Annotated in this window: 101 protein-coding genes and 2 tRNA genes (1 of these 103 only partly in view); 67 read left to right on the forward strand and 36 right to left on the reverse strand. The window is 69.5% G+C overall.

All coding sequences use genetic code 11. The annotated features are described in order from the left end of the window. From BST44_RS08250 to BST44_RS08260, 3 genes are all read left to right on the forward strand, one after another. Positions 1-139: the end of an MraY family glycosyltransferase gene (locus tag BST44_RS08250; protein ID WP_083176489.1), read on the forward strand. 179 nt of this gene lie to the left of the window's left edge; only the last 139 of its 318 coding nucleotides appear in the window; its start codon lies beyond the left edge, outside the window; the stop codon is at positions 137-139. An 84-nt stretch (positions 140-223) separates the two neighbouring features. Further along, the gene (locus tag BST44_RS30630) at positions 224-514 is read left to right on the forward strand and encodes a hypothetical protein (protein WP_208619750.1); all 291 of its coding nucleotides are present in this window, start codon (positions 224-226) and stop codon (positions 512-514) included. A gap of 76 nt (positions 515-590) precedes the next feature. Next, positions 591-893, forward strand: coding sequence for a DUF4193 domain-containing protein (locus BST44_RS08260; protein WP_083176491.1), 303 nt, complete (start codon positions 591-593; stop codon positions 891-893). 42 nt (positions 894-935) lie between these two features. Here BST44_RS08260 and BST44_RS08265 read toward each other — a convergent pair whose 3' ends face one another. The 6 genes from BST44_RS08265 to BST44_RS08285 all read right to left on the reverse strand — a co-directional run bounded on the left by BST44_RS08265 (position 936) and on the right by BST44_RS08285 (position 6006). Next, positions 936-1508, reverse strand: coding sequence for a hypothetical protein (locus BST44_RS08265; RefSeq protein ID WP_142274405.1), 573 nt, complete (start codon positions 1506-1508; stop codon positions 936-938). Between the two features lie 384 nt (positions 1509-1892). Further along, the gene (locus tag BST44_RS29460) at positions 1893-2486 is read right to left on the reverse strand and encodes a hypothetical protein (RefSeq protein WP_142274406.1); all 594 of its coding nucleotides are present in this window, start codon (positions 2484-2486) and stop codon (positions 1893-1895) included. Positions 2487-2601: 115 nt separating this feature from the next. Continuing rightward, the gene (locus tag BST44_RS08270; RefSeq protein ID WP_083176495.1) at positions 2602-2961 is read right to left on the reverse strand and encodes a hypothetical protein; all 360 of its coding nucleotides are present in this window, start codon (positions 2959-2961) and stop codon (positions 2602-2604) included. A gap of 17 nt (positions 2962-2978) precedes the next feature. After that, a complete protein-coding gene (locus BST44_RS08275; protein ID WP_083176497.1) occupies positions 2979-3791 on the reverse strand; it encodes a hypothetical protein in 813 nt (270 codons plus the stop codon). Positions 3792-3851: 60 nt separating this feature from the next. After that, positions 3852-4811, reverse strand: coding sequence for an NgoMIV family type II restriction endonuclease (locus tag BST44_RS08280; RefSeq protein WP_083176499.1), 960 nt, complete (start codon positions 4809-4811; stop codon positions 3852-3854). A gap of 97 nt (positions 4812-4908) precedes the next feature. Beyond that, positions 4909-6006: a DNA cytosine methyltransferase gene (locus BST44_RS08285; protein ID WP_244184756.1), complete on the reverse strand. Its 1098-nt coding sequence runs from the start codon at positions 6004-6006 to the stop codon at positions 4909-4911. A gap of 65 nt (positions 6007-6071) precedes the next feature. Here BST44_RS08285 and BST44_RS08290 point away from each other — a divergent pair, with 65 nt between their 5' ends. Then, a complete protein-coding gene (locus tag BST44_RS08290; RefSeq protein WP_208619751.1) occupies positions 6072-6497 on the forward strand; it encodes a very short patch repair endonuclease in 426 nt (141 codons plus the stop codon). Between the two features lie 37 nt (positions 6498-6534). Here BST44_RS08290 and BST44_RS08295 read toward each other — a convergent pair whose 3' ends face one another. Both BST44_RS08295 and BST44_RS08300 read right to left on the reverse strand, forming a co-directional pair. Continuing rightward, the gene (locus tag BST44_RS08295) at positions 6535-6828 is read right to left on the reverse strand and encodes a hypothetical protein (protein ID WP_083176503.1); all 294 of its coding nucleotides are present in this window, start codon (positions 6826-6828) and stop codon (positions 6535-6537) included. Between the two features lie 207 nt (positions 6829-7035). Beyond that, positions 7036-7617: a recombinase family protein gene (locus tag BST44_RS08300; RefSeq protein WP_083176505.1), complete on the reverse strand. Its 582-nt coding sequence runs from the start codon at positions 7615-7617 to the stop codon at positions 7036-7038. A 275-nt stretch (positions 7618-7892) separates the two neighbouring features. On the opposite strand from BST44_RS08300, the gene BST44_RS29465 reads away from it, so the two are divergent. Further along, complete coding sequence (locus BST44_RS29465) at positions 7893-8156, forward strand: hypothetical protein (protein ID WP_142274407.1); 264 nt, start codon at positions 7893-7895, stop codon at positions 8154-8156. 453 nt (positions 8157-8609) lie between these two features. Here BST44_RS29465 and BST44_RS08305 read toward each other — a convergent pair whose 3' ends face one another. Continuing rightward, positions 8610-9755, reverse strand: a complete 1146-nt coding sequence (locus tag BST44_RS08305) for a DUF3631 domain-containing protein (RefSeq protein WP_158086644.1) — start codon at positions 9753-9755, stop codon at positions 8610-8612. A gap of 482 nt (positions 9756-10237) precedes the next feature. Between BST44_RS08305 and BST44_RS08310 the strand changes: the two genes are divergently transcribed. Beyond that, positions 10238-11431 (forward strand): tyrosine-type recombinase/integrase, encoded by a 1194-nt coding sequence (locus BST44_RS08310; RefSeq protein ID WP_083176652.1) that lies wholly within the window; start codon positions 10238-10240, stop codon positions 11429-11431. A gap of 37 nt (positions 11432-11468) precedes the next feature. Here the strand turns inward: BST44_RS08310 and BST44_RS08315 are convergent. The 4 genes from BST44_RS08315 to ponA2 all read right to left on the reverse strand — a co-directional run bounded on the left by BST44_RS08315 (position 11469) and on the right by ponA2 (position 16220). After that, a tRNA-Pro gene (locus BST44_RS08315) sits at positions 11469-11542 on the reverse strand. Positions 11543-11603: 61 nt separating this feature from the next. Beyond that, the gene (cds1, locus tag BST44_RS08320; protein WP_083176509.1) at positions 11604-12710 is read right to left on the reverse strand and encodes an L-cysteine desulfhydrase Cds1; all 1107 of its coding nucleotides are present in this window, start codon (positions 12708-12710) and stop codon (positions 11604-11606) included. Further along, positions 12707-13705 carry a metallophosphoesterase gene (locus tag BST44_RS08325; RefSeq protein WP_083176511.1) on the reverse strand — a complete coding sequence of 333 codons (999 nt, stop codon included), beginning with the start codon at positions 13703-13705 and terminating at the stop codon, positions 12707-12709. The genes cds1 and BST44_RS08325 overlap by 4 nt, the downstream gene beginning before the upstream one ends. Positions 13706-13790: 85 nt before the next feature. Then, on the reverse strand, positions 13791-16220 hold the full coding sequence (ponA2, locus tag BST44_RS08330; protein WP_083176513.1) for a transglycosylase/D,D-transpeptidase PonA2: 2430 nt from the start codon (positions 16218-16220) through the stop codon (positions 13791-13793). A 349-nt stretch (positions 16221-16569) separates the two neighbouring features. Between ponA2 and BST44_RS08335 the strand changes: the two genes are divergently transcribed. Beyond that, a complete protein-coding gene (locus tag BST44_RS08335) occupies positions 16570-16920 on the forward strand; it encodes a WhiB family transcriptional regulator (protein ID WP_083176515.1) in 351 nt (116 codons plus the stop codon). A gap of 21 nt (positions 16921-16941) precedes the next feature. Here the strand turns inward: BST44_RS08335 and bagB are convergent, their stop codons facing one another. Both bagB and bagA read right to left on the reverse strand, forming a co-directional pair. Further along, positions 16942-18105, reverse strand: coding sequence for an ATPase BagB (bagB, locus tag BST44_RS08340; protein ID WP_083176517.1), 1164 nt, complete (start codon positions 18103-18105; stop codon positions 16942-16944). Then, on the reverse strand, positions 18102-19124 hold the full coding sequence (gene bagA, locus BST44_RS08345) for an ATPase BagA (RefSeq protein WP_083176519.1): 1023 nt from the start codon (positions 19122-19124) through the stop codon (positions 18102-18104). Before bagA ends, bagB begins: the two co-directional genes overlap by 4 nt. Positions 19125-19201: 77 nt before the next feature. Here bagA and sp36 point away from each other — a divergent pair, with 77 nt between their 5' ends. The 3 genes from sp36 to BST44_RS08355 are packed head-to-tail and all read left to right on the forward strand — an operon-like array spanning position 19202 to position 20616. Further along, positions 19202-19363 carry a Sp36 family protein gene (gene sp36, locus BST44_RS29470; protein WP_007166633.1) on the forward strand — a complete coding sequence of 54 codons (162 nt, stop codon included), beginning with the start codon at positions 19202-19204 and terminating at the stop codon, positions 19361-19363. After that, a complete protein-coding gene (locus BST44_RS08350; RefSeq protein WP_083176521.1) occupies positions 19364-19828 on the forward strand; it encodes a RidA family protein in 465 nt (154 codons plus the stop codon). Beyond that, positions 19825-20616: an MBL fold metallo-hydrolase gene (locus BST44_RS08355; protein WP_083176523.1), complete on the forward strand. Its 792-nt coding sequence runs from the start codon at positions 19825-19827 to the stop codon at positions 20614-20616. The genes BST44_RS08350 and BST44_RS08355 overlap by 4 nt, the downstream gene beginning before the upstream one ends. 188 nt (positions 20617-20804) lie before the next feature. On the opposite strand, the gene crp is transcribed toward BST44_RS08355, so the two are convergent. After that, positions 20805-21479 (reverse strand): cAMP-activated global transcriptional regulator CRP, encoded by a 675-nt coding sequence (crp, locus tag BST44_RS08360; protein ID WP_007166630.1) that lies wholly within the window; start codon positions 21477-21479, stop codon positions 20805-20807. 99 nt (positions 21480-21578) lie between these two features. Next, positions 21579-21974: a hypothetical protein gene (locus BST44_RS08365; protein WP_244184757.1), complete on the reverse strand. Its 396-nt coding sequence runs from the start codon at positions 21972-21974 to the stop codon at positions 21579-21581. A gap of 173 nt (positions 21975-22147) precedes the next feature. On the opposite strand from BST44_RS08365, the gene nth reads away from it, so the two are divergent. From nth to marP, 4 genes are read left to right on the forward strand one after another with little or no spacing between them, the layout of a single operon-like run. Next, on the forward strand, positions 22148-22828 hold the full coding sequence (gene nth / locus BST44_RS08370; RefSeq protein ID WP_083176527.1) for an endonuclease III: 681 nt from the start codon (positions 22148-22150) through the stop codon (positions 22826-22828). Positions 22829-22837: 9 nt separating this feature from the next. Next, positions 22838-23485 carry a TlpA disulfide reductase family protein gene (locus BST44_RS08375; RefSeq protein WP_083176529.1) on the forward strand — a complete coding sequence of 216 codons (648 nt, stop codon included), beginning with the start codon at positions 22838-22840 and terminating at the stop codon, positions 23483-23485. Between the two features lie 29 nt (positions 23486-23514). Continuing rightward, complete coding sequence (locus BST44_RS08380) at positions 23515-24330, forward strand: NUDIX hydrolase (protein ID WP_083176531.1); 816 nt, start codon at positions 23515-23517, stop codon at positions 24328-24330. An 11-nt stretch (positions 24331-24341) separates the two neighbouring features. Further along, positions 24342-25535, forward strand: coding sequence for an acid resistance serine protease MarP (gene marP, locus BST44_RS08385; protein WP_142274408.1), 1194 nt, complete (start codon positions 24342-24344; stop codon positions 25533-25535). Here marP and BST44_RS08390 read toward each other — a convergent pair. Then, positions 25528-26481 carry an alpha/beta fold hydrolase gene (locus BST44_RS08390; protein ID WP_083176535.1) on the reverse strand — a complete coding sequence of 318 codons (954 nt, stop codon included), beginning with the start codon at positions 26479-26481 and terminating at the stop codon, positions 25528-25530. The two genes, marP and BST44_RS08390, sit on opposite strands and share 8 nt — an antisense overlap. Beyond that, positions 26482-27009: a phage holin family protein gene (locus tag BST44_RS08395; RefSeq protein WP_083176537.1), complete on the reverse strand. Its 528-nt coding sequence runs from the start codon at positions 27007-27009 to the stop codon at positions 26482-26484. Positions 27010-27211: 202 nt separating this feature from the next. Here BST44_RS08395 and BST44_RS08400 point away from each other — a divergent pair, with 202 nt between their 5' ends. Beyond that, positions 27212-27910: a chymotrypsin family serine protease gene (locus tag BST44_RS08400; protein WP_083176539.1), complete on the forward strand. Its 699-nt coding sequence runs from the start codon at positions 27212-27214 to the stop codon at positions 27908-27910. Between the two features lie 3 nt (positions 27911-27913). Here BST44_RS08400 and acs read toward each other — a convergent pair whose 3' ends face one another. Next, positions 27914-29863, reverse strand: a complete 1950-nt coding sequence (acs, locus tag BST44_RS08405; protein WP_083176541.1) for an acetate--CoA ligase — start codon at positions 29861-29863, stop codon at positions 27914-27916. A 116-nt stretch (positions 29864-29979) separates the two neighbouring features. Here acs and BST44_RS08410 point away from each other — a divergent pair, with 116 nt between their 5' ends. Then, entirely contained in the window at positions 29980-30522 is a 543-nt protein-coding gene (locus BST44_RS08410; RefSeq protein WP_208619752.1) for a DUF4232 domain-containing protein, read from the forward strand. A 6-nt stretch (positions 30523-30528) separates the two neighbouring features. Here the strand turns inward: BST44_RS08410 and BST44_RS08415 are convergent, their stop codons facing one another. Further along, positions 30529-31320: an LppU/SCO3897 family protein gene (locus BST44_RS08415; protein WP_083176545.1), complete on the reverse strand. Its 792-nt coding sequence runs from the start codon at positions 31318-31320 to the stop codon at positions 30529-30531. 75 nt (positions 31321-31395) lie between these two features. Here BST44_RS08415 and BST44_RS08420 point away from each other — a divergent pair, with 75 nt between their 5' ends. The 5 genes from BST44_RS08420 to BST44_RS08440 are packed head-to-tail and all read left to right on the forward strand — an operon-like array spanning position 31396 to position 37212. Further along, positions 31396-33021 carry a peptide ABC transporter substrate-binding protein gene (locus BST44_RS08420; protein ID WP_083176547.1) on the forward strand — a complete coding sequence of 542 codons (1626 nt, stop codon included), beginning with the start codon at positions 31396-31398 and terminating at the stop codon, positions 33019-33021. Between the two features lie 4 nt (positions 33022-33025). Then, on the forward strand, positions 33026-33952 hold the full coding sequence (locus BST44_RS08425; RefSeq protein WP_083176549.1) for an ABC transporter permease: 927 nt from the start codon (positions 33026-33028) through the stop codon (positions 33950-33952). Continuing rightward, positions 33945-34817 carry an ABC transporter permease gene (locus tag BST44_RS08430; RefSeq protein WP_083176551.1) on the forward strand — a complete coding sequence of 291 codons (873 nt, stop codon included), beginning with the start codon at positions 33945-33947 and terminating at the stop codon, positions 34815-34817. Before BST44_RS08425 ends, BST44_RS08430 begins: the two co-directional genes overlap by 8 nt. Further along, positions 34805-36442, forward strand: a complete 1638-nt coding sequence (locus BST44_RS08435) for a dipeptide ABC transporter ATP-binding protein (protein ID WP_083176553.1) — start codon at positions 34805-34807, stop codon at positions 36440-36442. Before BST44_RS08430 ends, BST44_RS08435 begins: the two co-directional genes overlap by 13 nt. A gap of 11 nt (positions 36443-36453) precedes the next feature. Then, on the forward strand, positions 36454-37212 hold the full coding sequence (locus BST44_RS08440; RefSeq protein ID WP_083176555.1) for an oxidoreductase: 759 nt from the start codon (positions 36454-36456) through the stop codon (positions 37210-37212). 429 nt (positions 37213-37641) lie between these two features. Here the strand turns inward: BST44_RS08440 and BST44_RS08450 are convergent, their stop codons facing one another. Continuing rightward, complete coding sequence (locus BST44_RS08450; RefSeq protein ID WP_083176557.1) at positions 37642-38487, reverse strand: HAD-IB family hydrolase; 846 nt, start codon at positions 38485-38487, stop codon at positions 37642-37644. Between the two features lie 483 nt (positions 38488-38970). Between BST44_RS08450 and ssd the strand changes: the two genes are divergently transcribed. From ssd to BST44_RS08500, 10 genes are read left to right on the forward strand one after another with little or no spacing between them, the layout of a single operon-like run. Continuing rightward, positions 38971-40023: a septum site-determining protein Ssd gene (gene ssd / locus BST44_RS08455; protein ID WP_083176654.1), complete on the forward strand. Its 1053-nt coding sequence runs from the start codon at positions 38971-38973 to the stop codon at positions 40021-40023. Next, the gene (locus BST44_RS08460; RefSeq protein WP_083176559.1) at positions 40020-41180 is read left to right on the forward strand and encodes a TadA family conjugal transfer-associated ATPase; all 1161 of its coding nucleotides are present in this window, start codon (positions 40020-40022) and stop codon (positions 41178-41180) included. The genes ssd and BST44_RS08460 overlap by 4 nt, the downstream gene beginning before the upstream one ends. Further along, on the forward strand, positions 41177-41968 hold the full coding sequence (locus tag BST44_RS08465) for a type II secretion system F family protein (protein ID WP_083176561.1): 792 nt from the start codon (positions 41177-41179) through the stop codon (positions 41966-41968). Before BST44_RS08460 ends, BST44_RS08465 begins: the two co-directional genes overlap by 4 nt. Continuing rightward, the gene (locus tag BST44_RS08470) at positions 41965-42561 is read left to right on the forward strand and encodes a type II secretion system F family protein (protein WP_208619753.1); all 597 of its coding nucleotides are present in this window, start codon (positions 41965-41967) and stop codon (positions 42559-42561) included. The genes BST44_RS08465 and BST44_RS08470 overlap by 4 nt, the downstream gene beginning before the upstream one ends. Positions 42562-42588: 27 nt before the next feature. Further along, a complete protein-coding gene (locus tag BST44_RS08475) occupies positions 42589-42780 on the forward strand; it encodes a DUF4244 domain-containing protein (RefSeq protein WP_083176563.1) in 192 nt (63 codons plus the stop codon). Between the two features lie 23 nt (positions 42781-42803). Then, entirely contained in the window at positions 42804-43106 is a 303-nt protein-coding gene (locus tag BST44_RS08480) for a TadE family type IV pilus minor pilin (protein ID WP_083176565.1), read from the forward strand. A gap of 19 nt (positions 43107-43125) precedes the next feature. Continuing rightward, the gene (locus tag BST44_RS08485; RefSeq protein ID WP_341865314.1) at positions 43126-43425 is read left to right on the forward strand and encodes an Rv3654c family TadE-like protein; all 300 of its coding nucleotides are present in this window, start codon (positions 43126-43128) and stop codon (positions 43423-43425) included. A gap of 38 nt (positions 43426-43463) precedes the next feature. Then, positions 43464-44249, forward strand: coding sequence for a prolipoprotein diacylglyceryl transferase (locus BST44_RS08490; protein ID WP_083176567.1), 786 nt, complete (start codon positions 43464-43466; stop codon positions 44247-44249). Then, positions 44246-44680, forward strand: a complete 435-nt coding sequence (locus tag BST44_RS29475) for a hypothetical protein (protein WP_142274411.1) — start codon at positions 44246-44248, stop codon at positions 44678-44680. The genes BST44_RS08490 and BST44_RS29475 overlap by 4 nt, the downstream gene beginning before the upstream one ends. Before the next feature lie 5 nt (positions 44681-44685). Further along, positions 44686-46227 (forward strand): radical SAM protein, encoded by a 1542-nt coding sequence (locus BST44_RS08500; RefSeq protein ID WP_083176658.1) that lies wholly within the window; start codon positions 44686-44688, stop codon positions 46225-46227. On the opposite strand, the gene BST44_RS08505 is transcribed toward BST44_RS08500, so the two are convergent. Both BST44_RS08505 and BST44_RS08510 read right to left on the reverse strand, forming a co-directional pair. Next, complete coding sequence (locus tag BST44_RS08505; protein WP_083176569.1) at positions 46224-47261, reverse strand: PAS domain-containing protein; 1038 nt, start codon at positions 47259-47261, stop codon at positions 46224-46226. The genes BST44_RS08500 and BST44_RS08505 overlap by 4 nt on opposite strands. A 305-nt stretch (positions 47262-47566) precedes the next feature. Then, complete coding sequence (locus tag BST44_RS08510; protein ID WP_083176571.1) at positions 47567-49909, reverse strand: DEAD/DEAH box helicase; 2343 nt, start codon at positions 49907-49909, stop codon at positions 47567-47569. Positions 49910-50155: 246 nt separating this feature from the next. On the opposite strand from BST44_RS08510, the gene cspA reads away from it, so the two are divergent. The 3 genes from cspA to topA all read left to right on the forward strand — a co-directional run bounded on the left by cspA (position 50156) and on the right by topA (position 54097). Further along, positions 50156-50359 (forward strand): cold shock protein CspA, encoded by a 204-nt coding sequence (cspA, locus tag BST44_RS08515; RefSeq protein ID WP_007166602.1) that lies wholly within the window; start codon positions 50156-50158, stop codon positions 50357-50359. A 145-nt stretch (positions 50360-50504) separates the two neighbouring features. Next, positions 50505-51095 (forward strand): hypothetical protein, encoded by a 591-nt coding sequence (locus tag BST44_RS08520; protein WP_083176573.1) that lies wholly within the window; start codon positions 50505-50507, stop codon positions 51093-51095. A gap of 194 nt (positions 51096-51289) precedes the next feature. Continuing rightward, a complete protein-coding gene (gene topA, locus BST44_RS08525; RefSeq protein WP_083176575.1) occupies positions 51290-54097 on the forward strand; it encodes a type I DNA topoisomerase in 2808 nt (935 codons plus the stop codon). Between the two features lie 49 nt (positions 54098-54146). On the opposite strand, the gene BST44_RS08530 is transcribed toward topA, so the two are convergent. Both BST44_RS08530 and BST44_RS08535 read right to left on the reverse strand, forming a co-directional pair. Then, positions 54147-54629 carry an MPT63 family protein gene (locus tag BST44_RS08530; RefSeq protein WP_083176577.1) on the reverse strand — a complete coding sequence of 161 codons (483 nt, stop codon included), beginning with the start codon at positions 54627-54629 and terminating at the stop codon, positions 54147-54149. A gap of 116 nt (positions 54630-54745) precedes the next feature. Then, positions 54746-56404 (reverse strand): adenylate/guanylate cyclase domain-containing protein, encoded by a 1659-nt coding sequence (locus BST44_RS08535; protein ID WP_142274412.1) that lies wholly within the window; start codon positions 56402-56404, stop codon positions 54746-54748. Between the two features lie 106 nt (positions 56405-56510). On the opposite strand from BST44_RS08535, the gene BST44_RS08540 reads away from it, so the two are divergent. Both BST44_RS08540 and BST44_RS08545 read left to right on the forward strand, forming a co-directional pair. Beyond that, entirely contained in the window at positions 56511-57728 is a 1218-nt protein-coding gene (locus BST44_RS08540; RefSeq protein WP_083176581.1) for a DNA polymerase III subunit delta', read from the forward strand. A 52-nt stretch (positions 57729-57780) separates the two neighbouring features. Beyond that, positions 57781-57856, forward strand: a tRNA-Thr gene (locus BST44_RS08545). Between the two features lie 24 nt (positions 57857-57880). Here BST44_RS08545 and BST44_RS08550 read toward each other — a convergent pair. Further along, on the reverse strand, positions 57881-59689 hold the full coding sequence (locus tag BST44_RS08550) for a hypothetical protein (protein ID WP_167380173.1): 1809 nt from the start codon (positions 59687-59689) through the stop codon (positions 57881-57883). On the opposite strand from BST44_RS08550, the gene BST44_RS08555 reads away from it, so the two are divergent. Next, positions 59655-60599: an NAD-dependent epimerase/dehydratase family protein gene (locus BST44_RS08555; protein ID WP_142274413.1), complete on the forward strand. Its 945-nt coding sequence runs from the start codon at positions 59655-59657 to the stop codon at positions 60597-60599. The genes BST44_RS08550 and BST44_RS08555 overlap by 35 nt on opposite strands. A gap of 63 nt (positions 60600-60662) precedes the next feature. On the opposite strand, the gene BST44_RS08560 is transcribed toward BST44_RS08555, so the two are convergent. The 3 genes from BST44_RS08560 to BST44_RS08570 are packed head-to-tail and all read right to left on the reverse strand — an operon-like array spanning position 60663 to position 63029. Then, positions 60663-61013, reverse strand: a complete 351-nt coding sequence (locus tag BST44_RS08560; RefSeq protein WP_083176584.1) for a DUF2304 domain-containing protein — start codon at positions 61011-61013, stop codon at positions 60663-60665. Between the two features lie 13 nt (positions 61014-61026). Then, positions 61027-61728: a polyprenyl-phospho-N-acetylgalactosaminyl synthase PpgS gene (gene ppgS, locus BST44_RS08565; RefSeq protein WP_083176586.1), complete on the reverse strand. Its 702-nt coding sequence runs from the start codon at positions 61726-61728 to the stop codon at positions 61027-61029. A 23-nt stretch (positions 61729-61751) separates the two neighbouring features. Then, positions 61752-63029: a hypothetical protein gene (locus BST44_RS08570; protein WP_083176663.1), complete on the reverse strand. Its 1278-nt coding sequence runs from the start codon at positions 63027-63029 to the stop codon at positions 61752-61754. A 91-nt stretch (positions 63030-63120) separates the two neighbouring features. Here BST44_RS08570 and BST44_RS08575 point away from each other — a divergent pair, with 91 nt between their 5' ends. Beyond that, positions 63121-64206 carry a DUF475 domain-containing protein gene (locus BST44_RS08575; protein ID WP_083176588.1) on the forward strand — a complete coding sequence of 362 codons (1086 nt, stop codon included), beginning with the start codon at positions 63121-63123 and terminating at the stop codon, positions 64204-64206. Here the strand turns inward: BST44_RS08575 and BST44_RS08580 are convergent, their stop codons facing one another. Continuing rightward, positions 64207-64695: an inorganic diphosphatase gene (locus BST44_RS08580; protein ID WP_083176590.1), complete on the reverse strand. Its 489-nt coding sequence runs from the start codon at positions 64693-64695 to the stop codon at positions 64207-64209. Positions 64696-64802: 107 nt separating this feature from the next. On the opposite strand from BST44_RS08580, the gene dacB reads away from it, so the two are divergent. The 4 genes from dacB to hpt are packed head-to-tail and all read left to right on the forward strand — an operon-like array spanning position 64803 to position 68834. Next, a complete protein-coding gene (dacB, locus tag BST44_RS08585) occupies positions 64803-66188 on the forward strand; it encodes a D-alanyl-D-alanine carboxypeptidase/D-alanyl-D-alanine endopeptidase (protein WP_142274414.1) in 1386 nt (461 codons plus the stop codon). After that, positions 66185-67231, forward strand: coding sequence for a zinc-dependent metalloprotease (locus tag BST44_RS08590; RefSeq protein ID WP_083176664.1), 1047 nt, complete (start codon positions 66185-66187; stop codon positions 67229-67231). The genes dacB and BST44_RS08590 overlap by 4 nt, the downstream gene beginning before the upstream one ends. Continuing rightward, the gene (gene tilS / locus BST44_RS08595; RefSeq protein WP_083176592.1) at positions 67210-68172 is read left to right on the forward strand and encodes a tRNA lysidine(34) synthetase TilS; all 963 of its coding nucleotides are present in this window, start codon (positions 67210-67212) and stop codon (positions 68170-68172) included. The genes BST44_RS08590 and tilS overlap by 22 nt, the downstream gene beginning before the upstream one ends. A 50-nt stretch (positions 68173-68222) precedes the next feature. Continuing rightward, positions 68223-68834, forward strand: coding sequence for a hypoxanthine phosphoribosyltransferase (gene hpt, locus BST44_RS08600; RefSeq protein ID WP_083176594.1), 612 nt, complete (start codon positions 68223-68225; stop codon positions 68832-68834). 41 nt (positions 68835-68875) lie between these two features. On the opposite strand, the gene BST44_RS08605 is transcribed toward hpt, so the two are convergent. Next, positions 68876-69610: an SIMPL domain-containing protein gene (locus BST44_RS08605; RefSeq protein ID WP_083176596.1), complete on the reverse strand. Its 735-nt coding sequence runs from the start codon at positions 69608-69610 to the stop codon at positions 68876-68878. Between the two features lie 610 nt (positions 69611-70220). Here BST44_RS08605 and BST44_RS08610 point away from each other — a divergent pair. Further along, the gene (locus BST44_RS08610; RefSeq protein ID WP_083176598.1) at positions 70221-70520 is read left to right on the forward strand and encodes a PE family protein; all 300 of its coding nucleotides are present in this window, start codon (positions 70221-70223) and stop codon (positions 70518-70520) included. Positions 70521-70527: 7 nt separating this feature from the next. After that, on the forward strand, positions 70528-71745 hold the full coding sequence (locus BST44_RS08615) for a PPE family protein (protein ID WP_083176600.1): 1218 nt from the start codon (positions 70528-70530) through the stop codon (positions 71743-71745). A gap of 104 nt (positions 71746-71849) precedes the next feature. Here the strand turns inward: BST44_RS08615 and BST44_RS08620 are convergent, their stop codons facing one another. Continuing rightward, positions 71850-72200, reverse strand: coding sequence for a hypothetical protein (locus BST44_RS08620; protein WP_083176602.1), 351 nt, complete (start codon positions 72198-72200; stop codon positions 71850-71852). Between the two features lie 172 nt (positions 72201-72372). Here BST44_RS08620 and BST44_RS31675 point away from each other — a divergent pair, with 172 nt between their 5' ends. The 4 genes from BST44_RS31675 (at position 72373) to BST44_RS08645 (ending at position 75110) form a co-directional block, all read left to right on the forward strand. After that, complete coding sequence (locus BST44_RS31675) at positions 72373-73326, forward strand: PE family protein (protein WP_208619754.1); 954 nt, start codon at positions 72373-72375, stop codon at positions 73324-73326. Then, positions 73284-74411, forward strand: a complete 1128-nt coding sequence (locus BST44_RS08635) for a PPE family protein (RefSeq protein WP_158086645.1) — start codon at positions 73284-73286, stop codon at positions 74409-74411. Before BST44_RS31675 ends, BST44_RS08635 begins: the two co-directional genes overlap by 43 nt. A 77-nt stretch (positions 74412-74488) precedes the next feature. Further along, a complete protein-coding gene (locus BST44_RS08640) occupies positions 74489-74785 on the forward strand; it encodes a WXG100 family type VII secretion target (RefSeq protein ID WP_083176608.1) in 297 nt (98 codons plus the stop codon). Between the two features lie 40 nt (positions 74786-74825). Next, complete coding sequence (locus tag BST44_RS08645) at positions 74826-75110, forward strand: WXG100 family type VII secretion target (RefSeq protein ID WP_083176610.1); 285 nt, start codon at positions 74826-74828, stop codon at positions 75108-75110. On the opposite strand, the gene BST44_RS08650 is transcribed toward BST44_RS08645, so the two are convergent. Genes BST44_RS08650 through BST44_RS08660 form a run of 3 tightly spaced genes read right to left on the reverse strand, consistent with a single transcriptional unit; the run spans position 75111 to position 78273 of the window. After that, entirely contained in the window at positions 75111-76121 is a 1011-nt protein-coding gene (locus tag BST44_RS08650; RefSeq protein WP_083176611.1) for a zinc-binding dehydrogenase, read from the reverse strand. Further along, positions 76121-77308: an LLM class flavin-dependent oxidoreductase gene (locus tag BST44_RS08655; RefSeq protein WP_083176613.1), complete on the reverse strand. Its 1188-nt coding sequence runs from the start codon at positions 77306-77308 to the stop codon at positions 76121-76123. The genes BST44_RS08650 and BST44_RS08655 overlap by 1 nt, the downstream gene beginning before the upstream one ends. Next, complete coding sequence (locus tag BST44_RS08660; RefSeq protein WP_142274420.1) at positions 77305-78273, reverse strand: alpha/beta fold hydrolase; 969 nt, start codon at positions 78271-78273, stop codon at positions 77305-77307. Before BST44_RS08660 ends, BST44_RS08655 begins: the two co-directional genes overlap by 4 nt. 133 nt (positions 78274-78406) lie before the next feature. Here BST44_RS08660 and BST44_RS08665 point away from each other — a divergent pair, with 133 nt between their 5' ends. The 19 genes from BST44_RS08665 to BST44_RS08755 all read left to right on the forward strand — a co-directional run bounded on the left by BST44_RS08665 (position 78407) and on the right by BST44_RS08755 (position 97237). Continuing rightward, a complete protein-coding gene (locus BST44_RS08665; RefSeq protein ID WP_083176614.1) occupies positions 78407-78823 on the forward strand; it encodes a VOC family protein in 417 nt (138 codons plus the stop codon). 261 nt (positions 78824-79084) lie between these two features. Next, entirely contained in the window at positions 79085-81472 is a 2388-nt protein-coding gene (ftsH, locus tag BST44_RS08670; protein ID WP_083176616.1) for an ATP-dependent zinc metalloprotease FtsH, read from the forward strand. A gap of 16 nt (positions 81473-81488) precedes the next feature. Continuing rightward, positions 81489-82103, forward strand: coding sequence for a GTP cyclohydrolase I FolE (gene folE / locus BST44_RS08675; protein ID WP_083176618.1), 615 nt, complete (start codon positions 81489-81491; stop codon positions 82101-82103). A 19-nt stretch (positions 82104-82122) separates the two neighbouring features. Continuing rightward, positions 82123-82956, forward strand: a complete 834-nt coding sequence (gene folP / locus BST44_RS08680; RefSeq protein ID WP_083176619.1) for a dihydropteroate synthase — start codon at positions 82123-82125, stop codon at positions 82954-82956. Then, positions 82949-83347 carry a dihydroneopterin aldolase gene (gene folB, locus BST44_RS08685; RefSeq protein ID WP_083176621.1) on the forward strand — a complete coding sequence of 133 codons (399 nt, stop codon included), beginning with the start codon at positions 82949-82951 and terminating at the stop codon, positions 83345-83347. The genes folP and folB overlap by 8 nt, the downstream gene beginning before the upstream one ends. A 22-nt stretch (positions 83348-83369) precedes the next feature. Further along, a complete protein-coding gene (gene folK, locus BST44_RS08690; protein ID WP_083176622.1) occupies positions 83370-83918 on the forward strand; it encodes a 2-amino-4-hydroxy-6-hydroxymethyldihydropteridine diphosphokinase in 549 nt (182 codons plus the stop codon). Next, complete coding sequence (locus BST44_RS08695; RefSeq protein ID WP_083176624.1) at positions 83918-84394, forward strand: DUF3180 domain-containing protein; 477 nt, start codon at positions 83918-83920, stop codon at positions 84392-84394. Before folK ends, BST44_RS08695 begins: the two co-directional genes overlap by 1 nt. A gap of 86 nt (positions 84395-84480) precedes the next feature. Continuing rightward, complete coding sequence (locus BST44_RS08700; RefSeq protein WP_083176625.1) at positions 84481-85881, forward strand: DUF6779 domain-containing protein; 1401 nt, start codon at positions 84481-84483, stop codon at positions 85879-85881. A gap of 115 nt (positions 85882-85996) precedes the next feature. Further along, positions 85997-86908, forward strand: coding sequence for a Rossmann-like and DUF2520 domain-containing protein (locus BST44_RS08705; protein WP_083176627.1), 912 nt, complete (start codon positions 85997-85999; stop codon positions 86906-86908). Then, on the forward strand, positions 86905-87843 hold the full coding sequence (gene panC / locus BST44_RS08710; RefSeq protein WP_083176628.1) for a pantoate--beta-alanine ligase: 939 nt from the start codon (positions 86905-86907) through the stop codon (positions 87841-87843). The genes BST44_RS08705 and panC overlap by 4 nt, the downstream gene beginning before the upstream one ends. Further along, entirely contained in the window at positions 87843-88271 is a 429-nt protein-coding gene (gene panD, locus BST44_RS08715) for an aspartate 1-decarboxylase (RefSeq protein ID WP_083176630.1), read from the forward strand. The genes panC and panD overlap by 1 nt, the downstream gene beginning before the upstream one ends. Before the next feature lie 2 nt (positions 88272-88273). Further along, complete coding sequence (locus BST44_RS08720) at positions 88274-89089, forward strand: type III pantothenate kinase (protein WP_083176631.1); 816 nt, start codon at positions 88274-88276, stop codon at positions 89087-89089. Between the two features lie 155 nt (positions 89090-89244). Continuing rightward, a complete protein-coding gene (gene lysS / locus BST44_RS08725; protein WP_083176633.1) occupies positions 89245-90756 on the forward strand; it encodes a lysine--tRNA ligase in 1512 nt (503 codons plus the stop codon). Between the two features lie 124 nt (positions 90757-90880). Then, positions 90881-91219 carry a histone-like nucleoid-structuring protein Lsr2 gene (gene lsr2 / locus BST44_RS08730; protein WP_003875617.1) on the forward strand — a complete coding sequence of 113 codons (339 nt, stop codon included), beginning with the start codon at positions 90881-90883 and terminating at the stop codon, positions 91217-91219. Between the two features lie 314 nt (positions 91220-91533). Then, positions 91534-94068, forward strand: coding sequence for an ATP-dependent protease ATP-binding subunit ClpC (gene clpC1, locus BST44_RS08735; protein WP_007166561.1), 2535 nt, complete (start codon positions 91534-91536; stop codon positions 94066-94068). A gap of 303 nt (positions 94069-94371) precedes the next feature. Then, entirely contained in the window at positions 94372-94581 is a 210-nt protein-coding gene (locus BST44_RS08740; RefSeq protein WP_083176634.1) for a CbtB domain-containing protein, read from the forward strand. A 4-nt stretch (positions 94582-94585) separates the two neighbouring features. Then, positions 94586-95377, forward strand: a complete 792-nt coding sequence (locus tag BST44_RS08745) for a CbtA family protein (RefSeq protein ID WP_083176636.1) — start codon at positions 94586-94588, stop codon at positions 95375-95377. Then, positions 95374-95922 carry a histidine phosphatase family protein gene (locus BST44_RS08750; RefSeq protein WP_083176637.1) on the forward strand — a complete coding sequence of 183 codons (549 nt, stop codon included), beginning with the start codon at positions 95374-95376 and terminating at the stop codon, positions 95920-95922. The genes BST44_RS08745 and BST44_RS08750 overlap by 4 nt, the downstream gene beginning before the upstream one ends. A gap of 70 nt (positions 95923-95992) precedes the next feature. After that, positions 95993-97237: an HNH endonuclease signature motif containing protein gene (locus tag BST44_RS08755; RefSeq protein ID WP_083176639.1), complete on the forward strand. Its 1245-nt coding sequence runs from the start codon at positions 95993-95995 to the stop codon at positions 97235-97237. Positions 97238-97622 lie beyond the last annotated feature (385 nt).

Raw genomic sequence — 97622 nt, forward strand, 5'->3', positions numbered from 1 at the left:
GACGGCCGTGGTGCTGGCCGCGGTGCTGGGTGCCGCGAGCGCCGTGTGGTTGGTGCGCACGCACCGGCGGGTGCGCGAGGCCGAGCTGGCCTGGCACGCCGCCAATTCCGATGAGCCCGCCCCGCCGCCCGCAAGCTGAGCAATGTGAGCTAACGAACACCGCCCCGAGGCCGGCCGCCGGCCGAGACGTTTAATAGCGCCGCTGACCGGGTAAAAGCGGATCATGGTCGCGCCCGTTTCGTTGCGAGCAGCAAACTATCCAGTCGAGCACGAGCTGGAGTTTCCGGTGCTCGGCCTCGTCGCCGTGGTGGTCTGGGCGGTCAGCCTGGCGATCGGGTTGGTCGAGCTGCTGCTGGGGCACGAAGGGGTCGCGATCGCGGCGCTGCTGGTGTCCGTCGTCGCGCCGTGGCTGGGGCTGGCGCTGGCCCATTACCCGGCCGCGGTCAGGCGCTTGCGGCGCGTCGATCCCCGACGGCCGAACTTTTTCGGACCCGCCGGTGTAACCCGCGCCTGAACGGGGTACTGCCTGCGCCAACGGGTGGGTACAGGAAAGTGCGTCAACCCGGGCTCATGAGCAGGAAGGAACCGCCATGCCGACCGCAAGCGACTATGACGCACGCCGGGTCTCCGACACCGAAACCCAGGACAAATCGGCGATTCGCGAGCTGGCACCAACGCTGCAGGGACCCGCCACCGCGGTGGTCGACGAGGATCCCAACGACGTGCACTTCTTCGAACTGCCCGGCGCCGACCTGTCCGGTGAGGAGCTGTCGGTGACGGTGATTCCTCAGCAGTCCGACGAGTTCACCTGCTCCAGCTGCTTTCTGGTGCAGCACCGCAGCCGGTTGCGCAGCTCGAACGCGGGCGTGTCGATCTGCGCCGACTGCGCGTAGCGGCGTCACGGCCGGGCGTGAGTCGTTGGCCCACAGAATGATTCAGGCCTGCGCCCACTCGCGTTCACACACCGCGCAACGCCGGGTGACCATGGCCCAGCCCGGTTCGTCGCGGGCGGCTACGCGGATCAGGTGGGCGGAGTTGTCGCCGCAGCCGGGGCAGGCGCAGACGGCCCGGTAGGCCTGGACGGCCTGGTCCGCCATCAGGCGCAGATTCTCCGCGCGGGAGAACGGCACGATCGCCAGCGGCTCGGGGCGGGGTGGGGGATGCGGATTGTCGAACCACAACAGGCCGCACGTCACCGTCGCCACCGCGGTGAAGACTGCCAGGATCATGGTGGGGATGTCCCACGGCCAGTTCGGCGGGATGGGCGTCACCACGAGCACCACCAGCACGCCGCAGACCAGGGAGCCGACGATGGTGCCGGGTCTGGCGAACCGGTAGCCGCCGATGTTCAGGTCTTCCCACGCCCGGATCTCCTGCTGACGCCGGGCGATCTCCGCCAGGGTGGGGTGGGTGCGCGGCACCGGCGCCGCGCGATCAGCAAATTCAGTGGACGATCGGCCAACCCGGCGCGGCCCCCCCTGCCCGGACGACGGGCTCACCAGCGCCATGCGGGAAAAGCTTAATGGCAATGCCGCGACGCCGCAGTGTCAAACTTTGCCGCCGACGTCATGCCAGCTAACACAACTGGGTCGGGGTGGCGGGATTTGAACCCACGGCCTCTTCGTCCCGAACGACGGCGACCAGGTGAGATGGCTGACGGGGGCTGATAATGGTTAAAAGTGGATAATGCCTGCTAAGCAGCGGTTCTCCATCAAGAATCCACAGTCATTAGCAACTGCCGTCCGATGGGAAAACGTACCGGCCTGCGTACTGCATCGGGCGACGATGACAACATCCCAGGTGACAGTGACCGACCTCGGAAAGGGCCGCGAGCCTGGCCGCGCCGTTGCGCCGTCCGGTCGCATCAGGCGGGGATGCTTGGGTCCTGCCTTTCAGGGCAGTTGGGTTGAGTCTCGTTTGGCTAACAGTTCTGTCGGGTACGCGTCGTACAGGCGTTTGATTTCGTCTGCGGTCGCCTTGACGGCGCACGTAATCGGATCGGGTTGGTTTTCACTTTTGACCGATTCGTTCCAAACTTCGACGCCTTCAGCCACAACTTTGAAAACCAGGCGCTCAACGCTGATGTACGCGCTGCGAAGGGTCTCCGTAGGCAGCGTGGGGGCTAGGACGCGCAGTTTCTGCGCCGCAAGGATTGCTGGTTCGATGAGTGGCCTGGCCGCTTGCCACTCTTCAGTCGTAATCGGTCTACCCGACCGGACCCGTTCCTCCGCGTACCAGACGAACGACTGAACAGAGGTCGCAGCCGCCAGCAGTGCGTCTTGCGCTTCACGTAGCTGAGTGATTTCGACATCGCGCCGCCGTTGCGCCGCTTGCAGTTCGGCGCTTTGGCGGTTGACTTGGGCTTGGAGTTCGGCCGCGTAATGAGTTGCGCCTCGTCCGACATGTGCGCCGACTAATCCGAGGATTCCAGCGAAAATCGCGTTTCCGACTGGGATTCCGATCAATGTCACGATCGGAAACCACACTGTATGGTCCATCGACCTCAGCAACCCGCCAGGCCGCGTCGCCTACGTTCTCGTGTTTTCGACACCGCGATCACAAGCCAACTCCGAGCCGCCGGGGACCGGCGTTGACTTGTCACTACGTCACATGCAGACGGCGCTGCACGATCTGCTGGAACCCATCGTCACCCAGCGCGCCGTCGATCTGCATTTCGATCCACGGCTTAACGGTGTCGGGCCGCAACGCAGTCGTCATATTGTGCTCACCAACGAGACCGAGTTGCTCGTCCAACTCGGTTGTGAGGGCATCCACAATCACTTCTGGCGCTCCCTCGAGCTTCTGGGCCACGACATCATGCACATCAGCGCGAGTCACGGTGACTCTTGGGAAGTTCTCGATTTCATCGAGGCGCTTACTCAACACCTCGTCGGGGTTCAGCGACCGGAGTATGTCGATGTAACGATGGCGTGCATCCTGCGGGTTTGCAGCGTGCTTCATGTGAGTCCCACCTCGCTTTATGAGTCCAATATAGGTGCTGACGGCAAGTCATCGACGATAGCTACAGCAGCGGTTTCAGCGGCGTCGCGGACGTAGTCGGTGTTGAACACCGGTGCTGTTAGCGCCGCGTTGTACGGCCTGTCGATTGCTATCACACCGATGATTGAAGCACCGCCCACCGACATGATCGGGACTGCGACGATCTCGGCGTACTTGTGCATGATTCGAACGAACTCTTCGTAGGTGAAGTCTGAGCGGTCGTCCGCCGGTAGTAGGTCGAAGTCTTGCCTCGTCGGCTGGGTAACGCCCTGAAAGCGCCCTGCGATTGGCGACCAGTCCTTGTACTGCCATCGCCGCGTGGCGAGGCAACGACCGATTGCGCCCTTGCCAGACTCCCACGTCACGCTTGAGGGTTGAGGGAGGCCGTTCACCCGGAAACGCTCGACGCGATGTAGGACGCTCTTGCGGCGAAACGGCCACAGGTGGCGACGCAGAGCGATGTGCTTCTTGACCGTGAAGACACTGACACCAATCGTCAACACATCGATGCTCGTCGAAGCAGCGGTCACGGCAGCAGCGGCTACACACGCCTTGTATATCCGCGTTCGCGCCTGAAACTTGCGACCCTCGGTCGCGGCTTGGAACACTCCTCTCGTGTTCGTGATCAGTGTGCCGATCGCAACCACGCCGACCACTACTATCGGGAGCCACGCTGGCTTCTCGTACTTATGAAGGGAAAGCAGAACCTGCAGTACGAGCAACGCGGCGGCAGCTACGGCCAGAACCAGCTTGAGGGTGATTACTAGCCAACGCGGCAGACGAGGCTTCACCGAATCCAGCTCCCTTCGAGGTATTTGAGGCGACCATGGCGTAACGCGCCGTCAGCGGTCTTAGTCGGCGGGCACACGAATTACCTCGTGTACCAGTTCGTCAAAGTCCCGAAGACGCTTCTGCCTCATCAGGCGGTTGAACGTTTGGCCCGGAGACCAGCGAGCCGGGTTCCTCCTTCGCTCCGCGACGGCGGCGATCGAGGCGGCGAGAGCAGACAGGTCGAGGTGATACACGAAGTCAACCGCGCCTGAACCATCGGCCAGAATGCGCAACATAGCTGGTCGAGGCTCGATGGTGATGACGCCGAAGTGGGGCATCCGACCACGCCGCTGTGAGACCAGCTTGTTTCCCTGTGAGACGCAGTCCTGCGCGCGATCGGTCCTGAGCGACCACTTCGACGACAGCCCGATCGCAAGCTCATCCAACTCGCCCGCGTGCGGGATCGCCACGGAGACATCGATCCTCAGCAGTGACTCAGTTGGCATCTGCTCGCCCAAGTCGCTAACGAGTGCGGCTTGCTGGGCGGTGCTTGCAATGAGTCGCTCCAAGTCCCTCTCGATGCGCGAACGCGCCCGACCCAGGTCAGCCGCCCGGACACGCTGGCTGAGATCTGCAACAGTCGGCCCCAGGTCTTGAAAAGTTCTTCTGAACTGAGGAAACACATCCAGGTGCTGGTACTGAGCGAACTCATACGCATGCCTCCCACGCTCGATGCGTAGCTCAGGACGCAGAGGTTTCAGGTGCTCGACGATCTGCTCTTCCAGCTCGTTACCTGGATCGGCTGGGGCGATTTTGTCCCGCGACACTCCGAGCGTGTCCAACAACGCCCGTCCAAGTTCAACCGACAGAGGGTCGTGCGCGTCTGACATGTTTGGTTTGTCTGACGGCGTGTCAGGCTGACGCTCAACAGGGCGGTAGCCGCAGAGCGCGTATGTGAACGGGGCGGGCATCTGCTCGACATTGCCGGCAATGCCGGCAAGTCGAGCGTGTGACACGTCTGCTCCGAGAGAAAACTTCACGGCGAACTTGTCGGCTCCTCAGTCGAACCGACCGTCGCAGCGCAAGGTTAGGTAGTCCGATACCCGCGAACCTTCTGGCACGTCCAGAACCGACCGGTCACCCAAGACAGCGGCGAATGTGCTTCGCAACAGCCGACGCTAGGCCGACCGGAACGGCGTTTCCGATCTGTTTGGCTATCTCGATCTTCGACCCGCACCACAGGTAGCTTTCCGGGAAGTCCTGTAGTTGTGCGGCCTCAAGGTGAGTGATGACACGGTTGACGCGGCGCCGGGCGTTGGCACGATCCCATTGCGGGTGGAGGTACTGGCCCTTTTCAGGCTTGAAGAACTCGGTACGAATGGTTAGCGACGGCGCGTCCCAGCGCATGCGGCCCATAACATCGGTCGTGCCCGTCGGCTTGTTGCGCCAGCAGTCGGGAAGCAACTCATCTGGCAGGTCGAAGCGGCCCCCGCCAGGAGGGATGCAGTCGTAGCGCAGCAGTGATAGCTCGCGAGGATTCCGCCCGAAGTGCAAGTCAAGCCACTTGAACTGGCCGGGAACATCCTCGCCGAAGTAGGTTGTCCGAGCTTCCGGCAGCGAGGTTGTCACAGGACGTTCTGGAAGCTTGCCGATGCGGTCGCGCACTGTCACCCAAGGCTTGAGCCGACCAGCCGCTACCCGCGCATGCGTAGGTTTCGGTAACTCAATGCGCCCGACTCGCGATCCGACGACGATTGTGCGCGGACGGCGCTGCGCGACGCCGTAATCAGCAGCCAGCAGCACGTTGTGCGACAGTTCATAATCGCGGATCATGCCGCTTCGTGCTTCGTGTAGCAGCAGTTGGAACTCGGTGCTGCTTTTGAAGCGGTCGACGTTCTCGATGACGAAGACTTTGGGGCGCACCCGCTCGACGACCTGCAGGTAGCTCTTCCAGAGTTGGTTACGCGGATCGTTAACATCGCGACTTCCAAGGTTGGAAAAGCCCTGGCATGGCGGCCCTCCGATGACGATGTCGGCTTTCGGTAGGTCCGACTTGAGCCGATCGTTGATGTCGCCCCAGTACGTGTGGTCCTCGCCATAGTTGGCCGCATACGTGGCAGCAGCGTGCAAGTTCCATTCGACAGCCAGGACGGGCCGAAAGCCATGTCGAACAAACCCCGTCGTCATACCCCCGCACCCGGCGAAGAGATCGATCATCGTCAGGGTTTTCCTCACGCAAGTGATGTTAGGGAGCTGGACCGACAGATGGGTTCCGGCACGCCGGTCCTACGCTTGGAGCCGTGGTCGGATCATGGGCGTCGTCCGCTGGAGTTCGGGCGAGCATGCAGGCCAACAAGAGCAGGGACACTAAGCCGGAAGTCGCGCTTCGCTCAGCGGTCCACGCCCTCGGGCTTCGCTACAGGGTCTCGACACAGCCGATCAAGGGACTGCGGCGCACCGCCGACTTGGTCTTCCCTCGGGCACGGGTTGCGGTCTTCCTCGACGGTTGCTTCTGGCACGGTTGCCCTGAACACCACACAGTCGCGGTCACTAACGCGAAGTACTGGTCGGATAAGGTTGTGGAGAACAAGTCGCGTGATCGGGACACAGACCAGCGGCTCAACGAAGCTGGCTGGGTGAGCCTCCGGATCTGGGAACACGAGGACCCTTACGAGGCGGCCTTGCGTGTTCGTGACGTCGTGACACGTCGCCTCAGAGTCCGCTAAGCCACGTAGCCCCGACACCGACATGGCGCTACGACCGCTAACGCTCGAAGTTCCCATAGCCCTCGAGCGCGTAGACAGGCACACCCCCGAAAATGCCCACGGCGGGGAATACGAATCGCTCGGTGTAGGAATCGTGGATTAGCGCCCCGTCGCCCTCGATCACCGTGTCAGGTCCCATCATCCAGTTCTCGACATAGCGGCGGAACGCCTCAGCCGTGACAACGGGGACGCTGTCGAGAAAGCCCACAGCGAGAAGCCAAGCGTCAGGGTCTCCCGCGATGTCTGAGCGGACGCTATCGCCGGTCCATTCGATGCCTTTGATGCCAGTCATGATCGCTCCGATTGGGTTTGGTGGCTAGGGGTCATTACAGGGCCTCGACATCGCCGAAGCCAACTCACTGCTGGGCATCCCAAGCCAGTACGGCCATTGCGGCGCTGGCGAGGTCCTTGCCCGCGTGCAGCATGTCGTCGGCAGTTGGGCCTCGCCCGTCCCTCCGGGCCAAGGCAGAGGACAACTGTGCCACCAAGTGGGCGGGGATCATTTGTCGGCCACCTTCCGGTCGAGCCGCGCACGGGTGTTGTAGATCGTGGCCCTGCTGACGCCGTACTCGCGGGCCAGCGCCGAGGCCGACTCACCTTTGGTCAACCGCTGAGCAACCGCGTCGGCCTGGTCGTCGCTCAGCGATGGGACACGGCCCTTGTAGATGCCCTTGGTCTTGGCGATGGCAATGCCCTCCTTCTGGCGCTCTAAGAGCAGGGCGCGTTCGAACTCGGCCACGGCGCCCATGACCGACAGCATCAGCGTCGCGCACGGGTCGCTGGTATCGCCAAACGTCAGGCCCTCCTTGGCGAACCGAACCCGGACGCCCTTGGCCGTGAGTGCGTCGACGGTCTGACGGAGATCGACCAGCGACCGGGCTAGTCTGTCCATGCTGTGAACCACTAGTTCGTCGCCCTGGCGCACATACGTCAGGCACTCGGTTAGCGCGGGCCGATTGGTGTCCTTCCCGCTGGCGTGGTCGGTGAAAACTTTGTCCAGGTGAAGCCCGTCTAACTGGCGGTCGGTGTTTTGATCGACCGTGCTGACCCGCACGTAGCCAATGGTCTGGCCCGCACTCATGCGCCCTCCTCGTGTGTCTATTTGGGATCTTAGATCCAAACTAGACCAGTGTCGATCAATGCGCAACCCACCCTAGTTAGACGCCAGGTAACCCCCAGAGCTCTGTCTGGAATGGGTGTACTTCAGATGGACAGGACGGTCGCAGCACGGTGCCGGGCGCAGAACCGGGCTTCTTTTTGGCCGAGTTGACGGCCTCGTTCGGGCCGTAGGAAGTGAGCGACGATTGAGTCGGCCCAAACGAAACGGCGTAGCGTTGTTGGCTTGGAGGTGCCGCCATGAGCGACGACGCCGCACGGCGGTCCAGAGTTTCTGGACTGGCCCGCTGGTCTGCCGATGAGGCGGCCAAGCGTCTGGCAGTGGTGCGTGAACGTCTGCATGCGTCGCGTCTAGCCGCTGGCGATGCCCATGGCCGTGCAGCGGAGCTGCACGACAGAGCTGCCGAAGGCGGTTTCGGTAACATCGATGCCCATCGGCGGTCGGCGGAGCGACATCGATTGGCCCGCGATGCCGACTACCTGGCCGCTGAGCAGGATCACTAAGTCCTGAGATCACTGCGCCGTGCCTGGCTGCCATATTCCCACCCTCACGCCAAGCCAAGTTCCTTCAACAAAGCCCACTCGGCTTCGAACGGCTTCTTCCGCTTTCGTTGAACCGGCTTCTCGCCGGTTGGCTTATTAGGACCGACCACCGGCTCTTGCATCCGCACGTAACCCCTTATCGGCGCGTCCATGGGCTGGCCCGAGCGCAAACGCCGGTAGTGCGTCGAGCACCAGCCGGACGTGTATGCCCGACGGCCGCAGTCGTCATGCTTGCAGCGCATTGCGCCTCCGTTCTGGTTGGGTTCGTTCGCCTGGGGGGGACCCCCGCAAGCCGGAGGAATCGGATACGTCAAGCAAGTTCATCCCCCTCTCTCCGGGTCAAAATAGTTTCACTGATGCAAAAGGCGAATTGCGTTGTGCAGTCGGTGGACATCCGGCCTGCGTGCAAGCCGGTCACCGCGTTTCCTCCAGGCCATCGCCGACCTCGCGGACCTCGCGCATTGTGGATGGGTGTACATACCGCTCCCAAGCGTCCCGTAGGTCATCAGCGGTGTAGCCCTTCGCTGATCGGTCACACACCCACACATCCTTCGAGTGAATGCCATACGGCTTCAGGAGCCGGGACAGGTCGCGGTCCGTTATGGCAGAACCCTGGCCGTGGAAGTGATTCCAGCGCGACTCCGGTAAGGCGCACAGCCCAGCAAGGATGTCTTGTGTAGACATCTTGGTCGTGTCGCCGAATACGGTTTGAACATCACGCAGCAGCACAACGCCATGGCTGCACTTGTCCTCATTGGAAGACGAGAGCGCGACCGCAGCCATTCGGGCGGTTGTGGGCCAGTGACTCCCAGCCGCGTCGGCCACCATCACCAACGCCTCCCAAACGTCGGCGGTGCGATCTTGAACGGGCATCTTCTCGGGCCAACCAAACACGGCATTTTCCATCCAAGAGCTGAGGCGCTCACCAAGTTCCTTGGCTTCGCTGCGATGTACACGCCCCCGCCAGGATTCCACGCGTTCAGTGTGTTTGCGCTTCTTCATGGCGATCACGACGGCACGGTCGGCGATGGTGTCAGGAAGTCCGCCAAGCCCGGCGAGTGCAACCGCGCAGTAGGCGGAGTAGTCCTGGCCTGTCAGGCCGTCGGGACCCCAAAGGCCGCGACCCGCTGTCCCGTCGCGACGGTGGCCCGCGTTCAGTACCGCTCTGAGATCTTCGTTGCCCCTAGCTTTTTGGCCATAGACGGTGTCGATCTCGTCATAAAACAACGTGGGGCGAGGGTCTTGGGAGACTTTGGCCAAGACGTATCCGGTTGTTGCCTGGGAGACGCGCACGGCACGCGGAACCAGGTGCTCGCTTACCTCAAGTGCCCGCGTCTTTCCGCTGCCCTTTTCCGGTGACATAAACGCGAGCCGGGGGGTGGATTCCCATTCGTCCATGCGCCATGTGTGCGCGAGCCACAAAGTGTGTGCGTAGCGGGCGTGCTCGTTGGGATAGGCGATGAAGCGGGCCAGGAAGTCCGCCACAGCGTCGAGGACAGTACACCCATCCATGTGCGCGAGAACCGCGATGTCCGCGAGGCCACCTGTCGGTACGGTCACCGGACACCGCCTCTGGCAGTCGCGGCTTCCTGTGCAGCCATCCATGCGAGAACGTCTGAACCCAGTACTTCACGTAACGTCCGCACTTCCAACTCTTCGGCCCGATGCCGTTGGCGCGATACCAGCGATAGGTGGCTACGGTGTGGCCGCTCAAGTTGGCTGCGTCGCCGATGCTGAGCAGCTCGTCGTTGGGTGTCGTTGTGTTGGGCATGATCTCTCCGTGATACGTGGTAGCTGTTGTGAGCCAACTACTCCAGCTCTTTCTCTTTGATCTCACCACGACCAGTTCCACGCTCCTCCGGAAGTTTCCGTGGATTCGTGGAGACCGGAGGTGCAAGATCTCTCACGAGACCTATTCTGCCTCAACCCGTTTCACGCGCTGTGCCAGTTGTGCCACGGTTGAAGGCGTGGCACAACTGGGACGGTTCGACTTTCCGCGCGATCTCGCGGCACGGTCGGACGCGTACTCTACGATTCGAGCCATGAAGCAGCAGCGAGGACAGCGTCAAGGTGTTGAGAACCTCTGGATCAGCAGGTCTGGCCAGCGGACGAAGCTTTACGGCAAGGGTAAGCAGTACCGGGCACGCTACGTCGACACCGGCGGCAAGGAACATACTCGACGATTCCAGTACAAAGCCGAGGCGACGGACTGGCTTAAACAGATCACGCGTGGCGGAGTTGACATTGCTCCACCTGTGGCGGGGGAATGGACTGTGGCACAGCAGTTCTCGCTGTGGATCCGCAAGGCAGACATCGCGGAGACGACCAGGGCCACAAGGCGGCATACCTGGCGTGCTCACGTCGCTGACAAGTGGGGCGACTTGCTGCTGACGAAGGTGTTGCCTCCAGACATCAAGGCATGGGTGGCTGACTTGGTCGACGCGGGAACGGGCGTGCCGACCATCGAGAATGCGCTCGGCATCCTCCGTATGGTGCTCAAAGATGCGGCGGAAGACGGGCGGCTGATCCGTAACCCGTGCGACGGGATAAACGCTCCCAAGCGGCAGCACAGGTCTAGGGCCTACCTCACTCACAAGCAAGTTGAGCAGCTCGCCTTGGCCGCCGGAGAGGATCACGGGCTGGTCGTCCGCCTCCTGGCGTACACGGGACTTCGGTGGGGTGAGCTGGCCGCGTTGTCGGTTGCTTCGGTAGACATGCTTCGTCGTCGGCTGCAGATCTCCCAGGCGGTAGCCGAGGCGGATGGCCGTCTGGAGTGGAAGTCGCCGAAGGACCACGAGCGCCGCTCGGTCCCCTTCCCTGCCTTCCTCGCGGATGAACTTGGCAAGCAGATGGTCGGTAAGAGCCGAGAGGATCTGCTGTTCTCCGCGTCGAAAGGCGGGCCGCTCCGGATCTCCCACTGGCGGCCCCGCGTGTTCAATGCGGCCCGCGACTCGCTGGACGATTTCCCGACCGTGACGCCGCACGACCTGAGGCATACAGCTGCCAGCTTGGCGGTGTCTGCGGGCGGCAACGTTTTGGCGCTGGCAAGGATGCTGGGCCACGAAGACCCGAGCCTCACACTGCGGACATACGCCGACCTGTTCGACTCAGACCTGGACGCTCTGGCCGACGTGCTCGACCAGCACCGTACTGCGGCGCTGAGACCATCAAATGCCAACGATGGCAGTGAGTCTGAGGGACAAAACGTACCCGGTACGCTGCAGCAGAGCGCCTAGCTGCCCTGAGTAGGCTTCTCACCAGCTACAACATGGGTCGGGGTGGCGGGATTCGAACCCACGGCCTCTTCGTCCCGAACGAAGCGCGCTACCAAGCTGCGCCACACCCCGCTTGAAGCTCCGACAGCCTATCGCACCGGCCCGTCGGCTGGCCAAACCGCGGGGTGGCGGGTCACTGCCACAGACAGGAGCGCTCGAACTCCACCAGCTCCGCGGCGGGGCCGCTGGTGTCGAGACCCTGCGCGCGGACCCACTCGTCGTCGAAGAAGGTGTCCTGGTAGCGGTCGCCGCTGTCGGCGAGCAGCGTGACCACCGAACCGCCGCGCCCCTCGGCGACCATCTCGGCGAGCAGGCCGAAGGCGCCCCACAGGTTGGTGCCCGTCGAGGGCCCCACCCGGCGGCCGAGGACGGCGCTGACGTGGCGGGCGGCGGCGATGGAGGCGGCGTCGGGAACCGCCACCATGCGGTCGACCACGCCGGGCAGGAACGACGGCTCGACCCGCGGCCGGCCGATGCCCTCGATCCGCGACGAGGTGGGCATGACGATGTCGTAGCGGTCTTCGGCGTAGGCGGGGAAGAACGCGGAGTTCTCCGGGTCGACGACGCACAACCGGGTCGCGTGCCGCCGGTAGCGGATGTAGCGGCCGATCGTCGCGCTGGTGCCGCCGGTGCCCGCGCCGACCACGATCCACGCCGGAATCCGATGCGTCTCCTCGCCCATCTGCTCGAAGATCGACTCCGCGATGTTGTTGTTGCCCCGCCAGTCGGTGGCGCGTTCGGCGTTGGTGAACTGGTCCAGGTAATGCCCGCCGGTGTCGCGGGCGACGCGCTCGGCCTCGGCGTACACCTCGGCCGAGTTCTGCACGAAATGGCAACGGCCGCCCTGGGCTTCGATCAGCCTCACCTTGGACGAGCTGGTGGACGCCGGCATCACCGCGACGAACGGCAGGCCCAGCAGGGCCGCGAAGTAGGCCTCCGACACCGCCGTCGAGCCCGACGAGGCCTCGACCACCGTGGTGCCCTCGTTGATCCACCCGTTGCACAGCGCATACAGGAACAACGAGCGCGCCAGCCGGTGCTTGAGGCTGCCGGTGATGTGGGTGGTCTCGTCCTTGAGATAGAGCGCCACGTCGACGTCCGCGCCCCAGGCCGACGGCAGCGGGTAGCGCAGCAGGTGCGTGTCGGCGCTGCGGCGGGCGTCGGCCTGGATCAGCCGGACCGCGTCGTCCGTCCAGCACCGCGCGCGGCTGCGGACCGCGATGCGGGTCCGCTCGGTCAACGCACCGAAACTGTTGGCTGCGAACGGCTCAGGTCGCTGGCCGAATCGCGACCGCCCATCGGGGTGGCGATCAACGTCAGCAGCGTGGCCTCGGGCCGGCAGCAGAACCGCACCGGCGCGAACGGCGAGGTGCCGATCCCGGCGGAGACGTGCAGCTGCATGTGCGCACCCCACCGGGACGGCCCCTTGGCGCGGGAGCGGTCCAGGCCGCAGTTGGTCACCAGGGCGCCGTAGAGCGGCACGCAGACCTGCCCGCCGTGGGTGTGGCCGGCCATCACCAGCTGGTAGCCGTCGGCGGCGAAGCGGTCCAGCACACGCGGCTCCGGGGAATGGGTCAGTCCGAGGCGCAGGTTGGCGGCCGGGCTGGCCGGGCCCGCGATCGTCTCGTAGCGGTCCCGGTCGATGTGCGGGTCGTCGACCCCGGCCGCGGCGATGTGCAGGCCGGCCACCTCGAACTCGCGCCGCGTGTGGGTGAGGTCGAGCCAGCCGCGCTCGGTGAAGGCCGCCCGCAGATCCTGCCAGGGCAGCGGCTCGCCGCGGACCCGGTGCGACGGGTTGATCACGTAGTTCAGGGGGTTCTTCAGGCGCGGGCCGAAGTAGTCGTTGCTGCCGAACACGAACACCCCGGGGCGCGACAGCAGATCCCCGAGGGCCTGCACCACCGCGGGCACCGCCTTGGGGTGGGCCAGGTTGTCGCCGGTGTTGACGACCAGGTCGGGTTCCCAGTTGCTCAGCTCGCGCAGCCAGGCCTGCTTGCGCCGCTGGCCGGGCAGCATGTGCAGGTCGCTGAGATGCAGCACCCGCAGCGGCGTGGAGCCCGGCGTCAAGACCGGCATGGTGATCTCGCGCAGGACGAAGGCGTTGCGTTCGACGACGGCGGCGTAGCCGACGCCGGCGGCGGCCGAACCGAGTGCGACGGCGCCGGCGCGAATCAGCGTGGGCAGCGCCCCGCGACGGCGCGGTCCGCGCAGCGGCGAGGGGGAGAGGGGGGCCATGGAGCTTGCATCAGCCATGCTGGCAGCCTACTGCCGGTTGCGCTTTGGCAACGTAAAGCTTGCGCCACGGCGTCCAAGGTCGCGGTTACGGGGGCGGCTGCCCCGGCGGCGGGGGCGGCGGCGCCAGCAGCGGGATGGTGATCGGGGGTAGCCCGGGGATCTCCACCACCTGCGACCCCACCGGCGGTGGCGCGCCCTCCGGCGGTGGCGGCGGGGCCGGCGGGATGCCGTTGCTGACCTGGATGGTGATGATCGAGCCCGGAATCGTCGCGCCGCTCGGCGTGGTTCCGACCACCTCGCCCTGCTTGGCGCTGCTGTTGACGAAGTTGCTCTGGTCGGCGACCTGGAAGCCCGCCTCCTTGAGGCGTGTGCGCGCGGCCTCGATGTCGAGGCCGGCGACGCTGGGCACCCGCGACCCGGGGGACCCGTCGACGTAGCGGGGATCGGTCGGCGGCAACTGCACCGGCCCGAAACTGGTGGCGATCGGCTTCATCGCCGTGAACCAGGTGCGCGCCGGCTCGTTACCGCCGTACAGGTCGCCCTCGCCGCAATGGCGCAGCGGCGACGAGCACAGGTCAGTCGGCGTCGTCGAGTCGTCGTAGATGTAGTTGGCCGCCGCGTAGTGACTGGTGAAGCCCACGAAGCCCGACGAGCGGTGCGCCTCGGTGGTGCCCGTCTTACCCGACACCGGCAGCGTCCAGCCCGCCGCGCTGGCCGAACCGGCCGCGGTTCCGCCGCCCACCGCGTCCTTGCTCATCGCGTTGGCCAGGGTGTTCGCCAAGCCTTCGGGCACCACCTGATCGCACGTCTCGGTGGTCACGGCCACCTCGTTGCCGTGCCGGTCGATCAGCTTGTCGACCGGGTTCGGCGGGCACCAGGTGCCGCCGGAGGCCAGCGTGGCCGCGACATTGGACAACTCCAGCGCGTTCACCTCGATGGGGCCCAGCGTGAACGAGCCGATGTTCTGCCGTTTGACGAAGTCGGCCAGGCTCTCGTTGCTGTCGGGGTTGTAGTCGCGCGCGGTCCCGGGCTCAGCGTAGGACCGCAGGCCCAGCTTGATCGCCATGTCCACCGTGCGGGTCACCCCGACCTGCTGGATCAGCTTGGCGAACGCGGTGTTGGGCGAGGTGGCCAGCGCCTCGGTCACGTTCATCGAGCCGCGGTAGTTGCCGGCGTTGACCACGCACCAGTTGTCCTTGGGGCAGCCCTTGGCGCCGCCGCTGCCCATGCCCTTGGCCTGGAACCGCCCCGGCACCTCGAGCGTGGCGTTGATGCCCATCCCCATGTCCAGCGCGGCCGCCGTGGTGAAGATCTTGAAGACCGAGCCCGCGCCGTCGCCGACCAGCGAGAAGGGCTGCGGCCGCATGGTTTCGCCGGCGTCGAGGTTCAGGCCGTAGGTGCGGTTGCTGGCCATCGCCATCACCTTGTGCGACGTCTTGCCGGGCTGGATCACGCTCATCACGCTGGAGATGCCCGGCAGGGTCGGGCTGGCGAACTGGTCGATGGCCGACTTGACCGGGACCTGTACGTCCGGGTCGAGCGTGGTGCGGATCAGGTAGCCCCCGCGGGCCACCTGTTCCTTGCTGATGCCCGCGCGCGACAGGTACTCCTGGACGTAGTCGCAGAAGAACGCGCGGTCGCCCGCCGCGATGCAGCCGCGCGGCAACTCGTTCGGTTGCGGCAGCACGCCCAGCGGGGTGGCCTTCGCCGCGCGCAGCGCGTCGGCTTCCTGCGGGATGTTCTCGATCATGGTGTCCAGCACCAGGTTTCGCCGCGCCAGCGCGCCCTCGGGGTTGGTGTAGGGGTTGAGCGCGCTGGTCGACTGGACCATGCCCGCCAGGAGCGCCGCCTGCTGCCAGTTCAAGTCCGAGGCGTTGATGCCGAAGTACGTCTGCGCGGCGTCCTGCACCCCGAACGAACCGTTGCCGAAGGACACCAGGTTCAGGTAGCGCGTCAGGATCTCGGGCTTGGTGAAGGTCTTGTCCAGGGTGAGCGCCATCCGGATCTCGCGCAGCTTGCGCGCCGGGGTGGTCTCCACGGCGGCGCGCTTCTCGGCGTCCGTCTTCGCCGTCACCAGCAACTGATAGTTCTTGATGTACTGCTGCTCGATGGTGGAACCGCCGCGGGTGTCCACGTCGCCGCGCGCGTAGCCGGCCAGGCCGGTCAGCGTGCCCTTCCAGTCCACCCCGTTGTGGTCGGCGAACCGCTTGTCCTCGATGGACACGATCGCCAGTTTCATCGTGTTCGCGATCTTGTCGCTGGTCACCTCGAACCGGCGCTGCGAGTAGAGCCAGGCGATGGTGTTGCCCTTCGCGTCGACCATCGTCGAGACGGCGGGCACCTCCCCCTCGAGGAGTTGGGCCGAGCCGTTGGCGACGACTTCGGAGGCCCGGTTGGACATCAGCCCCAGCCCGCCGGCGAACGGAAACATCAGCGCCGTGGCGACGACACCGGCCAGCAAGCAATATCCCGCAAGCTTGAGGATGGTGAGGGAGGCCGGAGGGCGGTCTGACATGGCTACTACAGTAGCGGCCGCCCGTCACGCCGCCACGCTGCGCGTTCACCGACTTTTTGACTTGCGCTTCGGTGCGGTGGGCGGGATAAAATTTGCGCGTGCGTCAGCGGGCAGGGCCCCCGCACGTGTGCAAGATCACTTCTTCCCATACCGTTCTCAGGCGAGACGGCACGCCCGTCCCAAAAAAAGCGTTATCGGACTGTTGCGCAATTGGCAGCTGACCACCTAACTTAGACACACGGTGAGATTCAGGTAACACCGATGTACACAGTGTGGCGTAGATCGCAGGTGTGGATCTGCACCCCAGGAGGGCGGTCGCGAGAGCGGCCGGTAGGGAAGGGAACAGTTCGTGTCAGGAACACGGCCTGCGGCGCGTAGGACAAACATTGCGGCCGCACAAGGGGTACTCCGCAGCGTTGATGCCGAAGAACGGATCGCCTGGGTTTCCAAAGCACTGTGCCGGACCACGGACCCGGACCAGCTTTTCGTCCGGGGGGCCGCCCAACGCAAAGCCGCCGTCATCTGCCGGCACTGCCCGGTCATGCAGGAGTGCGGCGCGGACGCACTGGACAACAAGGTCGAGTTCGGCGTCTGGGGCGGCATGACCGAGCGCCAGCGCCGGGCGCTGCTCAAGCAGCACCCCGAAGTGGTGTCCTGGGCGGACTTCTTCGACAAGAGGAGAACCCGCAGCGTCGGCTGACCGAGCGGTTCGCCGCGGCCCCTAGTTCAGGGGCCCTGCGGCCCGCGTCGCGTCGTCGCCGGCCGGAGCGATCTGATCGGCGAGCGCCCGCAGCGCTTCGAGGTCCGAGACGTCGAACGGCAGCGACGGCACCCCGATGACGGACACGTGCGGGTTGGCCCCGGTGAACCGCGACAGCAACCTGATTTCCCGCTTGGCGGTCTGAGCGCGCTCGGCGTGAATCGTCAGCACGGCCGCGGCCAGCGACGCCGCCTCGGACTCGGGCTCGGCCGCCAGCGTCTCGGTCCCGTCGATCGCCCGCTCGGCGGGCAACGAACACAGCGTCGGATGGGTGCGATTCAGGACCAGGCCGGCGAGCGGCATGCCTTCGGTAGAGAGCCGGTCGACGAAGAAGGATGCCTCGCGCAGCGCGTCGGGTTCGGCGGCCGACACCACGACGAATTGCGTACCGCGCCTCTTCAGCAGCGCATAAGTGCGATCCGCCTTCTCCCGGAAGCCGCCGAAGGTGGCGTCCAGCGATTGCACGAAGGCCGCCGCGTCGCTCAACATCTGCGAGCCGAGCACGGTGGACATCGCCTTCATCGCCAAACCCATTGCGCCGGTGACCAATCGGCCGATGCCCCGGCCCGGCGCGAGCAGCAGCCGCCACAACCGGCTGTCCATGAAACTACCCAAGCGCTTGGGCGCGTCCAGAAAGTCCAGCGCGTTGCGCGACGGCGGAGTGTCGACGACCACCAGGTCCCACCGGTCCTCGGCCAGCAGCTGGCCGAGCTTCTCCATCGCCATGTACTCCTGCGTGCCGGCCAGCGAGCTGGCGACCGTCTGATAGAACTGGTTGTCCAGAATCGCTTGCGCGCGACCGTTTCCGGAGTACTGGAGCACCATCTCGTCGAATGTGCGGCGCATGTCGAGCATCATCGCGTGCAACTCGCCGCGGACCTCGGGCGCCAGGGGCACCCGCTGCGGGGTGTTGCCGAGGTCGTTGACGCCCAGCGCCTGTGCCAGCCGCTTGGCGGGGTCGATCGTCAACACGCAGACGTTGCGGCCGTATTCGGCCGCGCGCAACGCCATCGCCGCCGCGGTGGTGGTCTTGCCCACTCCGCCGGCGCCGCAGCACACCACCACCCGGTTGCTGGTGTCGGCCAGGATCGCGGCCATGTCGAGCCTGTTCGGTGTGATGCTCATCGAACCCCCTGCTGCGCAAGCGATTCCGAAAGCTCGTACAGGCTTCCGAGGTCGACGCCGTCGGAGATCGCCGGCAGCTCGAGCCGCGGCACCTGCAACGCGTCCAGTTGCTGGGCGATCTCGGCGCGCGCGGCGATGACCGTCGCATGCTCGATGGTCTCGGTCAGCAGCCCGGCGAAGTCGGCGTCGTTCAGCTTGATCCCCGCCATCTCAAGCCCCGCCCGAACCGAGTCCGCGTCGACGTGCCCCTCGGCGGCCTTCGCCAGGTCGGCGGGCTGCAGATGCGAGGCGATGTTGCGATTGACGATCACGCTGCCGATCGGCAGCTCCATCTCGGCGAGCTCCTCGATGGCCTCCAGCGTCTCCTGCACCGGTAGCGCCTCCAGCAGGGTGACCAGGTGGATGGCAGTCTGCTCGGAGTGCAGCAACTTCACCACCCCTTCGGCCTGCCCGTGCACCGGCCCGCCCTTGGCCAGATCCGACACGGCCTTGGTGACGTCCAGGAAGCGGGCGATCCGCCCGGTCGGTGGCGCGTCGACGACCACCGCGTCGTAGACGGGGTTCTTGGCCCCTTTGGTCAGGCGCACCACCGATTCCTTGATCTTCCCGGTGAGCAGCACGTCGCGCAGGCCGGGCGCGATGGTCGTCGCGAACTCGATCGCGCCGATGCGGCGCATCGCCCGCCCGGCAATGCCGAGGTTGTAGAACATGTCCAGGTATTCCAGGAAGGCGGCCTCGATGTCGATCGCCAGCGCGTTGACCTGACCGCCCCGCTCGGCGGTCGCGATCTTGACCTCCTGGTAGGGCAGCGGCGGGACGTCGAAGAGCTGTGCAATGCCTTGCCGCCCTTCGACTTCCACGAGAAGCACTTTGCGGCCGCCGGCGGCCAGGGTCAGTGCCAGCGCGGCCGCAATGGTCGACTTGCCCGTGCCGCCTTTGCCGGTGACGAAGTGCAGGCGGGCTTTGGACAGCCGCGCCGGCCAGCCGACGGCGCCGCCGCCGCTCGATGTGTTTGCCACCTTCGCATGCTAGCCCGACCGGCGCGCGGCCCCCGGGCAGGCCAGAGCCGTTCACGTCCGACCGATAAGCTCGCGCCATGAGCCAACCGACCGCATGGGAATACGTCACGGTCCCGCTGCTGACGCACGCCACCAAACAGATTCTTGACCAGTGGGGTGCCGACGGCTGGGAGCTGGTGTCCGTGTTGCCCGGGCCCACCGGCGAGCAACACGTCGCGTATCTGAAGCGCCCCAAGTAGATGACGGCGTCGGCCCGGCTCGCGCAACTCGGTGTCGCGCTTCCGGAGGTGGTGGCGCCGCTGGCCGCCTATGTGCCCGCGGTGCGGACGGGCAACCTGGTCTACACCGCGGGTCAGCTGCCGATGCAGGCGGGCCAGCTGGCGGTGACCGGCAAGGTGGGGGCCCAGCTCGGCCCCGAAGAGGGCAAGGCGATGGCGCGGATCTGCGCGCTCAACGCGCTGGCGGCCATCGATTCGCTGGTGGGCATCGACGCGGTGACCCGGGTGGTCAAGGTCGTCGGCTTCGTCGCATCCGCCCCGGGCTTCAACGGCCAGCCCAGCGTCATCAACGGGGCTTCCGAGCTGCTCGCGGAGGTGTTCGGCGACGACGGCGCGCACGCGCGGTCGGCCGTCGGGGTGTCCGAGCTGCCGCTGGACGCGCCGGTGGAAGTGGAGCTGATCGTGGAGGTCGGCTCACGACCGTGACCGACGCACCCGAGTCGCTGAGCCATCCCGCATACGGCAGGCTGCGGGCGGTCACCGACACGGCCTCGGTGCTGTTGGCCGACAACCCCGGATTGCTGACGCTCGAGGGCACCAACACCTGGGTGCTGCGCGGCCCGGGCAGCGACGAGCTGGTGGTCGTGGATCCCGGGCCCGACGACGACGAGCACATCGCCCGGGTCGCCGCGCTCGGCCGCGTCACGCTGGTGTTGATCAGTCACCGGCACGGCGACCACACCGACGGCATCGACAAGCTGGTCGAGCGGACGGGCGCCACGGTGCGCTCGGCGGGCAGCGGGTTCCTGCGCGGCCTCGGCGGCCACCTCACCGACGGGGAGGTGATCGACGCGGCCGGCCTGAAGATCACGGTGATGGCCACGCCCGGGCATACCGCCGACTCGTTGTCGTTCGTGCTCGACGACGCCGTGCTCACCGCGGACAGCGTGCTGGGCCGCGGCACCACCGTCATCGACCAGGAGGACGGCAGCCTGGCCGCCTACCTGGAATCGTTGCGGCGGCTGCGCGGCCTGGGTCCGCGTACGGTGCTGCCCGGGCACGGGCCCGACCTGCCCGACCTGCGGGCCGTCGCGTCGGGCTACCTGACGCACCGGCACGAACGGCTCGAGCAGGTGCGTGCGGCGTTGCGCGAGATCGGCGACGACGCCACCGCGCGCCAGGTCGTCGAACACGTCTATGTAGACGTCGACGAGAAACTCTGGGATGCGGCCGAATGGTCCGTTCAGGCGCAGCTGGATTATTTGCAGCGCTGAACTCTCGTCGAAATCGACGCTATCGCGAAAAAGTTCGCGAGAACGTCTCGATAACGTCGATTTCGGCGCAATTCGCGCGCTTACCTCGCTCGGGTTCGACTTCTCGCTCGGTTGCGCCCGCGCTGCGCGCGCGCTTACCTCGCTCGGGTTCGACTTCTCGCTCGGTTGCGCCCGCGCTGCGCGCGCGCTTACCTCGCTCGGCGGGCCAGCCGTTCGGAGTCCGAAATCAGCACGCTCTTGCCCTCCAGCCGGATCCAGCCGCGGTGGGCGAAATCGGCCAGCGCCTTGTTCACGGTTTCCCGGGAGGCGCCCACCAGCTGGGCGATCTCCTCCTGCGTCAGGTCGTGGGTGACGCGCATCGCGCCGCCCTCCTGGGTGCCGAAACGCTGGGCGAGTTGCAGCAGCTGCTTGGCCACCCGGCCCGGCACGTCGGTGAAGATGAGGTCGGCCAGGTTGTTGTTGGTGCGGCGCAGTCGTCGGGCCAACACCCGCAGCAGCTGCTCGGCGATCTCGGGCCGGTCGGCGATCCACGCGCGCAGCGCGTCGCGGTCCATCGACACCGCGCGCACCTCGGTGATCGTGGTCGCGCTGGAAGTCCGTGGGCCGGGGTCGAAAATAGACAACTCGCCGAACATGTCCGACGGGCCCATGATCGTCAGCAGGTTCTCCCGGCCATCGGGTGAGCGACGGCCGATCTTGACCTTCCCCGAGACGATGATGTACAGCCGGTCGCCCGGCTCGCCTTCGGCGAAGACCGTGTGCCCACGGGGAAAGTCGACGGGTTGCAGTTGCTTGGTCAGCGCGGCTACGGCGCTGGGCTCAACCCCTTGGAAGATTCCTGCCCTTGCCAGGATCTCGTCCACATTGCCTCTTCAGATTTCCAATGAATGGTGATACGGGCAGGTTAATCCCGTGCTCGCGTGATGAGTCTAGCGGTAGGACATTTTGTCCAACGTGCAACGCTACACACGATTGACGTGTCGAGGGGCCTCAAACTGCGGATTGATCCGCGAATGCGGTTGTATGCGCGTCGGCAAAGTCAGTTCGCCGTGGTCGACGAAGCGGGCGGCGAACGACGGCGCCGCGTGCCGCGGTCCGGCCGTCAGCCCGGCCAGCGCGGCCTCCGCGAGCTCCCGGGCCTCGCGCCGATGCAGGTATTCCAGCGCCTCGGGCATGCCCTCCCGGGCCAGGGTGCGCATGTCGACGAGCTCGACCGTTTCGAAGAGCTCGGTGACCGCGATCATCGGGACGTCGTCGCGGGCCAGCCCCCGTTCGAGCCGACCCAGTCCGAGCGCCGCCAGCATCAACAGCGCGGGAACGCAGGCCACCAGCAACCATGACACAAGGAGAGTAAACATGGCCTTCAATCAACACGAGGTCTCGGCGAGATCACGAAATCAGTACTCTGTCGTAGGTGACAGCGGCGAAGTCGTCCGGGCGTAACAAGTCCACGTCAGCCCCCGCGGCCGCCGACGGCGCGCGGCGCTGGTCCGAGGAGACCCGGGTCGGCTTGGTGCGACGGGCCCGGCGGATGAATCGGGCGCTGGCGCAGGCGTTTCCGGACGCGCACTGCGAGCTGGACTTCACCACGCCGCTGGAGCTGACGGTCGCCACCATTCTCTCCGCGCAGAGCACCGACAAGCGGGTGAACCTGACGACGCCCGCGCTGTTCAAGCGGTACCCGTCCGCGCTGGACTACGCGCGGGCCGACCGCGACGAACTGGAGAACCTGATCCGCCCGACCGGGTTCTTCCGGAACAAGGCGACCTCGCTCATCGGCCTCGGGCAGGCCCTCGTCGAGCGGTTCGACGGCGAGGTGCCGTCCACGATGGAAGAACTCGTGACGCTGCCCGGGGTGGGCCGTAAGACCGCGAACGTCATCCTGGGCAACGCCTTCGGGGTCCCGGGCATCACGGTCGACACCCACTTCGCGCGTCTGGTGCACCGGTGGCGGTGGACCGCCGACAAGGACCCCGTCAAGATCGAGCGCGCCGCCGGCGAACTCGTCGAACGCAGCGAGTGGACCATGTTGAGCCACCGCGTCATCTTTCACGGCCGCCGGGTGTGTCACGCGCGCAAGCCGGCCTGCGGCGTGTGCGTGGTGGCCAAGGACTGCCCGTCCTTCGGCCTCGGCCCCACCGAGCCGCTGCTGGCCGCCCCCCTGGTGCGCGGGCCGGAAACCGAGCACCTGCTGGCCCTGGCCGGCCTGTAGGGCACGGCCTTGACGCGGACCACGCGCTGGACGATCGCGATCCTCGCGGTGGTCGCGGCGCTGACCGCGGCGCTGGTCGCCGAGCTGCGCGACGATTCCGCGACGACGCCGACCCCCGGCACCGCCCGGAACACGCCCGACCGCGAACACCGCGACGCCGACACGGCCGCGGCGCTGGCGGGTCCGCGGCAGCGGGCCGACCTGGCGCCCTGCCCCACCGCCGGCGACGGCCCCGGGCCCCCGGCGCTGCGCGGTGTGACGGTCGAGTGCGCCGCGGACGGTTCGGTTGTCGACGTCGCGCGCGCCCTGGCGGGCCGCCGGGTGGTGCTCAACCTGTGGGCGTATTGGTGCGCGCCGTGCGCGGCCGAGCTGCCCGCGATGGCCGAGTATCAACGCCGGGCCGGGCCGGGCGTGACGGTGGTGACCGTGCATCAGGACGAGAACGAGACGGCCGCGTTGCTGCGGCTGGCCGAGCTGGGCGTTCGGCTGCCGACCCTGCAGGACGGCCGGCGTCGGGTCGCGGCGGCCCTGGGCGTCGCAAACGTGATGCCAGCGACGGTGGTTCTGCGCCCGGACGGTAGCGTTGCGCAGATGCTGCCGCGGGCCTTCGACAGTGCCGACGAAATCGCCGCCGCGGTCGGAAATGACAAGGGATAAGCCGAAAATTGGACCGACTGGAGCGCCCGGTGAGGGTCGGGGGTGCGCACCCGCCCGCGGCAGGTGGGGGCCCCGAGAGCGCGCGCGGGACGGGTCCGCTGGCGCCCGACGCCTCCCCGCCGTGGCTGCGCCCCCTGGTCGATAACGTCGAGCGGATGCCGGACGCCTACCGGCGCCGGTTGCCGGCCGACGTGCTGGCGATGATCACCGGCAAGGCGGTATCGGCGCTGCGCGGCAGCGGGCGCGAAGCCGCCGTCCTGGTGTTGTTTTCGGGGCCGGAGTCCGCGCCGGCCGACGGGGGCGTCCCCGACGACGCCGACCTCCTGGTCACCGTGCGGGCCTCGACGCTGCGCCACCACGCCGGTCAGGCCGCGTTTCCCGGCGGCGCATCCGATCCCGACGACGACGGCCCGGTCGCCACCGCCCTGCGCGAGGCGCAGGAGGAGACCGGGATCGACGTCTCCCGGCTGCGTCCCCTGGTGACGATGGAGCGCACGTTCATCGCGCCGTCGCGGTTCCACGTCGTCCCGGTGCTGGCCTATTCGCCGGATCCCGGCCCGGTGGCCGTCGTCAACGAGGCCGAAACCGCGATCGTGGCGCGGGTTCCGTTGCGCGCCTTCATCAACCCGGCCAACCGGCTCATGGTGTACCGCGGCGACCTCGGCCGCCGGTGGGCCGGCCCGGCGTTTCTGCTGAACGAGATGCTGGTCTGGGGATTCACTGGGCAGGTGATCTGTGCGATGCTCGACGTCGCCGGCTGGGCCCAGCCCTGGGACACCACCGACGTCCGCGAGCTGGACGCGGCGATGGCGCTGGTCGGCGAGCAGGGTGGGCCCGACCGATGAACGTGAACTCCATGACCCCGTCGCAGTGGCTGGACGTGGCCGTGCTCGCGGTCGCCTTCATCGCGGCCGTCTCGGGCTGGCGTTCGGGCGCGCTGGGCTCCCTGCTGTCGTTCGTCGGCGTGTTGCTGGGCGCGATCGCCGGCGTGCTGCTGGCGCCCCACCTGGTCAGCCACATCGCCGCGGCCCGGGCCAAGCTGTTCGCCGCCCTGTTTTTGATTCTCGCGCTGGTGGTGATCGGCGAGGTCGCGGGAGTGGTGTTGGGGCGGGCGGTCCGCGGCGCGATCCGCAGCCGCGCCATCCGCACCGTCGACTCGTTCATCGGGGTGGGCGTCCAGCTCGTGGTGGTGTTGACCGCGGCCTGGCTGTTGGCGACGCCGCTGACCCAGTCCAAGGACCAGCCGGAGCTGGCGGCGGCGGTCCGCGGCTCGCGGGTGTTGGCGCAGGTCAACGAGGTCGCCCCGCCGTGGCTGAAGACGGTGCCCAAGCGGCTGTCGGCCCTGCTGAACACCTCCGGCCTGCCCGCGGTGCTGGAGCCGTTCAGCCGCACCCCGGTGATTCCCGTCGCCTCGCCCGACCCCGCACTGGCCAACAATCCGGTGGTGCAGGCCACCGCGCCGAGCGTCGTCAAGGTGCGCAGCCTGGCACCGAGCTGCCAGAAAGTGTTGGAGGGCAGCGGATTTGTGATCGCACCCGACCGGGTGATGACCAACGCGCACGTGGTGGCCGGTTCCAACAGCGTGCAAATCTATGCCAGCGGCAGCCCGCTGGATGCCACCGTCGTGTCCTACGACCCGTCGGTCGACATCGCCATCCTCGCGGTCCCCAACCTGCCGCCGCGGCCGTTGAGCTTCGCCCAGGCCGAGGCGAGAACCGGTACCAGCGTCGTGGTGCTGGGTTACCCCGGTGGCGGCAACTTCACCGCGACCCCGGCCCGCATCCGTGAGGTGATCAAGCTCAGCGGGCCCGACATCTACCGCGATCCCGCACCGGTCACCCGGGACGTCTACACCATCAGAGCCAATGTGGAGCAAGGCAATTCGGGCGGACCGCTGATCGACCTGGACGGGCGCGTGCTCGGCGTGGTGTTCGGCGCGGCCGTCGACGATCCCGACACGGGCTTCGTGTTGACGGCCGACGAGGTGGCCAGTCAGCTCAACAAGATCGGCGACACGCAGCAGGTCGGCACCGGGTCCTGCGTCAGCTGACCACGTGGTCGAGGAACCTCGTCAGATGCCTGTTGACTTCCCCAGGCACCTCTTCGTGGCTGAAATGCCCTGCGCCGGCGATGGATACGTAGCGTCCCTGCGGCGCGTAACGCTGTGTCCGGTCCACCGGGTCGGCCAGCACGTACGGGTCGGCGTCGCCGCGTAGATGCAGCAGCGGCACGCTGAGCCGCTGGGACATCGACTTCATGAAGCGGCGGCCTTCGTCGCGCAGCTGGCTGCGCACCGCCCAGCGCTGGTACTCCAGCGCGCAGTGCGCAGCCGACGGAATCTGGATGGCCGTCCGCAGGTGGCCGATGGATTCGGAAAAGTCTTCGGAGGCAAGCCATTTGGCGCAGCTGCGGCTGCGGATGAGGCGTTCGATCTCGGCCCCGTTGTCGCGGGTCAACAGGCGCTCCGGCCAGATCGGCACCTGGTAGCGCAGCAGCGTCGCCAACAGCGCGTACCCCTGGTCGCGCCGGGTCAGGGTGGACCGGCGCAGCGCCGCCGGATGGGGCGAGCTGATCAGCGCGATCGCCGACACCAGCCGCGCGTGCAGCAGTGCGGTGGCCCAGCAGGCCAGCCCCCCGTCGGCGTGCCCGACCAGCGTCGCCGACGAGTGCCCCAGCGCGCGAATGAGTCCGGCGGTGTCACCGGCCAGCGTCCAGCCGTCGTAGCCGCGGGGCGGCTTGTCGCTGCCGCCGTAGCCGCGCAGGTCGACCGCGACCACCCGCGCCCCGGTCAGCCCACGCAACTGATGACGCCACGACCACCAGAACGAACCGAAACCGTGCAGCAACATCACCAGCGGCCGGGCGGTGGGGGGTGCGGCGTTGTCCGCGCCCGCGGGCAGTGCCTCGACCACATGGAACCGGATGCCGTTGGCGTGCACATCCAGGTGCCGCCACGGCCCGTCGATGCGGGTTACCGACGGATCCGGCGGCGCCATCTACCAACCCGAGGGATCGGTATCGGGCTTTTCGTGCTTGCCGCGCTCGGCGAGCTGGTTGGCCGGGCCCGGCGTCTTGTCGTGGCCCGGGGTGAGGGCGGTGCGGGTCTCCTTGACCGATTCGATCGTCTCCCGCGGGCCGCGGATGCGGCGCACCTTGAGGAAGCCCAACAGGGCCAGCAGGGCGCCGAAGACCACCTGGGCCCCGAACACGATCAGGAACGCCGCCCAGCGCCACAGCCAGGTGTCGAGCAGTTCGGCCACGAAGAAGAAGAAAAAGAACGTGGAGTAGAACAGCACCACCAGCGCGGCGATGAAGAACACGCTGCCGGTCAGGCCCTTCTTGACGTCCCGGGTGATCTCCGCCCGGGCCAGCTCGACCTCGGCGCGCACCAGCGTGGAGACCTGCGTGGTGGCGTCCTTGATCAGGTCACCGATCGACGGCTCGGCCGGCCGGGCGTGCGGGTCGGCCAGGGGGATCGTGGTCAGGGTGCTGGGCACACCGTTCTTGCCATCGGGTTTGCTCACAGACGGTCCCCTCTTTCGTCATTGCCCGGCGCTGTCGTCGCGGTTCATGTTGCCATGCGGCGCCATGCCAGACGAGGCCAGCCGAGGCGGCGGCGTCCCGCGGCCGGGCAAGTGGCGCGCGCTCGGCAGGGCGGGCGGACCCCCCGGCCGACTAGACTGGCGACGCCGGTCCGGATTCCGGCCTGTCGATGGGAGTGGTGCTGTGCAGACGGCGCACCGGTGCTTCGTGGGGGCGGTGGCGGCGGTCCTGGTGGCCCTGGTCGGTTGCTCCGCGCGCGCCGCGGCCGCCGACGTCAGGATCCCGATGGGCGGCGGCGCCGGCATCGTCATCAACGGGGACACGATGTGCACCCTGACGACGATCGGGGGCGACACCGCCGGTGACCTGATCGGCTTCACCTCCGCGCACTGCGGCGGCCCGGGCGCGCAGGTCGCCGCCGAGGGCGCCGAGAACGCCGGCGTCCTGGGCACCATGGTGGCCGGCAACGACAACCTCGACTACGCGGTCATCAAGTTCGATCCCGCCAAGGTGACACCGACGGCCAACTACAACGGTTTCGCGATCAACGGCCTGGGCCCCGATCCGGCCTTCGGCGAGATCGCCTGCAAGCAGGGCCGCACCACCGGCAACTCGTGCGGCGTCACCTGGGGACCGGGCCAGGACCCGGGCACCATCGTCATGCAGGTCTGCGGCCAGCCGGGCGACTCCGGGGCGCCGGTGACCGTCAACGGCCTGCTGGTCGGGATGATCCACGGCGCGTTCAGCGACAACCTGCCGACCTGCGTCATCAAGTACATCCCGCTGCACACGCCGGCCGTGGTCCAGTCGTTCAACGCGGTCCTGGCCGACGTCAACGCCAAGCATCGGCCCGGCGCCGGGTTCACGCCGCTGCCGGCCTGACGCCTACTTCGCGGCCTGGATCGCGTCGAACACGCCGGGATCCAGCAGCGTCGACGTGTCGCCCAGCTCCCGCTTTTCGGCGACGTCGCGCAGCAGCCGGCGCATGATCTTCCCGCTGCGCGTCTTGGGCAGTTCGGGCACCACGTGGATCTCACGCGGCTTGGCGATGGGCGAGATCTCCCGGGCCACCTCGGCGCGCAGCTCGTCGACGATCCCGTCGTGCACCTCGTACTCGGCGCACAAGACGACGAACGCGCAGACGGCCTGTCCCGTGGTCTCGTCCGCCTTGGCGACCACCGCGGCCTCGGCCACCCCGTGGTGGCCGACGAGCGCCGACTCCAGTTCGGCGCTCGAGAGCCGGTGCCCCGACACGTTCATCACGTCGTCGATGCGGCCCACCACCCAGATGGCGCCGTCGCGGTCGTAATAGGCGCTGTCCCCGGCGAAGTACCAGCCCTGCTCGGCGAACCGGGACCAATAGGTCTCGACGTAGCGCTCCGGATCGCCCCAGATGCCGCGCAGCATGGAGGGCCACGGCTGGTCCAAGACCAAATAGCCGGTGACGTGTTCGCCGTGATGGACGGTGGGCGTCAGCTGTTCGCCGTGGTCGTCGACGATGCTCGCGGAGATGCCCGGCAGCGCCCGCATCGCCGAACCCGGTTTGGCCGCGGCGACCCCGGGCAGCGGGGAGATCATCGCGGCGCCGGTCTCGGTCTGCCACCAGGTGTCCACGATGGGCAGGCGGTCCGCGCCGATCACCGTGCGGTACCAGCGCCACGCCTCCGGGTTGATCGGCTCGCCCACGGTGCCCAGCAGTCGCAGGCTGGACAGGTCGTGCGCGTCGGGGATCTCGCGCCCCCACTTCATGAACGTCCGGATCAGCGTGGGCGCGGTGTAATAGATTGTCACGCCGTACTTTTCGATGATCTCGAAGTGCCGGTGCTGGGTCGGCGCGTCGGGCGTGCCCTCGTAGAGCACCTCGGTGACGCCGTTGGACAGCGGGCCGTAGACACCGTAGGTGTGCCCGGTGACCCAGCCGATATCGGCGGTGCACCAGAACACGTCGCGTTCGGGCTTGATGTCGAAGATGTAGTGATGCGTGTAGGAGCTCTGGGTCAGGTAGCCGCCGCTGGTGTGCACGATGCCCTTGGGCTTGCCGGTGGTGCCGGAGGTGTAGAGCAAAAACAGCGGCTGCTCGGCGTCGAAGGGCTCCGGGGTGTGTTCGGGCGACGCCGCGTCGACGACGTCGTGCCACCACAGGTCCCGGTCGTCGTTCCACGACACGTCGATTCCGGTGCGGCGCACCACCAGGACGCGCTCGACGGGGCTCTCGGGATCGTCGACCGCCTCGTCGGCGGCATCCTTCAGCGGTGCCGGCTTGCCGCGGCGGAATTGCCCGTCGCTGGTGATCACCAACTTCGCCTCGGCATCGGCGATCCGCGCGCGCAGCGCCTTCGCGGTGAAGCCGGCGAACACGACGCTGTGCATGATGCCCAGGCGCGCGCACGCGAGCATCGAGATCACCGCCTCGGGGATCAGCGGCATGTAGATCGCGACGCGGTCACCGGCCGCCAGGCCCAGACCGGTCAGCGCGTTGGCCGCCTGGCACACCCGCGCCTGCAGCTCGGCGTAGGTCAGGCTGCGGCTGTCGCCGGGCTCGCCCTCCCAGTGGATGGCGACGCGGTCGCCGTGGCCGGCCTCCACGTGGCGGTCCACGCAGTTGTAGGCCACGTTGAGCTTGCCGTCGGCGAACCACTTGGCGAACGGCGCCTGCGACCAGTCCAGCACCTCGGTGAAGGGGGTCGCCCAGGACAGCCGATTGGCCTGCCTGGCCCAGAAGGCCAGGCGGTCCGCGTCGGCCTCGCGGTAGAGGTCCTCGCCCGCGTTGGCCTGCTCGGCGAACGCCGCCGGCGGGGGATACGACGACGGGCCTACGGCGTCGGTGGCGGTCACTGGCTTCCTCCTAGTGTCGAGGCTCGTCGATCGTCAGAGAGCCTAGCGCCGCAAGGTGAAAAGGGAAGCGCCAAATGTGAGGTCAAAGCCCACGCCGCGAGCGCATAATCACCGGTGTGCCGGGTCACGGACGGCGTATAGGCCGACTAGTCCCCAGTTTCGCGTCGGTCGCAACGGGTTACGCGGCCACCGCCATCCTGGGGTCGCCGGCGTGGGCCATGCCGACCGACTCCGCCGACGCCCCGGCGCCGTGCTGGTCGGATCAGATCGCCGTCACCGCCTCGCCGACGCAGGCCGCGGTGGGCCACCGCTCGTCCACCCTGGTGTTCAGCCTCGCCGGCGGCGCGGAGCCCTGCACGCTGACCGGGTACCCGGGCGTGGACTCGGGCCCCGGTGGCCCGCTGATTCACGCCCAGCCCACGCCGCGCGGCTACATGGGCGGCCTGCCCGGGGGCGCCGACGTGCCGCCCACCGTGATCCTGTCCCTGTCCAGCCAGGCGCAGGCCATCGTGGAGGGCATGGCCATCGACGCCAACGGCGAACCGTGCCCGACCTACACCGAGCTGCTGGTCAACCCGCCCGACACGACCGTGGTGCTGACCGTGCCGGCCACCATCGACGCGTGCACGCTGCAGGTGCACCCGATCACGCCGGTCTGAGCGACCTCACGAGTCGGCCCTGGCCAGGCAGTAGACGCGGGCAGGCTCCGGGTAGCTGACGCCCTTGTCGCCGGGCAGGCATTGGGTTTTGTCCGTGCTGCCATCGATGCGCTGCGCGACCTTGACCTGAATCCGGTGCGGGTCGCCGCAGTCGCCCGGTCGAAGGCTCACGGCTTCGCCGTCGCTGATGAACAGGTAGCAGCGGCCCTGATGCAGGTTGATCATGAAGCACAGGGTCGTCGAATGATTGCTGGCGCGCTCGTAGATCGAGTGCTCCCGTTTACCGTCGGGGCAGTTCGCCGAGGCGTCCCCCTTGAACGCGAGTTCGTACGTCGCGGCGGGGTCGGTGCAGCTGCTGCTCGGGCGGGCGTCGAAACGGTGTGCCTGGTAGTCGTTTTCGCTGATGCAATCGCCTACCTGAAGCAACGAGTCACCCCGGTGCTCCGACAGCGCCCTCGCCCCCCGGAGGAAGATGTTCAACCCGCCCAGTCCCAGCAGGACGGCGCCGACGGTGATCAGTGTGGTGGCCGACTTGCTCGTCGGCCGCCGGGGCGGCACGGCGGGCGGGTAGCCCGGGTAGGGCGGTGGAGCGGGGTACGGGCCCGGATACCCCATCGGCGGTGGGGGCGGATACGGATGGCCGGCGGTGTACGGCGGCGGGAACGGCGGACGTCTGCGCGAGCGCTCCAGCAGGCCGGCGATCAGACAGATCAATCCGGTTGCGGGAAGGCCGAACGTAAAGATCAGTTCCCCCGCCAGCAGACCCGGTCTGTCCGACGCCAGATACCCGAGAGTCATGCCGCGATTCTAAATTCGCGGGCCCACGCCGGGCACTTCACCGCCGCGCCGGTCCAGGACCTAGGGTCGGGTGTCATGCGTCGGACGCGGGTGCTGTTCCTGGCCGCCGCCCTCGTGCTGGCGGTCGGTTCGGCGCCGGGCTGCGGCGGCGGAGCGCTGACCCCCGAGTCGGTGGTCGTCAACGGCGGTGAACCGCCCAACCCGCTGATTCCGACCGCCACCAACGACAGCCTCGGCGGGCGGATCCTGGATCGGCTGTTCGCCGGTCTGGTGTCCTACGACGCCGCCGGCACACCCTCGCCGGAGGTGGCGCAGTCGGTCGAGACCACCGACAACGTCACCTACCGGATCGTCCTCAAGCCCGGCTGGAAGTTCACCGACGGCTCGCCGGTGACGGCCCATTCGTTCGTCGACGCGTGGAATTACGGGGCGCTGAGCACCAACGCCCAACTGCAACAGAGCTTTTTCAGCCCGATCGTCGGGTACGACGAGGTCGCCGGCCTGACTGAAGACGGGAAGCCGGCCCGGACCACCATGTCCGGGCTGCGAGTGGTCAACGATCTCGAGTTCGACGTGCGGCTCAAGGCGCCGACCGTCGACTTCACGCTGCGGCTGGGACACAGCGCGTTCTACCCGTTGCCGGACATGGCCTTTCGGGACATGGCCGCGTTCGGCCGCAACCCCGTCGGCAACGGCCCGTACGAATTGGCGGACGGCCCCGACGGCCCCGCCTGGGAACACAACGTCAAGATCGACCTGAAACCCAACCCCGACTACCACGGCAATCGCAAACCCCACAACAAGGGCCTGCGGTTCGAGTTCTACGCCAACCTGGACACCGCCTATGCCGACCTGCTGTCCGGCAATCTCGATGTGCTGGACACGATTCCGTCCAGCGCGCTGACGATCTACAAGCGCGACCTGGGCGGCAACGCGGCCAGTGGGCCGGTTGCGGTCAGCCAATCGCTCGACACGCCGTTGCGGCTGCCGCATTTCGGCGGCGAAGAAGGTCGGCTGCGCCGCTTGGCGTTGTCTGCGGCCATCAACCGGCCGCAGATCTGCCGGCAGATCTTCAACGGCACCCGCAGTCCGGCCCGCGACTTCACCGCGAGCTCGTTGCCCGGATTCGACCCGCACATCCCCGGCAACGACGCGTTGGACTTCAATCCGCAGCGGGCACGCCAACTCTGGGCGCAAGCCAACGCGATCTCGCAATGGAGCGGGCGGTACTCGATCGCATACAACGCCGACAGCGGCCATCAGGAGTGGGTGGACGCGGTGGCCAACAGCGTCAAGAACGTGCTGGGCATCGACGCCGTCGGCGCGCCGCACCCCACGTTCGCGGGTTTCCGCACCCAGATCACCAACCGCACCATCGACACCGCGTTCCGCGCGGGCTGGATCGGCGACTACCCGTCGATGATCGAGTTCCTGGCCCCGCTGTACGCCACCGGGGCGGGATCCAACGACGTCGGATACTCGAACCGGGATTTCGACGCCGGGCTGGCCGCCGCCGAGGCCGCGCCCAACCTGCAGCAGGCGGATGCGCTGGTCAACAAGGCCCAACGAATCCTGTTGCGCGACATGCCCGCCGTGCCGCTGTGGTACTACATCGCGGTGGTCGGATGGTCGTCGCAGGTGAGCGGCGTCAAGCTCACCTGGAACGGCCTGCCCGACTACGAGAACATCGTCAAGGCGTGACGAGATGGGTTCCTACATCGCGCGCCGGATCGCCGTCATGGTGCCCGTTTTCCTCGGCGCCACGCTGCTGATCTACGGCATGGTCTTCCTGTTGCCGGGGGACCCGGTGGCCGCGATCGCCGGGGACCGCCCGCTGACACCCGAGGTCACCGCGCAACTGCGCTCCCGCTACCACCTCGACGATCCGTTCGTCGTGCAGTACCTGCGTTACCTCGGCGGCGTCCTGCACGGCGACCTGGGCCGCTCCTACTCCGGGCTGCCGGTGAGCGACGTTCTGGCGCATGCCTTTCCGGTCACGCTGCGGCTGGCACTGATCGCCCTGGCCGTCGAGGCCGTGCTGGGCATCGGCTTCGGGGTGATCGCCGGCCTGCGCACCGGCGGGCTTTTCGACGCGGGCGTGCTGATCGCCGGGCTCGTCATCATCGCGGTCCCCATCTTCGTGCTGGGGTTTCTGGCCCAGTTCGTCTTCGGGGTGCGGCTGGGCATCGCGCCGGTCACGGTGGGGGAGCGGTCGACCTTCGGGCGCCTGCTGCTGCCCGGGATCGTGCTGGGCTCGGTGTCGTTCGCCTACGTGGTGCGGTTGACCCGGTCCGCGGTGGCCGCCAACGCGCACGCCGACCACGTCCGCACCGCCACCGCCAAGGGGCTGTCCCGGCCGCGCGTGGTGACCGTGCACATCCTGCGCAATTCGCTGATCCCGGTGGTGACCTTCCTGGGCGCCGACCTGGGGGCGCTGATGGGCGGGGCCATCGTGACCGAAGGCATCTTCAACATCCACGGCGTCGGCGGCGTGCTGTATCAGGCCGTCACCCGCCAGGAGGCGCCGACCGTGGTGTCGATCGTGACGGTGCTGGTGCTGGTCTACCTGGTCACGAACCTGGCGGTGGACCTGCTCTACGCGGCGCTGGACCCGAGGATCCGGTATGGCTGAGCCCTTACGGCGCGGTGGCTTCTGGCCCGACGCCTGGCGCGGGTTGCGCGGGCGCCCGAAGTTCGTCATCGCCGGCCTGCTGATCCTGTTGATCGCCGCGGTCACGCTGTTTCCCGCGTTGTTCACCGGGGCCGACCCCGCCTACGCCGATCCCGGTCAGAGCCTGCTGCCGCCCTCGCGCGCACACTGGTTCGGCACCGACCTGCAGGGCCACGACGTCTACGCCCGCACCGTCTACGGCGCGCGGGCGTCGGTCACCGTCGGCGTGGGCGCGGCCCTGGCGGTGTTCGTCGTCGGCGGTGCGCTGGGCGCGCTGGCCGGGTTCTACGGCGGCTGGATCGACGCGGTGGTCTCCCGGGTCAGCGACGTGTTCTTCGGCTTGCCGCTGCTGCTGGCCGCCACCGTGCTGATGCAGGTCGTGCACCACCGCACGGTGTGGACCGTGATCGCCGTCCTCGCCCTGTTCGGCTGGCCGCAGGTGGCCCGCATCGCGCGGGGGTCGGTGCTCGCCGTGCGTGCCAGCGATTACGTGCTGGCCGCGAAAGCCCTGGGGCTGAGCCGATTCCAGATCCTGCTGCGCCATGCGGTGCCCAACGCCCTGGGGCCGGTCATCGCGATGGCCACCATCGCCCTGGGCGCTTTCATCGTCACCGAGGCCACGCTGTCCTACCTGGGCGTCGGGTTGCCGCCGTCGGTGGTGTCCTGGGGCGGCGACATCAATCTCGCCCAGACGCGGCTGCGCGCGGGGTCGCCCATCCTGTTCTATCCCGCCGGCGCGCTGGCGGTCACGGTGCTGGCCTTCATGATGATGGGCGACGCGTTGCGCGACGCCCTGGATCCGGTGTCCCGGGTGTGGCGGCCGTGACCGACACACCGCTGCTGGCCGTCGAGCGCCTCGAAGTCCGCTTCGGTGGTCAGCCCGCCGTCCGCGGCGTCGATCTCAGCGTGCTGCCCGGCCACACGGTCGCGGTGGTGGGCGAGTCGGGCTCGGGGAAATCCACCACCGCGGCCGCGATCCTCGGGTTGCTGGCGCCCGGCGGCCGGATCACCGCCGGGCGCATCGTCTTCGACGGGGTCGACATCGCCGGGGCCGACCGCCGGACGCTGCGCTCGATCAGGGGCCGCGAGATCGGTTACATCCCGCAGGACCCGATGACCAACCTCAATCCCGTGTGGAAGGTCGGCTTCCAGGTCGCGGAGGCGCTGCGGGCCAACACCTCCGACCGCGACACGCGACGGCGGGCGGTGGAGCTGCTCGCCCAGGCCGGCATGCCGGACCCGGCCAAGCAGGCGGGCCGCTACCCCCACCAGCTGTCCGGCGGCATGTGCCAGCGGGCGCTGATCGCGATCGGGTTGGCCGGCCGGCCGCGACTGCTGATCGCCGACGAGCCGACGTCGGCCCTGGACGTCACCGTGCAGCGGCAGGTGCTGGACCACCTGCAGGGGCTCACCGCGGAGCTCGGCACCGCCCTGCTGCTGATCACCCATGACCTGGCGCTGGCCGCCGAGCGCGCCGAGTCCGTGGTCGTGATGAGCGAGGGCGTCGTGGTGGAATCCGGTGCGGCGCGCTCGATCTTGGCCGAGCCGCACCACGAGTACACCCGCCGGTTGGTGGCCGCGGCGCCGTCGCTGGCGGTGCACGGCCCGCCCCGGCCGCGGCCGGCGCAGCGCCGCGCGTCCGACGACATCCTGGTCGCCTCGGGGCTGACCAAGCTCTACCGCGAGTCGGGCGGGGCGCCCGGGTGGTGGCGCAAGCGGCGGCCGGATTTCCGCGCCGTCGACGGGGTTTCGTTTCGGCTGCGGCGCGCCAGCACGCTGGCGATCGCCGGCGAATCCGGTTCGGGCAAGTCCACGCTGGCGCACATGGTGCTCGGGCTGCTGCCGCCCAGCTCCGGCACGGTCGTCTTCGACGGCACCCGGATCGACGCCGCCCTGAGCGCCGAGCGGCAACTGGCATTCCGGCGGCGGGTGCAGCCGGTGTTCCAAAACCCGTACAGCAGCCTGGATCCCAGGTACACGGTGTTTCGCGCCGTCGAGGAACCCCTGCGCATCCACCGCGTCGGTGACCGCGGTGAGCGCGAGCGTGCGGTGCGCGAGCTCGTCGACCAGGTGGCGCTGCCGTCATCGATCTTGGGACGGCTGCCCCGCGAGCTGTCCGGCGGCCAGCGCCAGCGGGTGGCGATCGCGCGAGCGCTGGCGTTGCGGCCCGAGGTGCTCATCTGCGACGAGGCGGTCTCGGCCCTCGACGTCCTGGTGCAGTCTCAGATACTCGAATTGCTGGCCGGCCTGCAGGCCGAACTGGGGCTGGCCTACCTGTTCATCAGTCACGACCTGGCGGTGATCCGGCAGATCGCCGACGAGGTCCTGGTGATGCGCGCCGGCAAGGTGGTGGAGCAGGCCGCCACCGGGGAGCTGTTCGCCCGGCCGCGGCACGAGTACACCCGCCGGCTGCTGGAGGCCATCCCGCGGGCCCCGGCGCCACCGGGATAGGTTGGCACCCTGTGACCGCAGATCCACTGGCTCCGCTGCTGGAGTTGCCGGGCGTCGCCGAGGCCAGCGACCGGGCCCGCGACGCTCTGGGCCGCGCCCATCGCCACAAGGCCAACCTGCGTGGCTGGCCGGTGACCGCCGCCGAGGCGGCGTTGCGGGCGGCCCGCGCCTCGTCGGTGCTGGACGGCGGCCCCGTGCGGCTGGAGGACCTCGCGGACGCGGCGGCCGTCAGCGAGCCGGTGTTCGGCGGGGCGCTGCGCGTGGCGCAGGCGCTCGAAGGCGGCGAGGGCCCCCTGGTCGGGATCTGGCGGCGAGCCCCGCTGCAGGCGCTCGCCCAGCTGCACATGCTGGCGGCGGCCGACCAGGTCGACGAGGACCGGCTGGGCCGGCCCCGCGCCGACGCCGGCGTCGGGCCGCGGCTGGAGTTGCTGGCGGAGTTGGTGAGCGGCGGCACGCAGGCCCCTGCCCCCGTGGTCGCCGCCGTCGCCCACGGCGAACTGCTGACGCTGCGGCCCTTCGGCAGCGCGGACGGCGTGGTGGCCCGCGCGGTGTCGCGGTTGGTGACCATCGCCAGCGGGCTGGATCCACACGGATTGGGTGTGCCCGAGGTGAGCTGGATGCGCCAGCCCGCCGACTATCGCGACGCCGCGCAGGGCTTTGCGAACGGCAGCCCGCAGGGGGTAGGGGCGTGGCTGGTGCTGTGCTGCCGAGCGATGCGGGCCGGTGCGCAGGAGGCTTTGACGATCGCCGAGTCGCTGTCGAATCGGTAGCTGGCGACGGCGAAAAACGCCTCTGGACAATACAAGACAATGCAAAGCGGGCGACGTCCCGAAGAATTCGGTCCGCCGCCCGCTAGCACGGAACTCGGTTACCATGCGTGCATTTCGGGGCTGCGTGGGTTGGCCTCGGCGATCTTGCGATGCTTCCGGTTGCAACCCCACCCAAAGGGCCGTCGACACCGTCCACATATCGCAATTACGCAGGCCCGCAACACTTCTGCCATTATCGCGGCTATGACTCCGCGTGGGTGCCGAGCACCGTGCTGGGCGCCCGGATCGGGAGATCGAACCTTCTCTTCCGGATCGACCTAGGCCTCACCGGGCTTCCGTGGTTCCTTTGTACTACTAGACCCTTAGCGCAGCAAGGCCCAATTTTGCGAAAATTGCGAAGTTGCGCCGGAGGGTGTTTGCTGCCGGAGCTTAGAACGCGAAGCGGCGCAACAGCGAATAGGTGACCGCGCCGGCCGCCAGCGCACTGACGCCCACGGCGGCGGTCGTCGCGATCGCGGCGCCCGAGGGAGCCGGGATGCGGTCGCGCAGCGACACGGGGCGGGAGAACGACAGCACCGGCCAACCGCGTTCGACGGCTTCCCGCCGCAATCCGCGGTCGGGATTGACGACGCTGGGATGGCCGACGGATTCGAGCATCGGCAAATCGGTGATCGAGTCGGAGTACGCGTAGCAGTGCTCCAGCGGGTAGCCCTCGCGGGCGGCGAGCTCGCGGATGGCCTGAACCTTGCCCTCGCCGTAGCAGTAGAACGCGATCTCGCCGGTGTATCGCCCGTCCTCCACGACCATCCGGGTCGCCATCGCATGGGTGGCGCCGAGCGCCCGGGCGATCGGCGCGACGATTTCCTCGCCGGAGGCCGAGACCACGACCACGTCCCGGCCGCACAACTTGTGGGCGGCGATCAGATCCGCGGCTTCGGCGAACACCAGCGGCGTCACGATCTCGTGCAGCGTTTCGTTGACGATCGACTTGACCTGTTCCACATCCCAACCGGCAACCATGTTCGTCATGTGGATGCGCATCCGGTCCATCTGGTCATGATCGGCACCGGAGAGCAGGTAGATGAACTGGGCGTAGCTCGACTTGAGCACCGCGCGGCGGTTCAGCAGTCCCTGGTTGAAAAACGGTTTGCTGAACGCCAGCGTGCTGGACTTGGCGATGATCGTCTTGTCCAGGTCGAAGAAGGCCGCGGTGCGGGCCCGGGCCGCGGTGGTCGCCGACGTGTGCTGGTCCGCGGCCGGGTCGAAGACGGTCACCGCCCCAGCATAGGTCGCCCGTCCGGCGGGGCTGCGGTTCTGGGCCGGAATGGGCCGCTCAGCTACTTGGGACCGCTGGTAACGCCAGTGTTTTTGCGGCTCAACCTGTTCTTTCATAGAAAGAGCTATTGCGTTACCGCGGCTTGTCATGTGTATAGTAAGCATTACTCGGCCTGAGCCGAGGGTGTATCAGCCCGACCCCCCGGGGCTGATGCACGACGACCCTCGCCTCCTCCCCCCCTGGCGGGGGTCGTCCCTTTTCTCGGGTATTTTTCCGCGTGTACGGACCGCTCAGCGCGACCGCGCGAGTGGTTGCGGACGTTTCCTCCCGTGTGTGTCGGCCGACGGCCGACCAACCTCTTTGTGCACACTCGCGTCTCTATCCACAAATCCGGCGTTTGGGACTGGTGTCCAACATCGCGTTGGCCCCACAGTGGGCGCGTGACAGGCACCTCGGACACCGAAGCGGCGGCGTCCGCGGGCGTGTTGGCGGTCTTGGCGGACCCGGATTTGCGCCGCGAATTGGATCGGGTGGCCGCGGCGGTGGGCGTCCGGGTCGTCCATGCCGGCGGCGCCCTGGGCCGCAAGACGTGGTCGGCCGCCGCGGCCGTGGTGCTGGACGAGGCGGCGGCCGACCGGTGCGCGCGGGGCGGGCTGCCGCGCCGCACCCACGTGAGCGTGCTGACGCCGGCCGACCCGGCGACCGCCACCTGGGCGGCGGCCGTCGCGGTCGGTGCGGCGCACGTGCTGCGGCTGCCCCAGCAGGAGCGCGACCTGGTGCGCGCGCTCGCCGAGGCCGCCGAATCGTGGCGGGACGACGGGTCGCGCGGCGACGTCGTCGCCGTCATCGGCGGGTGCGGCGGGGCCGGCGCGTCGGCACTGGCCGTCGCCCTGGCACAGGCCGCCGGCGACGCGCTGTTGGTCGACCTCGACCCGTGGGGCGGCGGGCTCGATCTCCTGCTGGGCGCCGAGGGCGCGCCGGGGCTGCGCTGGCCGGACCTGGCGCTGCAGGGTGGACGACTCCACTGGCCGGCCGTGCGTGCGGCGCTGCCGCGGCAGCGGGGAGTCAGCGCGCTGTCCGGTACCCGGCGCGGATACGAGCCGGCGGCCGGGCCGGTGCGGGCCATCGTCGACGCCGGTCGCCGCGGCGCGGTCACTGTGGTCTGCGACCTCCCGCGCCGCCTCACCGACGCGGCGCAGGCGGCGCTGGATGCCGCCGACCTCGTCGTGGTGGTCAGCCGCTGCGACGTGCCCGCCTGCGCGGCGACGGGTGCGCTGGCCCCGGTGCTGGCCGGCGTCAACCCGAACGTCGGATTGGTGGTGCGCGGCCCGTCCCCGGGAGGGCTGCGGGCGGCCGAGATCGCCGACATCACCGGGCTGCCCTTGCTGGCATCCATGAAGGCGGAGCCGCACGTCGCGGAACAGCTGGAGCGCGGCGGTCTGCGACTGGGACGGCGGTCGGCGCTCGCGGCGGCGGCCCGCCAGGTGCTCGCCGTGTTGCCGCGCGGGCCGGCGCGAAACGGCAGGGCCGCGTGACTGGTTCGCTGATCGACCGGGTGCGCGAGCGGCTCGCCGCCGAATCCGCCCCGCTGGGTCCGAACGTCGTGGCGGCCGCGATCCGGGCCGAGTCCGGCGGGATGCTCGGCGACACCGAGGTGCTGGCGAATCTGCGGGTGCTGCAGACCGAACTGACCGGCGCCGGCATCCTCGAGCCCTTGTTGCGCGCGGACGGCACCACCGACGTGCTGGTCACCGCGCCCGACGCGGTGTGGGTCGACGACGGGAACGGTCTGCGGCGCACCCAGGTTCGGTTCGCCGACGAGGCGGCGGTGCGGCGCCTGGCGCAGCGGCTGGCACTGGCCGCCGGCCGGCGCCTGGACGACGCGCAGCCGTGGGTGGATGGCCAGCTGGCCGGCATCGGCACCGGGTTCGCGGTGCGATTGCACGCGGTGCTGCCGCCGGTCGCGGCCGCGGGCACCTGCCTGTCACTGCGGGTGTTGCGGCCGGCCGCCCAGGACCTGGCGGCCCTGATCGCCGCGGGCGCCGTCGCCGCCGAGGCCGCCGCCCTGGTCGCCGACATCATCGCCGCCCGGCTGGCGTTCCTGGTGTGCGGCGGAACGGGGGCGGGAAAGACCACCCTGCTCGCGGCCATGCTCGGGGCCGTCGCGCCCACCGAGCGGATCGTCTGCGTCGAGGACGCCGCCGAGCTGGCGCCCCGGCATCCGCACTTCGTCAAGCTGGTCGCGCGGTGCGCCAACGTCGAAGGCGTCGGCGAGGTTCCGGTGCGCCAACTCGTTCGCCAGGCCCTGCGGATGCGGCCCGACCGCATCGTGGTCGGCGAGGTGCGGGGCGCCGAGGTGGTGGATCTGCTGGCGGCGCTGAACACGGGCCACGACGGGGGAGCGGGGACGGTGCACGCGAACAACCCGGCCGAGGTCCCCGCGCGGCTGGAGGCGCTGGGCGCGCTGGGTGGTCTCGACCGCGCGGCCCTGCACAGCCAGCTGGCCGCCGCGGTCCGGGTGCTGCTGCACGTCGCCCGGGATCGCGCGGGGCGGCGCCGGCTCGACGAAATCGCCGTGCTGCGCCAGGCCGGGGAGCGGGTGCGGGCGGTTCCGGTGTGGCGCGCCGACGGGGGCGCGACCGGCGACGCCGGGCTGCTGCGCCGCCTGCTGCAGGGCCGGATGCCGGCATGAACGGGTCCGTCGCCGGCGCCCTGCTGTTGGCGCTGGCGCTGGTCGTCCTCCCGCCGTCACCGCGGCGCCGGCTCGCGCCGCGGCCGTCGAACCGGCGGCGGCAACGCGGCCCGGGTTGGCTTGCCGCGGGTGCCGCGGCCGCGACGGTCGCGGCGCTGCTGCCGCTGACCACGGTGCTTGCCGCCGCGGTCGTGGGGGCGACCGCGGGCCTGCGGTATCGCGGCCGCCACCGCAGGCGCCGCGCGCTGTCGGAGGGCCAGGCGCTGCAGGGGGCGCTCGACGTCCTGGTCGGCGAACTGCGCGTCGGCTCCCACCCGGTCCGGGCGTTCGGCGTGGCCGCCGGCGAAACCGCCGGTGGGGTCGCCGAGTCGCTGCGGGCGGTCGCGGCCCGCGCCAGGTTGGGGGCCGACGTCGCGGCGGGCCTGCGCGCCGCGGCGAGATCGTCGGCGCTGCCAGCGTATTGGGACCGTCTCGCGCTGTGCTGGCAACTCGCCAGTGACCACGGCCTGGCCGTCGCCACCCTGATGCGCGCCGCCCAGCGCGATATCGCCGAGCGGCAACGGTTCTCGGCGCGGGTGGCCTCGGAGATGGCCGGTGCGCGCGCGACCGCGGCGATCCTGGCGGGCCTGCCCGCCCTCGGGTTGACGCTGGGCCAACTGATCGGCGCCCGACCGCTGGGCTTTTTGCTCGGCGGCCACGCCGGCGGCTGGCTCCTGGTGACCGGTTCAACGCTGGCGTCCGCCGGCCTGTTGTGGGCCGACCGGATCACTGATCGGCTCGAGTCGTGACCGCGGCGGCGATGTTGCTGGCGGTGGCCGCGTGGATCGCACCCGGTCCGTCGCTGGTGCGGGCGCGGGCGCGAACACCGGTCCGCGAGCACCTGCCGCGCCCGCGCCGCGGGAGGGCTCACGGCCCCGATCCGCTGGCCGTCGCGTCCTGCCTCGACGTGTTGGCCGTGTGCCTGGCCGCGGGCATGGCGGTGGCCGCCGCCGCTGCCGCGGCCGCCGCATCCGCGCCGCCCGCGCTGGCCCGTGCGCTGAGGCGCGCGGCCGACCTGCTCGCCCTGGGCGCCGACCCCGCCGTCGCGTGGTCGGCGACGCCGGACCCGCGGGACACCGCCGGCGACGCGCACGTCGAGGCGTTGCTGCGGCTGGCCCGGCGGTCGGCGGCCTCCGGCGCGGCGCTGGCCGGGGGCGTCGCCGAGTTGGCCGACCAGTCTCGTGACGACGCGGCGCACGCGGCCACCGCCGCCGCCGAGCGGGCCGGGGTGCTGATCGCCGGTCCGCTCGGCTTGTGCTTCCTGCCGGCGTTCGTGTGCCTGGGCATCGTCCCCGTGGTGGCCGGGCTGGCCGCTGATGTCCTGCAGTCGGGGATATGGTGAGAAGAAAGGGAATCGTTGTTGCACAACATGTTTCATGGATGGCTGGCCCGCGTGACGGTCTTGGCGGCCGACGAGTCGGGCATGAGCACGGTCGAATACGCCATCGGGACCGTCGCCGCGGCCGCCTTCGGCGCGATCCTCTACACGGTCGTGACCGGCGACTCCATCGTGTCGGCGCTGACCAACATCATCGGTCGCGCGCTCAACACCAAGGTCTGACCGGCAGTGCGGGCTCGGCCACCGTGGAGGCGGCGCTGGGCGTCGGCACGCTGGTCGTCGTGCTGGTGCTGTGTCTGGCCGGCGTCACCGCGGTGTCGATGCAGGTTCGCTGCGTGGACGCCGCGCGCGAGGCCGCCCGGCTGGCCGCCCGCGGCGACGAGCCCTCGGCGCTCGGCGCGGCCCGGCGCATCGCCCCCGCCGGGGCGCGGGTCGAGGTGCACCGCGACGGCGAGTTCCTGGTGGCCACCGTCGTGGCGCAGTCGAAGTTGTTGCCGGCGCTCGACATTGCCGCCAAGGCGGTCTCGGCGGCGGAGCCGTCGGGATGATCGGGGCTCGGCCACCCTGGTGGCGGCCTGGATGGTGGCGATCCTGCTGTGCGTCGCCGGCGCGGGGGCGTATCTCGGTGCGGTGGTGGTGGCGCGCCACCGCGCGCAGGCGGCCGCGGATCTGGCCGCGCTGGCCGCGGCGGCCCGGTTACCGGCCGGAGCCGAAGCGGCCTGCGCGCGCGCGACGGCCGTGGCCCGCGCGATGCGGACCGACGCCAGTTGTGCGGTCGACGATCTCGACGTCGTCGTCACGGTCCGGGCGGGGGTCTTCGGCGGGGCGGCGAGCGCCGCCGCGCGGGCGGGGCCGGGCGGCGGCTGAGTCGGGCCCGCGCCCGCCGGACGTAATAGTCTGTCGGCGTGGTGCCGCAGTGGCGGATCGGCCCGCTGGTGTTGCCGGTGCATGGTGTCTTCGTGGCGCTCGGGGTCCTGGCCGCGGCCGTCGTGTTCGTCGCGGAGGCCCGCCGGCGTGGGGCGGTCAACGAACAGTCGCTGGTGGCGGTCACCGGCGCCCTCGTCGGCGGCGCCGTCGGCATGCGTCTCTCCGGCTGGGCCGAGCACCTCAACCTCCGCCTCAACCCGACGCTGCTGCAGGCGTGGGAGTTCGGGTCGCGCAGCATCCTCGGCGGACTGTGCGGCGCCTACCTCGGCGTGCTGATCGCCAAGCGGCTCGGGGGCCACACCGGCAAGACCGGTGACCTGTTCGCCCCTGCGGTCGCGCTGGGCATGGCGATCGGCCGCCTCGGCTGCCACCTCGCCGAAGCGCCGGGCCGCCCGACCACCCTGCCGTGGGGCGTCCACGCCCCGGCCGGCACGCCCAAGTGCCCGGGCTGCCTCACCGGTGCGGCGATGCACCCGTCGTTCCTCTACGAAATCGCCTTCCAGCTGGCCGCATTCGCGGCGCTGCTGTGGCTGCGCCACCGGATCAGCCGGCCGGGCGAGCTGTTCGTCCTCTACGTGGCCGGCTACGCGGTCTTCCGGTTCTTCGTCGAGTTCGTGCGGGCCAACGAGACCGTGTGGCTGGGCCTGACCCGGCCGCAGTGGTTTCTGCTGCCCTCGCTCCTCCTCGTCGGCATCCGGTTGGGCCTCGGATACCGGCGCGGCCACTACGACGCCGCTCTGCGGCGGGAGGCGGTCACCCCATGACGAACCCACCGCCGGGCCCGCCCCCGCCGGGCGGCTGGCGCCCGCCGGACTGGCCCCCGCCCGGCTACCCCTATGACCCGAACCGGCCGTACCCCGGCTGGCAACCGCCGCGGCGCAAACCGAGCGGCGGGGAGATCCTCGGCGCGGCCATCGCCGGGATGGCCCTGTATGCCGGCATCAACACCGTCGTCGGCCCGCTGGTGTTGTTCGGGCTCGCCAATGCGATCGCGCCGAAGATCGCCTTCGCGACCGGAGCCGTCCTGCTCGGGCTGATCGCCTTCGCCGGCGGGGGAGCGTTGATGTTCGTGAAGAAGAGCGCCTGGGCGAGGGGGATCGGCATGGGACTGATGATCGGCTGGGCGCTCACGTCCATCTTCACCGTGGGCATCTGCACCGGATTGAACCCGACGCTGTATCACGTGACCCGATGAGCGGCATGCAGCTGCGGGGCGACCGAATCCACCGCTACGTCAACGCGTTCTGCCCGCACTGTCACGCCGAACAACCCGATCGCCCGCTGGCCGACGTGGCGCGGCTCAGCGGCTGGCTGGCCGTGCGCGGCGACGGCCAGGTCTGGCTCGAACGCGGCTGCCGGACACACGGACTCGTTCGGACGCTGTACGACGAAGACCCCGAAATCCTTGCCTATCTTGAGGAATGGACCGCCCCCACCAAGGCCCACGTCCCCGACGCGCCGGGCAACTTCGACCCGATCCCGTCGGCCTACCTGCAGGGGCTGCCGCAGATGCAGACGCAGCACACCTGCATCCTGCTGGAGGACATCGCGGCGACCTGCAACCTGCGCTGCCCGACGTGCTTCGCCGACTCCTCGCCGGACCTGCGCGACGTCGTCGCAGTCGGCGACGTGCTGGCCAACGTCGACCAGCGGCTGGCGCGGGAAAACGGCCGCCTCGACGTGGTGATGCTCAGCGGCGGCGAGCCGACCCTGCACCCGCAGCTGCCCGAGCTGCTCGCCGAGCTCAGTTCGCGGCCGATCACGCGAATCCTGTTGAACACCAACGGTGTGCGGATAGCCCACGACGACGAGCTGCTCGACCTGCTCACCGAGCACCACGAGCGAGTCGAGGTCTACCTGCAGTACGACGGGCTGTCGCCGGCCGCACACCGCCACCACCGGGGCGGCGACCTGTCCCGGGTAAAGCGGGCGGCGCTGCGGCGGCTGTCCGACCGCGAGATCTTCACCACGCTCGTGATGACGGCGGCGCTCGGCGTCAACGACGCCGAGATCGGCGACGTCGTCAGGCTGGCGCTGCACACCCCCTACGTCGGCGGGGTCTCCATCCAGCCGCAATTCGCCTCCGGCCGTTCGGGTCTCATCGATCCGGCGAGGCGGCTCACCCACACCGGGGTGCTGAAGCGGTTGGGGCCGCAGACCGGCGGACTGGTCACCTGGCCGGATCTGACCGCGCTGCCGTGCTCGCACCCGCATTGCTGCTCGGTCGGCTACCTGCTTCGTGACGACGGCGGACATTGGCGTTCGCTGGTCGCGCTGATCGGCCACGACAACCTCAAGGACAAGCTGGGGCTGGTCGCCAACCGGATCGCCGACTCCGACATCCCGGGGGAATTGCGGCTCGCCGTGCGCGAGTCCCTGATGGGGTTGCTGTCGGAGCAGTCGTCGCTGTCGCACCCGTCCATGTCGGACGTGTGGCGCATGATCTGCGAGGGCTGCGACCTCGGCATGGGGACGCTGCTGACCGTGGCCTCCGGCGCGTTGCCCGGGCGCCGGCGCCAACTCAGGCGGATGCTGGGCGAGCGGGTCGTCCGCGTCACGGTCAAGCCGTTCATGGACATGTCGACGATGATCGAAGAGCGGCTGGTGCAGTGCTGCGTGCACGTGGGCACCCGGTCGTCGCAGGACCAGTGCGCGCCGTTCTGCGCGGTGCAGGCGTGGCCACAACTCGGTGGCCAGCGGCTGTCGGTCGCCGCCGAACGCATGCTGCCGGTGGTGGGTTAGGCCGTCGGGTCGGGATCACCCGACAGTCCCGCGGCGGCGAGCTCCTCGTCGGAGGGCAACCGCAGCGAGACCAGCCCGGCGTAGACGTCCGGTTCGATCTCCACCCTGTTGACCGTCACGTGCACGGGCACCCACTCGTCGTCGTGGCCGGGCATGCGCAGCACCCGGCTGGTCGCGCCGTGCGCGAACTCCTCGGTCATCGAGGACACCAGGTGCTGATCGTCGGGGTGGACCTTCGGCTTGCCGGTCTCGCTGCCCCGCCAGTCGTAAAACGTGCAGGGCTCGTCCAGCCACTTCAGCAGCGCCCAGTTCTTCAGGTCGATCAGCGCGCGGTGGACGCCGGCCTGCGCGAGGCCGCTCAGGATCCGTTGCGCCAGATCGTCGGTCGACACCTCCGGGCCCTTGAGCTCGGCGCGCCAGTTGATCGCCCGCGCCACCAGATGGTCCCGGCCGTCGGGGCCGGCCTCCAACCCGGTGCGCGCCACGAAACCGATCCGCATGGGCTGACCCTGCCAATCGGTGAGATCCCAAGTGCTGCAGAGCGTTTGGTCGGGTTCGGCCTTGACGGCCATGGCGAGCACCTTGGTCTCGTTGGGGTTGAGCTCGCGCGAGGGCAGGTCCTCCGCGAAGGCCCTGCCGAAGGTGACCTCCACCTCCGGATTCTTTCCGCTGTTCGCCAACGACTCTCGGGTGTCGGTGGCGACGCCCAGCGTCAGGTCCCACTTCAGCGGGCCGGGGGTCGGCCGCTCGGGCGGGTCCACGTCGGCGGGGCCGGTCCACACGTGCACGCCGTGGATGTAGCCGTCGGACATCACCACCGGTTCGGTGCGAATCACCCGGTCGCGCTTGGGGGTGATGCTGGTCAGGCTCTGCCCGGTCTTCACCGTCTCGGCGATCGCCGTGCGAACCGCGGCGAGATAGGGGCTGCGGCGCAAAAACGTGGTGATGGGGACGAGATTCTTGAGCTGGCGCCCCTGCGCCACCACCGTGGGTTCACCCCCCAGTGTCTCCACGAGCAACCAGTCGTGGCCCATGCGGCCGATTTTACGGCGACTGGGCCGCCGGCCGGGAGCTTGGGCCTACCGGCCCTGTCGGCACCCGCCGCGGGCAACGGTATCGCTCTCTGCGGCAACGCCTTCCGGCGGCGACGAAGTTGCCTCGTCACGGTGGCCCTGGTAGTTTGCTGGTGCGCCCGCACGGCCGGGTCGCCAACCGCTCATCGACGAGCGGCCCGCCACCCGTGCGACAGCACCCCGCGACTGCATGAGCAGCGGCGAATGCGCTTCCGGCGCGGGCATCCAGGGCCACGTCCGCGGGTCGACCGTCGAGGGGTCGGTCGTCATCCGCCGGATTGCCCGGCGTGGGGCAACTCCGCGAGGACCAGCCGCAGCACCCGCACCGCACCGGCCTTGTCGAGCGGGTCGTTGCCGTTGCCGCACTTGGGGGACTGCACGCACGACGGGCACCCCCGTGAGCACTCGCACGCCTCGATGGCCGCCGCCGTCGCACCGAGCCAGGTGCGCACCTGGCGGAAGCCGCGCTCGGCGAACCCGGCGCCGCCTGGATAGCCGTCGTAGACGAAAACGCTGGGCTGGCCGGCCGGATCCGGTCCCACCGCGGTGGACAGGCCCCCGATGTCGCCGCGGTCGCAGCTGGCCACCAACGGCAGCAGCCCGATCGCCGCGTGCTCGGCGGCGTGCAGCGAACCCGGGATCCGTGGCGCGTCAATCCCATTGCGCAGCAACGCGTCCTCGGTGACCGTGTACATCACCGCCGTGGTCGCCAGTGTCTGCTCCGGCATGTCCAGTTCGATGAAATCGATGACCTCCCCGGACAGCCGTCGGCGTAGGTAACCCACCACCCGGTGGGTGACGGTGACCGGCACCAGGCCCAGGGTGACCGGCCCGAACTGCGAGCGTTCGCCGGTGCCGGTGACCGCGATGTCGGTGAGTTCGCGCGCGAACGTCGCGTAGCCCGGGTCCTCGGCGTGCACGAACGCGATCGCGTCCTCGAGGCTCAGCGAGTCGACGACGTAGCTCTCCCCCTGATGCAGGTAGACGGCGCCGGGATGGATCGACGCCGGGGCCTGCCCGACGCCCGTGCTGCCGAGCAACCGTCCGGTGTCTGCCTCGACGATGACGATCTGCCCGCCCACGGACCCGCGGATGTCCACCGCCGCATGCGGTTCCAGGCCCGCCGCGGGGAAGTACTTGCCGTTGCGGCGACGCAGCAGTCCGTCGTCGACGAGGCCCTCGGCCACCTCCGTGGCGCCGAAGTCGCGCACCTCGGCCTCGTCGAGCGGCATTTCCGTTGCGGCGCAGAGCAGTTGGGGCCCAAGAATGTAGGGGTTGGCGGGGTCGATCACCACCCGCTCGACCGGCTTGCCCAGCAGCGCGGCGGGATGATGGACCAGGTAGGTGTCCAGCGGATCGTCACGGGCGATCAGCACCACCAGCGCGCCCTGCCCGCGCCGGCCCGACCGGCCGGCCTGCTGCCAGAACGAGGCGACCGTCCCGGGGAATCCGGCCAGCACCACCGCGTCCAGCCCGGCGATGTCGACCCCCAACTCCAGCGCGTTCGTCGTGGCCAGGCCGCGCAGTCGGCCCTCCGCCAGGGCGCGCTCGAGCGCGGTGCGGTCCTCGGCGAGGTAGCCCGCCCGATACGACGCCACCTTGCCGGCGAGGTCCGGCGCGACGTCGTCCAGCCGCGCCTGGGCGCCCAGCGCGGTCAGCTCAGCGGCGCGGCGCGACCGCACGAACGTCAGCGTCTGCGCCCCCTCGGCGATCAGGTCGGCCATCACCCGCGCCGCCTCCGCGCCGGCCGAGCGGCGCACCGGCGCGCCGTTCTCGCCGAGCAGATCGGCCCGCAGCGCCGGCTCCCAGAGCGCGATCGTCCGGGCGCCCTGGGGCGACCCGTCCCCGGTGACCTCCTCGACCGGCAGCCCGATGAGTTCGGCGGCCGTCGCCCCCGGCGCGTCCGTCGTCGCGCTGGCGAAGATCACCGTGGGCGCCGATGAGTATCGCGCACACAGCCGCAGCAACCGGCGCAGCACCATCGCCACGTTGGAACCGAAAACGCCACGGTAGTAATGGCATTCGTCGACGATCACGAAACGAAGGTTCCGCAACAGCACGGCCCAGCGGGCGTGGTTGCGCAGGATCGACAAATGGATCATGTCGGGATTGGAGAACAGCCATCGGGAGCGTTCGCGCGCGAACCGGCGAACTTCCGCCGGGCTGTCGCCGTCGTAGGCGGTGGGAGCCACCGCAAAGCCCGGATCGCGCAGCCGCGGGATGGCCGCGGTCAGCGCGTGCGCGGTGCGCAGCTGGTCGTGACCCAGCGCCTTCGTCGGGGACAGGTAGAGCACCCGGGCGCGCGGATCGGTGGCCAGCGCATCGAGGACGGGAAGCTGATAGGCCAAGGACTTGCCCGACGCCGTCCCGGTGCTCACCACCACGTGGCGGCCGGCGTGCGCCAGTTCGGCCGCCTCCGACTGGTGTGACCAGGGCGAACCGACGCCGCGGTCGGTGAACGCGCGCACCACGTCGGGGTCGGCCCACGCCGGCCAACCCTGCGGGCGGCCGGTGCGCGGCGGCAGCTCGGCGACGTGGCGCACGGGGTGCTCGTCGGCGGCGGCGCCGGCGAGCGCGGCGGCGAGCAGGTCGCTGCCGAAACTCGCCATCAGCAGCCTCCTTGGACCCGGCGACAGCGCAAGTCTGTCGCCGAAGCGACGAACATGGTTGACTATTTGCGGTCGCAGCTTCTGTGTTCGTGTCAAACTTTCGCAGGATCGACGTTGCGGCCGCGGTTCCTGCGAGGTTAATCGGTCGGGTGAAGTTCCGGCGACTGAGCGAGGTATGGCGGTCGGACCAGGCCCGGGGCATCGAAAGCGATGCCCCGCACCCAGAAGAAAAGGAAAGATCGAGAGATGCCACAGGGAACTGTGAAGTGGTTCAACGCGGAGAAGGGCTTCGGGTTCATTGCCCCCGAAGACGGCTCCGCAGACGTGTTTGTCCACTACACGGAGATCCAGGGTTCGGGCTTCCGCACCCTCGAAGAAAACCAGAAGGTCGAGTTCGAAATCGGCCACAGCCCTAAGGGCCCCCAGGCCACCGGAGTCCGCTCAGTCTAGGACGAGCCGATTCTCCACGGACCCCCCGTGCAGTCCCGCCCCGCGGGCCGGCCGGGGGGTTTTCGTATTCCGGCCGGCCGCCGAAACCGCCGCCGCGCCGCTTGCCTCGAGACGAGGATGGTCGACCTGGCCTACTGTCGGTGGCGTGAGCCAGCTTTCCTTCTTCACAGCGGAGTCGGTGCCCCCCGCGGTCGCCGATCTCTCCGGGGTGCTGGCGGCGTCCGGTCAGATCGTCATGGTCGGCGGCCCGGAGGCCCACCGCGCGCGGCTCTCCGTGGTGGTGGATCAGGCGTGGCGCGCGGCCGCGCTGGCCGAGATGATCCGCGAGGCGGGTCTGGTGCCCGAGATCGGCCGCACCGACGAGAACACCCCGCTGGTGCGGACGGCGGTCACCCCCGCTTTGGCGAGCCTGGCCGCCGAATGGACCCGAGGCGCGGTCAAGACCGTCCCGCCGCGGTGGTTACCCGGGCCGCGGGAATTGCGGGCCTGGACGCTGGCCGCCGGGCACCCCGAGGGCGACCATTACCTCCTCGGGCTCGATCCGCACGCCCCCGATACCCATTCCCCGCTGGCGTCGGCTTTGATGCGGGTCGGAATCGCCCCCACATTGATCGGCACCCGCGGCGGCCGCCCGGCGCTGCGGATCAGCGGCCGGCGCCGGCTATCACGGCTGGTAGAGAACGTCGGCGAAGCCCCCGACGGCGTCGACGCGTCATCGGTGTGGCCGCGGGTATAACCGCGAAAAAAGATTTGTCTTTCCGGCGGCCGGTTTGCGCAGTCGCGCCCAAGGGTGCGAAATTGTCAGGTGCCCGAGGGCGAAGGAACGCCGGCGTATCTGAATTTTCCGCGGAATTTTTGACGCCGGCCTGTCATTCTTCTGCGGGGCGGCCTCGCAGGGGGGCCGAGAGCAAGGATGGAGCGTAAGCGTAGTTGGCCGACCCGAACCTCAAGGACCGCGAAAGCGGCCGGACTGGGAGCCGTAGGCGACTCGTCATCGTCGAGTCGCCGACGAAGGCGCGCAAATTGGCCGGCTACCTGGGCTCCAACTACATCGTCGAATCCTCGCGCGGTCACATCCGCGACCTGCCCCGCGCCGCGGCCGACGTGCCGGCGAAATACAAGTCGGAGCCCTGGGCGCGGCTCGGTGTCAACGTCGACCACGACTTCGAACCGCTGTACATCATCAGCCCGGAGAAGAAGAGCACCGTCAGCGAACTCAAGGGCCTGCTCAAAGGCGTCGACGAGCTCTATCTGGCCACGGATGGTGACCGCGAGGGCGAAGCCATCGCCTGGCACCTGCTGGAAACCCTCAAACCGAACATCCCGGTCAAGCGGATGGTGTTCCACGAGATCACCGAACCGGCCATCCTCGAGGCCGCCGAGAACCCCCGCGACCTGGACATCGACCTGGTCGACGCGCAGGAAACCCGCCGCATCCTGGACCGGCTGTACGGCTACGAGGTCAGCCCCGTGCTGTGGAAGAAGGTGGCGCCCCGGCTGTCGGCGGGCCGGGTGCAGTCCGTGGCCACCCGCATCATCGTGCAGCGCGAACGCGACCGGATGGCGTTCCGCAGCGCCTCCTACTGGGACATCGTGGCCCAGCTGGACGCCAGCGTCTCCGACCCGCAAGCCGCACCGCCCATCTTCACCGCCCGGCTGACCGGCGTCGACGGGCTGCGCGTGGCCACCGGGCGCGACTTCGACTCGCTGGGCCAGCTGCGCAATAGGGGCGGCGAAAGCCCCGTAGAAGTCATGGTCCTGGACGAGGCCCAGGCCACCGAGCTGGCCGCCGGCCTGCGCGGCGCCCAGCTGACCGTCGCCTCGGTGGAGGAGAAGCCCTACACCCGCCGGCCCTACGCGCCGTTCATGACGTCGACGCTGCAGCAGGAGGCGGGCCGCAAGCTGAGGTTCTCCTCCGAGCGCACCATGAGCATCGCCCAGCGGCTCTACGAAAACGGCTACATCACCTATATGCGTACCGACTCGACGACGCTGTCGCAGTCGGCGATCAACGCCGCGCGCACCCAGGCCCGCCAGCTCTACGGCGAGGAGTACGTCTCGCCGTCCCCGCGGCAGTACACCCGCAAGGTGAAGAACGCCCAGGAGGCGCACGAGGCCATCCGGCCGGCCGGCGAGACCTTCGCCACCCCCGACGCGGTGCGCCGCGAGCTCGACGGCGACGAGTTCCGGCTCTACGAGCTGATCTGGCAGCGCACCGTGGCCTCCCAGATGGCCGACGCGCGCGGGACCACCCTGAGCCTGCGGATCAACGGCACGGCGGGCGACCGGCAGGTGGTGTTCTCGGCCAGCGGGCGCACCATCACGTTCGCCGGTTTCCTCAAGGCCTACGTGGAGACCGTCGACGAACTGGCCGGCGGCGAGGCGGACGACGCCGAGAGCCGCCTGCCGCAGCTGACGCAGGGCCAGCGGCTGGATGCCATCGAGCTCACCCCCGACGGCCACGCCACCAACCCGCCGGCCCGCTACACCGAGGCGTCGCTGGTGAAGGCGCTCGAGGAGCTGGGCATCGGCCGGCCGTCGACGTACTCGTCGATCATCAAGACCATCCAGGACCGCGGCTACGTGCACAAGAAGGGCAGCGCCCTGGTGCCCTCCTGGGTCGCGTTCGCCGTAACCGGTTTGCTGGAACAGCATTTCGGGCGGCTCGTCGATTACGGCTTCACCGCCGCGATGGAGGACGAGCTCGATGCGATCGCCTCGGGTCAGGAGCGGCGCACCGACTGGCTCAACCGCTTCTACTTCGGCGGCGACCACGGGGTGGCGGACTCGGTGGCGCGCTCGGGTGGCCTCAAGAAGCTCGTCGGCGTCAACCTCGAAGGCATCGACGCGCGAGAAGTCAACTCCATCAAGCTTTTTGACGACGAGCAGGGTCGCCCCGTCTACGTGCGGGTGGGCAAGAACGGCCCCTACCTGGAGCGCATGGTGGCGGGCGACGAGGGCGAGCGGACCCCGCAGCGCGCCAACCTGAACGACTCACTGACACCCGACGAGCTGACCCTGGAGGTGGCCGAGCAATTGTTCGCCACCCCGCAGGAGGGCCGCTCGCTGGGCGTCGACCCGGAGACGGGTCACGAGATCGTCGCCAAGGACGGCCGCTACGGGCCGTACGTGACCGAGGTTCTCCCGTCGCCGCCCGACGAGGAAGAGGGCGGCGCCCCGGCGAAGAAGGGCAAGAAGCCCACCGGTCCCAAGCCGCGCACCGGTTCGCTGTTGCGCAGCATGGATTTGCAGACCGTCACCCTGGAGGACGCGCTCAAGCTGCTGTCGCTGCCGCGGGTGGTCGGCGTGGATCCGCAGACCGGCGAGGAGATCACCGCCCAGAACGGGCGCTACGGCCCGTACCTGAAGCGCGGCACCGATTCTCGTTCGTTGGCGACCGAGGACCAGATCTTCGGGATCACCCTCGACGAGGCGCTGAAGATCTACGCCGAGCCCAAACGCCGCGGCCGGCAGGCGGCGGCCGCGCAGCCGTTGCGCGAGCTGGGCGCCGACCCGGCGACCGGCAAGCCGATGGTGATCAAGGACGGCCGGTTCGGGCCCTACGTCACCGACGGCGAGACGAACGCCAGCCTGCGCAAGGGCGACGATGTCGCGTCGATCACCGACGAACGCGCGGCCGAACTGCTGGCCGACCGGCGCGCGCGGGGTCCGGTGAAGCGCCCGGCGAAGAAGGCGGCGCGCAAGAAGGCCCCCGCCAAGAAGGCCGGCAAGCGTTAGCTCACGTCAGCCTTCTTGGGCCACAACGTGATCGCGGGCGGCGGCGGCCCTAGCCCGTCCACACGAGCAGGTCGCGGCCTCCCGCGTTGTACACGACGTTGTCCGGGTTCGGTCCGACCACGTCGAAGTAGAGCTTTCCGGTCTTCTGCTGGCCCTGTGGAAGGCTGGCCGGGTTGACCCCCTGCGCGGTCGCCACGTTGCCGAGCTCCGGGTAGTCCTGCCCGTTGGCGGCGCGCGCGTTGAAATCCGCGACTATCGGCGTGACCGTCCCTTTGATGGCCTTGACGGTGGCGGTCGCCTCCCACAGCTTGCCGTGCGGCTGGTACGGGATGGGGTCGTTGCTCGGGTGCAGGTTGCTGACCGTCCAGCCGGTGATGACGGCGCCGTCGGAGTCGTTGAGCTGTTCCTGGGTCCCGAAGCTTTGCCGCACCGGGTAGTTGTCGGCGGACGCGGTTGGGCCGCCGGCGATTCCGACGCCGGCCGCTGTTGCGAACGTCGCCAGAGCCGCCGCTGTCGAGCTGGCCAAATGCATGCTTCCTCCTGTGTTTCGCGATTTGGTGATGCGATAGGAGCCGTACCTCGACAGTGCCCGGCCAAACCTTCTCCATGGGAATTTGTTGCCAATGGGGATTTTTCCCGGGTCGTCAGTTAGCGCGCCGCTTGGCTGGAAACCCCTTTGGGTTGGCTCGTAACCTCTTGCAGCCCGGCCAGTTTCACGGGCCGGGCCAGCTGGGTGGGTGCCGTGCGGCCGCGCAGCTCGACCACCTCGCCCACGTCCCAGCACAGGGCCTCGGCGTCGAGCGCCCCACTGACCGCGATCGCCGACGCCAGCACGTGGCCGGCCTCGAGCTTGGCCAGCTCGGTCAGCCGGGCGGCCTCGTTGACCGGGTCGCCGATCACCGTGTATTCGAAGCGTGCCTGCGCGCCGATGTGGCCGGCGATCGCCCGGCCCGCCGACACCCCGATCCCGAATTCCGCCGAACCGATCACCGGAAGCAGCTCGTCGTGCAGCTCGCGGGCCGCCGCGAGCGCGCCGCCCGAAGCGTCGGGGTGTTCGATCGGCGCGCCGAAGATGGCCAGCGCGGCGTCGCCCTGGAACTTGTTGACGAAGCCGCCGTGGCGGCCGACGGTTTCGACGACCACCCGGAAGAACTCGTTGAGCAGGTGGACCACCTCGGCGGGCGGCCGGGTCGCGGCGAGCTTGGTGGAACCGACCAGGTCGACGAACAGGACCGCGACGTGGCGCTCCTGACCGCCGAGCTCCGTGCCACGCTCGAGGGCCCGCCGGGCCACGTCCTCGCCGACGTAGCGACCGAACAGGTCGCGGAGCCGCTGCCGCTCGGACAGGTCCCGCACCATGTCGTTGAAGCCGGCCTGCAGCAGGCCCAGCTCGCTCGCGTCGTAGATCTGCATGTGCGCGTTGTAGTTTCCGCGCTGCACCTCCGACAGCGCCCAGCGCAGCTGGCGCAGCGGGTCGGCGATCGACATGGCCACCAGCAGGGTGCTGACGAAGCCGATGCCCAGCGCCGCCAGCGCCAGCAGCAGGATGGGGGTGAACAGCTTCTCCGGCGTGGCGTGCAACAGCGACGCCTTGTCCGCCATCACCGCGAGCACGATCGCGAGCACCGGGACGGCGGTGGACAGCATCCACGTCAGGATCTGCCGCAGGATGACGCCGGGCGCCTGGACGTTCTCGGGCACGCCGCTGCGCAGGGCCGCCACCGCGACCGGCCGCAGCACGCGCTCGGACTGCAGGTAACCGATGATCGCGGTCGCCGCGGCGCCCAGCCCGGTGGCGACGGCCACGACGGGCGCGGCGAACCGGGCCACCGACCAGCTGGCGATGATGAACACCACGCCGCCGATCAACCAGGCCACCATGCTGATCAGCGTGCGGTAGAACGGCATCCGCAGGGCGCGGCTGCGGGCCAGCTCGGTGGCGGCCGGGTCGGCCTCGGCGAGCAGGTTGTCGCGGCGCTGCCAGCGGAAGACCGGCATCAGCAGCTTCAGGTTCACCATCCAGCCGGCCAGGAACAACACCACCAGGGCCGTCCCGAAGACGGCCAGGTTCAGGACCGGCAGATCCTGCAGCTGAATGCGATCCTCGGGGGGCAGGGCGTAGCGCAGGAAGCCGAGGACGAAGAGGGCGCCGATGATGTCGGCCTGCAGCATGCTCAGCGAGAACAGCGGCCACGGGGTACGCACCACCCAACGGACGAATGCGCTGATCCGCCCCGGAAGTGCTGCCGGTGTTGCCACGATCCCACCGTATCGGTCGGCAGGGACTTGTCGGAAACTTACAACCATCTCGTTTCGGCGCCCGTGCGGGCGAAAAGAGCGCGAATGTAACGGGATCGTCGCGATACGGTGGCCGATCGGTATCCGTCGGCCGCGGTGGCTACTGTTACCGGTGATGTCCGGGGTGTTTACGCGGCTGGTAGGCCAGGACGTGGTGACGGCCGAGCTGCTCGCCGCCGCCAGGGCCGCCCGCGGTGATCTGGTTCACAGCGACGCGGGCGCTCAGACTATGACACATGCGTGGCTGATCACGGGCCCGCCGGGGTCGGGGCGCTCGGTGGCGGCGCTGTGCTTCGCCGCCGCTTTGCAGTGCACCTCGGCCGTGGCAGACGGCGGCCCGGGATGCGGGCGGTGCCGGGCGTGCACCACGACCATGGCCGGTACCCATGCCGACGTGCGCCGGGTGATTCCCGAGGGGCTGTCCATCGGGGTCGACGAGATGCGCGCCATCGTGCAGATCGCGTCCCGGCGCCCGGCCACCGGGCACCGGCAGATCGTGGTGATCGAGGACGCCGACCGGCTGACCGAGGGCGCCGCCAACGCGCTGCTCAAGGTCGTCGAGGAACCGCCGCCGTCGACGGTGTTCCTGTTGTGCGCGCCGTCGGTGGATCCCGAGGACATCGCCATCACGCTGCGGTCGCGTTGCCGGCACGTCGCGCTGGTCACCCCGCCGACGGAGGCCATCGCGCGGGTGCTGGTCGACAGCGACGGCCTGAGCCCGGAAACCGCGGACTGGGCGGCCTCCGTCAGCGGCGGCCACGTGGGCCGGGCCCGGCGGCTGGCCACCGACCCCGAGGCCCGGGACCGCCGCGAACGCGCGCTGGCGCTGGTGCGCGACGCCGCGACGCCGTCGCGGGCCTATGCCGCCGCCGAGGAGTTGGTCGCCTCGGCCGAGGCCGAGGCGGTGGTGCTCACCGCGGACCGCGCCGAAGCCGAGACCGAGGAGCTGCGGACGGCCCTGGGCGCCGGCGGGACAGGCAAGGGCACCGCCGGTGCGATGCGGGGCGCCGCGGGCGCGATGAAAGACCTCGAGCGGCGGCAGAAGTCGCGCCAGACCCGGGCCTCCCGCGACGCGCTGGACCGGGCGCTGATCGACCTGGCCACGTATTTCCGGGACGCGCTGATGATTTCGGCGGGCGCGGCGGCGGTGCGGGCCAATCATCCGGACATGGCCGACCGGGTGTCGGCGCTGGCCGCCCATGCCTCGCCGCCGCGGCTGCTGCGCTGCATCGAGGCGGTCCTGGAGTGCCGCGAGGCGTTGGCGATGAACGTCAAGCCCAAATTCGCCGTCGACGCCATGGTGGCGACGTTCGGCCAGGAACTGCGCGACTAAGTTGGGTTGGCTGCGCCGCCTGCCGTAGACTCGTGCCGCCCGGCGCGGGTGTGCCGCCTTAGCTCAGTCGGTAGAGCGATTCACTCGTAATGAATAGGTCGGGGGTTCGATTCCCCCAGGCGGCTCCAACTTCCGCTCGGCGCGGGCGCGGCTCAGGCCGGCGCCAAGAAGCCCACCGGACCCGACGCGAGGCACAACGCCAGCGCGGTGGTGTTGGCGCGCACGGTGATCGCGTCCCCGGCGCCGGGCAACCGGGCGAAGACCCGATTGAGCCCCGGATGCACGGGGACCTTGACGTCGGGTCCCTGCGTCATCGAGAGCGTCATCGTCCCCTCGCTGTTGGCCAGGTAGTTGAGTTCGACGGTCCAGTCGGCGGGCAGCAGCGGCCCGTCGAGGACCAGGCGCGCCGGCTTGTCCGGCTGCGCGAAATAACCGCACCGCGGTATGGGCCCCGGCACGATGGTCCGCACCCAGGTCACCCGCGCCCTGACCAGCCGGCCCGAGCTGTCCAGCATCCGTAATTGCGTTGTGGCCGAGGCGAATTCGGGCCGGTCGCGCAGCAGGGCGAACATGTGGCCGGCGAGGTTCTCCGGTGCCGCGATGCGTTGCAGCACCAGCGGGTCGACCTCCTGGTCGAGCAGCGGCGCCGTCGACGCCGCGTGCGCGGCCGCCAGATCGGCCCTGGCGTTCTGCAGGTAAGGCTGGGCCGGGTTGTCCCGCCAGCTGGCCAGAAACGTCTTGGTCGAGAACAGGCTGCTCGCCACGAACAGGGCCGCCAGCCCCAACGTCACCGCCGTGCGCGCGGGTGAGGCGTCCAGCCAGCGCGGCCCGGCGGGCCGGTTCGGCGCGCAGAACGCGACGGCGGCCAGCAGCGCCAGCACGAACACCAGGTCCGGGAAATAGCGCAGCGTTTGGGCGAGTTCGAGCGCGGTCTGCTTGGACGAGCGCATCAGGTAGATCGGCACCTGGCAGGCGACGGCGTAGCCGACCGCGGTCAGCCACACCGGCCCGATGCGCCGCTTGCGCAGCAGCGACACCACCAGCGCGCCGGCGAGCACCAGCCAGCCGAGCGCCATCACCGCCGGCGGGGGCGTCGCCCACGGCGAGGCCGGCGCCCACCGGTCCCAGTGCCACGGGCCGCCGGCCAGTCCCGGGACGATGCCGTGGGTGATCGATCGCGCCAGCAGGTCCGCCGTCATCGCCAGGTCCGAACTCCACCGCCGCTGGTTGACCACGGCCAGATAGAGCCCGATCCATCCGGCGGTCACGGCCAGCGTCGCGACCCACAGCCGCAGCCCGGCCCGCCACACCGTCGCCGCCGCCGCGCGATCACCCTGCACGTGGCGCAGCAGCGCGGCCACCGCGAACGCGACGAACGGGATGACCGCGGCCTTCTCGAAGAACAGCAGCCCGCCGAAATAGGCGAGCGCGCCGGTCACGGCGTACCGCGGGCTGCCGGTGCGGACCAGCAGGATGGCGTCGGCGCAGACCCACGCCAGCGCCGCCAGCATCGGCAGCGAGTTCAGCGCCGCCGCCCACCACGCGAATCCGGGCACGCCCAGCGGCGTGAACAACGCGAACGTCAGCGGGATCAGCAACACCGGCCGCCAGCCGAGGATGACGTGCAGGGCACGCAACAGCGCCAGCGAGGCCAGCAGCTGCAGCACCAGCAGGCTGATCGCCGGCCCGGTCCAGTTCAACGGCGCCAGCCGGACGATGGCGCCGCCGACCAGGAAAGCGCCGGGCATGACGTGGCCGTCGTGGTCGTCGAACAGGTAGAACGGCGACAGCAGGTTGTGGGTACCGGCCTTGCCGATCAGGATCAGGTCGTCCCAGTAGAAGTAGCCCCCGAACGCCAGCGCCGCCCGTATCCCCAGCTGGGCGGCGATCAGCGCGACCGCCGAGGCCACTATGTATGGTGGGCCGGTGCGCGCACTGGTCACCGGGGCAGCCGGATTCATCGGGTCGACGCTAGTCGACCGCCTGCTGGGCGACGGTCACACGGTGGTGGGGCTGGACAACTTCGCCACCGGCCGCGCGACCAACATCGAGCACCTGGCCGGCAACCCGGATCACGCCTTCGTCGAGGCGGACATCGTCACCGCCGACCTGCAGGCCATCCTCGACGAGCACCGGCCCGAGGTGGTGTTCCACCTGGCGGCCCAGATCGACGTGCGGCATTCGGTGGCCGACCCGCAGTTCGACGCCTCGGTCAATGTGATCGGCACGGTGCGCCTCGCCGAGGCGGCGCGGCTGGCGGGGGTGCGCAAGATCGTGCACACCTCGTCGGGTGGATCCATCTACGGCACGCCGCCGCAATATCCCACCAGTGAGGACGCCCCGACTGATCCTGCTTCGCCATATGCCGCCGGCAAGGTGGCCGGCGAGATCTACCTGAACACCTTCCGCCACCTGTACGGCATGGACTGCTCGCACATCGCCCCCGCGAACGTCTACGGGCCGCGCCAGGACCCGCACGGCGAGGCCGGCGTGGTGGCGATCTTCGCCCAGGCGTTGCTGTCCGGCAAGCCCACCAAGGTGTTCGGTGACGGCAGCAAGACGCGCGACTACGTGTTCGTCGACGACGTGGTCGACGCCTTCGTCAAGGCCGCCGGGGAGGCGGGCGGCGGCCAGCGCTTCAACATCGGCACCGGCATCGAAACCTCGGACCGCCAACTGCATTCGGCGGTGGCGGCGGCGGTCGGCGGACCCGACGACCCGGAGTTTCATCCGGACCGATTGGGTGACCTGAGGCGGTCATGCCTCGACATCGGTTTGGCCGAACGGGTTTTGGGGTGGCGGCCGCGGGTCGGGCTCGACGAGGGCGTGCGCCGCACGGTCGAATACTTCCGCCAGACGCACACTGTTTGATCACGCTGCGCGGCTCGGGTGTGTGCTGGAAGCCACCAGCGCACCCGGGAGGCCGGGCACTGCCTACACGTTCGACGGCTGCTCGGGCGCCTGCGCGCCCTCCAGCGCCAGGGCACGGGCCAGCCGGGCGTAGCGCAGTTCCAGGTCCTTGAACCGCATGTAGGTGCTGAGCGTGGTGAAGCAGAACGCCATGATGAGCGCGTAGAGCATCAGGTCGGTGCCGCGGCGCACCCCGAACCAGTGCGCCACCACCGTGGTGTCGTCGGGCCGCAGCACCGCGTAGATGCCGGCCAGCACGAAGACGACGTAGCCGACCTTGACCCACGCCCGGGACCGCGCGTTCCTGCGGGACCGCAGCAGATAGAACAGCAGCGCGACGATCGACCCGATCAGCAGCACCTGAATCCAGTTCATCTGCCAGTCCCTTTCATCTCGGAATCCTGCCGCGCAGGAACCCGTCGAAGATGATGTTGACGCCGTTGAGCAGGGGCTGTCCCTTGGACTTCGAGTAGTCGGTGTAGAGCACTTCGACCGGTTGTTCGACCACCCGCCAATGGTTTTCGGTGATCAGCATGATGAATTCGTTGGCGTGGCTCATGCCGCTCATGGTGATGTCCAGCCCGTCGGCGACCTTCTTGTTGAAGACCCGAAGGCCATTGTTGGTGTCGGTCAAGCCAAGTCGGCGGCCACGCCGGCTCAGCCGCGCGGCGGTCCGCAGCACCAGCCGCTTCACGAACGGCGGCCGGCTGCCCACGTGCGCGCCGAACCGCGTGCCGATCACGACGTCGACGTCCTCGGCGCAGAGCCGGTCGACCATGGTCGCCAGGTCCTTGACCCGATGTTGGCCGTCGCCGTCGAACGTGGCGAACACCTGCGCCCCAGGTTGTTTGCGGGCGTACTCGACGCCGGTCTGGATGGCCGCGCCCTGCCCCAGGTTGATCGGATGGCGCACCAGGTGGGCGCCGGCCCGCCTGGCGATCTCACCCGTGTCGTCGATGCTGCCGTCGTCCACGCAGACGACGTTGTCGAAGATCGAGCGCACGTCGGCGACCACCTCGCCGATGACGGAGGCTTCGTTGAAGGCGGGGATGACGATCCAGGCGCCCGGGTATTTGGATGCGGTGTCCATTCAAGCCAAAAAGGTACACGCGATCAGCCGGCGAGGCGGTCGGCGCGCGCCAGCGCCACCAGGTGAACGCCGATTCCCACCAGCGGGCCGCACAGCAGGCCGACCACCGTGCGGGTCTGCAGCGGCAGCGGCAGCAACAGCAGCAATACCGCCGCCACCGTCGCGCCCACCCAACCCAGCGAGTACGCCCGGTGCAGCGCGGCCGCGACGGCGCCGGCGCCGGTGAGCGTCAGCATGGCGATCGCCACCGCGGCCGCCGTCAGCCAGGCCAGCAGCGCGCCGCTGGCCTGGTACTGCGGCCCGAAGGCGACCCGCAGCAGCCACGGACCCACAATCCCGGCCGCCGCCACCCCGACCGCGCCGATCCCGCCGACGATTCCGGCCGGGGCGATCAGGGCGCGGATCCGGTCGCTGCGCGCGTCGACGAAATGCGCGATCAGGTTGCCCTGCATGGCCGTCAGCGGCACCAGCAGCGGCGCCCGCGTCAGCGTGACCGCGAGAATGATCACGCCGCCTTCGGCCCCCAGCTGGTTGCTGGTCAGCTTGAGCAACACCGGAAATCCCATCACCAGGATCGCGCTGGCCCCGGCCGCGGTGATGGAGTGGGCCGCCCCGCGCAGGAACGTCTGGACGCCGCCCGGCGTCAACAGCCGCGCGGCGGCCCGCGCCGACGGCGAGGCCACCAGCACGATCAGCCAGGCGACCGCCCCCGCGACCGTTGCCCACAGGAAGCCGACGAGGCGCCAGCCCAGCACCACGGTGGCCGCGGCGACCGTCACCCGCATGACCGCGTCGGTCACCATCAGCGACCCGTACCCGGTCCACCGGTCGGTCCCGGCCAGCATGCCCAGCAACGTGGCGTGCACGCAGAAACCCGCCAGCCCGACGCTGAGCAGCGCCACGGACAGCCAGCGTTCCTCGACGAATACCCGCCCGGCCCACAGCGGCGAGCTGCCGGCGATCACCACGGCGGCGCCGACGCCGAGCAGCGCGGCGACCCGCAGCGGGCGGGTCCGCGGTTGGCCCCCGCCGGGAGCCGGTGCCGGGAGGTGGCGGGTCGAGCGGACCTCCCGGGTGGTCTCCTGCAGCAGCCCGAAAGCGGCGCCGGTGACCAGGCCGAACGCACCCCAGAACACCCCGAACAGGGAGAAGCCGCTCGGCGCCAGGTCACGGGCGGCCAGGTAGATCACCGCGTAGCCACACAGGGCGGTCACCGCCGTCGCGCCGGCGACCCGGGCCACGCTGGTGCGCGCGATCGGACCGGCGCCGCTGGGGGCTTGGGTACCGCCGACTTCGGGCATCGCCACAACTTGAAAATAGTAAGTGGCCGTGGACGCCCGTCCGCGGCGGCGACCTGTGTTCGCTATCGTGAGCGGCTGTCGGGAAGGATCCATGGCCGCCGTGCGCATCTTCGGGATCTCGCTGTTGCTCACCGTGGCGGCCCTTGTGCTCGGGTACGCCCACGGGGGGCTCAACGCGCTGCTCCTCCTGCTGGCCCTGGCGTTGCTCGAGATCTCGTTGTCGTTCGACAACGCCATCATCAACGCCGCAATCCTCAAGCAGATGAGCCCGTTCTGGCGGCAGATGTTCCTGACGATCGGGGTCCTGGTCGCCGTGTTCGGGATGCGGCTGCTCTTCCCGTTGCTGATCGTGTGGGTGACCGCGGGTCTCGATCCGGTCCGCGCGATGGAGTTGGCGCTGCACCCCCCGCCGCACGGCGCGCTGGAATTCCCTGACGGCTCGCCGAGCTACGAAAAGCTGATCGTCGCCGCGCATCCGCAGATCGCGGCGTTCGGGGGGACGTTCCTGTTGATGCTGTTTCTGGATTTCGTGTTCCACGACCGGGACATCAAGTGGCTCAAGTGGATCGAAATTCCGTTCGCCCGCATCGGGCGGCTGGGCCAGGTGTCGGTGGCGGTGACCGTTGTCGCGCTGGTGGTCGTCGGCATGCGGTTGACGCACTCCGGTGAGGAGCGCGCGACGGTGTTGACCGCCGGGCTGCTCGGGCTGGTGACGTATCTCGTCGTCAACGGCCTGAGCCGGGCATTTCGGCCCCCGCACATCGAAACCGCGGCCGAGGGCAAGGCGGTCGGCACGGCCGGCCTGACCCTGTTCCTCTACCTGGAGGTCCTCGACGCCGCCTTCTCGTTCGACGGCGTCACCGGCGCTTTCGCGATCACCTCGGACCCGATCGTTATCGCGCTGGGTCTCGGACTGGTGGGCTCGATGTTCGTCCGGTCCATCACCATCTTCCTGGTGAAGCAGGATGCGCTGGACCGTTACGTGTACCTCGAGCACGGCGCGCACTGGGCCATCGGGGTGCTGGCGGTGATCATGCTCGTGTCCATCGAACCGCGGTTCGAGGTGCCGGACCCGGTGACCGCCTCGGTGGGGGTGGTGTTCATCGGTGCGGCGCTGGGCTGGAGCGTGCTGCGCAATCGGCGCACCGCCAGGGCGGCCGCCGTGCGCGCCGGCTGATCAGTGCCCGTTTGACTTGAACCGCTCCACCGAGCGCTGCACCTCTGCTTCGGCTTCGGCGCGGTTCACCCAGTCGGCCGCCTTGACGAACTTGCCCGGCTCGAGGTCCTTGTAGTGGACGAAGAAGTGCTTGATCACGTCCAGCTCGAACTCGGGCACGTCACCGATGTCCTGGACGTGGTCCCAGCGGTGGTCGCCGGCCGGCACGCACAGAACCTTGTCGTCGCCGCCCTTCTCGTCGGTCATCCGGAACATGCCGACCGGGCGCGCCTCGACGATCACTCCGGGGAAGACCGACTGCGGCAGCAGCACCATCGCGTCCAGCGGGTCGCCGTCTTCGCCGAGGGTGTCCTCGATGAAGCCGTAGTCGGTCGGGTAGCCCATCGACGTGTAGAGGTAGCGGTCCAGACGCACCCGTCCGGTCTCGTGGTCGATCTCGTACTTGTTCCGCTGGCCTTTCAGGATCTCGATGGTGACGTCGAATTCCACCTCGTCGGCTCCTTTTCTGGGTAGGCAGGTCAACTTTGCTCTGTTACACCCTAGTCGAGCGCATCCCGGCCGATTCGGCAGAATGGCTTCAGACAGTCAGGAGAGCGATGGGTCCCACTCGCTGGCAAAAATCCACCCATGTGTTCGTCGGGTTGGCCGTGCTGGCGTTTGTCGCCGCGGTGGTCGCGGCGGCAACGTTTTTCACCTCCGCGGGGCATGGCGGCAACAGCGCGCACGCCACGATCCCGCCTCCGCACGCGCCGACGGTCAAGCCCGGGATGGTCCCGGTCAGCGACACCGCGGAGACCCCAACGCCGGCCGGAGTGGCGGCCCTGCTGGCGGCCGTCGCGGCCGATCCGAACTTGGGGCGGCTCGGGGCCCGGGTGACCGACGCCATGACCGGGAAGGAGCTCTGGCAGGTCGCCGCCGACCTGCCGCTGGTGCCGGCGTCGACGAACAAGGTGCTGACGGCGGCCGCCGCCCTGCTGACCCTGGACCATCAGACGCGGATCAGCACGCGCGTGGTGGCCGGCAGCCAGAACGCGCAGGGCCCCGTCGTGCTGGTCGGCGCGGGTGACCCGGTGCTGTCGGCGGCGCCGCCCGGTGTGGACACCTGGTATCGGGGGTCGGCCCGGATCAGCGATCTCGTCGAGCAGATCCGCCGCAGCGGCGTGACGCCGACCGCGGTGCAGGTGGACACCTCCGCGTTCAGCGGGCCCACGATGGCGCAGGGCTGGGACCCCGCCGACGTCGACAACGGCGACATCGCGCCGATCGAGTCGGTGATGATCGACGCGGGCCGCATCCAGCCGAGCACCGTCAACTCGCGGCGGTCGCGCACCCCTGCCCTGGACGCCGGACGTGAGCTGGCCAAGGCGCTCGGCCTGGATCCCGGGGCGGTGACGATCGCGACGGCGCCGTCGGGAGCGCGGCAGCTGGCCGTCGTGCAGTCGGCGCCGTTGGTGCAGCGGCTGTCCGAGATGATGGACCACTCCGACAACGTGATGGCCGAATGCATCGCCCGCGAGGTGGCGGCCGCCATCAACCGGCCCCGCAGCTTCGCCGGCGCGGTCGACGCGGTGACCAACAGGTTGAGCACCGCGCACGTCGAGACCGGCGGCGTCGCGCTGTTGGATTCCAGCGGGCTTTCGGTCGACGACCGGTTGACCGCCAAGACGCTCGACGGTGTGTTGCAGGCGGCCGCCGGACCCGACCAGCCGACGCTGCGGGCGCTGCTGGATCTGCTCCCGATCGCCGCCGGCAGCGGGACGCTGGGCGACCGCTTCACCGACGCGGCCTCCAATCAGGGACCCGCCGGCTGGCTGCGCGCCAAGACCGGATCGCTGACCGCCGTCAACGCCCTGGCCGGGGTGCTCACCGACCGCAGCGGACGGGTGCTCACCTTCGCCTTCATCTCCAACGCGGCGGGGCCGAACGGCCGGAACGTGATGGACGCCCTGGCCACCAAGCTGTGGTCCTGCGGGTGCTCATGAGCGCGTCCTCGGAGCTGACGCTCGGCACCGCGGTCGACTGGGGCTTCGCCGCCACCGTGGGCCGGCGGTTGGCCCGGCCCGGTCCGCCGTCGAGCGACTACACCCGCCGCCAGGCGATCGACGAGCTCACCCGCTGCGCCGCCAAGGCCGAACCACCGGTGCGCGAGGTGACGGGCCTGATCACCGACGGCGTGGTGCCCGCCGCCCGCATCGTCGACCGCCCGGAATGGATCGGCGCGGCGGCCGAGTCGATGCGCGTGATGATGAACGGGGCCGAGAAGCCGCGCGGCTTCCTCACCGGCCGCGTCACCGGCGCGCAGACGGGTGCCGTGCTGGCGTTCGTGTCGTCCGGAATCCTCGGGCAGTACGACCCGTTCGCGGCCGCGAAGGAGGGCTGCCTGCTGCTGGTGTATCCCAACGTCATCGCCGTCGAGCGGCAGCTGCGGGTCGAGCCCTCCGATTTTCGGTTGTGGGTCTGCCTGCACGAGGTCACCCACCGGGTGCAGTTCACCGCGAACCGCTGGTTGTCCGAGCACATGTCGCGGTGCCTGGCGCTGCTGACGCGGGACGCCGGTGAAGACGTCGCGCAGGTGGCGGGCCGGCTGGCCGATTACGTGCGCCACCGCGGGAACGGGGCGACGGACGGCGGCTCGTCGGGGATCGTCGGCCTGGTGCGCGCCGTGCAGTCCGAGCCGCAGCGGCAGGCCCTCGATCAGCTGCTGGTGCTCGGCACGCTGCTGGAGGGCCACGCCGACCACGTGATGGACGCAGTCGGGCCGATGGTGGTGCCGTCGGTGGCGACCATCCGTCGCCGGTTCGACGAGCGCCGCAACCGCAAACAGCCGCCGCTGCAGCGCCTGCTGCGCGCGCTGCTGGGGCTCGACGCCAAGCTCAACCAGTACACGCGCGGCAAGGCGTTCGTCGACCACGTGGTGGGCCGGGTCGGCATGGAGCGGTTCAACGCCATCTGGACCGGCCCCGAGACGCTGCCCCTGCCCGCCGAGATCGAAGAACCCCAGCGATGGATCGACCGAGTGCTGTAGGGCAGCTGCGCGCTGCTGTCGAAGAGTTCGCCAAGACCCACGTCGCCGCGGCCGAACAGTGGTGCGTGGCCCTGTCGGGCGGCCCGGATTCGCTTGCGCTCACCGCGGTGGCGGCCCAGCTGCGGCCCACCACCGCCGTGATCGTCGATCACGGCCTGCAACCCGGGTCCGCCGACATCGCCGAGACGGCCCGGGCGCAAGCCGTCGCCGTGGGATGCGTTGCGGCGCAGGTGGTTCGCGTGCACGTGGGCAACGAAGGCGGCCCCGAGGCCGCCGCCCGCACCGCCCGCTACGCCGCGCTGAGCGCGTACCACGGCGGCCCGGTGCTCCTCGGGCACACGCTCGACGATCAGGCGGAGACGGTGCTGCTGGGGCTGGGCCGCGGGTCGGGCGTGCGGTCGATCGCCGGGATGCGGCCGTACGACCCGCCGTGGGGGCGGCCGTTGCTGGGCGTGCGGCGCACGGTGACCCACGCCGCGTGCGTGGAGCTGGGGCTCTCGGCCTGGCAGGACCCGCACAACACCGACCGCCGCTTCACCCGGACCCGGCTCCGCCTGGAGGTGCTCCCGCTCCTGGAGGAGGTGTTGGGCGGCGGCGTGGCCGAGGCGCTGGCCCGCACGGCGACGGCGTTGCGCGAGGACTCCGAGCTGATCGACACGCTCGCCGCCCGGGCGCTGCCCGAGGCGAAGGCGGGCGCGGGATTGCACACGCAGGCCCTGGCGGCGCTGCCCGGCCCGGTGCGGCGGCGGGTGATCCGCGGCTGGTTGTTGGCCGGCGGCGCAACCGGCCTGACGGACAAGCAGATCCGCGGCGTCGACGCGCTTGTCATCGCCTGGCGCGGACAGGGCGGGGTGGCGGTGGGGTCCGCGCTGCGCGACGAGCGGTTGATCGCCGGGCGCCGCGACGGCGTGCTCAGCCTGTGGCGGGAACCGGTCCGCTAGGCGCAATACCGGGGTCGCCGTTGGTTATTCGGCCGGTGCCGTGGCACTCTGTGGGCGTGGCCCAGATCTCCCCGGCGATCACCCCCGCGCAGCCCGTGGAGCTGTACCCCGGGGACATCAAATCGGTCCTGCTCACCGCGGAGCAGATCCAGGCGCGAATCGCCGAACTCGGCGAGGAGATCGGCGGCCAGTACCGCGACGCGATGACCGAGACCGGCCAGGATCTGCTGCTGATCACCGTGCTCAAGGGCGCTGTGATCTTCGTCACCGACCTTGCGCGGGCGATTCCGGTGCCCACCCAGTTCGAGTTCATGGCGGTCAGCTCCTATGGAACGTCGACGTCGTCGTCCGGCGTGGTGCGGATCCTCAAGGATCTGGACCGCGACATCCAGGGGCGCGACGTGCTGATCGTCGAGGACGTCGTCGACTCGGGCCTGACGCTGTCGTGGTTGCTGCGAAACCTGAGCAGCCGCCACCCGCGTTCGCTGCGGGTGTGCACGCTGCTGCGTAAGCCCGATGCGAAGGGCGCCAACGTCGACATCGCCTATGTGGGCTTCGATATCCCGAACGATTTCGTCGTGGGCTATGGCCTGGATTACGACGAGCGCTATCGCGACCTGTCCTACATCGGCACCCTGGACCCCCGGGTCTACCAGCAGTAGACGCCCGTCTTCCGGGCGCGGCGGATCGCCGCCGATAGGCGTTAAGCCAGCTCCCACACCGCGGTCACCGAGAAGCTCACCGTCTGCTGGCCCGGTTCCAGCGGGACCGCGCTCGGCATCGCCTTCGGCGCCGGCGGCCCCGCCGCCGTCGGTTCGGTCGCCTCCGAAATCGACAGCACCTTGCCCAGTCGGAGCCCGGACAGCTGTGCGTACTGCTCGGCGCGGTTCTTGGCGTCGTCGAACGCCCGCGCGCGGGCGTCCTTGACCAGTTGCGAGTCGTCGGCGATGGAGTAGCTGACGGACTTGATCCTGGTGGCGTCGCCGCCGGTGCCGACGATGAGCGCCAGCATCCGCGACGCCGCGTCCGGTGGGTGGATCTTGACCGTGATGGCGTTGGTGGCGCGGTAGCCGGTGATGGCGGCGGTGCCGTTGGGGCCGGGGTTGCTGAACTGCGGCTGCAGAGTGACCTCGGTCGTGCTGATGTCTTTGTGGTCGACGCCGGCGCCGGTCAGCGCGTTGATGACGGCCTGCTGGCGGTCGTTGGTCTGGTTCATCGCGGCGGTCACGTCGGGCGCCGTGAACTCGATGCCGACGTCGGCGGTCAGGGTGTCCGGGACGCCTTGCACCTGCCCCGAACCGAAGACCGTGACCTGACGGGGGTTGACCCCGGGCGCGGAAGGCGGCGAATCACAGGCCGACACCGTGGCGGCAGCCAGGCCGGCGGCCGCCAGGAGGGTCAACTTGCGCCTCGGCTTCGTGACGCTGGATTGCGGCATGCAGTGGACCCTAGCGAATTTTTCAGGCGTAACAGCCCGCGGCTCGCAGGACGGCGGGTTCATGCCGAACTCTGAAAAATCGGGGTCCCGGCATCTGTGGCCGATATGTCCGCGCATCGAGTCCCTCCGGTTTGGGCCCGCTCATGTGCGAAACGCCTGAGTCTTGCGGTCGGTAATCCGGCGGGAGCGAAGCCCGCACGTGGTCCCCGATCGGCCCGTGGTTCGCCGCTTGCGCATGACGCACTCTGGCATCGGTACTGATCCACTGATCGATCATGTTGCCGCGGAGATGATTTGGCTATCGGCTCGGACGCCGTGTCCGTCCGCCGGGTGCCCGCTTAGCCGAGGTTCGGCGGAGGGGAAACCGCCGTCACCGATTTCCTAGAGAACTCTAACCACGCGAATTCGACGTTGTCGCAACAAATATCTGTACCCCGCGACTGCCGGTTCCGCGTTCGGTGAACACCGACCAAACCGGTCGTTAACCGGCTACCCGAGGACTTCCGTTGACGTGAGCCGGGTGGTTTAACGTGGCCGCCGGAATCGCAGCGATGACGCAATCGGTCGTTGAAAGTCGCTGATATCAAACGCCATCGAGGGAGGAATGCGAATGTCGATCGTGATCGCACAGCCGGACATGTTGAGCGCAGCCGCGGGGGAACTGCAGTCGGTCAACGCGGCGCTACAGGCGGGCAACGCTGCCGCGGCAGGCCCGACGACGGCGGTGGCTCCAGCAGCGTCCGACGCGGTGTCCATCCTGACCGCCACCCAGTTCTCCGCCCACGCCCAGCTTTACCAGGCGATCAGCGCCCAGGCCGCGCGCGCGCAAGAACAGTTGGCGACGGTGCTCGGGATTTGCGCGGGTTCGTATGCGGCCACCGAGGCCGCCAACAGCGTGCTTGTCGGTTAGGCGAGTCATGCTGGATTTCGGACTCTTGCCGCCGGAGATCAACTCGGCGCTGATGTACTCCGGGCCCGGCTCCGGACCGATGCTGGCCGCCGCCGCGGGCTGGGAGGCGCTGGCGGCCGACCTGCTCGACACGGCCTCCGGGTACCTGTCGGTGGTCACCGGGCTGACCGACGGACCCTGGCTCGGGGGCGCCGCCCTGTCGATGGCGGCGGCGGCCACGCCGCAGATCGCCTGGTTGAACGGCGCGGCCGGCCGGGCCGAAGACGCCGCCGCCCAGGCCGCGGCGGCGGCCGGCGCATACGAGGCGGCGTTCGCCGCGACGGTGCCACCGCCGGTGATCGCGGCCAATCGGGTGTTGCTGGCGGAGTTGCTGGCCACGAACTTCCTCGGCCAGAACACACCGGCGATCGCGGCCACCGAGGCGCAATACCTCGAGATGTGGGCGCAGGACGCGGTCGCCATGTACGGCTACGCGGCGGCGTCGGCCGCGGCGGCGTCGCTGCCGCCGTTCGACCCGGCTGCGCCCGCCACCAACCCGGCGGGGGTGGCCGCCCAGGACGTCGCCGTTGCGCAGGCGGTAGCGTCCTCGGCTGCCGCAGAGACGCAGGAACTGTCGGCGCTGACCGACGCGATGCCCGGCACGCTTGCCGGTCTCGCCGGACCCCAAGCCGCGGCCAGTCCGGTCGGCAACCTGGTCAGCGGCGGCACGCTGGCGCTGGACGGTATGGGCGGCGCGCTCCTGGAAAGCCTCACCGGCTCGTCCACCCTGCACCCCGGCACGCCCATCGACATGTTCAAGGAGTGGGTGGGACCCAGCCGGCTCTTCGTCACGATCTTCCGGGACCTCGAAGGGCTCAGCCACTCGATGGCGCCCAAGGCCGCCGCCCAGGCAGTCGAGGGTGCCGCGAAGGCCGCCGCATCGGCCCTGCCGGCGGCCCTGTCCGGCGCCGGGCTGAGCGGCCCCGCGGGGGCGGTCGGCAAGGCGGTGACCGTCGGCGCCCTGTCGGTGCCCCAGGCGTGGGCGAATGTCGCCCCGGCGGCGACCCCCGCCGCCGCGACGCTCAATGGCCTCGCGGCATCGGCGGCCGTCGAACCCGCGACCCACGCGGTAGGCGGCGTCCCCATGGTGGGCAGTGGCCTCGGCCGCGGAATGTCAGCCAACTTCGCGGCCCCGCGGTACGGCTTCAAGCCCGCGGTCATCCCGCACCCACCGGCCGGGGGTTAGCCGCGGCGCCGTCGAGACCCAGGGCGGCAGGTTTCGGGGTCCGCGTGCCACGGCCCAGGCGCGGGCCGACTCCGCCGCGCGCGGCACCCGCGCCCGACGGCGACTCAGTCGCGCGAGTTCTCCGCCGTCGGATTCGGCATCAACACTCGTTGCCGCGTCGTGGGCCGGAACGGGTCCAGCGACTGCGCGTCGCCCAGGGCACCGTGCACATCCTCAGGCGTGATCAGGCCGAGTTCGACCTGTAGCCAGGTGGCGCTGAGCCCGAACGCATGCGCGGCGCGCCTGGCCTCCTCGGCATCGGGGAAGTCGTCGGCATTGGCGCGCCCGGCGGGCCCGTACCAACGGCCTTTGGTGACACCGCAGGCGTCGCGCAACTGCTCGACGGTGATGTCGCGGTTCAGCGTCGCCTCGAGCAGGCGCCTCAGTCCCCAGCCGGCGGCGTTCGTGCGTGGCATCCACCCAGAGTAACCCGGTGCCAAAACCCGGGCAAAGCATCCGTTCTTGCGAGTCCTGAGACGAAATCGAGAACTACCAGACTCGTACTAGACATATATTCATAAAACATGACATAGTGTCCGGAAGCGCGACAACGAAAGTCGGATTCGGGCACCTCACGAGGAGAAAGACATGTCGTTCCTGACCACGAGGCCGGAACTGCTGCTCGCCGCGGCGGGCCGGCTGCAGGCGATCGGCGCCGCGGTGACCGCGGCCAATTCGATGGCGGCGTTCCCGATCACGGGAGTGGTCCCGGCGTCGGCCCACGAGATCTCGGCGCTGACCGCGGCCACCTTCGCCGGCTACGGCCAGCAGTATCAGGCGATCAGCGCCCAGGCCGGCATGATCCACGAGCAGTTTGTCAGCGTCCTCGGGGCCAGTGCCGATTCGTACGAGGCCGCCGAGGCCGCCAACGCGACCCAAGCCGCGGGCGGCCACCTGGCGCCGGCCATGCCCGCGCACATGGTGCCCGGCGGGCCCGCCCGCACGGCGCCGGCCGTGCCCAGTCGCGTCGCGCCGGCGGCGCCCAACCGCGTGACCCCCACCGCCCCGGCCCACCCGGCAACCGCGGCGGCGCCCGTGCACCCGGGATGGCACGGCGGCGGCTATGGCGGCGATGCGACCCCCCAGCGGGGCGGTTACGCCGGTTACGGAGCCGCCCACTATGGCCACCACCAGGCGCCGTACGCGCGGGGTAACTATGGGGCCCACCCGGCCGCACCCGCCGAACGCGTCGCACACCCGGCCCGCATGGCGCCCGCCGAGCACGTGGAACACGTTGCGCCCGCCCGCCCGGCGCCCGCCGGGCAGGTCGCGCGCGCGGAGTCGGCGCCCCGCCACCTCCTGCCCGGACAGCTGGCGCCGAACGCGCCCGCCCGGCTCGCCGCCGCCTTGCCCGCCGAACACGTCGCCCCGATGCACCTGCCCCGCCGGAACGCCCGGCGAGCATGTCGTGCACGCGCAGGCGGCCTTCAAAGCCGCGTCCGGCCCGAAGCCCTCACCGGCGCTGGCATAACGAACGACCCAACGAAAGGAACGTGGAGATGGATTTCGCTGCGATGCCCCCGGAGATCACGTCCGGGCTGATCTATGCGGGGCCGGGGCCGGGATCGATGCTGGCGGCCGCGATGGCGTGGGAGGCCCTGGCCGCCGAGCTGCGGGCGGCCGCGACCGGCTACGGGACCGTGGTCCTCGACCTCACCGAGGCCGGCTGGCAGGGCCCGTCGTCGGCGGCGATGGCGGCCGCCGCGGCTCCCTACGTGGCCTGGATGCACGCCACCGCCGCGCTGGCCGAGGAGGCGGGCATGCAGGCGACGACGGCCGCCGTGGCACACGAGGCGGCGTTCGCAGCCACCGTGCCGCCCCCGCTCATTGCGGCCAACCGCTCCTTGCTGATGATGCTGGTCGCGACCAACCTCCTCGGGCAACACACAGCGGCGATCGCGGCCACCGAGGCGCAGTACGGCGAGATGTGGGCCCAGGACGCCGCGGCCATGTACGTCTATGCCGGCTCCTCGGCGGCGGCGGCCACGCTGGCGCCGATGGCGCTCGCTCCGCCCACCACCAATCCCGGCGGGGCGGCGGATGGCGCGATGGCGGCGGGCGCGGCGAACATGCAGGGGGCCACCCAGGGAATGGCCACTCAGGCGGCGATGGCGCTGCCGTCGGCGCTCAATTCGCCCGCGTCATCGCTGGCGGGCAGCTTTCCGTCGGCCGTCAGCAGTTTCGCCGATCTGCTCGGCACGCCGTTGGGCCAGGGCGCCGGCACCACAGCGGGAATGGGCGGGACGGCCGCGGCCCCCGCCGACTTTGCCACCGCCATGCGCGCCTCCGGCGCCCTTTCCCCGGGCGCGCTGCCCGGCATGCAACGCTTCATCCCCGCGCAGCCGCTGATGACCACACCGCAGCGGCTCGCGCCGGCCCGCCTGATGCCGTCGGCGGCCATGGGCCGGGCCACTGGAATCGGTGGCCTGTCGGTGCCGCCGAGCTGGGCCGCGGCGACTCCCGAAGCGGCCGCGCCGTCCGCCGCACCACTGGCGGGTGCCGGCGCGGCTGCTCGAATGCTGAGCCCCCGCGGCAGTTCCGCGGCCCCGGTCGGCGGCACGGAGATGCGTGGCTTCGGCGCCACCATGCCGGCTTTCGCGAGCGTATTGCCGCGCGTGATCGGATGAGGAGAGGGGGAGAGGCGCTCTCGACGTAGAAGTGACGAAACATCAACAATTACAACAACATTCGAAGGAGAAAAGTAATGTCAACGCGATTCATGACCGACCCGCACGAAATGCGGGCGATGGCGGGCCGCTTCGAGGTGCACGCCCAGACGGTCGAGGACGAGGCCCGCAAGATGTGGGCGTCGTCGCAGAACATCTCCGGCGCAGGCTGGGGCGGAGCCGCCGAGGCGACCTCCTACGACACCATGGGCCAGATGAATCAAGCGTTTCGCAACATCGTCAACATGCTGCACGGCGTGCGGGACGGGCTGGTTCGCGACGCGAACAACTACGAGCAACAAGAGCAGTCCTCGCAGCAGATCCTGGGCAGCTAGCCCGGCACATCAACCCTCTACCAACAGGAGACATTCAACAATGACGATCAACTATCAATTCGGCGATGTCGACGCCCACGGCGCCACCATCCGCGCGCAGGCCGCGTCGCTGGAGGCCGAACACCAGGCCATCGTCCGCGATGTGCTTGCGGCCGGCGACTTCTGGGGCGGCGCCGGGTCGGCGGCGTGCCAGGAATTCATCACCCAACTGGGTCGCAACTTCCAGGTGATCTACGAGCAGGCCAACGCGCACGGGCAGAAGGTGCAGACCGCCGGCAGCAACATGGCCAGTACCGACAGCGCCGTCGGATCGAGCTGGGCCTAGCTACGGAGTGACCAGAATCTTGCAGTGCCGCTCGGGGTCGGCGAGGTCGTCGAAGGCCGCGCCGACCCCGTCCAGGCCCACCTCCCCGGTGATCAGCGGGCTCACGTCGATGTCACCCTCGGCCAGCGCGCGCAGCGAGTCGGCGAACTCCTCCGGGGTGTAGGCGAGCACGAACTGGACGTTGATCTCTTTGGCGATCGCGAAGAACGGATGCACGGTGTCGGGTTGCATACAGACCCCGGCGACGACCAGGCGGGTGCCGGGCCGCGCCCGCAGCAGAATGTCGTCGATGATGCCGGGCACCCCGACCGCCTCGAACACCACGGTGGGTTTGACGGAGTCGAACGGTGACCCCTGGGCGGCGTCCAGCGTCCGGTGGGCGCCCATGGCGCGGGCGAGCTCCCTTCGCTTGGGCGAGAAGTCAGAGACGACAACGTTTTCCACTCCCCTTGCCCGCAGCGCCGCGACGATCGCGATGCCGATCGGGCCGCAGCCGACGACCAGCGCCGTCTCGCCGGGGGCGATGCCGGACTTGTTGACGGCGTGGAGCCCCACCGCCATGGGTTCGGTCAGGGCCGCGTGCCGGAAATCCAGGCCGTTGGGAATCGGCAGCAGCAGCGGCGCAGAGAGCAGCATGCGCTCGGCGTACCCGCCGATCGTGCTGTTGCTGTAGACGATCGGTTCGACGCCCCTGGCGGACAGCAGCACCGGAAGCGAGGTGACCAGGGTCCCCGGCGGGTGGGTCTCGGTGTCGGGTCCGGCCTCGAGCACCTCGGCGCTGAATTCGTGCCCCATGAAGATGTCGTGATCCAGGTCGACGTGCATGCCTGCGCCGCCCGCCACCCGCTCGCTCATGTCCAGCACATGCGCGCCGTGGGCGGCGAAATGCAGGTCGGAGCCGCAGATCCCGCACGCCCGCACACCGACGAGCACCTGCCCGACCCCCGGTACGGGCTCGGTGACGTCGTCCCGGTAAGCCATGCGGCCGTCGCGCAACACCGCCGCGCGCATCAGCCTTCGGCGCCCTTCTGCTCGTCGACGTGCTCGGTGATGGCCTTCACCACGGCCTCACCCGCCCGGCCGATCAGCTGGTCGCGTCTGCCCTTGGCCCAGTCGTGCGACGAACGAGACGCCTCGAGCTGGCCCTTGAAGTGGGGAATCACCTTGCGCGCCATCAGGTCATAGCAGTGATACGTCGCCTCGGGGGAGGCCCAGTCGTGACCCAGCATCAGCAGCGTGCCGAAACCTCCCGAGCGGTCGAGCAGGTCTTCGATGTGGGCGATCGCGTCGTCGGGGGTTCCGATGCAGCAATTGCCCTTGGCCGCGTAGTCCGCGACGAACTCGTGCGGCGTCTGGGCGCCCTCCACCACGTTGGCCAACGGGACGAACCCGGCCGCGCCGAAGTAGTTGGCGAAATCTTGCAGCCCGTACGTGCAATCGTCGATGGCCTGCTCACGGCTGTCCGCGATGTGCATGATGCTCAGCACCCGCCAGTCGGCCCGATCGGGCTCGTCGCGGCCGGCCCTGTCGGCCTGCTCGCGCACCACGTCCCACGTGGTTTCCAGAGCGGCGTAGCCGCCCGGCACCGACATCGACAGCGACAACAGCGACGTGCCCAGTGCGCCCGCCAGCCGCGGGCCGGACGGCGAAATCATTGCCGCCGTGGATATTTCGGGATAAGGCCAGGTGTAGGGCCGGATGTGCAGCTGCGCTTCGCGCAACGTGAACCAGTCGGTTTGACGGTCTATCCGCTCCGTGGGCCCCGCGCGGAACAGGGCGAGGATCGCTTCGAGTGACTCCTGCATCATGTGCCGCTGGTCGACCGGATCGATGCCCATCATGTACGCATCCGACGGCAGGGCGCCGGGACCGGTGCCGAACATCACCCGCCCGCGGGTGAGGTGGTCGAGCAGCACCCAGCGATCGGCCACCATCAACGGGTGGTGGTAGGGCAGCGAAACCACTCCGGTGCCCAACCGGATGTGTTTCGTGCGCTCCGCGGCGGCCGCGATGAACACCTCCGGGCAGGCGATCAGTTCGTAACCGCCGGAGTGGTGTTCGCCGAACCACGCCTCGTCGAAACCGAGCCGGTCCAGGGCTATCACGCGTTCCATGTCGTATTCCAAAGCCACCGTTGGTGATTGGCCGATCGGGTGAAACGGTGTGATGAAGACACCGAAGCGCAGCGGGGCGCTCATCGCAGCTCCAATCCGTTGAGAAACTCCAATAGGGCCGTGTTCACCTCGTCGGGCCGTTCCTGCTGGAGCCAATGTCCCGCGCCGTCGATCATCACCTCGCGGTAGGGGCCGGTGATCAACTGCGATGCGCGGTCGGCCCGGGTGAACGCCAACACCGGATCGGCGGTGCCGCCGATGAACAGCGCCGGCACAGTGATTTTCGCATCCGCCAGCTCCGGGGTGGTCTCCCAGTTGCGGTCGAAGTTGCGATACCAATTCAGTCCGCCGGTGAACCCGGTGCGGGAGAACTCGTCGATGTAGCGGTCGAGCTCCTCCTGGCTGAGCCAGTCGGGCAGCCGGTCGGGTTCGGGGAGGCGGTCGATGAAGCCCTCCGGCCCGGGGGCCACCATCCGCAGCCCCGCCGCCCTGTCGCCGGACGTCCGCAGCCCGCCCATCATCCGCCGCATGGTGCGCGCCGGGTCCGCGTCGAGCTCGGCGTCGGCGACGCCGGGCTCCTGGAAGTACAGGATGTAGAAGAAGTTCTCGCCGAATGTCTTACGCCACGCCTGTGTCGGGGCGACGCGCGAGCGTGGCACCGCGGGCACGCTGAGCGCGGCGACGGCCGCGACCCGGTCCGGGTGCAGCAACGGGGCATTCCACACCACGGCCGCGCCCCAGTCGTGGCCGACCCAGACGGCGCGCTCGGCGCCGACGTCGTCGAGCAGACCGACCAGGTCGGCCGTCAGCTGGTGCACGTCGTAGGCCTCGATCGCGTCCGGGCGGGACGAGCCGCCGTAGCCGCGCTGGTCCGGGGCCAGCACGTGGTAGCCGGCCCCGGCGAGGACGGGGATCTGGTGCCGCCACGAATAGGCCAGTTCGGGAAAGCCGTGGGCCAGGATCACCACGGGCGCCCCGCGCCGTCCCGCCTCCGTCACCCGCAGCTGCACACCGTTGGTCTCGACTAACCGTTCGGTTGATTCCAGCACCTTGTCACCCAAGCACAACCCCTCGGCGGCTGAGAAGTATTCACGCTGATTGCGAATTGCATTCCAATGGGCCTGGTCGCCTGGTAGATATCGCCGTGCACCCCTCGCTCCACGTGAAAGCAGGTGAACCGGAATGAAGCGGCTCGACCACGTCGTCCTCTGGACTTCAGACCCGCGCGCCGCGATGGATTTCTACACGAGGGTGGTGGGCTTGGCGCCGGTCCGGTTTGCCGAGTTCGAGGCCGGCGATGCGCCGTTTCCGAGCGTGCGGGTGTGCGAGGACTCGATCATCGATCTGCTGCCGCTGGCCAATGCGGCCGGCACCGAGGCGATGACACGGGCCCAGGGCAGCGCCGGCCACCCCGTGAACCACGTCTGCCTTGCGCTATCGAGGTCCGAGTACGACGCGCTGGATCAGCGGCTCCAATCCGAAGGGCTGGACACCGGCGCGCGGCTGAGCCCCACGTTCGGGGCGCGGGGCTGGGCGCCGCAGGGCTACTACTTCACCGACCCGGACGGCAACGTGATCGAGGCCCGTTATTACGAGTGACGAGCCGCCCGACGCGCGCGTCCGCTCGGCGCGCTCCCGCCACCGAGCGTCACGCTGGCGCGGCGTTCGGTGGCCACCGTCACGCTGGCGTGACGCTCGGGGCGGTTCGGGAGGGAACCCCCGCTCGTTATATCGACGGAATGCTGGCGGTACCCCCAGCGCCCGGCTCTGCCGGAGCTGGCGATCGCCACGAGCGGTAACCTGGACTTTTCCAGCTGCGTGTATATCGGGGAAGGACCTGGCCGACAAGGCCGATGATTGATGAACCGGAAAAACGTAATCCGCACCATCACGGCGATCGCCGTCGTGGTGCTGCTCGGTTGGTCGTTCTTCTACTTCAGCGACGACACCCGCGGCTATAAGCCCGTCGACACGTCGGTGGCGGTGGCGCAGATCAACGGCGACAACGTCAAGAGCGCGCAGATCGACGATCGCGAGCAGCAGCTGCGGTTGACCCTGAAGAAGGGCAACAACGACACCGAGAACTCCGACAAGGTCATCACCAAATACCCCAGCGGGTACGCCGTCGACCTGTTCAATGCCCTGAACGCGAAGAACGCCAAGGTCAGCACGGTCGTCAACCAGGGCAGCATCCTGGGCGAGCTGCTGGTCTACGTGCTGCCGCTGCTGCTGCTGGTGGGCCTGTTCGTGATGTTCTCCCGCATGCAGGGCGGCGCCCGAATGGGCTTCGGGTTCGGCAAGTCCCGCGCCAAGCTGCTCAACAAGGACATGCCCAAGACCACCTTCGCCGACGTCGCTGGCGTCGACGAGGCGGTCGAAGAGCTCTACGAGATCAAGGACTTCCTGCAGAACCCCGGCCGCTATCAGGCGCTGGGCGCAAAGATCCCCAAGGGCGTGCTGCTCTACGGCCCGCCCGGTACGGGCAAGACGCTGCTGGCCCGCGCGGTGGCCGGGGAGGCCGGTGTCCCGTTCTTCACCATCTCCGGCTCCGACTTCGTCGAGATGTTCGTCGGTGTCGGCGCGTCGCGGGTGCGCGACCTGTTCGAGCAGGCCAAGCAGAACAACCCGTGCATCATCTTCGTCGACGAGATCGACGCCGTCGGCCGCCAGCGCGGCGCCGGCCTGGGTGGCGGCCACGACGAGCGTGAGCAAACGCTGAACCAGTTGCTGGTCGAAATGGACGGGTTCGACCCGCGCGCCGGCGTCATCCTCATCGCGGCCACCAACCGGCCCGACATCCTCGACCCCGCGCTGCTGCGGCCCGGCCGCTTCGACCGGCAGATCCCGGTGTCCAACCCGGACCTGGCGGGTCGCAAAGCGGTGCTGGAGGTGCACTCCAAGGGCAAGCCGATCGGCCCGGACGCCGACCTCGCCGGGCTGGCCAAGCGCACCGTCGGCATGACCGGCGCCGACCTGGCCAACGTCATCAACGAAGCCGCGCTGCTCACCGCCCGCGAGAACGGCACCGTCATCACCGGCGCCGCGCTCGAAGAGGCGGTGGACCGGGTGATCGGCGGCCCGCGCCGCAAGGGCCGGATCATCAGCGAGCAGGAAAAGAAGATCACCGCCTACCACGAGGGTGGGCACACCCTGGCCGCCTGGGCGATGCCCGACATCGAGCCGATCTACAAGGTGACCATCCTGGCCCGCGGACGCACCGGCGGGCACGCGGTGGCGGTCCCCGAGGAGGACAAGGGGCTGCGGACCCGCTCGGAGATGATCGCGCAGCTGGTGTTCGCGATGGGCGGGCGCGCGGCCGAGGAACTGGTGTTCCGGGAGCCGACGACCGGCGCGGTGTCCGACATCGAGCAGGCCACCAAGGTGGCCCGCGCGATGGTCACCGAATTCGGGATGAGTTCCAAGCTGGGCGCGGTCAAATACGGCACCGAACACGGGGACCCGTTCCTGGGCCGCACCATGGGCACGCAGGCCGACTATTCGCACGAGGTCGCCCGCGACATCGACGACGAGATCCGCAAGCTGATCGAGGCCGCCCACACCGAGGCGTGGGAGATCCTCACCGAATACCGCGACGTGCTCGACACGCTGGCCGGCCAGCTGCTGGAGAAGGAGACGCTGCACCGCGCCGAGCTCGAGGGCATCTTCGCCGGCGTCGAAAAGCGGCCCCGGCTCACCATGTTCGACGACTTCGGTGGCCGCATCCCGTCCGACAAACCGCCGATCAAGACGCCCGGCGAGCTGGCCATCGAGCGCGGCGAGCCGTGGCCGCCGCCGGTTCCCGAACCGGCGTTCAAGGCGGCCATCGCGCGCGCCAGCCAGGCCGCCGCGGCCGCCGGAGCCGACGCCGACCGAAACAACAACGGCGGCAACGGCTCCCAGGGCGCCCAGGGGGCCGACCCCCGTCCGGGCGTGCCGCACGGCCCCACCCAGCCGGACTACGGCGCCCCGGCGGGCTGGCACGCGCCGGGATGGCCGCCGCACGACCAGCAGCCGAATCGCTGGTACCCGCCGCCGCAGGCCCCGCAGCAGCCCTACTGGCCGCAACCGGCGGGGAACCACCCCGGCTATCCGGGCCACCCGCAGGCCCGCCCGGCCCAGCAGGGTCAGGCGCCTCCCCCTTACCCGCCGTACCCGCCCTATCCGCCGCCGAGTCTGCCCGACCCGGCCGGCGGAAAGTCTCCCGAGCAGGACGACGTGAGCCGGTCCAATCCACCGGCTCACGGCTGAGAAAACGGAGGATCCGATGGCGTTAACCGGTTTGGGCCCGGACACCGCCTCCCCGCCAATTCGCGTGTTCGACCAGGCGCGTGCCGAAGCGGCGGTCCGGGAGCTGCTGTATGCCATCGGCGAGGACCCGGACCGGCACGGCCTGCGCGAAACGCCGGCCCGCGTCGCCCGCGCCTACCAGGAGATGTTCGCCGGGCTCTACACCGACCCGGACAGCGTCCTGAACACGATGTTCGACGAGGAACACGACGAGCTGGTGCTGGTCAAGGAGATCCCGCTGTACTCGACCTGCGAGCACCATCTGGTGTCGTTCCACGGTGTGGCCCACGTCGGCTACATTCCGGGCGCCGACGGGCGGGTCACCGGGCTGTCCAAGATCGCGCGCCTGGTCGACCTCTACGCCAAGCGGCCGCAGGTGCAGGAGCGGCTCACCAGCCAGATCGCCGACGCCCTGATGAACAAGCTCAGCCCGCGCGGGGTGATCGTCGTGATCGAGGCCGAGCACCTGTGCATGGCCATGCGCGGCGTGCGCAAACCCGGCGCCGTCACCACCACTTCGGCGGTGCGCGGACTGTTCAAGACCAACGCCGCTTCGCGCTCCGAAGCGCTCGACCTCATCCTGCGTAAGTGAGTCGTCGCCTGTGCGGGTTATGGGAGTCCTGAACGTCACCGACGACTCGTTCTCCGATGGCGGCCGCTATCTCGATACTTCCAACGCGGTGGTGCACGGGCTGGCCCTGGCCGCGGCCGGCGCGGACATCGTCGATGTCGGCGGCGAGTCGACCCGGCCCGGCGCCACACGCATCGACTCCCGGGTCGAGACGTCGCGTGTCCTTCCCGTCGTCAAAGAGCTTGCAGCGGAGGGGATCACGGTAAGCATCGACACCATGCACGCCGACGTCGCGCGGGCGGCGCTGCAGAACGGTGCGCGCATCGTCAACGACGTGTCGGGTGGGCGCGCGGATCCCGCGATGGCGCCGCTGTTGGCCGATGCCGGTGTGCCGTGGGTGCTGATGCACTGGCGTTCGGTGGCCGCCGACCGCCCGCACGCGGCCCCGCACTACGGCGACGTGGTGGCCGAAGTGCGTGCCGAGCTGCTGACCAGCGTCGACGCCGCGGTGAGCGCGGGCGTCGACCCCGCCAGGCTGGTGATCGATCCGGGCCTCGGGTTCGCCAAGACGAGCCAACACAATTGGGCGCTGCTGCGCGCGTTGCCGCAATTGGTCGCCACGGGCATCCCGGTGCTCCTGGGTGCATCGCGGAAACGGTTCCTCGGTACGTTGTTAGCCGGGCCGGATGGCTCGCCGCGACCGCCCGGTGGCCGCGAGACGGCGACCGCGGTGATCTCCGCGCTGGCAGCGCTGCACGGGGCGTGGGGCGTTCGCGTGCACGACGTGCGGGCCACCGCCGACGCCCTCAAGGTGGTGGGGGCCTGGACGCGGACCGACACGCAGCAGACCGAGCTGGCTGGAGACGATGGCTGACCGAATCGAATTGCGGGGGTTGACGATTCGTGGACGACACGGAGTTTTCGAGCACGAGCGCGCCGACGGGCAGGAGTTCGTCGTCGATATGACCGTGTGGATCGACCTCGCCGGTGCCGCCGCCAGCGACGAGCTGGCCGACACCTACGACTACGCCGCCCTGGCGCAACTCGCCGCCGAGGTGGTGGCCGGCCCGCCGCGCAACCTGATCGAGGCGGTCGGGGGCGAGATCGCCGACCGGGTCATGGGTGACGAGCGGGTGCACGCCGTCGAGGTGGTGGTGCACAAGCCGCAGGCCCCGATCCCGCAGCAGTTCGCCGACGTCGCGGTGGTGGTGCGGCGGTCGCGGCGCGGTGGTCGCGGTTCGGTGATCCCGGCGGGCCGGGCGTGACCGGGGTCGTGGGGCGGCGCCGATGACGTGGGTGGTGCTGTCCGTCGGCTCCAACCTGGGCGACCGCCTGGCCCGGTTGCAGTCGGTGGTCGACGGGCTGGGCGAGAAGGTGCTCGCGGTGTCCCCGGTGTATGAGACCGACCCCTGGGGCCGCGTGGACCAGGCGCCGTTCCTCAACGCCGTGCTGATCGCCAACGACCCCACCTGCGACGGGCAATCCTGGCTGCGCCGGGCTCAGGAATTCGAGCGCGCGGCGGGCCGGGTACGCGGCGAGCGCTGGGGCCCGCGCACTCTCGACGTCGACCTGATCGCCTGCTACGACGAGGCCGAGGTGATCTCGCGCGAGAACAACCTGACACTGCCGCACCCGCTGGCCCATTTGCGGGCCTTCGTCATGATCCCGTGGCTTGCCATCGACCCCGACGCCCAACTGACCGTCGCCGAGGGCCCGCGCCCGGTGGCGAGCCTGCTGGCCGAGCTGGAACCGGCCGACCGCGAAGGCGTCCGGTTGACCGACCTCACGCTGCACCGGGCGGGCGGATCGACGGACGATCGGGAACCGGAGACCTGATGGGGCCGACCCGCAAACGTGACCTGACGGTCGCGGTGGTCGGTGCGGCGGTGGTGGGGTATCTGCTGGTGACCGCGCTGTACCGGTGGTTTCCGCGGATCACCGTGTGGACCGGGCTGTCGTTGCTGGCGGTGGCCATCGCGGAAGGGCTTTGGGCCCGTTACGTGCGGACCAAAATCAACGACGGCGAAATCGGCGTCGGCCCCGGCTGGCTGCACCCGCTCGCGGTGGCGCGCAGCCTGATGGTCGCCAAGGCGTCGGCCTGGGTGGGCGCGCTGATGCTGGGCTGGTGGGCGGGCGTGCTGGTGTACTTCCTGCCGCGGCGGTCCTGGCTGCGGGCGGCCGCCGAGGACACCGGCGGGACCGTGGTCGCGGCGGTCAGCGCGCTGGCGCTGCTCGTCGCCGCGCTGTGGCTGCAACATTGCTGCAAGTCGCCGCCGGACCAGACCGAACACGGCGAAGGCGCGGAAAACTAGCCCACCCGCGCCGCGCCGCCAACCGGCGCGAGAATCGCCGGAGTAGGGCGACACGCGGATTGACCTCGCGCAGGTACAGTCAGGCCATGACCGTTCTGTCCCGCGGCGCCCGGGTTCGGCGCGGCGGCCGCAGGCCGGGGTGGGTGCTCTTGACCGCGTTGCTGGTCCTCGCGATGGGGGCCAGTTCCGCGCTGGTTTTCACCAATCGGGTGGAACTCCTCAAGCTCGCTGTAATCCTGGCGCTGTGGGCCGCAGTCGCCGGCGCCTTCGTCTCCGTGTTGTACCGCCGCCAGAGCGACGCGGATCAATCCCGGGTCCGTGACCTGAAGCTCGTGTACGACCTGCAGCTGGATCGGGAGATCTCGGCCCGCCGCGAGTACGAGCTGACCGTGGAATCCCAGCTGCGCCGCGAGTTGGCTTCCGAGCTGCGCGCCCAGGCCGCCGACGACCTGGCCGAGCTGCGCGCGGAGTTGAGCGCGTTGCGCACCAGCCTGGAGATCCTGTTCGACACCGATCTCGCGCAGCGCCCGGCCCTGGAGACGCCCGACGCCGAGTCGGCACCCGAGCGCGCGTACAGCGAATGGGACCGCAACGGCGAGACCCCGCGCGACGCGCCCTACGACTGGGTGCCCAGCGACCGGGTCACCTCGGTGGCCCAGGACACCCCCTCGAGCCGCGCCGACGAGACGGCGATCATCGACGTGCCCGAGGAACCGCTGGTGCCGCCGCGTCAGCCGCAGAGCCAGCCGCAACCCCGCCGCGAGCGGGTGCGCTACCAGTACGAAGCGCCGCAGGAACCGGCGCCGCCGGGCCCGCCCGAGCCGGCGTACGGCGCCGCGCCGCGCGAGCCGGAGCCGCGTTTCGAACCCCGATACCAGCCCCCGCCGGTGCCCCAACCCGAACCGGCGCCGGAGCCCCAGCCGCACGTGCAGGGCTGGCAGCCGGCGGGCGCGTCCGGGCTGTGGCTGCCACCCGGAACACCCGGCAGCCACTGGGCCGGCGCCGAGCAGGCCGGCCCGCCCGCCGAGGAGACGTCGGGGCGGCGGCGGCGCGCCCGCCACTCCGAACCGGACGAGGCCTGGGCCGCCCCGCCCGTCGAGCCGGTGGCCCCGACCCGCGGGGAGGCGGGCCGCCGTGCGCGGTCGCGCCACTCCGCGGAGTACCGGGACTACGGTGCGCGCAACTTCTCGCCCACCTCGAACGAGCCGGCGTTCGCGCCAACCCACGGTCCCGCGGCGGCCACACCCCCGCCGCCGCCACCGCCGCAGGCGGCGCCGCCCGCCGCCGAGCCGCTGCCGCCGCGGCTGGCCCCGCCGCCACCGCCGGAGCACGCGCCCCGGCACGGCGGCACGGACGCGGAGGGCCTGGACGGCCGGGGCGGGGCCGGTGAGGGACCCTCGACCGGCGGCCAGTCGGTCGCCGACCTGCTGGCGCGCCTGCAGGTCCAGCCGTCCGAGGGCGGCCGCCGTCGCCGCCGCGACGGCTGAGCTGGGAGCTTCCTCACATTGGGCCGGGCCCGCCGATCGACTACAGTTTGAATGACCGAACGGTACCCACCCGGTGGGACCGGAACGAACGAAGAAATCTGTGAGGTCGTCTGCGATGGGGCAGTTCGACGGTCTGCGCCCGGCCAGGCTCAAGGTGGGAATCATCTCGGCCGGCCGGGTCGGCACCGCGCTCGGCGTGGCGCTGGAGCGTGCCGACCACGTGGTGGTGGCCTGCAGCGCCATCTCCCGGGCATCCCGGCAGCGGGCGCAGCAGCGGCTGCCCGACACCCCGGTGGTGGCGCCGCCGGACGTGGCCGCCGCGGCCGAGCTGCTGCTGCTGGCGGTGCCCGACAGTGAACTCGCCGGCCTGGTGTCCGGTTTGGCCGCCACGTCGGCGGTGCGGCCCGGCACGATCGTCGCCCACACCTCCGGCGCGAACGGGGTCGGCGTCCTCGCGCCGCTGACCCGCGACGGTTGCATACCGCTCGCGATCCATCCGGCGATGACGTTCACCGGTTCTGACGAGGACATCAGCCGGCTGCCCGACACCTGCTTCGGCATCACCGCGGCCGACGACGTCGGCTATGCGATCGGGCAGTCGCTGGTTTTGGAGATGGGTGGCGAGCCGTTCTGCGTGCGCGAGGAGGCGCGGGTGCTCTACCACGCCGCCCTGGCGCATGCCGGCAACCACCTGGTGACGGTGCTCGCCGACGCGCTCGAGGCGTTGCGGGCCGCGCTGCGCGGTAGCGAACTGCTCGGGCAACAGTCCGTCGACGACTCCCCGGGCGGCATCGCCGAACGCATCGTCGGGCCGCTGGCCCGGGCCGCGCTGGAGAACACCTTGCAGCGCGGGCAGGCCGCGCTGACCGGACCGGTCGCGCGCGGTGACGCGGCCGCGGTCGCCGGGCACCTGGCCGCACTGAAGCGGGCCGACCCCGAACTGGCGCAGGCGTATCGGGTCAACGCCCTGCGGACCGCCCGCCGCGCGCACGCCCCCGCCGACGTCGTCGAGGTGCTGGCCGGATGAGACCCACCAGGCCACCCGCCTTCAATCCCGGCGAACTCAACCTGTACTCGCGGCCCCGCGACGTCACGGACGTCAGCCGCGCGCTGCGCCACACCGGCCGCCGGGTGATGCTGGTGCCCACCATGGGCGCGCTGCACGACGGCCACCTGACCCTGGTGCGCGCCGCCAAGCGGGTGCCCGGATCGGTGGTGGCGGTGTCGATCTTCGTCAACCCGCTGCAGTTCGGCGCCGGGGAAGACCTCGACGCCTACCCCCGGACCCTGGACGACGACGTGGCGCTGCTGCGCGGCGAAGGCGTCGAAATCGTTTTCGCGCCAACGGCGGCGGCGATGTACCCCGACGGCCTGCGCACCACCGTGCAGCCCGGCCCGCTGGCCGCCGACCTCGAGGGCGGCCAGCGACCGACCCATTTCGCCGGCGTGCTGACCGTGGTGTGCAAGCTGCTGCAGATCGTGCGCCCCGACCGGGTGTTCTTCGGGGAGAAGGACTATCAGCAGCTGGTGCTGATCCGGCAGATGGTCGCCGACCTCAACATCGACGTCGCGGTGGTCGGCGTGCCGACCGTCCGCGAAGCGGACGGGCTGGCCATGTCGTCGCGCAACCGCTACCTCGACCCGGAGCAGCGCGAGGCGGCCGTGGCGGTGTCCGCGGCGCTGACGGCGGCGGCGCACGCGGCGGACGCGGGGGCCGGGGCCGCGCTGGACGCGGCGCGCGCCGTGCTCGAGGCGGTGCCCGAGCTCACTGTCGACTACCTCGAGCTGCGCGACGCGGACCTGGGCCCGTTGGGCGCCAACCGAACCGGCCGGCTGCTCGTCGCCGTCCGGCTGGGCGGCACCAGGCTGCTGGACAACATCGCGATCGAGATCGAGACTTCGCCGGCACCCGTGGGGCCGGACGGATATCGGGACACCCGTGAATCATCTTGGAGGAACTGATGCTACGGACGATGCTCAAATCGAAGATCCACCGCGCCACCGTCACGCAGGCCGACCTGCACTACGTCGGCTCGGTGACCATCGACGCCGACCTGATGGAGGCCGCCGACCTGCTCGAGGGCGAGCAGGTGACGATCGTCGACATCGACAACGGCGCCCGCCTGGTCACCTACGCGATCACCGGGGAGCGCGGCAGCGGGGTGATCGGAATCAACGGCGCCGCTGCGCATCTCGTACACCCCGGCGACCTCGTGATCCTGATCGCCTACGGGACCATGGAAGAGGCCGAGGCGCGTTCGTACCGGCCGCGGATCGTGTTCGTCGACGCCGACAACAAGCCGGTCGACCTGGGCCACGACCCGGCCTTCGTGCCCGATGACGTGTCCGCCGCCGCCGAGCTCCTCGACCCCCGAATCACTGTGCGGTAGCAATGCTGCTCGCCATCGACGTCCGCAACACCCACACCGTCGTGGGCCTGATCTCCGGGTCCAAAGAGCACGCAAAGGTCGTGCAGCACTGGCGGATCCGGACCGAGTCCGAGGTGACCGCGGACGAGCTGGCGTTGACCATCGACGGCCTGATCGGCGACGACTCCGAGCGGCTCACCGGCGCCGCCGCCCTGTCCACCGTCCCGTCGGTGCTGCACGAGGTGCGGATCATGCTCGACCAGTACTGGCCGTCGGTGCCGCACGTGTTGATCGAGCCGGGTGTGCGCACCGGCATCCCGCTGCTCGTCGACAATCCGAAAGAAGTGGGTGCCGACCGAATCGTCAACTGCCTCGCGGCGTTTCATCGATTCCAAAGCGCAGCCATCGTCATCGACTTCGGTTCGTCCATCTGCGTGGACGTCGTCTCGGCCAAGGGGGAATTCCTCGGCGGCGCGATCGCGCCGGGCGTGCAGGTCTCCTCGGACGCCGCCGCCGCGCGCTCCGCCGCGCTGCGCCGGGTGGAACTGTCCCGCCCGCGTTCGGTGGTGGGCAAGAACACCGTCGAATGCATGCAGGCGGGAGCGGTGTTCGGGTTCGCCGGTCTGGTCGACGGTCTGGTCGGGCGCATCCGCGAGGACGTGGACGGATTCGGCGGCGAGGATGTCGCGGTGGTGGCGACGGGGCACACGGCGCCGCTGCTGTTGCCCGAGCTGCACACCGCCAGCCATTACGACCAGCACCTGACCCTGCAGGGATTGCGGCTGGTCTTCGAACGCAACCGGGACACCCAGCGCGGTCGGTTGAAGACCGCGCGCTGACAGGGCAACCACATCGACTGTGCGCCCGCGGCGTCGCGGGTGAACCCTGGCAGGGATTCGCCCGGAATCTCCGCCCGGAGCGCACACGCAAGGCCCTGAGCGCACGCGCGATGCCGTGACCGCCGGCCATACCAGGTCATTTAAGCTGGCACGTCGTGAGTGACGCCAGTGAGGATGCAGCCGCAGACCTGCCCGAGCAGTTCCGCATCCGCCGGGACAAGCGCGCCCGGTTGCTGGCCGAGGGGACCGAACCGTATCCGGTCGCGATCGAACGCACCCACACCCTCGCGCAGGTCCGCGCCGACCACCCCGACCTGCCGGTCGACACCGCGACGGACGACGTCGTCGGCGTCGCCGGCCGGGTGATCTTCGCGCGCAACTCGGGCAAATTGTGCTTCGCGACACTGCAGGAGGGCGACGGCACGAGTCTGCAGGTGATGCTCAGCCTCGACAAGGTGGGCTCCGAATCGCTCGACGCGTGGAAGGCCGACGTCGACCTGGGCGACATCGTCTATGTACACGGCAACGTGATCAGCTCACGCCGCGGCGAATTGTCCGTCCTCGCCGATTCCTGGCAAATGGCGGCGAAATCGTTGCGGCCGCTGCCGGTGGCGCACAAGGAGATGAGCGAAGAGGCGCGGGTGCGGCAGCGCTACGTCGACCTGATCGTGCGTCCGCAGGCCCGCACGGTGGCGCGGCAGCGAATCGCCGTGGTCCGCGCGATACGCAACGCGCTCGAACGGCGCGGGTTTCTCGAAGTGGAAACGCCTATGTTGCAGACGCTGGCGGGTGGCGCGGCCGCGCGGCCGTTCGTCACGCATTCCAATGCCCTCGACATCGATCTCTACCTGCGCATCGCGCCGGAACTGTTCCTCAAGCGCTGCGTCGTCGGTGGTTTCGACAAGGTCTTCGAAGTAAATCGAGTGTTCCGAAACGAAGGCGCGGATTCCACGCATTCTCCGGAATTCTCCATGCTGGAGACCTACCAGGCGTACGGAACCTATGACGATTCGGCAGTCGTCACGCGCGAGCTTATTCAAGAGGTCGCCGATGAGGCGATCGGAACCAGACAACTGCCGCTGCCCGACGGGAGTGTCTACGACATAGACGGAGAATGGGCGTCGATACAAATGTACCCGTCGCTGTCGGCGGCGCTCGGTGAAGAGATCACGCCGCAGACGCCGGCCGATCGGCTCTGGGCCATCGCGCACCGCCTGGGAGTCGAGATTCCCGGCGATCGCGGCTACGGCCACGGAAAGCTCGTCGAGGAGCTCTGGGAGCACGCGGTGGGCAACGCGCTGACGGCGCCCACCTTCGTGCGGGACTTCCCGGTTGAGACAACGCCTTTGACGCGCCAGCACCGCAGCATCCCCGGCGTGACGGAGAAGTGGGACCTCTATGTGCGCGGGATCGAACTGGCCACCGGCTACTCCGAGCTCAACGACCCCGTCGTCCAGCGGGAGAGATTCGCCGCGCAAGCCCGCGCCGCTGCGGCCGGCGACGACGAAGCCATGGTGCTCGACGAAGATTTTCTTGCCGCCCTCGAGTATGGGATGCCGCCCTGCACCGGAACGGGAATGGGTATCGATCGCTTGTTGATGTCATTGACCGGACTGTCAATTCGCGAGACAGTTTTGTTCCCGATTGTTCGGCCACACTCCAGTTGAAAAGTGCAACTGTGCACCTTGCGGCCGGATTGAGTATGCTGCGTTGTTATGGCAGATTGATGACCCGGGGAGGCTCACCCAATCTGCTCGGCAACTGCTCAGGACGAAATGCGAGGATAAGCTAATGGCTAAAAAAGTGACCGTCACCCTGGTCGATGATTTCGACGGTGCCGGCGCAGCCGACGAAACCGTCGAATTCGGACTTGACGGGGTTACCTATGAGATTGACCTTTCGTCCAAGAATGCGGCGAAACTTCGCAACGACCTGAAGCAGTGGGTGGAAGCCGGTCGCCGGGTCGGCGGGCGGCGGCGCGGGCGTTCGGGCTCGGGCCGCGGCCGCGGCGCGATCGACCGCGAGCAGAGCGCGGCGATCCGCGAGTGGGCCCGGCGAAACGGCCACAACGTGTCGACGCGCGGCCGCATCCCGGCCGACGTGATCGACGCGTTCCACGCGGCGACCTGACAAACCTCGAACCGGCGCCCCGGGCCGCACAGGCCGGGGCGCCGGTTTGTCGTTTCGCTGGCGGCGAAAACATCGGTGTGACTCACGGAAACGAATTGGCACCCGGCCACGTTGCTCCAGTTACAGCGCTGTGATCACAGGGGAGATCGCCCGGAACGGGCCCGCGGGTCTTTCAGCAGCAGGGAACCGCAAGGTTATGCCCCCTGGCAGGCCGACCATTACAGTGGATGGCAGGTATGCAATACCGGCCCCGACGGGACCGGTTGGCCACTCAGAGGCTAGTACCGATGGTGAGGGAGAGCAGGTAACCACCGATGTTTGAACGTTTTACCGACCGTGCCCGCAGGGTCGTCGTCCTGGCGCAGGAAGAGGCCCGGATGCTCAACCACAACTACATCGGCACCGAGCACATCCTGTTGGGCCTGATCCACGAGGGCGAGGGCGTCGCGGCGAAGTCGCTGGAGTCGCTGGGCATCTCGCTCGAGGGCGTTCGCAGCCAGGTCGAGGAGATCATCGGCCAGGGCCAGCAGGCGCCGTCGGGGCACATCCCGTTCACGCCGCGCGCCAAGAAGGTCTTGGAGCTGAGCCTGCGCGAGGCGCTGCAGCTCGGCCACAACTACATCGGCACCGAACACATCCTGCTCGGGCTCATCCGCGAGGGTGAGGGCGTGGCCGCCCAGGTGTTGGTCAAGCTGGGCGCCGAGCTGACCCGGGTGCGCCAGCAGGTCATCCAGCTGCTGAGCGGCTACCAGGGCAAGGAAGCCGCGGAGGCCGGTACGGGCGGCCGCGGCGGAGAGTCCGGCTCCCCGTCCACGTCGCTGGTGCTCGACCAGTTCGGGCGCAACCTGACCGCCGCCGCGATGGAAGGCAAGCTCGACCCGGTCATCGGACGCGAGAAGGAAATCGAGCGCGTCATGCAGGTGCTGAGCCGGCGCACCAAGAACAACCCGGTGCTGATCGGCGAGCCCGGCGTCGGCAAGACCGCCGTCGTCGAGGGGCTGGCGCAGGCGATCGTGCACGGCCAGGTTCCGGAGACGCTGAAGGACAAGCAGCTCTACACGCTGGACCTCGGCTCGCTGGTGGCCGGCTCACGCTACCGCGGTGACTTCGAAGAGCGCCTGAAGAAGGTGCTCAAGGAGATCAACACCCGCGGCGACATCATCCTGTTCATCGACGAGCTGCACACCCTCGTCGGCGCCGGTGCCGCCGAGGGCGCGATCGACGCCGCGTCGATCCTCAAGCCGAAGCTGGCCCGCGGCGAACTGCAGACCATCGGCGCCACCACCCTCGACGAGTACCGCAAGTACATCGAGAAGGACGCCGCCCTGGAGCGCCGCTTCCAACCGGTTCAGGTCGGGGAGCCGACGGTGGAGCACACCATCGAGATCCTCAAGGGGCTGCGCGACCGCTACGAGGCGCACCACCGCGTGTCGATCTCCGATGCGGCGCTGGTGGCCGCCGCCACCCTGGCGGACCGCTACATCAACGACCGGTTCCTGCCGGACAAGGCGATCGACCTGATCGACGAGGCGGGCGCCCGGATGCGGATCCGCCGCATGACCGCGCCGCCAGACCTGCGCGAGTTCGACGAGAAGATCGCCGACGCGCGCCGGGAGAAGGAGTCCGCGATCGACGCGCAGGACTTCGAGAAGGCCGCCAGCCTGCGCGACCGGGAGAAGCAACTGGTCGCCCAGCGGGCCGAACGCGAGAAGCAGTGGCGTTCGGGTGACCTTGACGTGGTCGCCGAGGTCGACGACGAGCAGATCGCCGAGGTGCTGGGCAACTGGACCGGGATCCCGGTGTTCAAGCTCACCGAGGCCGAGACCACCCGCCTGCTGCGCATGGAGGACGAGCTGCACAAGCGGATCATCGGCCAGGAGGACGCCGTCAAGGCCGTCTCCAAGGCGATCCGTCGCACCCGGGCCGGGTTGAAGGACCCCAAGCGCCCGTCGGGTTCGTTCATCTTCGCCGGCCCGTCCGGTGTCGGTAAGACCGAGCTGTCCAAGGCGCTGGCCAACTTCCTGTTCGGCGACGACGACGCGCTCATCCAGATCGACATGGGCGAGTTCCACGACCGGTTCACCGCGTCGCGGCTGTTCGGCGCCCCGCCGGGATACGTCGGCTACGAAGAGGGTGGCCAGCTCACCGAGAAGGTGCGGCGCAAGCCGTTCTCGGTGGTGCTGTTCGACGAGATCGAGAAGGCGCACCAGGAGATCTACAACAGCCTGTTGCAGGTCCTCGAGGACGGCCGGCTCACCGACGGCCAGGGCCGCACGGTCGACTTCAAGAACACCGTGCTGATCTTCACCTCGAACCTCGGTACGTCCGACATCTCCAAGCCGGTCGGCCTCGGCTTCACCCAGGGTGGCGGTGAGAACAACTACGAGCGGATGAAGCAGAAGGTCAACGACGAGCTGAAGAAGCACTTCCGCCCGGAGTTCCTCAACCGCATCGACGACATCATCGTCTTCCACCAGCTGACCAAGGACGAGATCATCCGGATGGTCGACCTGATGATCACCCGGGTCGGCAACCAGCTCAAGGCCAAGGACATGGCTATGGAGCTGACCGACAAGGCCAAGGCCCTGCTGGCCAAGCGCGGCTTCGACCCGGTGCTGGGTGCCCGCCCGTTGCGGCGGACCATCCAGCGCGAGATCGAGGACCAGCTGTCGGAGAAGATCCTCTTCGAGGAGGTCGGTCCGGGACAGATCGTCACGGTGGACGTCGACAACTGGGACGGCGAGAGTGCCGGCGAGGACGCGGTGTTCACCTTCACCGGCGCCCGCAAGCCGCCGGCCGAGCCGGACCTGGCGAAGGCCGGAGCGCACGCGGCCCCGGAAACGCCCTAGCGATCACCGGAAACGGGCGGTTAGTCTCACGGGATTAACCGCCCGTTTTCGCTGCGCACAGGGGTCCGCCCGTGCTGATCGTCACCACGAACGACGTCCCGGGCACCGAGATCCAGCGTGCTGCGGCGAGGTCTTCGGGTTGACCCGCCGCCACAGCATCGACCCCCCGGTCTACACTGACTTCGTCCTGACGGGCAACGGAATCTGGTGGAACTCCAGAACGGTCGCGCCACTGTCGATAGTCAGACCCAACGCCCGTCATCACCCGGCGGGGACGCGTGCATCCCCGAGAGGAGTCCACCCATGTCCGAGCCTCGGATGACCGCCACCCGGTCGGTCGATTTGTCGGCGGCCGGCGCCGCGGTCTGGCTGGCGGCCACTACCTTCCTGGCGCTGTTGGCGCTGTACTTCGTCGGCTTCGACCAGGGCGCGGTGTCGCTGTTCGGCAGCGATTCGCACGTGCATGAATTCCTGCACGACGCGCGCCACCTGCTCGGCTTCCCCTGCCACTGATCGCGTGGAAAAGCGTCTGATCGGACGCGGCCTGCTCGCCGGTGCGATCGGCGCGGTGCTCGCGTTCGCCTTCGCGCGCCTGTGCGCCGAGCCGGTGATCGGCCGCGCGATCGCTTTCGAAGAGGGACGGGCCGACGCCCAAAACGCTCACGGCGTGCACGAGCACGGCGCCGAGCTGTTCGGCCGCGGCGTGCAGTCCGGCGCCGGGTTGGGCTTCGGTGTGCTCATCTTCGGCGTCGCGATGGGCGCGCTGTTCGGCGTGTTGTTCTGTGTGGTTGCCGCGCGACTGAGAAGCGTTGCGCCGCAGAGTCTTTCGCTCCTGTTGGCGGCGGCCGCCTTCGTCGCGGTGTACCTGGTGCCGTTCCTGAAGTATCCGCCGAACCCCCCCGCGGTGGACCAGGCCGACACCATCGCGGCGCGCACCGGCTGGTACCTGGCGATGGTGCTCGCGTCGGTGGGGTTGGCCGTCGCCGCGGTCTGGTCGGCGCGGCCGCTGACGGCCCGGTTCGGCGCGTGGAACGGGCGGCTGCTCGCGGCGGGCGGATACGCCGCGGCGGTCGCGGTGGTGATGGCGCTGCTGCCGAGCGTGGACGAGACGCCCGGACCGCTGCGTGACGCGTCGGGCGCGATCAGCTACCCGGGCTTCCCGGCCGACGTCCTCTACGAATTCAGGTTGCTCGCGCTGGCCACGCAGCTGGTGCTGTGGGCGGCCATCGGCGTGGTGTTCGCGACGTCCGCCGGGCGCCTGCTGGGGCAGCGCGAGGGGAGCGGACGGGCGTCGAGCGTCGCGGCGTGACGGATGTCGTCCGGCTGACCCTGGTCTCGCACGCGATGACCGACGCCATGGCGGCCGCGCGCTTCCCCGGCGACGAACCCCTCAACGCCCTGGGCCGTCGGCAGGCCGAGGCCGGTGCCGTCGAATTACCCCGCAGCGCACGCCATCTCACCGGCCCCGAGCAGCGCGCCCGCCAAACGGCCGGCCTCATGGGGTTGGAGGCGGCAGCGGATCCGCTCCTGGCCGACCTGGATTGCGGGCGATGGCGGGGGAAAAGGCTGCAGGATGTGCCGCCCGGCGACCTGACGGTCTGGCTGACCGATCCCCTGCGGGCCCCGCACGGCGGTGAGTCGATCCTCGACCTGATCCACCGGGTGGGCGGCTGGCTGGCGTCTCTCACCGACAGCACGTCGCCCGCCGTGGCGGTGACCCACCCCGCGGTGATCCGCGCCGCCATCCTGCACAGCCTCAATGCGCCCCCGAAGTCGTTCTGGCGCATCGATATTGCGCCGGTGAGTCGCACCGTGCTGCATTTCCGGAGCGGCGGCTGGACGCTGAGTTTGTAGCTGGGCGTGTGTTTTCGCGGCGTGGCTTGGACAGCAGAGATTTGTCGTACCCGGCTGCGATGATGGGGTCATGTCCTCGATCGCATCGTGTGCCGCGGCGGTGAGCCCTGCGGAGCGTACTGAGGTGCTGTTCGAGGAGTTGGCGGAGTTGGCCGGGCAGCGTAACGCGATCGATGGGCGCATCGTGGAGATCGTCGCCGAGCTGGATCGCGACGAGCTGTGCGGGAATACGGGCGCGCGGTCGGTGGCGGCGTTGGTGGCCTGGAAGTTGGGGTGCTCGTCGGCCAACGCGCACACGATCGCCACCGTCGCGCACCGGTTCGAGGAGTTCCCGCGCTGCGCGCAGGGCCTGCGGGAGGGGCGGCTGTCGCTGGATCAGGTCGGCGTCATCGCGGCGCGCGGCGGTGCGGGATCTGATGAGCATTACGCCGCGTTGGCCCGGGTCGCTACGGTGGGCCAGCTGCGCACCGCGATCAAGCTGGAGCCACGACCCGAACCCGATAGCGGGCCGCAACCGCAGCCCTCGATCACCAAGGCCGCCGATGAGGAGTTCACCTGTTGGCGGATCAAACTGCCGCACCTGGAGGCGGCGAAGTTCGACGCGGCGCTGGCGTCGCATCGTGATGCGCTGATCGCCGAGTGGAAACGCGAGCACGGCGGCGGCGAGCACGGCTCGGAGCGCGGGGCGCCGTTGCCGGGCACCCTCGAGGCGTTCCTGCGCCTGGTCGAGGCCGGGTGGGACACCGAGGCGGCCCGCCGCCCGCACGGGCAGCACACCACGGTGGTGGTGCACGTCGACGTCGAGCAGCGCGCCGCCGCGCTGCATCTGGGTCCGCTGCTGTCCGACGCCGAACGCCGCTACCTGACCTGCGATGCCACCTGCGAGGTCTGGTTCGAACGCCACGGCGAGGTCATCGGCGCCGGGCGGGCGACGCGGACCATCAGCCGGCGGTTGCGCCGCGCGCTCGAGCACCGCCACCCGACCTGCGCGGTTCCCGGCTGTGGCGCGACCCGCGGTCTGCACGCTCACCACCTCTGGCACTGGGAAGACGGCGGCCCCACCGAGCTGGCCAACCTGGTGCTGGTCTGCCCCTATCACCACCGGCTACACCACCGCGGCCTCATCACCATCACCGGCCCCGCCGGCGCGCTCACCGTCACCGACAGCTCCGGACGACCGCTTAGCGCAGGATCACTCGCCCGGGTGCCCAACCACCCCCCACCCGCCGTCCCGCCATGCCCCGGACCCACCGGCGAACGCGCCGACTGGTGGTGGTACGAACCCTTCCAACCCCAGCCACCACCAAACAACTGATATGTAGGCGTCGTTTGTCAAGAGGCAGGTGAAAGCCGCCCCGGTTGTGATGCCGGGGCGGCTTTCGTTTGATCGGGGTCAGTCGGCGCGGCGGCGGTCGTTGATCTACGACGGTGGTGTCAGACTGATATACGCGGGTTGGTTACCGCAAGACGATGGTTCGGCGCGAACGGTGGCTGCTCTCTAGGGACGGGCGTCGCATCAGTATTCGATGAATCCTGTTGCTGCTCATAGTTGTAACGCAGATCCAGTTCGCCTGCCTCGCCGCCGGCCGGCTGGCCCCGATCAAGCTTTGGTTGACGGTGTCAGGTCAGCGTGGCCAGAGACCAGCACCAGCCCGCGAGCTGTCGAGCGACTGCGACGTTGGCCACCACGTGGGGCTTCT

It is taken from the genome of Mycobacterium scrofulaceum, from assembly GCF_002086735.1.
GTDB lineage: Bacteria > Actinomycetota > Actinomycetes > Mycobacteriales > Mycobacteriaceae > Mycobacterium > Mycobacterium scrofulaceum.

Bases quoted from the DNA above. Each gene is read 5' to 3' on its own strand.
- BST44_RS30630 (WP_208619750.1), top strand. From the start codon at position 224: ATGGTCGCGCCCGTTTCGTTGCGAGCAGCAAACTATCCAGTCGAGCAC.
- BST44_RS08260 (WP_083176491.1), top strand. From the start codon at position 591: ATGCCGACCGCAAGCGACTATGACGCACGCCGGGTCTCCGACACCGAA.
- BST44_RS08265 (WP_142274405.1), bottom strand. From the start codon at position 1,508: ATGGCGCTGGTGAGCCCGTCGTCCGGGCAGGGGGGGCCGCGCCGGGTT.
- BST44_RS08270 (WP_083176495.1), bottom strand. From the start codon at position 2,961: ATGAAGCACGCTGCAAACCCGCAGGATGCACGCCATCGTTACATCGAC.
- BST44_RS08295 (WP_083176503.1), bottom strand. From the start codon at position 6,828: ATGACTGGCATCAAAGGCATCGAATGGACCGGCGATAGCGTCCGCTCA.
- BST44_RS08300 (WP_083176505.1), bottom strand. From the start codon at position 7,617: ATGAGTGCGGGCCAGACCATTGGCTACGTGCGGGTCAGCACGGTCGAT.
- BST44_RS29465 (WP_142274407.1), top strand. From the start codon at position 7,893: ATGAGCGACGACGCCGCACGGCGGTCCAGAGTTTCTGGACTGGCCCGC.
- BST44_RS08310 (WP_083176652.1), top strand. From the start codon at position 10,238: ATGAAGCAGCAGCGAGGACAGCGTCAAGGTGTTGAGAACCTCTGGATC.
- BST44_RS08325 (WP_083176511.1), bottom strand. From the start codon at position 13,705: ATGGCCCCCCTCTCCCCCTCGCCGCTGCGCGGACCGCGCCGTCGCGGG.
- ponA2 (WP_083176513.1), bottom strand. From the start codon at position 16,220: ATGTCAGACCGCCCTCCGGCCTCCCTCACCATCCTCAAGCTTGCGGGA.
- bagB (WP_083176517.1), bottom strand. From the start codon at position 18,105: ATGAGCATCACACCGAACAGGCTCGACATGGCCGCGATCCTGGCCGAC.
- sp36 (WP_007166633.1), top strand. From the start codon at position 19,202: ATGAGCCAACCGACCGCATGGGAATACGTCACGGTCCCGCTGCTGACG.
- BST44_RS08350 (WP_083176521.1), top strand. From the start codon at position 19,364: ATGACGGCGTCGGCCCGGCTCGCGCAACTCGGTGTCGCGCTTCCGGAG.
- BST44_RS08365 (WP_244184757.1), bottom strand. From the start codon at position 21,974: ATGTTTACTCTCCTTGTGTCATGGTTGCTGGTGGCCTGCGTTCCCGCG.
- nth (WP_083176527.1), top strand. From the start codon at position 22,148: ATGAATCGGGCGCTGGCGCAGGCGTTTCCGGACGCGCACTGCGAGCTG.
- marP (WP_142274408.1), top strand. From the start codon at position 24,342: ATGACCCCGTCGCAGTGGCTGGACGTGGCCGTGCTCGCGGTCGCCTTC.
- BST44_RS08390 (WP_083176535.1), bottom strand. From the start codon at position 26,481: ATGGCGCCGCCGGATCCGTCGGTAACCCGCATCGACGGGCCGTGGCGG.
- BST44_RS08415 (WP_083176545.1), bottom strand. From the start codon at position 31,320: ATGACTCTCGGGTATCTGGCGTCGGACAGACCGGGTCTGCTGGCGGGG.
- BST44_RS08420 (WP_083176547.1), top strand. From the start codon at position 31,396: ATGCGTCGGACGCGGGTGCTGTTCCTGGCCGCCGCCCTCGTGCTGGCG.
- BST44_RS08425 (WP_083176549.1), top strand. From the start codon at position 33,026: ATGGGTTCCTACATCGCGCGCCGGATCGCCGTCATGGTGCCCGTTTTC.
- BST44_RS08430 (WP_083176551.1), top strand. From the start codon at position 33,945: ATGGCTGAGCCCTTACGGCGCGGTGGCTTCTGGCCCGACGCCTGGCGC.
- BST44_RS08465 (WP_083176561.1), top strand. From the start codon at position 41,177: ATGAACGGGTCCGTCGCCGGCGCCCTGCTGTTGGCGCTGGCGCTGGTC.
- BST44_RS08475 (WP_083176563.1), top strand. From the start codon at position 42,589: ATGTTTCATGGATGGCTGGCCCGCGTGACGGTCTTGGCGGCCGACGAG.
- BST44_RS29475 (WP_142274411.1), top strand. From the start codon at position 44,246: ATGACGAACCCACCGCCGGGCCCGCCCCCGCCGGGCGGCTGGCGCCCG.
- BST44_RS08500 (WP_083176658.1), top strand. From the start codon at position 44,686: ATGCAGCTGCGGGGCGACCGAATCCACCGCTACGTCAACGCGTTCTGC.
- BST44_RS08505 (WP_083176569.1), bottom strand. From the start codon at position 47,261: ATGGGCCACGACTGGTTGCTCGTGGAGACACTGGGGGGTGAACCCACG.
- BST44_RS08510 (WP_083176571.1), bottom strand. From the start codon at position 49,909: ATGGCGAGTTTCGGCAGCGACCTGCTCGCCGCCGCGCTCGCCGGCGCC.
- cspA (WP_007166602.1), top strand. From the start codon at position 50,156: ATGCCACAGGGAACTGTGAAGTGGTTCAACGCGGAGAAGGGCTTCGGG.
- BST44_RS08530 (WP_083176577.1), bottom strand. From the start codon at position 54,629: ATGCATTTGGCCAGCTCGACAGCGGCGGCTCTGGCGACGTTCGCAACA.
- BST44_RS08535 (WP_142274412.1), bottom strand. From the start codon at position 56,404: ATGGTTGTAAGTTTCCGACAAGTCCCTGCCGACCGATACGGTGGGATC.
- BST44_RS08540 (WP_083176581.1), top strand. From the start codon at position 56,511: ATGTCCGGGGTGTTTACGCGGCTGGTAGGCCAGGACGTGGTGACGGCC.
- BST44_RS08550 (WP_167380173.1), bottom strand. From the start codon at position 59,689: ATGAATCCGGCTGCCCCGGTGACCAGTGCGCGCACCGGCCCACCATAC.
- BST44_RS08560 (WP_083176584.1), bottom strand. From the start codon at position 61,013: ATGAACTGGATTCAGGTGCTGCTGATCGGGTCGATCGTCGCGCTGCTG.
- ppgS (WP_083176586.1), bottom strand. From the start codon at position 61,728: ATGGACACCGCATCCAAATACCCGGGCGCCTGGATCGTCATCCCCGCC.
- BST44_RS08570 (WP_083176663.1), bottom strand. From the start codon at position 63,029: ATGCCCGAAGTCGGCGGTACCCAAGCCCCCAGCGGCGCCGGTCCGATC.
- BST44_RS08575 (WP_083176588.1), top strand. From the start codon at position 63,121: ATGGCCGCCGTGCGCATCTTCGGGATCTCGCTGTTGCTCACCGTGGCG.
- dacB (WP_142274414.1), top strand. From the start codon at position 64,803: ATGGGTCCCACTCGCTGGCAAAAATCCACCCATGTGTTCGTCGGGTTG.
- BST44_RS08590 (WP_083176664.1), top strand. From the start codon at position 66,185: ATGAGCGCGTCCTCGGAGCTGACGCTCGGCACCGCGGTCGACTGGGGC.
- tilS (WP_083176592.1), top strand. From the start codon at position 67,210: ATGGATCGACCGAGTGCTGTAGGGCAGCTGCGCGCTGCTGTCGAAGAG.
- BST44_RS08605 (WP_083176596.1), bottom strand. From the start codon at position 69,610: ATGCCGCAATCCAGCGTCACGAAGCCGAGGCGCAAGTTGACCCTCCTG.
- BST44_RS08610 (WP_083176598.1), top strand. From the start codon at position 70,221: ATGTCGATCGTGATCGCACAGCCGGACATGTTGAGCGCAGCCGCGGGG.
- BST44_RS08615 (WP_083176600.1), top strand. From the start codon at position 70,528: ATGCTGGATTTCGGACTCTTGCCGCCGGAGATCAACTCGGCGCTGATG.
- BST44_RS08620 (WP_083176602.1), bottom strand. From the start codon at position 72,200: ATGCCACGCACGAACGCCGCCGGCTGGGGACTGAGGCGCCTGCTCGAG.
- BST44_RS31675 (WP_208619754.1), top strand. From the start codon at position 72,373: ATGTCGTTCCTGACCACGAGGCCGGAACTGCTGCTCGCCGCGGCGGGC.
- BST44_RS08635 (WP_158086645.1), top strand. From the start codon at position 73,284: ATGGATTTCGCTGCGATGCCCCCGGAGATCACGTCCGGGCTGATCTAT.
- BST44_RS08640 (WP_083176608.1), top strand. From the start codon at position 74,489: ATGTCAACGCGATTCATGACCGACCCGCACGAAATGCGGGCGATGGCG.
- BST44_RS08645 (WP_083176610.1), top strand. From the start codon at position 74,826: ATGACGATCAACTATCAATTCGGCGATGTCGACGCCCACGGCGCCACC.
- BST44_RS08650 (WP_083176611.1), bottom strand. From the start codon at position 76,121: ATGCGCGCGGCGGTGTTGCGCGACGGCCGCATGGCTTACCGGGACGAC.
- BST44_RS08655 (WP_083176613.1), bottom strand. From the start codon at position 77,308: ATGAGCGCCCCGCTGCGCTTCGGTGTCTTCATCACACCGTTTCACCCG.
- BST44_RS08665 (WP_083176614.1), top strand. From the start codon at position 78,407: ATGAAGCGGCTCGACCACGTCGTCCTCTGGACTTCAGACCCGCGCGCC.
- ftsH (WP_083176616.1), top strand. From the start codon at position 79,085: ATGAACCGGAAAAACGTAATCCGCACCATCACGGCGATCGCCGTCGTG.
- folE (WP_083176618.1), top strand. From the start codon at position 81,489: ATGGCGTTAACCGGTTTGGGCCCGGACACCGCCTCCCCGCCAATTCGC.
- folP (WP_083176619.1), top strand. From the start codon at position 82,123: ATGGGAGTCCTGAACGTCACCGACGACTCGTTCTCCGATGGCGGCCGC.
- folB (WP_083176621.1), top strand. From the start codon at position 82,949: ATGGCTGACCGAATCGAATTGCGGGGGTTGACGATTCGTGGACGACAC.
- folK (WP_083176622.1), top strand. From the start codon at position 83,370: ATGACGTGGGTGGTGCTGTCCGTCGGCTCCAACCTGGGCGACCGCCTG.
- BST44_RS08695 (WP_083176624.1), top strand. From the start codon at position 83,918: ATGGGGCCGACCCGCAAACGTGACCTGACGGTCGCGGTGGTCGGTGCG.
- BST44_RS08700 (WP_083176625.1), top strand. From the start codon at position 84,481: ATGACCGTTCTGTCCCGCGGCGCCCGGGTTCGGCGCGGCGGCCGCAGG.
- BST44_RS08705 (WP_083176627.1), top strand. From the start codon at position 85,997: ATGGGGCAGTTCGACGGTCTGCGCCCGGCCAGGCTCAAGGTGGGAATC.
- panC (WP_083176628.1), top strand. From the start codon at position 86,905: ATGAGACCCACCAGGCCACCCGCCTTCAATCCCGGCGAACTCAACCTG.
- panD (WP_083176630.1), top strand. From the start codon at position 87,843: ATGCTACGGACGATGCTCAAATCGAAGATCCACCGCGCCACCGTCACG.
- BST44_RS08720 (WP_083176631.1), top strand. From the start codon at position 88,274: ATGCTGCTCGCCATCGACGTCCGCAACACCCACACCGTCGTGGGCCTG.
- lsr2 (WP_003875617.1), top strand. From the start codon at position 90,881: ATGGCTAAAAAAGTGACCGTCACCCTGGTCGATGATTTCGACGGTGCC.
- clpC1 (WP_007166561.1), top strand. From the start codon at position 91,534: ATGTTTGAACGTTTTACCGACCGTGCCCGCAGGGTCGTCGTCCTGGCG.
- BST44_RS08740 (WP_083176634.1), top strand. From the start codon at position 94,372: ATGTCCGAGCCTCGGATGACCGCCACCCGGTCGGTCGATTTGTCGGCG.
- BST44_RS08755 (WP_083176639.1), top strand. From the start codon at position 95,993: ATGTCCTCGATCGCATCGTGTGCCGCGGCGGTGAGCCCTGCGGAGCGT.